This is a genomic window from Klebsiella sp. RHBSTW-00215, from assembly GCF_014103785.1.
Lineage (GTDB): Bacteria > Pseudomonadota > Gammaproteobacteria > Enterobacterales > Enterobacteriaceae > Klebsiella.
The window spans coordinates 57,163-170,872 of the sequence record NZ_JABXQS010000001.1; the positions used below are offsets into that span (position 1 = coordinate 57,163).

General features: G+C 55.1%; 111 protein-coding genes, 5 tRNA genes and 2 pseudogenes (2 of these 118 running past the window's edge). 47 read left to right on the forward strand and 71 right to left on the reverse strand.

What is annotated here, in order from left to right:
* From gshA to pncC, 14 genes are all read right to left on the reverse strand, one after another.
* Positions 1-384: the 5' end (the start) of a glutamate--cysteine ligase gene (gene gshA / locus HV127_RS00285; RefSeq protein WP_182234341.1), read on the reverse strand. It extends 1,173 nt beyond the left edge of the window; the window shows 384 of its 1,557 coding nt (coding positions 1-384); it begins with the start codon at positions 382-384; the stop codon falls past the left edge of the window.
* Between the two features lie 66 nt (positions 385-450).
* Positions 451-879: a YqaA family protein gene (locus HV127_RS00290; RefSeq protein ID WP_110277027.1), complete on the reverse strand. Its 429-nt coding sequence runs from the start codon at positions 877-879 to the stop codon at positions 451-453.
* A complete protein-coding gene (gene yqaB, locus HV127_RS00295; RefSeq protein WP_112216426.1) occupies positions 876-1,442 on the reverse strand; it encodes a fructose-1-phosphate/6-phosphogluconate phosphatase in 567 nt (188 codons plus the stop codon). The genes HV127_RS00290 and yqaB overlap by 4 nt, the downstream gene beginning before the upstream one ends.
* 127 nt (positions 1,443-1,569) lie before the next feature.
* Positions 1,570-1,884, reverse strand: coding sequence for a BON domain-containing protein (locus HV127_RS00300; RefSeq protein ID WP_181485204.1), 315 nt, complete (start codon positions 1,882-1,884; stop codon positions 1,570-1,572).
* Positions 1,885-2,046: 162 nt separating this feature from the next.
* Positions 2,047-2,123 (reverse strand) — tRNA-Arg (locus HV127_RS00305).
* A gap of 194 nt (positions 2,124-2,317) precedes the next feature.
* Positions 2,318-2,394: transfer RNA gene (locus tag HV127_RS00310), tRNA-Arg, on the reverse strand.
* Between the two features lie 61 nt (positions 2,395-2,455).
* Positions 2,456-2,532 (reverse strand) — tRNA-Arg (locus HV127_RS00315).
* A 194-nt stretch (positions 2,533-2,726) separates the two neighbouring features.
* Positions 2,727-2,803 (reverse strand) — tRNA-Arg (locus HV127_RS00320).
* A 4-nt stretch (positions 2,804-2,807) separates the two neighbouring features.
* Positions 2,808-2,900: transfer RNA gene (locus HV127_RS00325), tRNA-Ser, on the reverse strand.
* A 321-nt stretch (positions 2,901-3,221) separates the two neighbouring features.
* Positions 3,222-3,407 (reverse strand): carbon storage regulator CsrA, encoded by a 186-nt coding sequence (gene csrA / locus HV127_RS00330; protein ID WP_000906486.1) that lies wholly within the window; start codon positions 3,405-3,407, stop codon positions 3,222-3,224.
* A gap of 238 nt (positions 3,408-3,645) precedes the next feature.
* Positions 3,646-6,273, reverse strand: coding sequence for an alanine--tRNA ligase (alaS, locus tag HV127_RS00335; protein ID WP_182234343.1), 2,628 nt, complete (start codon positions 6,271-6,273; stop codon positions 3,646-3,648).
* Between the two features lie 130 nt (positions 6,274-6,403).
* Positions 6,404-6,904 (reverse strand): recombination regulator RecX, encoded by a 501-nt coding sequence (gene recX / locus HV127_RS00340; protein ID WP_142512511.1) that lies wholly within the window; start codon positions 6,902-6,904, stop codon positions 6,404-6,406.
* A gap of 68 nt (positions 6,905-6,972) precedes the next feature.
* Positions 6,973-8,031 carry a recombinase RecA gene (gene recA, locus HV127_RS00345; protein ID WP_110277022.1) on the reverse strand — a complete coding sequence of 353 codons (1,059 nt, stop codon included), beginning with the start codon at positions 8,029-8,031 and terminating at the stop codon, positions 6,973-6,975.
* 80 nt (positions 8,032-8,111) lie between these two features.
* On the reverse strand, positions 8,112-8,609 hold the full coding sequence (gene pncC, locus HV127_RS00350) for a nicotinamide-nucleotide amidase (RefSeq protein ID WP_182234345.1): 498 nt from the start codon (positions 8,607-8,609) through the stop codon (positions 8,112-8,114).
* Positions 8,610-8,810: 201 nt separating this feature from the next.
* On the opposite strand from pncC, the gene HV127_RS00355 reads away from it, so the two are divergent.
* Entirely contained in the window at positions 8,811-9,038 is a 228-nt protein-coding gene (locus tag HV127_RS00355; protein WP_182234347.1) for a hypothetical protein, read from the forward strand.
* Positions 9,039-9,073: 35 nt separating this feature from the next.
* Here the strand turns inward: HV127_RS00355 and HV127_RS00360 are convergent, their stop codons facing one another.
* The 4 genes from HV127_RS00360 to mltB all read right to left on the reverse strand — a co-directional run bounded on the left by HV127_RS00360 (position 9,074) and on the right by mltB (position 12,811).
* Positions 9,074-9,952 (reverse strand): metal ABC transporter substrate-binding protein, encoded by an 879-nt coding sequence (locus tag HV127_RS00360; RefSeq protein ID WP_182240507.1) that lies wholly within the window; start codon positions 9,950-9,952, stop codon positions 9,074-9,076.
* 8 nt (positions 9,953-9,960) lie between these two features.
* Positions 9,961-10,824, reverse strand: coding sequence for a metal ABC transporter permease (locus HV127_RS00365; protein ID WP_182234349.1), 864 nt, complete (start codon positions 10,822-10,824; stop codon positions 9,961-9,963).
* Positions 10,821-11,531 (reverse strand): ATP-binding cassette domain-containing protein, encoded by a 711-nt coding sequence (locus HV127_RS00370; RefSeq protein WP_182240509.1) that lies wholly within the window; start codon positions 11,529-11,531, stop codon positions 10,821-10,823. Before HV127_RS00370 ends, HV127_RS00365 begins: the two co-directional genes overlap by 4 nt.
* A 203-nt stretch (positions 11,532-11,734) precedes the next feature.
* Positions 11,735-12,811, reverse strand: a complete 1,077-nt coding sequence (gene mltB / locus HV127_RS00375) for a lytic murein transglycosylase B (RefSeq protein WP_182234351.1) — start codon at positions 12,809-12,811, stop codon at positions 11,735-11,737.
* A gap of 263 nt (positions 12,812-13,074) precedes the next feature.
* Here mltB and srlA point away from each other — a divergent pair, with 263 nt between their 5' ends.
* The 7 genes from srlA to gutQ all read left to right on the forward strand — a co-directional run bounded on the left by srlA (position 13,075) and on the right by gutQ (position 18,079).
* Positions 13,075-13,638, forward strand: a complete 564-nt coding sequence (gene srlA, locus HV127_RS00380; protein ID WP_110277014.1) for a PTS glucitol/sorbitol transporter subunit IIC — start codon at positions 13,075-13,077, stop codon at positions 13,636-13,638.
* The gene (locus HV127_RS00385; RefSeq protein WP_112213764.1) at positions 13,635-14,612 is read left to right on the forward strand and encodes a PTS glucitol/sorbitol transporter subunit IIB; all 978 of its coding nucleotides are present in this window, start codon (positions 13,635-13,637) and stop codon (positions 14,610-14,612) included. The genes srlA and HV127_RS00385 overlap by 4 nt, the downstream gene beginning before the upstream one ends.
* Before the next feature lie 13 nt (positions 14,613-14,625).
* Positions 14,626-14,988 (forward strand): PTS glucitol/sorbitol transporter subunit IIA, encoded by a 363-nt coding sequence (gene srlB / locus HV127_RS00390; RefSeq protein WP_182234353.1) that lies wholly within the window; start codon positions 14,626-14,628, stop codon positions 14,986-14,988.
* 17 nt (positions 14,989-15,005) lie between these two features.
* Positions 15,006-15,785, forward strand: a complete 780-nt coding sequence (srlD, locus tag HV127_RS00395; protein ID WP_182234355.1) for a sorbitol-6-phosphate dehydrogenase — start codon at positions 15,006-15,008, stop codon at positions 15,783-15,785.
* Between the two features lie 134 nt (positions 15,786-15,919).
* On the forward strand, positions 15,920-16,279 hold the full coding sequence (gutM, locus tag HV127_RS00400; protein ID WP_182234357.1) for a transcriptional regulator GutM: 360 nt from the start codon (positions 15,920-15,922) through the stop codon (positions 16,277-16,279).
* A gap of 68 nt (positions 16,280-16,347) precedes the next feature.
* Positions 16,348-17,121 (forward strand): DNA-binding transcriptional repressor, encoded by a 774-nt coding sequence (locus HV127_RS00405; protein WP_182234359.1) that lies wholly within the window; start codon positions 16,348-16,350, stop codon positions 17,119-17,121.
* Entirely contained in the window at positions 17,114-18,079 is a 966-nt protein-coding gene (gene gutQ, locus HV127_RS00410) for an arabinose-5-phosphate isomerase GutQ (protein WP_182234361.1), read from the forward strand. The genes HV127_RS00405 and gutQ overlap by 8 nt, the downstream gene beginning before the upstream one ends.
* Here gutQ and norR read toward each other — a convergent pair.
* A complete protein-coding gene (gene norR, locus HV127_RS00415) occupies positions 18,042-19,586 on the reverse strand; it encodes a nitric oxide reductase transcriptional regulator NorR (protein ID WP_182234363.1) in 1,545 nt (514 codons plus the stop codon). The genes gutQ and norR overlap by 38 nt on opposite strands.
* Before the next feature lie 187 nt (positions 19,587-19,773).
* Between norR and norV the strand changes: the two genes are divergently transcribed.
* The 3 genes from norV (at position 19,774) to HV127_RS00430 (ending at position 23,051) form a co-directional block, all read left to right on the forward strand.
* The gene (gene norV / locus HV127_RS00420) at positions 19,774-21,222 is read left to right on the forward strand and encodes an anaerobic nitric oxide reductase flavorubredoxin (RefSeq protein ID WP_181485189.1); all 1,449 of its coding nucleotides are present in this window, start codon (positions 19,774-19,776) and stop codon (positions 21,220-21,222) included.
* Positions 21,219-22,352, forward strand: coding sequence for an NADH:flavorubredoxin reductase NorW (gene norW / locus HV127_RS00425; RefSeq protein WP_182234365.1), 1,134 nt, complete (start codon positions 21,219-21,221; stop codon positions 22,350-22,352). The genes norV and norW overlap by 4 nt, the downstream gene beginning before the upstream one ends.
* A gap of 324 nt (positions 22,353-22,676) precedes the next feature.
* Positions 22,677-23,051, forward strand: a complete 375-nt coding sequence (locus HV127_RS00430) for a hypothetical protein (RefSeq protein ID WP_182234367.1) — start codon at positions 22,677-22,679, stop codon at positions 23,049-23,051.
* 198 nt (positions 23,052-23,249) lie between these two features.
* Here the strand turns inward: HV127_RS00430 and HV127_RS00435 are convergent, their stop codons facing one another.
* The 4 genes from HV127_RS00435 to HV127_RS00450 form a co-directional block, all read right to left on the reverse strand.
* Complete coding sequence (locus tag HV127_RS00435) at positions 23,250-24,263, reverse strand: HoxN/HupN/NixA family nickel/cobalt transporter (protein WP_182234369.1); 1,014 nt, start codon at positions 24,261-24,263, stop codon at positions 23,250-23,252.
* 11 nt (positions 24,264-24,274) lie between these two features.
* Positions 24,275-26,494, reverse strand: a complete 2,220-nt coding sequence (gene hypF / locus HV127_RS00440) for a carbamoyltransferase HypF (RefSeq protein ID WP_182234371.1) — start codon at positions 26,492-26,494, stop codon at positions 24,275-24,277.
* Between the two features lie 12 nt (positions 26,495-26,506).
* On the reverse strand, positions 26,507-27,034 hold the full coding sequence (gene hydN, locus HV127_RS00445) for an electron transport protein HydN (RefSeq protein WP_182234373.1): 528 nt from the start codon (positions 27,032-27,034) through the stop codon (positions 26,507-26,509).
* Between the two features lie 134 nt (positions 27,035-27,168).
* On the reverse strand, positions 27,169-28,182 hold the full coding sequence (locus HV127_RS00450; protein ID WP_182234375.1) for a LacI family DNA-binding transcriptional regulator: 1,014 nt from the start codon (positions 28,180-28,182) through the stop codon (positions 27,169-27,171).
* A 254-nt stretch (positions 28,183-28,436) separates the two neighbouring features.
* Here HV127_RS00450 and ascF point away from each other — a divergent pair, with 254 nt between their 5' ends.
* The 3 genes from ascF to HV127_RS00465 all read left to right on the forward strand — a co-directional run bounded on the left by ascF (position 28,437) and on the right by HV127_RS00465 (position 31,976).
* Complete coding sequence (ascF, locus tag HV127_RS00455; RefSeq protein ID WP_182234377.1) at positions 28,437-29,879, forward strand: PTS cellobiose/arbutin/salicin transporter subunit IIBC; 1,443 nt, start codon at positions 28,437-28,439, stop codon at positions 29,877-29,879.
* A gap of 26 nt (positions 29,880-29,905) precedes the next feature.
* Positions 29,906-31,330, forward strand: coding sequence for a 6-phospho-beta-glucosidase (locus HV127_RS00460; protein WP_182234379.1), 1,425 nt, complete (start codon positions 29,906-29,908; stop codon positions 31,328-31,330).
* Positions 31,331-31,751: 421 nt separating this feature from the next.
* Complete coding sequence (locus tag HV127_RS00465) at positions 31,752-31,976, forward strand: SymE family type I addiction module toxin (protein WP_182234381.1); 225 nt, start codon at positions 31,752-31,754, stop codon at positions 31,974-31,976.
* Positions 31,977-32,162: 186 nt separating this feature from the next.
* Here the strand turns inward: HV127_RS00465 and hycI are convergent, their stop codons facing one another.
* From hycI to hycA, 9 genes are all read right to left on the reverse strand, one after another.
* Positions 32,163-32,633 carry a hydrogenase maturation peptidase HycI gene (gene hycI / locus HV127_RS00470; RefSeq protein ID WP_182234383.1) on the reverse strand — a complete coding sequence of 157 codons (471 nt, stop codon included), beginning with the start codon at positions 32,631-32,633 and terminating at the stop codon, positions 32,163-32,165.
* A complete protein-coding gene (locus HV127_RS00475) occupies positions 32,626-33,036 on the reverse strand; it encodes a formate hydrogenlyase maturation HycH family protein (RefSeq protein WP_182234386.1) in 411 nt (136 codons plus the stop codon). The genes hycI and HV127_RS00475 overlap by 8 nt, the downstream gene beginning before the upstream one ends.
* Entirely contained in the window at positions 33,033-33,800 is a 768-nt protein-coding gene (locus tag HV127_RS00480) for an NADH-quinone oxidoreductase subunit B family protein (protein ID WP_181485179.1), read from the reverse strand. The genes HV127_RS00475 and HV127_RS00480 overlap by 4 nt, the downstream gene beginning before the upstream one ends.
* On the reverse strand, positions 33,800-34,342 hold the full coding sequence (locus tag HV127_RS00485) for a formate hydrogenlyase complex iron-sulfur subunit (protein WP_139539505.1): 543 nt from the start codon (positions 34,340-34,342) through the stop codon (positions 33,800-33,802). Before HV127_RS00485 ends, HV127_RS00480 begins: the two co-directional genes overlap by 1 nt.
* Before the next feature lie 170 nt (positions 34,343-34,512).
* Positions 34,513-36,222, reverse strand: a complete 1,710-nt coding sequence (hycE, locus tag HV127_RS00490; protein ID WP_182234396.1) for a formate hydrogenlyase subunit HycE — start codon at positions 36,220-36,222, stop codon at positions 34,513-34,515.
* 17 nt (positions 36,223-36,239) lie between these two features.
* Complete coding sequence (locus HV127_RS00495; protein ID WP_182234398.1) at positions 36,240-37,163, reverse strand: respiratory chain complex I subunit 1 family protein; 924 nt, start codon at positions 37,161-37,163, stop codon at positions 36,240-36,242.
* A gap of 2 nt (positions 37,164-37,165) precedes the next feature.
* A complete protein-coding gene (hycC, locus tag HV127_RS00500) occupies positions 37,166-38,992 on the reverse strand; it encodes a formate hydrogenlyase subunit 3 (RefSeq protein ID WP_182234400.1) in 1,827 nt (608 codons plus the stop codon).
* A complete protein-coding gene (locus HV127_RS00505) occupies positions 38,989-39,597 on the reverse strand; it encodes a 4Fe-4S dicluster domain-containing protein (RefSeq protein ID WP_182234402.1) in 609 nt (202 codons plus the stop codon). Before HV127_RS00505 ends, hycC begins: the two co-directional genes overlap by 4 nt.
* Positions 39,598-39,679: 82 nt before the next feature.
* A complete protein-coding gene (gene hycA / locus HV127_RS00510; RefSeq protein WP_182234410.1) occupies positions 39,680-40,129 on the reverse strand; it encodes a formate hydrogenlyase regulator HycA in 450 nt (149 codons plus the stop codon).
* Between the two features lie 208 nt (positions 40,130-40,337).
* On the opposite strand from hycA, the gene hypA reads away from it, so the two are divergent.
* The 8 genes from hypA to HV127_RS00550 all read left to right on the forward strand — a co-directional run bounded on the left by hypA (position 40,338) and on the right by HV127_RS00550 (position 47,893).
* On the forward strand, positions 40,338-40,688 hold the full coding sequence (gene hypA, locus HV127_RS00515) for a hydrogenase maturation nickel metallochaperone HypA (RefSeq protein WP_182234412.1): 351 nt from the start codon (positions 40,338-40,340) through the stop codon (positions 40,686-40,688).
* 3 nt (positions 40,689-40,691) lie between these two features.
* The gene (hypB, locus tag HV127_RS00520; RefSeq protein ID WP_182234414.1) at positions 40,692-41,564 is read left to right on the forward strand and encodes a hydrogenase nickel incorporation protein HypB; all 873 of its coding nucleotides are present in this window, start codon (positions 40,692-40,694) and stop codon (positions 41,562-41,564) included.
* Positions 41,555-41,827: a HypC/HybG/HupF family hydrogenase formation chaperone gene (locus tag HV127_RS00525; RefSeq protein WP_181485173.1), complete on the forward strand. Its 273-nt coding sequence runs from the start codon at positions 41,555-41,557 to the stop codon at positions 41,825-41,827. Before hypB ends, HV127_RS00525 begins: the two co-directional genes overlap by 10 nt.
* Positions 41,827-42,948 (forward strand): hydrogenase formation protein HypD, encoded by a 1,122-nt coding sequence (gene hypD, locus HV127_RS00530; protein WP_182234416.1) that lies wholly within the window; start codon positions 41,827-41,829, stop codon positions 42,946-42,948. Before HV127_RS00525 ends, hypD begins: the two co-directional genes overlap by 1 nt.
* Complete coding sequence (gene hypE / locus HV127_RS00535) at positions 42,945-43,955, forward strand: hydrogenase expression/formation protein HypE (protein ID WP_182234418.1); 1,011 nt, start codon at positions 42,945-42,947, stop codon at positions 43,953-43,955. Before hypD ends, hypE begins: the two co-directional genes overlap by 4 nt.
* 335 nt (positions 43,956-44,290) lie before the next feature.
* Complete coding sequence (gene flhA / locus HV127_RS00540) at positions 44,291-46,363, forward strand: formate hydrogenlyase transcriptional activator FlhA (protein WP_182234420.1); 2,073 nt, start codon at positions 44,291-44,293, stop codon at positions 46,361-46,363.
* Between the two features lie 38 nt (positions 46,364-46,401).
* The gene (locus tag HV127_RS00545; RefSeq protein WP_182234422.1) at positions 46,402-46,830 is read left to right on the forward strand and encodes a TOBE domain-containing protein; all 429 of its coding nucleotides are present in this window, start codon (positions 46,402-46,404) and stop codon (positions 46,828-46,830) included.
* 115 nt (positions 46,831-46,945) lie between these two features.
* The gene (locus HV127_RS00550; RefSeq protein ID WP_182234424.1) at positions 46,946-47,893 is read left to right on the forward strand and encodes an alpha/beta hydrolase; all 948 of its coding nucleotides are present in this window, start codon (positions 46,946-46,948) and stop codon (positions 47,891-47,893) included.
* A 213-nt stretch (positions 47,894-48,106) separates the two neighbouring features.
* Here the strand turns inward: HV127_RS00550 and HV127_RS00555 are convergent, their stop codons facing one another.
* The 4 genes from HV127_RS00555 to HV127_RS00570 all read right to left on the reverse strand — a co-directional run bounded on the left by HV127_RS00555 (position 48,107) and on the right by HV127_RS00570 (position 54,602).
* Positions 48,107-49,507, reverse strand: a complete 1,401-nt coding sequence (locus tag HV127_RS00555; RefSeq protein WP_182234426.1) for a glycoside hydrolase family 1 protein — start codon at positions 49,505-49,507, stop codon at positions 48,107-48,109.
* A gap of 54 nt (positions 49,508-49,561) precedes the next feature.
* Positions 49,562-51,754 carry a CBM35 domain-containing protein gene (locus tag HV127_RS00560; protein ID WP_182240511.1) on the reverse strand — a complete coding sequence of 731 codons (2,193 nt, stop codon included), beginning with the start codon at positions 51,752-51,754 and terminating at the stop codon, positions 49,562-49,564.
* Between the two features lie 15 nt (positions 51,755-51,769).
* Entirely contained in the window at positions 51,770-53,107 is a 1,338-nt protein-coding gene (locus HV127_RS00565) for a carbohydrate porin (protein WP_182234428.1), read from the reverse strand.
* Between the two features lie 223 nt (positions 53,108-53,330).
* Positions 53,331-54,602 (reverse strand): PTS transporter subunit EIIC, encoded by a 1,272-nt coding sequence (locus tag HV127_RS00570; RefSeq protein ID WP_139539519.1) that lies wholly within the window; start codon positions 54,600-54,602, stop codon positions 53,331-53,333.
* 175 nt (positions 54,603-54,777) lie between these two features.
* Between HV127_RS00570 and HV127_RS00575 the strand changes: the two genes are divergently transcribed.
* The 8 genes from HV127_RS00575 to sitD all read left to right on the forward strand — a co-directional run bounded on the left by HV127_RS00575 (position 54,778) and on the right by sitD (position 61,703).
* Positions 54,778-55,092: a PTS sugar transporter subunit IIB gene (locus HV127_RS00575; RefSeq protein WP_182234430.1), complete on the forward strand. Its 315-nt coding sequence runs from the start codon at positions 54,778-54,780 to the stop codon at positions 55,090-55,092.
* 9 nt (positions 55,093-55,101) lie between these two features.
* A complete protein-coding gene (locus tag HV127_RS00580; RefSeq protein ID WP_182234432.1) occupies positions 55,102-56,424 on the forward strand; it encodes a PTS sugar transporter subunit IIC in 1,323 nt (440 codons plus the stop codon).
* A 23-nt stretch (positions 56,425-56,447) separates the two neighbouring features.
* Positions 56,448-56,762: a PTS lactose/cellobiose transporter subunit IIA gene (locus HV127_RS00585; RefSeq protein WP_110275792.1), complete on the forward strand. Its 315-nt coding sequence runs from the start codon at positions 56,448-56,450 to the stop codon at positions 56,760-56,762.
* A 373-nt stretch (positions 56,763-57,135) separates the two neighbouring features.
* Entirely contained in the window at positions 57,136-58,098 is a 963-nt protein-coding gene (locus HV127_RS00590) for a LacI family DNA-binding transcriptional regulator (RefSeq protein WP_182234434.1), read from the forward strand.
* Positions 58,099-58,274: 176 nt separating this feature from the next.
* Entirely contained in the window at positions 58,275-59,192 is a 918-nt protein-coding gene (locus HV127_RS00595) for a metal ABC transporter substrate-binding protein (RefSeq protein ID WP_182234436.1), read from the forward strand.
* The gene (locus HV127_RS00600; RefSeq protein WP_182234438.1) at positions 59,189-60,010 is read left to right on the forward strand and encodes a manganese/iron ABC transporter ATP-binding protein; all 822 of its coding nucleotides are present in this window, start codon (positions 59,189-59,191) and stop codon (positions 60,008-60,010) included. The genes HV127_RS00595 and HV127_RS00600 overlap by 4 nt, the downstream gene beginning before the upstream one ends.
* Complete coding sequence (gene sitC, locus HV127_RS00605) at positions 60,007-60,855, forward strand: iron/manganese ABC transporter permease subunit SitC (protein ID WP_181485161.1); 849 nt, start codon at positions 60,007-60,009, stop codon at positions 60,853-60,855. Before HV127_RS00600 ends, sitC begins: the two co-directional genes overlap by 4 nt.
* A complete protein-coding gene (sitD, locus tag HV127_RS00610) occupies positions 60,849-61,703 on the forward strand; it encodes an iron/manganese ABC transporter permease subunit SitD (RefSeq protein WP_182234440.1) in 855 nt (284 codons plus the stop codon). The genes sitC and sitD overlap by 7 nt, the downstream gene beginning before the upstream one ends.
* A 123-nt stretch (positions 61,704-61,826) precedes the next feature.
* Here sitD and HV127_RS00615 read toward each other — a convergent pair whose 3' ends face one another.
* A complete protein-coding gene (locus HV127_RS00615; protein ID WP_142982737.1) occupies positions 61,827-62,171 on the reverse strand; it encodes a nitrous oxide-stimulated promoter family protein in 345 nt (114 codons plus the stop codon).
* Between the two features lie 77 nt (positions 62,172-62,248).
* Positions 62,249-62,533, reverse strand: a complete 285-nt coding sequence (locus HV127_RS00620) for a SelT/SelW/SelH family protein (protein WP_110275799.1) — start codon at positions 62,531-62,533, stop codon at positions 62,249-62,251.
* A 216-nt stretch (positions 62,534-62,749) separates the two neighbouring features.
* On the opposite strand from HV127_RS00620, the gene HV127_RS00625 reads away from it, so the two are divergent.
* The 5 genes from HV127_RS00625 (at position 62,750) to HV127_RS00645 (ending at position 68,802) form a co-directional block, all read left to right on the forward strand.
* Positions 62,750-65,107 (forward strand): TonB-dependent receptor, encoded by a 2,358-nt coding sequence (locus HV127_RS00625; protein ID WP_182234442.1) that lies wholly within the window; start codon positions 62,750-62,752, stop codon positions 65,105-65,107.
* Positions 65,108-65,179: 72 nt separating this feature from the next.
* Positions 65,180-66,220, forward strand: coding sequence for a ChuX/HutX family heme-like substrate-binding protein (locus tag HV127_RS00630; RefSeq protein ID WP_182234444.1), 1,041 nt, complete (start codon positions 65,180-65,182; stop codon positions 66,218-66,220).
* Positions 66,217-67,035, forward strand: a complete 819-nt coding sequence (locus HV127_RS00635; protein WP_182234446.1) for a hemin ABC transporter substrate-binding protein — start codon at positions 66,217-66,219, stop codon at positions 67,033-67,035. The genes HV127_RS00630 and HV127_RS00635 overlap by 4 nt, the downstream gene beginning before the upstream one ends.
* A complete protein-coding gene (locus HV127_RS00640) occupies positions 67,035-68,030 on the forward strand; it encodes an iron ABC transporter permease (RefSeq protein ID WP_142463398.1) in 996 nt (331 codons plus the stop codon). Before HV127_RS00635 ends, HV127_RS00640 begins: the two co-directional genes overlap by 1 nt.
* Positions 68,023-68,802 carry a heme ABC transporter ATP-binding protein gene (locus HV127_RS00645; protein ID WP_182234448.1) on the forward strand — a complete coding sequence of 260 codons (780 nt, stop codon included), beginning with the start codon at positions 68,023-68,025 and terminating at the stop codon, positions 68,800-68,802. The genes HV127_RS00640 and HV127_RS00645 overlap by 8 nt, the downstream gene beginning before the upstream one ends.
* Before the next feature lie 192 nt (positions 68,803-68,994).
* Here HV127_RS00645 and HV127_RS00650 read toward each other — a convergent pair whose 3' ends face one another.
* Positions 68,995-70,248, reverse strand: a complete 1,254-nt coding sequence (locus tag HV127_RS00650; protein ID WP_182234450.1) for an enolase C-terminal domain-like protein — start codon at positions 70,246-70,248, stop codon at positions 68,995-68,997.
* 335 nt (positions 70,249-70,583) lie between these two features.
* Between HV127_RS00650 and HV127_RS00655 the strand changes: the two genes are divergently transcribed.
* Together HV127_RS00655 and HV127_RS00660 are read left to right on the forward strand one after the other, a co-directional pair.
* Positions 70,584-71,351 (forward strand): SDR family oxidoreductase, encoded by a 768-nt coding sequence (locus HV127_RS00655; RefSeq protein ID WP_182234452.1) that lies wholly within the window; start codon positions 70,584-70,586, stop codon positions 71,349-71,351.
* A 55-nt stretch (positions 71,352-71,406) separates the two neighbouring features.
* Positions 71,407-72,207 (forward strand): annotated as a pseudogene (locus tag HV127_RS00660) (MFS transporter); the annotation flags it as partial.
* Between the two features lie 147 nt (positions 72,208-72,354).
* Here HV127_RS00660 and HV127_RS00665 read toward each other — a convergent pair.
* Positions 72,355-73,335: an IS5-like element IS5 family transposase gene (locus HV127_RS00665; protein ID WP_042934497.1), complete on the reverse strand. Its 981-nt coding sequence runs from the start codon at positions 73,333-73,335 to the stop codon at positions 72,355-72,357.
* 68 nt (positions 73,336-73,403) lie between these two features.
* Here HV127_RS00665 and HV127_RS00670 point away from each other — a divergent pair.
* Positions 73,404-73,892, forward strand: a pseudogene (locus HV127_RS00670) (MFS transporter); the annotation flags it as partial.
* Positions 73,893-73,971: 79 nt separating this feature from the next.
* Entirely contained in the window at positions 73,972-74,685 is a 714-nt protein-coding gene (locus tag HV127_RS00675; protein ID WP_182234454.1) for a FadR/GntR family transcriptional regulator, read from the forward strand.
* A 99-nt stretch (positions 74,686-74,784) separates the two neighbouring features.
* Here the strand turns inward: HV127_RS00675 and fucO are convergent, their stop codons facing one another.
* On the reverse strand, positions 74,785-75,936 hold the full coding sequence (gene fucO / locus HV127_RS00680; protein WP_110275805.1) for a lactaldehyde reductase: 1,152 nt from the start codon (positions 75,934-75,936) through the stop codon (positions 74,785-74,787).
* A gap of 750 nt (positions 75,937-76,686) precedes the next feature.
* Positions 76,687-77,007 carry a FaeA/PapI family transcriptional regulator gene (locus tag HV127_RS00685; protein ID WP_181485148.1) on the reverse strand — a complete coding sequence of 107 codons (321 nt, stop codon included), beginning with the start codon at positions 77,005-77,007 and terminating at the stop codon, positions 76,687-76,689.
* Positions 77,008-77,179: 172 nt separating this feature from the next.
* Here HV127_RS00685 and HV127_RS00690 point away from each other — a divergent pair, with 172 nt between their 5' ends.
* Genes HV127_RS00690 through HV127_RS00700 form a run of 3 tightly spaced genes read left to right on the forward strand, consistent with a single transcriptional unit; the run spans position 77,180 to position 79,599 of the window.
* Entirely contained in the window at positions 77,180-77,920 is a 741-nt protein-coding gene (locus tag HV127_RS00690) for a winged helix-turn-helix domain-containing protein (RefSeq protein WP_182234456.1), read from the forward strand.
* Positions 77,913-78,386, forward strand: coding sequence for a FidL-like protein (locus HV127_RS00695; RefSeq protein ID WP_182234458.1), 474 nt, complete (start codon positions 77,913-77,915; stop codon positions 78,384-78,386). The genes HV127_RS00690 and HV127_RS00695 overlap by 8 nt, the downstream gene beginning before the upstream one ends.
* 46 nt (positions 78,387-78,432) lie before the next feature.
* On the forward strand, positions 78,433-79,599 hold the full coding sequence (locus HV127_RS00700; RefSeq protein ID WP_182234460.1) for an HD domain-containing protein: 1,167 nt from the start codon (positions 78,433-78,435) through the stop codon (positions 79,597-79,599).
* Positions 79,600-79,633: 34 nt separating this feature from the next.
* Here the strand turns inward: HV127_RS00700 and HV127_RS00705 are convergent, their stop codons facing one another.
* From HV127_RS00705 to HV127_RS00795, 19 genes are all read right to left on the reverse strand, one after another.
* Positions 79,634-80,371 carry an SDR family NAD(P)-dependent oxidoreductase gene (locus HV127_RS00705; RefSeq protein WP_182234462.1) on the reverse strand — a complete coding sequence of 246 codons (738 nt, stop codon included), beginning with the start codon at positions 80,369-80,371 and terminating at the stop codon, positions 79,634-79,636.
* Position 80,372: 1 nt separating this feature from the next.
* A complete protein-coding gene (locus HV127_RS00710) occupies positions 80,373-80,624 on the reverse strand; it encodes an acyl carrier protein (protein WP_182234464.1) in 252 nt (83 codons plus the stop codon).
* Between the two features lie 17 nt (positions 80,625-80,641).
* The gene (locus HV127_RS00715) at positions 80,642-81,448 is read right to left on the reverse strand and encodes a MaoC family dehydratase (protein ID WP_182234466.1); all 807 of its coding nucleotides are present in this window, start codon (positions 81,446-81,448) and stop codon (positions 80,642-80,644) included.
* On the reverse strand, positions 81,445-82,698 hold the full coding sequence (locus tag HV127_RS00720) for a beta-ketoacyl-[acyl-carrier-protein] synthase family protein (RefSeq protein ID WP_182234468.1): 1,254 nt from the start codon (positions 82,696-82,698) through the stop codon (positions 81,445-81,447). Before HV127_RS00720 ends, HV127_RS00715 begins: the two co-directional genes overlap by 4 nt.
* A complete protein-coding gene (locus tag HV127_RS00725; protein ID WP_182234470.1) occupies positions 82,685-84,082 on the reverse strand; it encodes a TolC family protein in 1,398 nt (465 codons plus the stop codon). The genes HV127_RS00720 and HV127_RS00725 overlap by 14 nt, the downstream gene beginning before the upstream one ends.
* Entirely contained in the window at positions 84,079-86,022 is a 1,944-nt protein-coding gene (locus HV127_RS00730; RefSeq protein WP_182234472.1) for an ABC transporter permease, read from the reverse strand. Before HV127_RS00730 ends, HV127_RS00725 begins: the two co-directional genes overlap by 4 nt.
* Positions 86,022-87,182 (reverse strand): efflux RND transporter periplasmic adaptor subunit, encoded by a 1,161-nt coding sequence (locus tag HV127_RS00735; protein WP_182234474.1) that lies wholly within the window; start codon positions 87,180-87,182, stop codon positions 86,022-86,024. Before HV127_RS00735 ends, HV127_RS00730 begins: the two co-directional genes overlap by 1 nt.
* Positions 87,179-89,290: an ATP-binding cassette domain-containing protein gene (locus HV127_RS00740; protein ID WP_182234476.1), complete on the reverse strand. Its 2,112-nt coding sequence runs from the start codon at positions 89,288-89,290 to the stop codon at positions 87,179-87,181. The genes HV127_RS00735 and HV127_RS00740 overlap by 4 nt, the downstream gene beginning before the upstream one ends.
* A 9-nt stretch (positions 89,291-89,299) precedes the next feature.
* Positions 89,300-90,250: an ABC transporter gene (locus HV127_RS00745; RefSeq protein WP_182234478.1), complete on the reverse strand. Its 951-nt coding sequence runs from the start codon at positions 90,248-90,250 to the stop codon at positions 89,300-89,302.
* Between the two features lie 2 nt (positions 90,251-90,252).
* A complete protein-coding gene (locus HV127_RS00750) occupies positions 90,253-90,921 on the reverse strand; it encodes a DsbA family protein (protein ID WP_182234480.1) in 669 nt (222 codons plus the stop codon).
* A 71-nt stretch (positions 90,922-90,992) separates the two neighbouring features.
* Positions 90,993-91,202: a DUF4762 family protein gene (locus HV127_RS00755; RefSeq protein WP_110275820.1), complete on the reverse strand. Its 210-nt coding sequence runs from the start codon at positions 91,200-91,202 to the stop codon at positions 90,993-90,995.
* A gap of 103 nt (positions 91,203-91,305) precedes the next feature.
* On the reverse strand, positions 91,306-91,977 hold the full coding sequence (locus tag HV127_RS00760) for a DNA-binding response regulator (RefSeq protein WP_110275821.1): 672 nt from the start codon (positions 91,975-91,977) through the stop codon (positions 91,306-91,308).
* Positions 91,978-91,999: 22 nt separating this feature from the next.
* Positions 92,000-92,548: a fimbrial protein gene (locus tag HV127_RS00765; RefSeq protein ID WP_182234482.1), complete on the reverse strand. Its 549-nt coding sequence runs from the start codon at positions 92,546-92,548 to the stop codon at positions 92,000-92,002.
* A 9-nt stretch (positions 92,549-92,557) separates the two neighbouring features.
* Positions 92,558-93,610: a fimbrial protein gene (locus tag HV127_RS00770; RefSeq protein WP_182234484.1), complete on the reverse strand. Its 1,053-nt coding sequence runs from the start codon at positions 93,608-93,610 to the stop codon at positions 92,558-92,560.
* Positions 93,610-94,239, reverse strand: a complete 630-nt coding sequence (locus tag HV127_RS00775; RefSeq protein ID WP_112213839.1) for a fimbrial protein — start codon at positions 94,237-94,239, stop codon at positions 93,610-93,612. Before HV127_RS00775 ends, HV127_RS00770 begins: the two co-directional genes overlap by 1 nt.
* A 17-nt stretch (positions 94,240-94,256) precedes the next feature.
* On the reverse strand, positions 94,257-95,000 hold the full coding sequence (locus HV127_RS00780) for a molecular chaperone (protein ID WP_182234486.1): 744 nt from the start codon (positions 94,998-95,000) through the stop codon (positions 94,257-94,259).
* Between the two features lie 25 nt (positions 95,001-95,025).
* Positions 95,026-97,500, reverse strand: a complete 2,475-nt coding sequence (locus HV127_RS00785; protein WP_182234488.1) for a fimbria/pilus outer membrane usher protein — start codon at positions 97,498-97,500, stop codon at positions 95,026-95,028.
* Positions 97,501-97,575: 75 nt separating this feature from the next.
* Positions 97,576-98,130 (reverse strand): fimbrial protein, encoded by a 555-nt coding sequence (locus HV127_RS00790; protein ID WP_182234490.1) that lies wholly within the window; start codon positions 98,128-98,130, stop codon positions 97,576-97,578.
* Positions 98,131-98,209: 79 nt separating this feature from the next.
* On the reverse strand, positions 98,210-98,749 hold the full coding sequence (locus HV127_RS00795; RefSeq protein WP_182234492.1) for a fimbrial protein: 540 nt from the start codon (positions 98,747-98,749) through the stop codon (positions 98,210-98,212).
* 724 nt (positions 98,750-99,473) lie between these two features.
* Here HV127_RS00795 and mutS point away from each other — a divergent pair.
* Positions 99,474-102,035, forward strand: coding sequence for a DNA mismatch repair protein MutS (gene mutS, locus HV127_RS00800; protein WP_182234494.1), 2,562 nt, complete (start codon positions 99,474-99,476; stop codon positions 102,033-102,035).
* A gap of 42 nt (positions 102,036-102,077) precedes the next feature.
* The gene (locus HV127_RS00805; RefSeq protein ID WP_182234496.1) at positions 102,078-103,127 is read left to right on the forward strand and encodes a tetratricopeptide repeat protein; all 1,050 of its coding nucleotides are present in this window, start codon (positions 102,078-102,080) and stop codon (positions 103,125-103,127) included.
* A 71-nt stretch (positions 103,128-103,198) separates the two neighbouring features.
* Here HV127_RS00805 and HV127_RS00810 read toward each other — a convergent pair whose 3' ends face one another.
* From HV127_RS00810 to HV127_RS00825, 4 genes are all read right to left on the reverse strand, one after another.
* Positions 103,199-103,351 (reverse strand): Hok/Gef family protein, encoded by a 153-nt coding sequence (locus tag HV127_RS00810; protein ID WP_182234498.1) that lies wholly within the window; start codon positions 103,349-103,351, stop codon positions 103,199-103,201.
* 306 nt (positions 103,352-103,657) lie between these two features.
* Entirely contained in the window at positions 103,658-103,894 is a 237-nt protein-coding gene (locus HV127_RS00815) for a non-oxidative hydroxyarylic acid decarboxylases subunit D (protein WP_112213845.1), read from the reverse strand.
* A gap of 13 nt (positions 103,895-103,907) precedes the next feature.
* Entirely contained in the window at positions 103,908-105,332 is a 1,425-nt protein-coding gene (locus tag HV127_RS00820) for a non-oxidative hydroxyarylic acid decarboxylases subunit C (RefSeq protein WP_182234500.1), read from the reverse strand.
* On the reverse strand, positions 105,332-105,925 hold the full coding sequence (locus tag HV127_RS00825) for a non-oxidative hydroxyarylic acid decarboxylases subunit B (RefSeq protein ID WP_182240513.1): 594 nt from the start codon (positions 105,923-105,925) through the stop codon (positions 105,332-105,334). The genes HV127_RS00820 and HV127_RS00825 overlap by 1 nt, the downstream gene beginning before the upstream one ends.
* A 170-nt stretch (positions 105,926-106,095) precedes the next feature.
* On the opposite strand from HV127_RS00825, the gene HV127_RS00830 reads away from it, so the two are divergent.
* Positions 106,096-106,515: a MarR family transcriptional regulator gene (locus HV127_RS00830; protein WP_182234502.1), complete on the forward strand. Its 420-nt coding sequence runs from the start codon at positions 106,096-106,098 to the stop codon at positions 106,513-106,515.
* Here the strand turns inward: HV127_RS00830 and HV127_RS00835 are convergent.
* The gene (locus HV127_RS00835) at positions 106,512-107,399 is read right to left on the reverse strand and encodes a LysR family transcriptional regulator (RefSeq protein ID WP_182234504.1); all 888 of its coding nucleotides are present in this window, start codon (positions 107,397-107,399) and stop codon (positions 106,512-106,514) included. The two genes, HV127_RS00830 and HV127_RS00835, sit on opposite strands and share 4 nt — an antisense overlap.
* 105 nt (positions 107,400-107,504) lie before the next feature.
* Between HV127_RS00835 and HV127_RS00840 the strand changes: the two genes are divergently transcribed.
* Both HV127_RS00840 and HV127_RS00845 read left to right on the forward strand, forming a co-directional pair.
* Entirely contained in the window at positions 107,505-108,719 is a 1,215-nt protein-coding gene (locus tag HV127_RS00840) for an MFS transporter (protein ID WP_182234506.1), read from the forward strand.
* Positions 108,716-109,093, forward strand: coding sequence for a DUF4440 domain-containing protein (locus HV127_RS00845; protein ID WP_182234508.1), 378 nt, complete (start codon positions 108,716-108,718; stop codon positions 109,091-109,093). Before HV127_RS00840 ends, HV127_RS00845 begins: the two co-directional genes overlap by 4 nt.
* 60 nt (positions 109,094-109,153) lie before the next feature.
* Here HV127_RS00845 and rpoS read toward each other — a convergent pair whose 3' ends face one another.
* The 5 genes from rpoS to truD form a co-directional block, all read right to left on the reverse strand.
* Entirely contained in the window at positions 109,154-110,146 is a 993-nt protein-coding gene (gene rpoS / locus HV127_RS00850) for an RNA polymerase sigma factor RpoS (protein ID WP_110275838.1), read from the reverse strand.
* Positions 110,147-110,283: 137 nt separating this feature from the next.
* Entirely contained in the window at positions 110,284-111,417 is a 1,134-nt protein-coding gene (nlpD, locus tag HV127_RS00855) for a murein hydrolase activator NlpD (RefSeq protein ID WP_142514522.1), read from the reverse strand.
* 122 nt (positions 111,418-111,539) lie between these two features.
* Positions 111,540-112,166 carry a protein-L-isoaspartate(D-aspartate) O-methyltransferase gene (locus HV127_RS00860; protein ID WP_110275840.1) on the reverse strand — a complete coding sequence of 209 codons (627 nt, stop codon included), beginning with the start codon at positions 112,164-112,166 and terminating at the stop codon, positions 111,540-111,542.
* Positions 112,160-112,921, reverse strand: coding sequence for a 5'/3'-nucleotidase SurE (surE, locus tag HV127_RS00865; RefSeq protein ID WP_110275841.1), 762 nt, complete (start codon positions 112,919-112,921; stop codon positions 112,160-112,162). The genes HV127_RS00860 and surE overlap by 7 nt, the downstream gene beginning before the upstream one ends.
* On the reverse strand, positions 112,902-113,710 hold the 3' portion of the coding sequence (gene truD / locus HV127_RS00870; protein ID WP_182234510.1) for a tRNA pseudouridine(13) synthase TruD. It continues 241 nt past the right edge of the window; the window shows 809 of its 1,050 coding nt (coding positions 242-1,050); its start codon lies beyond the right edge, outside the window — the gene reads right to left on this strand; it ends in the stop codon at positions 112,902-112,904. The genes surE and truD overlap by 20 nt, the downstream gene beginning before the upstream one ends.

Here is a 113,710-nt window from a genome sequence, read left to right on the forward strand (position 1 = left end):
TTTCAGGCGACCAATATTTGATGTGCCGTACTGCGCCAGTTCAATATCCTGACCGGGTGCGATGTAGCAAGGCATACTCAGCGGCCACATCCGCTCTTCGCCAATATGGCGGGCGGTATAGCGATGAACATCGCGCATTAAGGTGAGCATATGCTGGATATCGCCATCAACCGGCGTTATAAATTCCAGCAAGGCTTCGGCAAAATCGGTGGTAATCCATTTATGCGTCAGCGCTGAGCCTAAGGCTTGCGGATGACCGGTAGTGGCCAGCGTGCCGTCAGCGTTGACGCGCAGAGTTTCGCGCTCAAGACCGCGTTGAATACCCTGTAAAGCCTGAGGATTTTTTTCCAGCCAGGCCAGCGCCTGTGATACGTCCGGGATCAATTTGACCTCCCGCCTGTCGAAATCGTTTGAATTAGCATAATTGTAATGGTTGAACAATCAGTCCAATTAGTGCCACCACGTCATGCCCTGAAGCGTTATCGCCGCAATGACGATATAGCGTAATGCTTTGCCAAGGCATAAGAAAAAGAGTACTGGTCCCCAGGAAATGCGCATCCATCCCGCCAGTAAACACAGCAAATCACCTATAACAGGCGCCCAACTTAATAATAGCGTGACCGCGCCATAACGGCTTAACCAGCCGGACGCCTTCTCCTGCCAGCGCGATGTTTTGCGTAGCGGAAACAGGCGCCCCAGAATAACGTTAGTTACCCCTCCAAGGCTATTACCGATTATTGCTATTAAAACCAGTAACCACGGTTTGCTAACTCCCGCCAGCAGCATGGCAACCAATACCACTTCCGAGTTGCCTGGGAGCAGCGTTGCGCTCAAAAAGCTACTGGCAAACAGCGATATCAGCGACAGCGCGTCGCTCACAGCAATCGCACGTCGACGGCATCCATTCCGGCGCGCTTCGCCGCCTGCAGACCAAAGTCCGCATCTTCGAAGACCACGCATTTATCTGCCGCAACGCCCATGAGATCCGCACACAGTAAGAAGGTGTCGGGTGCGGGTTTATGGTTTACAACATGATCGGCGGCAACAACCGCAGAGAAGTAGTGACGAAGGCCCAGATGAGCCAGCAGCGCTTCAGCAACGGCGCTCTCGCTGCCAGTACCGACTGACATTGGGCGACGACCGTGCCACTCCTTAACCACCTCAATCAACGGCAAAGGACGGACGCTATCCAGAAGCATCGCTTTTACGGCGTCCGTTTTTTCTTGTGCCAGATGATGAGGGTCTAAATCCGCGTGATTTAATTCGATAACGGCCTGAGCAATACGCCAGGTTGGAGAACCGTTAAGCGCAACCATGGCCTGCATATCGAAACGCATACCATAACGTCCCAGAACCTCGTTCCATGCCTTACGATGCGTCGGCTCGGTATCGAGGATCGTGCCATCCATGTCAAAAATCAGTCCTGCGTAACGTTCGTACATCGTGTTCTCACCAGCCGGTTCAGGAGAGGTTACTGTATCGCAAAAGGCTGGTTTTGTCGCTGCTAGCGGTAGATGCAACAAAGGCACCCGATGGCGCCTTTATCTATGCGGGTGCAGTTTAATGGGTTTATTTGATTCTTAAATCATTCTCAACCACACGAACCCCCTGCACTTTGCGCGTCACTTCTACCGCGCGTTTAGCACTATCGGCGGATGAGACAAAGCCGCTCAGTTGTACACGACCTTTAAAGGTCTGCACGCTAATTTCTGAGGATTTGATCTCTTTATCATTGAATAACGCGGATTTCACTTTGGTTGTGACGACGGTATCGTCAATGTATCCACCGGTACTTTCTTTGGTGGACGATCCGGCACAGCCCGCAAGCGTGGCGGCTACCAGAAGCGTCGCGCAAAACGCAGATGTCGCTTTGAACCATTTCATGAATTTCTCTCCTTGCACTTATATCACCCAAAATCAGGCTGGTATACAGGGATAAATTATAGTGGAAAGAGCGACTTGCCAATGAAAAAAGTGCTGAAGAAGATTGTGAATTATTGCGCTGGAGATGACTTGAGGAGAGTGTTGCTGCTATCTCGGAGAATATGGTGCATCCGGGAGGATTCGAACCTCCGACCGCTCGGTTCGTAGCCGAGTACTCTATCCAGCTGAGCTACGGATGCATTGGGAATGGCGTTTACTTCTAAGATTTAGTATCACATTAAAGTGAAATACTAAGGCAAGATGGTGCATCCGGGAGGATTACTCGGCTGCGCCTCGCCCTTCGGGCCGTTGCTAAAGCAACGTTATCCTCCCTGGTGCTGGCGACTATCTCGCAGACCGTGCAACAACGATATCGCTGTTACTAAGAAGAATATGGTGCATCCGGGAGGATTCGAACCTCCGACCGCTCGGTTCGTAGCCGAGTACTCTATCCAGCTGAGCTACGGATGCATCGGGAAACTTGCTTTACTGCCGATGTTGATACGGCCACTAAGCCATATCAAGTAAGAGATGGTGCATCCGGGAGGATTCGAACCTCCGACCGCTCGGTTCGTAGCCGAGTACTCTATCCAGCTGAGCTACGGATGCATCGGGAAACTTACTTTACTGCAGATTTTGATACCGTTGCTAAAACCGTATCAAGTAAAAGATGGTGCATCCGGGAGGATTACTCGGCTGCGCCTCACCCTTCGGGCCGTTGCTAAAGCAACGTTATCCTCCCTGGTGCTGGCGATAATTTCGCAGACCATGCAACAACAATATTGTTGTTACTAGGGAGAATATGGTGCATCCGGGAGGATTCGAACCTCCGACCGCTCGGTTCGTAGCCGAGTACTCTATCCAGCTGAGCTACGGATGCAAAATGGCGGTGAGGCGGGGATTCGAACCCCGGATGCAGCTTTTGACCGCATACTCCCTTAGCAGGGGAGCGCCTTCAGCCTCTCGGCCACCTCACCACACGCCTCTTTCGAGTGCTTCGAAGAACTTGTTTCTGCTCTTCGTCGCTGCGATGGCGCACATATTACTTTCTGGTACTTATAAGTCAAACCTTTTTTCGAGACCTTTTTTTCGTTTGCACACTTCCCGCGCAATTAGCCTGTGAAAACGGCAAAAAGAGTATTTTATCAACAAGAAATTGGCTATTACGTCGTTGTGAAAGCGAAAGATAACTGTAGCGGATGATGGGCAATAGACAAAAAGAGAGGTCACAAGAGAAGAAAAGTGAGGAAAAAAGCGGGTAGAGGGATGCGCCTCACAAAAAGCGAGGCGCGAAAACCTTAGTAACTGGACTGCTGGGATTTTTCAGCCTGGATACGCTGGTAGATCTCTTCACGATGCACGGAGACTTCTTTAGGGGCGTTTACGCCAATACGTACCTGGTTACCCTTAACCCCTAAAACTGTCACAGTGACCTCATCTCCAATCATGAGGGTCTCACCAACTCGACGAGTCAGAATCAGCATTCTTTGCTCCTTGAAAGATTAAAAGAGTCGGGTCTCTCGTATCCCGGCATTATCCATCATATAACGCCAAAAAGTAAGCGATGACAAACACCCTACGGTGTAAGCAGTCACGGCATCACATTCTGTTAAACCTAAGTTTAGCCGATATACACAACTTCAACCCGACTTTATCGTTATCAGTGCTTCTCGCGCAAGATGCTATAATCCGAGAATGACAGCATCTATGCGTTTATAGTTATTACAGTTTTGCGCTCACCCAGCCTTTCACACTGGCCAACGCAGCAGGGAGGGCAGACGCATCGGTACCGCCAGCTTGCGCCATATCCGGACGACCGCCCCCTTTACCGCCCACCTGCTGGGCGACCATACCAACCAGCTCCCCTGCTTTCACGCGGTCTGTCACATCCTTAGACACACCTGCAATCAGAGAAACCTTACCTTCTGCGACCGTGGCTAATACGACAACCGTTGAACCCAGTTGGTTCTTCAGATCATCAACCATGGTACGCAGCATTTTCGGCTCAACGCCAGCCAGCTCGCTGACCAGCAGCTTAACGCCGTTAATCTCTTCCGCTTTACTGGAGAGGTTTGCACTCTCCTGTGCCGCAGCCTGCTCTTTCAGCTGCTGCAGCTCTTTTTCCAGTTGGCGACTACGTTCTAATGCAGCACGCACTTTATCGCCGAGGCTGTGAGTATCACTCTTCAGCAGTTGTGCGATCTCACCGAGCTGATCGCTTTGCGCATGCAGCCACGTAATGGCACCTTCGCCGGTAACCGCTTCAATACGACGCACGCCTGCGGCGGTGCCGGATTCAGACGTAATACGGAACAGACCAATGTCACCAGTACGTGAGGCGTGAGTGCCGCCGCACAGTTCAGTGGAGAAATCACCCATGCTCAGTACACGAACGCGATCGTCATACTTCTCGCCAAACAGCGCCATCGCGCCAGATTCACGAGCCGCATCAATGTCCATGATATTGGTTTCAACAGGCAAGTTGCGACGAATTTGCGCATTCACCAGATCTTCTACCGCACGGATCTCTTCCGGCTTCATCGCTTCAAAATGCGAGAAGTCAAAGCGCAATGCTTTGTCATTAACCAGAGAACCCTTCTGCGCCACGTGCGTACCGAGAACCTGACGCAGCGCCGCATGCATCAAGTGCGTGGCGGAGTGATTCAGACGAATACGCTGACGGCGAGCCTGGTCAACATCAGCCTGAACCGCGTCACCCACTTTCAGAGAACCGCTGGTCAGTTTACCGATGTGGCCGATGGCCTGACCATATTTCTGCGCATCGTTCACAAGGAAGGAGAAGCCTGCGCCTTTCAGTTCGCCTTTATCACCCACCTGACCGCCGGATTCAGCATAAAACGGCGTTTGATCCAGAATAACAACCGCTTCCTGACCCGCAGCCACCGCATCGACTGCTTTACCGTCGATAAACAATGCAGTGACTTTGCCATTCAGCTCCAGGCTATCATAGCCTTTAAACTCAGATGCGCCCTCGACGCGAATCATCGCATTGTAGTCCGCGCCAAAACCGCTGGATTCACGCGCACGGCGGCGTTGCTCTTCCATTGCGGCTTCAAAGCCCGCTTCGTCAACTTTAATGTCGCGCTCGCGGCAGACATCCGCGGTCAGGTCGACCGGGAAGCCGTAAGTATCGTACAGACGGAAGGCTGTTTCGCCATCCAGCGTGTCACCTTTCAGCTTAGCCAGCTCTTCGTCCAGCAGCGCCAGGCCGCGCTCCAGAGTACGGGCAAACTGCTCTTCTTCAGTTTTCAGAATCTGCTCTACCTGAGCCTGCTGCTGTTTTAACTCTTCACCGGCTGAACCCATCACTTCAATCAGCGGGGCAACCAGTTTCCAGAAGAAAGAGTCCTTCGCGCCCAGCATGTTGCCATGACGAATTGCACGACGAATGATACGGCGCAGTACATAGCCACGGTTTTCATTCGATGGAATAACGCCATCAGCAATCAGGAATGCACAAGAGCGAATATGGTCAGCAATAACGCGCAGGGACTTGTTAGAGAGATCGGTCGCACCAGTTACGTTAGCCACGTTCTTAATCAGCTCGCGGAACAGGTCAATATCGTAGTTGGAGTTCACGTGTTGCAGAACGGCCGCGATACGCTCCAGGCCCATACCGGTATCAACGGACGGCTTCGGCAGCGGTTCCATGGTCCCGTCGGCCTGACGGTTGAACTGCATAAAGACGATGTTCCAGATCTCGATATAACGATCGCCGTCTTCTTCAGGGGTTCCCGGAGGACCGCCCCAGATGTGATCGCCATGGTCGAAAAAGATTTCGGTGCACGGACCGCACGGACCGGTATCGCCCATCTGCCAGAAGTTATCGGAAGCAAAAGCTGCGCCTTTGTTGTCGCCGATACGGATGATACGCTCGCGCGGAACACCGACTTCATTCGCCCAGATGTCGAATGCTTCGTCATCAGTTTCGTAGATGGTCACCCACAGTTTTTCTTTCGGCAGCGCAAACCAGTTTTCACCAGTCAGCAGTTCCCATGCGTATTTGATGGCGTCCTGCTTGAAATAATCGCCGAAGCTGAAGTTACCCAGCATTTCAAAGAAGGTGTGGTGACGCGCGGTGTAACCGACGTTTTCCAGATCGTTGTGTTTACCACCCGCACGAACGCAACGCTGCGCGGTAGTTGCGCGCGAATAATTACGTTTGTCGAGACCAAGGAAAACATCCTTGAACTGGTTCATCCCGGCGTTGGTAAACAGCAGGGTCGGGTCGTTATGCGGCACCAGGGAGCTGCTCGCAACTACCTGATGTCCCTTACTATGGAAAAAGTCGAGAAACGCCTGACGGATCTCAGCGGTGCTCTTGCTCATAATTATCCTGAAATCAAGCTAACGAAATGTCGCTGGCAGCCACTACTCAGTATCGACCGGCAGGCTACTCACGAAAATAAAGTGGGAATAAGATAAGTTTTCTTTACGGGGAAGTAAAATCCCCGATGGGTCAATCTGCAAAATTTCGCCAGATTTCCTGGATATCTTCCATTAGATAGCCGCGATAGAGCAAAAAGCGCTGTATTTTCACCTTTTCTGAAAATGCAGTGGGTAAGGGTTCGCCATATTTTCGTTGCGCCTGCTCCCTTGCAAGCAGCGCCCAGTCGATTTCGCACTCACGCATAGAGGACTCTATCGCTTCACGGGAAATCCCCTTCTGCTTTAGTTCCTGACGAACGCGCGCCGGACCGTATCCCTTCCGACTGCGGCTGGCAATAAACTGGCGAACAAAGCGATCGTCGTCCAGATAGCGGTTATCAATGCACCACTCGACGACTTTATCGACCTCTTCCGGCGTCACATCGAGCGCTTCCGGGCCGTTTTTACTCATTACGGGAGCAGCAAGTTTGCGGCGCAGTTCCTGTTCGCTGTGATCGCGCATTGCCAGAATACGGATGGCGCGATCCAGCAGGCGTGCATAGCCGGAACGGCGGGATGAAGTTTCAGTCACGGGCAACCTCGCTAATCAAAAAGCAAAAGGGCCGCATAAGCGGCCCCTTGTTAGACTTTCTGACGATATCAGAAATCTTGTTCAGTTTCTTCTGCGCTGTTTCCGTCAACGGCGAAGTCCGGAGTGGAATCCTGATTGCTCAGCAGCAGTTCACGAACTTTCTTCTCGATCTCTTTGGCAGCAGCCGGGTTCTCTTTCAGCCAGGAGATTGCGTTCGCTTTACCCTGACCAATCTTGTCACCATTGTAGCTGTACCAGGCACCAGCTTTCTCAATCAGCTTCTCTTTCACACCGAGGTCAACGAGTTCACCGAAGAAGTTAATACCTTCACCGTAGAGGATCTGGAACTCAGCCTGCTTGAACGGCGCGGCGATTTTGTTTTTCACCACTTTAACGCGGGTTTCGCTACCGATGACGTTATCGCCATCTTTCACCGCACCGATGCGACGGATATCCAGACGAACAGAGGCGTAGAATTTCAGTGCGTTACCGCCGGTAGTCGTTTCCGGGTTACCAAACATCACGCCAATTTTCATACGAATCTGGTTGATGAAGATAAGCAGGGTATTGGACTGCTTCAGGTTACCAGCGAGCTTACGCATCGCCTGGCTCATCATACGTGCCGCGAGGCCCATATGAGAATCGCCGATTTCGCCTTCGATTTCCGCTTTCGGCGTCAAGGCCGCAACGGAGTCGACAACGATAACGTCTACTGCGCCAGAACGCGCCAACGCGTCACAGATTTCCAGAGCCTGTTCGCCGGTATCCGGCTGAGAGCACAGCAGGTTGTCAATATCAACACCCAGTTTGCGAGCATAAACAGGGTCCAGCGCGTGTTCTGCATCGATAAACGCACAGGTTTTACCTTCACGCTGAGCGGCAGCGATAACCTGCAGCGTCAACGTGGTTTTACCGGAAGATTCTGGCCCGTAGATCTCGACGATACGGCCCATAGGCAGACCGCCAGCGCCCAGGGCGACATCCAGTGAAAGCGAGCCGGTGGAGATAGTTTCCACATCCATGGAACGGTCTTCACCCAGGCGCATGATGGAGCCTTTGCCGAATTGTTTTTCGATCTGGCCCAGTGCTGCCGCCAACGCTTTCTGTTTGTTTTCGTCGATAGCCATTATTACTCCTCTCATGCCGGGTGTAACCGGGTAGTGAATTCTGTTCTGTTGAGGCAATTATACTGTATAGTCATACAGTATCAAGTGTTTTGTAGAAATTGTTGCCAGAGGAGTTTTAAGGCATACGCCGTCGCCTGACGACGTACCGATTCCCGGTCTCCAGCAAAGCATTCGCGCTGAGTCACGCCTTGCCCATTGGCGCTGGCCACGCCAAACCATACGGTTCCAACCGGCTTTTCCGCGCTGCCGCCATCCGGCCCGGCAACGCCGCTGACCGAAATGGCATAATCAGCTCGCGCCGCGCGAAGAGCGCCAATCGCCATCTCCACCACCACCGGTTCACTCACCGCGCCATGATCAAGCAGAGTCACCTCGCTGACACCAATCATCTGCGATTTCGCTTCGTTGCTGTAGGTGACGAAACCGCGCTCAAACCATGCCGAGCTGCCCGCGATATCGGTAAGCGTTTTGGCGACCCAACCGCCAGTACAGGATTCCGCCGTGGTTACCGTCGCGCCGCGCGTTTTCAGCGCCAACCCCACCTGTTCGCTCAGCTGCATTAATTCCGAATCTGTCATTCGTCGCCCCACGTAAGCCGTATAAAGAGGTCATCAAAGATAGCACTTTCAGCAGAGATATGGGGATGAGGTGGCGAATTTACGAGGAGGCTTCCGAAAAACATTGTCCGCGCCGGCGCAGCATTTTCGGATAGCTGCCAGGTGCCACCAGTGCCACAATTCACCGTACATAAGGAAGAGTTAAATTAGAGGTTACCAGGAATGGCTAAAGCACCGCTTACCCCAGAGCAGAATTTGAAAAAAATCAGACAAATGCGACTTTGTTTATTTATTTGCGGCGTATTTACGCTACTCACCGTACTGCTGAATATTTTCACCCGCCCATTTAATCCACTGTATGAAGGCGTACAGATCTTGTTGGGCGTGGGCTGCGTGGTCTATGGATTCACGTTGACTAAAAAAATCAATCAGATACAAGAAGAACAATAAAGTTAAATAGCCGGCCCATCGCGGGCCGGATTCATTTATTTCATACTGGCAGCAATCAGCTCTACGTTGTGACGCAGCATTTTCACGTAGCTGTCCGCTACGCCACCCGGAGCGGAAAGCGCCTCAGGATAGAGTTCACCGCCCGGCTGCGCACCCGTTGCGCTGGCAATCTGTTTAACCAATCTGGGGTCAAGCTGGTTTTCCATAAACCAGGTATGCACATCGTCAGCTTTAATTTGTTTAATTAATGCCGCCACCTGCGCCGCGCTGGCTTCACTTTCCGAAGACAATCCTTGCGGCGCAAGGAACGTCACGCCATAGGCGCGGCCAAAGTAGCCGAATGCATCGTGGCTGGTTAACACCTTACGCCTGGCCTGTGGGATAGTGCTGAACTGATCTTTCGCCCAGCTATCCATCTCGTTGAGCTGGCTGATATAGCGCTTACCCGAGGCCTCCAGCGCCAATTTATCTTCCGGGTCTGCTTTTACCAGACCGTTAAGGATATTTTGCGCATACAGCGCACCGTTTGCAGCGCTGTTCCACGCGTGCGGGTCGGTAACCGTCTGACCATCTTCATTAAGGGTATGGGTTTTTACGCCATTAGACGCCACGACCAGCTCACCTTTAAAGCCAGATGCTTTAATCAGCCTGTCCAGCCAACCCTCCAGCCCCAGGCCGTTCACCACCACGACATCGGCTTTGCTAAGCAGCGCGCTATCTTTCGGTGACGGTTCAAAGGTATGTGGGTCGCCGTCAGGCCCCACAAGGGTATCCACGTGCACATATTCACCGCCAACCTGCTGCACCATGTCGCCTAAAACAGAAAAACTACTCACCACGTTCAGCGTTTTTGCCATCACCCCTTGCGACGCCAGACCCAACGCCAGCATGAGCAAGATCCCGGTACGTTTCATCATTTTCCTCACCCCATTAATTTACGCCAGCCGACAACCAACCGACTGCGCGTGCCAAAAAACACCGAAACAAAAAAGATGCCGCTGGCGGTCAAGACGATAGCCGGACCGGCTGGTAGATTCGCCGCCCAGGAGAGGCTCAGCCCCATCCACGCGCAGACGGCACCAATAAGCGCGGCCAACAGCAGAATGCCCGGCAGCGTCCGCGCCCAGCAGCGAGCGGCTACCGCAGGCAGCATCATGACGCCCACCGCCATCAGCGTGCCAAGCACCTGAAATCCAGCGACCAAATTAAGCACCAGTAGCGCGAGAAACAGGCCGTGCAGCAGAGCAGGCAATCTTCGCGAGTTCACCTGTAGCCAGACGCTGTCGAAGGCTTCGCTGACCAGGCCGCGATAAAAAAGAGCAATAAAGATCAGCGTCAGGCTGGCGACGCCCGAAACGAACAGCGCCGAATCGCTGTCTACCGCCAGAATCGAACCAAACAGCAGATGCAGCAGGTCGACGTTAGAACCGCGCAGCGATACCAGCGTGACGCCCAGCGCCAGGGAACCGAGGTAGAATCCGGCGAAACTGGCGTCCTCTTTTAAGGGCGTACGGCGGCTGACCCACCCCGCCACCAGCGCGACCGCAATCCCGGCAATAAATCCACCAACGGTCATCGCCAACAGCGACATACCGTTAAGCAAGTAACCCGCAGCCACGCCGGGTAAAATAGCGTGTGACAGCGCATCGCCCATCAGGCTCATACGCCGCAGGAGCAAGAAAACGCCGAGTATGGTGGTGCTGAGGGAGAGCGCCAGACACACCACCAGCGCGCGACGCATAAAGCCAAATTCGATAAAGGGTTGAAAGAAGGTGTGCCAGATCATGCCAGCCTCGCGGAGTTAAATGCAGACAGCACACCGGGAGTTTCGCCCCAGCGGGCATGCTGCGACGTCAGCAACAGCGTTTCCGGGAAATGCTCGGCGACCCGCTGGTTATCGTGCAGCACCGCCAGAATCGTCTGCCCCTGCTGATGCATTTCCAGGATCAGCGTCATCAGATCGCGACTTGTGGCTTCATCAATGCCGGTAAACGGCTCATCGAGCATCACCAGCGGCGCGCGCTGTATCATCACCCTGGCGAACAACATCCGCTGAAACTGGCCGCCGGAGAGCTCCTCAATCGGCGTTTTCGCCATCGCTAATAGCCCCACCCGCTCCAGCGCCGTGCTAATACGCTGACGAATTTCTCCCCGTAACCCGCGCAGCAACGACACGCGCGGCCAGGTGCCCTGGCTGACGACGTCCTGCACGGTGAGGGGAAACTGCGACTCCAGAGAGTGGCGCTGAGCCAGCCAACCGATAATCGGTCGTCCGTCACGCCAGTTCAGACGGCCGCTCACCGGTGGAATAAACCCGGCCAGCGTCTTTAGCAGCGTCGATTTACCGCAACCGTTCAGGCCGACGATAGCCGTCATGCTGCCCGCCGAAATCCTGCCGTTCAGCGACGGCGTTATTGCCAGGCCCTCATAGCCTGCCACCAGATGATCAAGTTCAATCATGGCAGCGACACAGCCCACCAGGTCGCCAGCCACAGCACGGCCAGCAAGGAACAGGCGATAATCAGCCTCGTTGCGCCGGAAGCCATCAATATGGAAGTCAATTCTCACACCCCAATAAAACGTTATAACATAACAATATTGAAAGATGTGCAAAATGTAAATTGGTGTCAACGAAAGGAAATGCTGCAAAATGTAACAGGCTCCTCCCCGAATGGAGAGGAGCACAGAGGGCGAGATTACTGCATACGAGCTTGAGAAACCGCCAGCCCCAACTGCCAGACGGCCATCGCGTAATGGGTGCTGTGGTTGTAGCGAGTAATAGTGTAGAAGTTCGGCAGACCGTACCAGTACTGATATCCCGTGCCCACATCCAGACGCAGCAGGCTCGCCTGCTGATGGTTACCCAGCGACTGAGTCGGGGTTAATCCCGCTGCCGTCAGCTGCGAAACGCTGTATTTGGTTTTGAAGCCGTTCGCCAGCCCCGGCGCCTGGCCCATCGCCTGCACGGCTACCTGATCGCCGCTCACCCAGCCGTGCTGCTTAAAGTAGTTAGCCACGCTGCCGATAGCATCAACTGGATCCCACAGGTTGATATGCCCGTCGCCGTTGAAATCCACCGCGTACTGGCGATAGGAGGATGGCATAAATTGGCCGTAGCCCATCGCTCCGGCAAACGACCCTTTCAGGTCCAGCGGATCATCTTTTTCACTGCGTGCCATCAGCAGGAAGGTTTCCAGCTCGCCGGAGAAGTACTCCGCACGACGCGGATAGTTAAACGAAAGAGTTGCCAGCGCATCAAGGATGCGGGTTTTGCCCATCACCCGGCCCCAGCGAGTTTCCACGCCAATAATCCCGACGATAATTTCCGGCGGCACGCCGTAAACCTGATACGCACGGTTGAGCGCGTCCTGATACTGGTTCCAGAACACCACGCCGTTCTGCACGTTATCCGGAGTAATAAACTGTTTTTTGTAACGCAGCCAGGCGCCGTTCGGCCCTGACGGCGGCAGCCCGGTCGGAGCCTGACGGTCCATCAGGCGCAGAACGTAATCCAGACGTTTAGCCTGCGAGAGAATTTCGTGCAGCTGCTGACGGTCAAATCCATGCTTGCTCACCATTTTGTCGATGAACTGTTCCGCCGCCGGGTTGTTGGCGAAATCACCGCCCATCTGCATCACATTGTGCTGCGGCTCCAGCAGAAAACCGCCGGTACTGCCCGCCATTTCCGTTTCCGCAGGGGTTTGAGGTTTGCTGCTACAGGCAGCGAAAAGAGCACACAGCGGGAGTAAAACCAGATAGCGACGCTTCAACATGGGACATCCATTTAACAAATCGGCAAGAGGTAATTATGGTAAAGCATGCGCCCGCTCACAAGGAAGCGGCAGCGACTGAAATTCTTTTTATTGCCATTTTTACCTCATCTCTCGTCACATTCTTTTCTCTTCCCCAGCCACAACCTTTCAAAATAAAATATTTATCTTTCATTTTGCGATCAAACTAACACTTTTAAATCTTTCAAAGTGATTAAAATTAGCCGCCAGTTAGCAAGAAAAATAACACGCTGAAGGAGAGAACAATGATTGAAGTCATTACCCACGGTGCCGAATGGTTTATCGGCCTGTTTCAGAAGGGAGGTGAGGTGTTTACCGGTATGGTCACCGGGATCCTGCCTTTGCTGATCAGTCTGCTGGTGATCATGAACGCCTTGATCAACTTTATTGGTCAGCAGCGGATCGAAAAGCTGGCGCAACGCTGCGCCGGTAATCCGATCTCCCGCTACCTGCTGCTGCCCTGCATCGGTACCTTCGTTTTCTGTAACCCCATGACCCTGAGTCTCGGACGCTTTATGCCCGAGAAATACAAACCCAGCTACTACGCGGCGGCCTCCTACAGCTGCCATTCGATGAACGGTCTGTTTCCCCATATCAACCCCGGCGAGCTGTTCGTCTATCTCGGGATCGCCAACGGGCTGACCACTCTCGGCCTGCCGTTAGGGCCGCTGGCGGTGAGCTATCTGCTGGTGGGCCTGGTGACGAACTTCTTCCGTGGCTGGGTGACCGACCTGACCACGTCGATTTTTGAGAAGAAAATGGCCATCCAACTTGAGCAGAAAGTCCATCTGTCAGGAGCAACATCATGACGCGTATTCGTATTGAAAAAGGCACCGGTGGCTGGGGCGGCCCGCTCGAACTGGACGTAGTTGCCGGTAAAAAGATTGTCTATATCACCGCAGGCACCCGTCCGGCGATCGTCGATAAAATCGCGAGCCTCACCGGCTGGCAGGCGGTCGATGGCTTCAAAGAGGGCGAACCGCCGGAAGCGGAAATCGGCGTGGCGATTATCGACTGCGGCGGCACCCTGCGCTGCGGCATCTACCCAAAGCGTCGTATACCGACCATTAATATCCACGCTACCGGCAAATCCGGGCCGCTGGCGCAGTACATCGTCGAGGATATTTACGTTTCCGGAGTTAAAAGCGAGAACATTCACGTCTTAACAGATAACGACTCCCCTGCTCCGCAGGACACGCCAGCTCAACCGGCGGTCCGCGACTATGACACCAGCAAGAAGATAACCGAGCAGAGCGACGGCCTGCTGGCGAAGGTCGGCATGGGCATGGGTTCCGTGGTAGCAGTGCTGTTCCAGGCCGGTCGCGACACCATCGACACGGTGCTGAAAACCATCCTGCCGTTTATGGCCTTCGTCTCAGCGCTGATCGGCATCATCATGGCCTCCGGCGTCGGCGACTGGATTGCCCACGGTCTGGCACCGCTCGCCAGCCATCCTCTGGGCCTCGTCACCCTGGCGCTGATCTGCTCCTTCCCGCTGCTGTCGCCGTTCCTCGGCCCAGGCGCGGTCATCGCCCAGGTTATCGGCGTACTGATTGGCGTGCAGATTGGCCTTGGCAATATTCCGCCTCACCTCGCCCTGCCCGCACTGTTTGCCATTAACGCCCAGGCCGCCTGCGACTTTATCCCGGTTGGTCTGTCGCTGGCGGAAGCGCGACAGGACACCGTGCGCGTCGGCGTCCCGTCGGTGCTGGTGAGCCGCTTCCTGACCGGCGCCCCAACGGTGCTGATCGCCTGGTTCGTTTCCGGGTTTATTTACCAATAAGAGGTTCCTGAAGATGACCGTGATTTACCAGACCACCATTACGCGTATCGGCGCCAGTGCGACGATGGCGCTGGAAGACCAGATGCTGATCACCTTTCGCGAAGGAGCCCCAGCCGATATCGAAGAGTATTGCTTTATTCACAACCACGGCGAGCTATCCGGCTCGCTGGTTCCGGGCGCGGAGCTTCAGCTTGGCGAACAGCGCTATCCGGTGACCGCCGTCGGCGACGTTGCCGAGCAGAATCTGCGCGAGCTTGGCCATATCACGCTGCGTTTCGATGGTCACCGCGAAGCGGAATTCCCCGGAACCGTCCACGTGGCGGGCCCGGTGCCGGAAGAGATCGCCACCGGCTGCGTACTGAAATTTGTTGCTTAAGTTGTAAGGAGAAAATTATGAATCAGGTTGCTGTTGTCATTGGCGGGGGACAAACCTTAGGGGAGTTTCTGTGTCGCGGCCTTGCCGCAGAGGGCTATCGCGTGGCGGTTGTCGATATTCAGAGCGATAAAGCGACCCGCGTCGCGCAGGCCATTAACGCCGAATATGGCGAAGGAACGGCGTACGGCTTTGGTGCCGACGCCACCAGCGAAGCCAGCGTCGTCGCCCTCGCCCGCGGCGTAGACGAAATATTTTCCCGTGTCGATCTGCTGGTCTACAGCGCCGGGATCGCCAAAGCGGCCTTTATCAGCGACTTCGCGCTGGGCGATTTCGATCGCTCGCTTCAGGTTAATCTGGTGGGCTACTTCCTCTGCGCCCGCGAGTTTTCGCGGCTGATGATCCGCGACGGTATAAAAGGACGCATCATCCAGATCAACTCGAAATCCGGCAAAGTGGGCAGTAAGCATAACTCTGGCTACAGCGCGGCGAAGTTTGGCGGCGTGGGGCTGACGCAGTCTCTGGCGCTGGACCTCGCAGAATACGGTATTACCGTCCATTCGCTGATGCTGGGTAACCTGCTGAAGTCGCCGATGTTCCAGTCGCTACTGCCGCAGTACGCCACCAAATTGGGGATTGCCGAGAACGAAGTTGAACAGTATTACGTCGATAAAGTTCCGCTCAAGCGCGGTTGCGATTATCAGGACGTGCTCAATGTGCTGATGTTTTACGCCAGCCCGCAGGCTTCGTACTGCACCGGGCAGTCCATCAACGTCACCGGCGGGCAGGTGATGTTTTAAAACGTTGCGCGCTATTTTCCCGGAGGCGATGCTGCGCATCTGTCCGGGCTACCGATTATGTGGCTGTCTGGTAGCCCGGACAGGCGCAACGCGCCGCCTCCGGGGGAATATCGCACGCACCTTAAGGAGATTTTATGGTTACCGCACTCATCACCGTCGCCGCCATCGCCTGGATAACCCAGCTCGCCTTTGGCGGCTGGCAAATCCGCCAGTTCAACCGCGCCTTTGACCAGTTGTGCCAACAGGGCCGGGTCGGCGTGGGTCGCTCCTCGGGCCGCTTCAAGCCGCGCGCCGTCGTCGCCATCGCCGTCGACGAACACGATCGCATTCGCGATACGCTGTTGATGAAAGGTCTCACCGTCTTTGCCAGACCACAAAAAATTCCCGCTCTCAACGGCAAACATCTCAAGGAATTGCAGCCTGATGTGATCTTTCCCAATGATCCGCTCTGTCAGAATGCACTATTATTAGCGCTTAATCCGAAACATGGATAATTTCGTTGTGAAAGTTAATATCTTGCGAAATTATCATTTCGAAACTTTAAACGCAGGATACAACGCCTATGAAACCACGTCAGCGCCAGGCAGCCATTCTCGAGCACCTGCAAGCGCAGGGCAAATGCTCGGTTGAAGAGCTGGCGCAACACTTCGACACCACCGGTACCACCATCCGCAAAGATCTGGTCATCCTTGAGAATGCCGGTACCGTTATCCGCACCTACGGCGGCGTGGTGTTAAATAAAGACGAGGCCGACCCGCCCATCGACCACAAAACGCTAATCAACACCCATAAAAAAGAGCGGATTGCCGAAGCCGCCGTTCGCTTTATTCACGATGGCGACTCGATCATTCTTGACGCTGGCAGCACGGTCCTGCAAATGGTACCAATGCTCAGCCGCTTCAATAACATCACGGTGATGACCAACAGCCTGCATATCGTCAACGCCCTCTCCGAGCTGGATAACGAACAAACTATCCTGATGCCAGGCGGCACCTTCCGTAAAAAATCGGCCTCCTTTCACGGCCAGCTGGCGGAAAACGCCTTCGAGCACTTCAGCTTTGACCGACTATTTATGGGCACCGACGGGATTGATTTAATCGCCGGCGTCACCACCTTTAATGAGGTTTATACGGTCAGCAAAGCGATGTGCAATGCCGCCCGCGAGGTTATCCTGATGGCCGACTCATCGAAGTTTGGCCGCAAAAGTCCCAATATCGTCTGCGGCCTGGAGAGCGTGGACAAACTGATTACCGATGCCAACATCGACCCTGAATTCCAGCGGGCGCTGGAAGAAAAAGGCATCGAAGTCATTATTACTGGAGAACATCATGAGTAACTTTCTGTTAGAAGCCGGACGCCAGACCCTACTGCTGGAGCTTCAGGAGGCGAGCCGCCTGCCTGAACGCCTGGGCGACGACTTCATCCGCGCGGCGGAAATCATCATCCACTGCGAGGGCAAACTGGTGGTCTCCGGGATCGGTAAATCGGGCCACATCGGCAAAAAGCTGGCCGCTACATTCGCCAGCACCGGCACCCCGGCATTTTTCGTCCATCCGGCGGAAGCGTTACACGGCGACCTCGGAATGCTCGATAGCCGCGACGTGATGCTGTTTATTTCCTACTCCGGCGGCGCTAAAGAACTGGATCTTATCGTCCCACGGCTGGAAGAACGGTCCATACCACTGCTGGCGATGACCGGTAAATCCACCTCTCCGCTGGCGCTGGCCGCCAAAGCCGTTCTTGATATCGCCGTGGAACGCGAAGCCTGCCCGATGCACCTCGCCCCGACCTCCAGTACCGTCAACACGCTGATGCTCGGCGACGCGCTGGCGATGGCGGTGATGCAGGCTCGCGGCTTTAATGAAGAAGATTTTGCCCGCTCGCACCCGGCTGGCGCGCTGGGCGCACGACTGCTGAACAAAGTTCACCATCTCATGCGCCGCGATGGCGACGTGCCGCGCGTGGATGTTGATACCAGCGTGATGGACGCGATGCTCGAACTCAGCCGCACTGGCCTGGGACTGGTGGCGGTCTGCGATGAGCACAATCACGTCCAGGGCGTGTTTACCGACGGCGACCTGCGCCGCTGGCTGGTAGGCGGCGGCAGTTTGCAAGATGTCGTCAGCCTGGCGATGACCCGCAACGGCGTAACCCTGCAATCAGAAAGCCGCGCAGTAGAAGCTAAAGAGCGCCTGATGAAGCACAAAATCAGCGCCGCTCCGGTGGTCGATGACAACGGACAGTTGGTCGGCGCGATTAACCTGCAGAACTTTTATCAGGCCGGGATCCTTTAAGTCCCAGACGCTTCGCCAGCCGATGCAGGTTGGCGACATCGAGATCCAGCGCGCGGGCGGCGGCGGCCCAGTTCCGGCTGTTATCCGCCAGCGCTCTGGCAATCGCTTCGCGCTGGAAGGCTTCCGTCGCCTCGCGTAAATTCACCACCTCCGTCACCGGCTGCGGGCTTGCGCTCGGCAGGACCGGTGTTTCCACGGCGAACTGAAAATGCTGCGGCTCCAGCACCACCTCATTACCGGCCTGCGTCGCCCGCGCCAGCACAACCGCCCGATGGATCGCATGTTCCAGCTCACGCACGTTCCCCGGCCACAGCCAGGCGCGCAGCCTCGCCCGCGTCGCGTCGCTTAAAATCACCTGCGACAACCCCATGCGCAAACGGCACTGCTCGCAGAAATACCCCGCCAACAGCACCACGTCGTTTTCCCGCTCGCGCAGCGCCGGAACCGACAGCGGGAACACACTCAGACGATGATAAAGGTCGGCACGAAAACGCCCTTCCACCACCTCCTGACGCAGGTCGCGGTTGGTCGCCGCCAGCACCCGTACATCAACCCGCAGGCTGCGGTCATCGCCGACGCGCTGAATGTCGCCATACTGCAGCACCCGCAGTAGCTTGGCCTGTAGCGCCAGCGACAGCTCGCCAATTTCATCGAGGAACAGTGTCCCGTTGTCCGCCATTTCAAACTTGCCGCTGCGGTTGCTTATCGCCCCGGTAAACGCCCCTTTAACGTGACCAAACAGCTCGCTTTCCGCCACGCTCTCCGGTAGCGCTGCGCAGTTGAGATACACCAGCGGGTTGGCTGCACGCGGCGACCCCTGATGCACCGCCTTCGCCACCAGCTCTTTGCCGGTGCCGGTTTCGCCGCTAATCAGGACGTTCAGGTCGGAAGCCGCGACGATATCGATCTCTTTTTTCAGCTGTAAAATCGGTGCCGACAGGCCGATTATTTCCTGACGCTCGGACGCCGGATAAGCGATAGCCTGCTCCGGCAGCACGTTTTGATTCTCCAGCCGGGCAATCAACAGCGCGTTATTCAGCGCCCCGGCGACCAGAGCGGCAATCAGGCGCAGCTCCTCATCGCTAAAGCTGTCGAAGCGGTCCGCATCCATGCCGTCGAGAGTCAGCGCACCAATCAGGGTTTGTCCGGCAAATAGCGGCAACCCGACGCAGGCATGTACCTTCAGACTCTCCTGTCCGGGAATTAATCCGTCGTAAGGGTCCGGCAGGTCGCTGTCTGCCGGGAACCGCACCACATCCCCGGCGCGAGCAATCGCCTCCAGCCGCGGGTGACCTTCAAGGGCGAAGCGTCGCCCAAGTACATCCTGCGCCAGGCCATCAATCGCCAGCGGCACAAACTGATGCGCTTCGTAGCGCAGCAGCGCCGAAGCATCGCAGCCGAGAATCTGCCGCAGGGTGGTAATCAGGCGCGAGAAACGGTCGGCATGACCGAGATCGCTTTGCAAATCAATGGCGATTTTCGCCAGGGCCTCGACGGAGAAACTCATTTTCGCCTCATAGTCATTCTGACAGTAAAGATAGTCATAACGACTATTTTAACCATTGTCATTTTGACATCAACAAATTTAGATAAAAACATTAAAACCTTTAATTTCAATTAATTAAAAAGTTGGCACGCAACTTGATATAAGCAAAACATCTTATTTGAAAAACGCTGAATTAATTGAGGTTGCTATGTCTATTCTGGTTAAAAATAACATTCATTGGGTTGGCCAACGTGACTGGGAAGTACGTGATTTCCACGGAACAGAATACAAAACGCTGCGCGGCAGCAGCTACAACAGCTATCTCATCCGCGAAGAAAAAAATGTGCTGATCGATACCGTCGATCATAAATTCAGCCGTGAATTCGTGCAGAACCTGCGCAGCGAAATCGACCTCGCCGATATCGACTACATCATTATTAACCACGCCGAAGAGGATCATGCCGGCGCGCTGACCGAACTGATGTCCTGCATTCCTGACACCCCGATCTACTGCACCAACAACGCCATCGACTCCATCACCGGTCACCATCACCATCCGGAGTGGAATTTTAACGTAGTGAAAACCGGCGACAGCCTGGATATCGGCAACGGCAAGCAGCTGATTTTTGTGGAAACCCCGATGCTGCACTGGCCGGACAGCATGATGACCTATATGACCGGCGATGCGGTACTGTTCAGTAACGACGCTTTCGGCCAGCACTACTGCGACGAACGCCTGTTCAACGACGAAGTTGACCAGACCGAACTGTTCGAGCAGTGCCAGCGCTACTACGCCAACATCCTGACCCCGTTCAGCCGCCTGGTGACGCCGAAAATCACCGAGATCCTCGGCTTCAATCTGCCGGTCGACATGATTGCCACCTCCCACGGCGTGGTATGGCGTGAAAATCCAACCCAGATCGTTGAGCTGTACCTGAAATGGGCGGCGGACTATCAGGAAGACCGTATCACCATTTTCTACGACACCATGTCCAATAACACTCGCATGATGGCGGATGCGATTGGCCAGGGCATCAACGAAGTTGACCCGAACGTGGCGGTGAAAATCTTTAACGTCGCCCGCAGCGATAAAAACGAAATTCTGACCAACGTGTTCCGCTCCAAAGGCGTGCTGGTCGGCACCTCCACCATGAACAACGTAATGATGCCGAAAATCGCCGGGCTGGTGGAAGAGATGACCGGCCTGCGTTTTCGCAACAAGCACGCCAGCGCCTTTGGTTCCCACGGCTGGAGCGGCGGCGCGGTTGACCGTCTCTCTACCCGTTTACAGGATGCCGGTTTTGAAATGTCCCTGAGCCTGAAGGCCAAATGGCGTCCAGACCTCGACGCGCTGGAAATTTGCCGTCAGCACGGTCGCGAAATTGCTCGTCAGTGGGCGCTGGCTCCGCTGCCGGAAGCCGCTGCCAAACCAGACCAGGCAAAAGAAGCCTGCGCCTGTGCCGCCGCAGCGGCAGCCGACCTCGGACCGATGATGCAGTGTAGTGTGTGTCAGTGGATTTACGATCCAGAAAAAGGCGAGCCGAACCAGGACGTCCAGCCGGGTACGCCGTGGAGCGAAGTCCCGGATAACTTCCTCTGCCCGGAATGCTCGCTGGGGAAAGATGTGTTTGATGTTCTGGCATCGGAGGCAAAATGAGTGATGGCATCGTCATCATCGGCTCGGGCTTCGCGGCCCGTCAGCTGGTGAAAAATATCCGCAAGCAGGACCCGCAAATCCCGCTGACCCTGATCGCCGCCGACAGCATGGATGAGTACAACAAACCGGACCTCAGCCATGTGGTCAGCCGTGGTCAGAAGGCCGACGACCTGACCCTGCAAACGGCAGGAGAGTTTGCCGAGCAGTACAATCTGCGCCTGTTCCCGCATACCTGGGTGAGCGATATCGACGCCGGGAATCAGGTAGTGAAAAGCCAGGACCGCGAGTGGCGCTATGACAAACTGGTGCTGGCCACCGGCGCGACGCCGTTTATTCCGCCAGTGCCGGGACGCGAGCTGATGCTGACCCTCAACAGCCAGCGTGAGTACGGTGCAGCGCAGAGTCAGTTACATGACGCCAGACGCGTGCTGATCGTCGGCGGCGGGTTGATTGGCTGCGAGCTGGCGATGGATTTCTGCCGCGCCGGGAAAGCGGTGACGGTGGTGGATAACTCCGCCAGCGTGCTGTCGGCGCTGATGCCGCCGGAGGCCAGCAGCCGCCTGCAGCATCGTCTGACCGATATGGGCGTGCACTTGATGCTGAAATCCCAGCTGGAAAGCCTGGAGCAAAGCGCCGACGGCATTCGCGTCACCCTTGACCGTCAGCGCACGGTGACCGTTGATGCGGTGGTCGCCGCCGCCGGTTTGCACCCGGAAACGGCGCTGGCGCGGCATGCGGGTCTGGAGATTAATCGCGGCGTGGTGGTAAACAGCCAGCTGCAAACCAGCCATCCGGCGATTTACGCTCTCGGCGACTGCGCGGAAATCAACGGCATGGTGTTGCCGTTCCTGCAACCGATTCTGCTGAGCGCCATGTGCCTGGGTAAAAATCTGCTGACCCAGCAGGGCGAGCTGAAGCTGCCGCCAATGCTGGTGAAGGTCAAAACGCCGGATTTACCGCTGCATCTGGCGGGCGATACCCGACGCGAGGATCTGACGTGGAATATCGTTGCCGCCAAAGACGGTCTGGTCGCAAAAGGCGTGGATGCCGAAAACCAGCTGCGCGCCTTTGTGGTTAGCGAGGATCGAATGAAAGACGCCTTTGCGCTGCTCAAGCAGTTGGTGAGCTAGTCTGTATGAACTGACGTTATCCCCGGAGGCGGCGCGTTGCGCCTGTCCGGGCTACCCCACCGGCGAGCTTACCGTTTTCCCGGGTCGCGGCGTAAACGCCTTACCCGGGCTACCCAACCGTACGATTCCTCTGCCTAGTAGTCGTTGGGGTAGCCCGGACAGATGCGCAGCATCGCCTCCGGGACAATATTCCGCACCGCTGCCATGGTAGCCAGGTAAGCACAGCGCGAGCGGGGATCCCAGGAAAGACATCCTACGTTAACCTTGTGGGATGCTATTATCCATTTGCTGGGCGATGTGAAATAAAAGGACAGTTAAATCAATATGGAATTTAAAAAAAATAAAGTCATAATTTTCAATCTGTTGCTCGCTTTGCTCAGTTGCGCCGTTATTATTTTAATCCACAATGCAGGATATGAATGGTATATCGCACACTTCCATCCCCGCAGTAGAGGTGTTGATTTAGGTTTTGTCAGATTTTATATCCTGGGAATAATCATTCCGGCAGTTTTCATATCTGTATTTATTAGAATGAAATGGTCATTAATTATGATGGCGGCAATATTTGGCTATATGTTTATCACCTGGTACAGCGGCAACCCACTAAGAGTCATATTGATGTCTATCTCCGCCTGCGCAGGGTATGGAGTCGTTATATCAGGAATGCTTTTAAAACGGAGTTTCAGGTCGTTAACCTGATATATCCTGCTGATGCTTCATCCCGGGTCGCGGCATAAACGCCTTACCCGGGCTACCCAACCGCACGATTCCTCTGCTCTGGTAGCCGTTGGGGTTTGGTAGCCCGGACAGATGCGCAGCATCGCCTCCGGGACAATATTCCGCACCGCTGCCATGGTAGCCCGGCTAAGCGCAGCGCGAGCCGGGAAAAACGCCAACCTACCGCGCCAGATTATCGTACCCGCGCCAGCGGTAGTTGAGCACCGACAGCACCCAGCAGGCAACAAACAGCCCCACCACCACAAAACCAGCGTTGCCAAGATTGTCGTTCAACGCGCCAACCCAGCGCCAGACCCCACCGCTCAGAGAAAACTTATCCATCAACAGCCCCAGCGCTTCCAGCCCGCCGATAAACAGCGCCACCACAACCGACGTCCCGGTAATGGTCATATTGTAATAGAGCTTGCGCTGCGGCTTGCTGAACGCCCAGCCGTAAGCGCCGACCATCAGCACATTATCAAGCGTATCCACCAGCGCCATGCCGCTGGCGAACAGCGCCGGAAAAACCATAATCGACCAGATGGACATCCCGCTCGATGCGCTGGCAGCGGAGATCCCCAATACGCCAATCTCCGTCGCCGTATCAAAGCCGAGACCAAACAGAAAGCCCACCAGATACATCTGCCAGCTACGGCTAATCAGGCGGAAGGTCTTACCAAACAGCCAGCTCATCATGCCGCCGCCGGTCGCTACCTCATCGCTCACCTTTTCGCCCTGCTTCCACGCCTGAAAGCTGCGCCAGACGCTGCGCAAAATCACCAAGTTGATAAACGCCATCGCCAGCAAAAATAACGCCGACACGGCGGTGCCGATCACGCTGCCGGTATCGTGAAACCAGCTCATCTGTTGACCAAACGCGGTCGCGGTCGCGGCAATCGCCGCCGAAGCCAGCACCACGATTGACGAGTGGCCCAGCGAAAACCACGCGCCAACGCCGAAAGGCCGCCGCCCCTGCTGCATCATTTTGCGGGTCACGTTATCAATTGCTGCGATATGGTCTGCATCCACCGCATGGCGCAGGCCATAACCCCAGGCCAGCAGGCTGGCAGCCATTAGCGCACTGCTGCCGCCGAACGCGACAAACGCCCAGCCCCAGGCCAGCAAATTGGCCGCAATTAATGCCAACACCAGCGCCGCTGCGCGCGGCTGCTGGCGCAAAATCATCATTATCATATTGGTGTCCTTTAAGCCTGAAGACGGGCCGCAGCGATAACCGCCTGGCCGAGGGCGAGCGCCCCATCGCCTGCGGGTAGTTGCTGCGGAAACAGAAGAGTAAAATCATGAAGATAAAAGGCCAATCGCGCCGCCAGCAGCCGGTTATGCAGTACTCCGCCACCAAAAGCCAGGGTGTGAATGTCCCGCGCGTTCGCACAATCACGCATCATCGCCGCCAGCCCGCAGGCCAGCGCATCGTGAAAAGCCCAGGATTTTTGCGCCGGATTGGCCTGCCAGCCGAGCCACTGCTGCCAAAACCTCGCCAGGTCCAGCACGCCGTCGCGCCACGGCAGCGCCGCCGGATGATCAACACCTTCGCAGGTTGCCGCCAGCGCCTCCAGTCGACAGGCCGCCTCACCCTCATAGCTCAGGGTTTGCGGCGCACAGCCTAATGCGCAGGCGACAGCGTCAAACAGACGGCCGCACGACGATGCTTTAGGCGCGTTAATGCCGCGCTCAATCGCTCGCGCCAGCAGCGACCAGTTTTGCTGACGCAGCACGGCGGTTTCAGCATAATTCTGCCAGTCAGGCACAAACGCCAGGCACTGAGCGAGCAGATTGCGCCACGGCTGACGGGCGGCAAGGTCTCCGCCGGGCAGCGCCACCGCGGGCAAGCCGCCAAGCCGTTCGCACTCGCGATAGTTAACCCGCAGGCACTCGCCGCCCCACAGTTCGCCATTCTCCCCCATCCCGATGCCGTCGAGCGTCAGGGCGATGACGTCGCCGCCGTCCAGCGGCCAGCGATGCTCGGCCAGGCACGCGGCAGCGTGGGCATGATGATGCAACACCCGCTCAACCGGCAGCATAAGCGACGCCGCCCACCGCGAAGCGCGGTAGCCGGGATGGGCGTCGGCAACCACCCGCTGCGGCGTAAAAGCGTAGATTTCCTGCATCAAATGCAGCGCCTGTCGCCACTGCGCCTCAACGCCCTCCTCGTCGAGATCGCCAAAATGCTGGCTGAGGACCGCTTCGTCGCCGCGCAGCAGGCAGAACGTATTTTTCATATCCGCGCCGAGGGCCAGCAGCGGCGGCGCGTCGTGGAATCCCGGCGGCAGCGGCAGCGCGTCCGGCACATAGCCGCGAGCGCGGCGCAGCATCTCGCCGCTTTGCCGCACAACGGAATCGTCCATCCGCTGCACAATCTCGCGATTATGCAGCAGAAAACCCTCGGCAATCCCGGCGAGATCCGCCAGCGCCTGGTCGTTGGTCAACGCGGGCGGGTGACCGCTAAGGTTACCAGAGGTCATCACTAAAGGGCGCGCCAGCGCCTGCGAAAGTAAATGCTGCAATGGATTAGACGGCAACATCCCCCCTACTTCCGCAAGCCCTGGCGCAATTTGGTCGCACAGGCCAGCAACCTGCGTTTTGTCCAGCAGCACGATCGGCGCGGCGGGGGATGTCAGCAGCTTAAGCGCCTGTTCGGGCAGCCCCGTCGTTGTCGCCAGCATCACCGCCAGCGGTTTTGCCGGACGATGCTTGCGCGCCCGCAGCGTCGCTACGGCATCACGGTTCCCGGCATCACATACCAGATGGAAACCGCCCAACCCTTTCACCGCCACAATCTCGCCTGCCATCAGACGGGCAATTGCCGTTTCTAAAGCGGCATCGCCAAGCAGGTTCCCCGCCGCGCCACGCCACTCCAGCTGCGGCCCACATTCAGCGCAGGCAACCGGCTGAGCGTGAAAACGGCGATCGGCAGGATTACCGTACTCCGCCGCACAGGACGGACAAAGAGGAAACGGAGACATGGAAGTCAGCGGACGGTCATAAGGCATGGCGCGAATAATGGTAAAGCGCGGCCCGCAGTGGGTGCAGTTGATAAACGGGTAGCGATAGCGGCGCTCCTGCGGGTTATTCATCTCCGCAAGGCACGCCGGGCAGGTGGCGGCATCGGGCACAATCTGCGTACGCATGCTCCCGGTTCCGCTTTGTCGGATGGTGAAATCCGACGGCGCGATGGCCCAGGCAAACGGCTGACCTTGCGTGCTGTCGATCCGCGCCAGCGGCGGGCAGCGCTGGGTTAATCCGGCGAGGAACGCCGCATCACCGCCACCAAGCCGCACCAGTACGCCATCGCCGTCGTTGCATACATCGCCGCGCAACCCAAGCTCCTGCGCCAGCTGCCAGACAAAGGGGCGGAATCCCACCCCCTGCACTTTACCGCGAATGCGAATTTGCACCCCGTTCATCGCGCGGCCAAATTACCAGGCCAGCGCCGTGCGGCGGCGTTTTTCGATATTCATCTGTTCGAGTTTGTTGCGGTCGACGCAAATCAGCGCGTGAGTTGGGCAGGCATCCATACAGGCCGGGCCTTCGTCGCGGTGATAGCACAGGTCGCACTTATTAGCTTCGGCTTTTTCCGCCAGCACGTTCAGACCCGCGCCGCTGTTGCGGATAACCGGGCGCACTACCACTTCCATCGCGCCATACGGGCAGGCCACCACGCAGGTTTTACAGCCAATACAGCGCTCCTGCATCACGTGGACAAAACCCTTTTCGCGGCTGATTGCGCCGTTCGGGCAGACGTTAGCGCACGGCGCGTCTTCGCACTGACGACAGGCGGTGGCCGTCGACACATTGACGCCTTTAATCACGTGAATACGCGGTAAAAAGTTTTTTGGCGTCAGCGCGGCGCAGTCCTGATGTTCCTGATGAGAGACCACGCAGGCCACTTCACAGGTGCGGCAGCCGATGCATTTGCTCGCGTCGGCGATAATGAAACGGTTCATCCATTTCTCCAGCTGTAAGAAGGTTATGCGCCGGAGTATGCATAATACGTTCCAATTTTTATTGCATTGATAATAAAGGGAATAAATAACAGGAACAGTGTCATCGTCACAACTGACGATGACAGATGACGACGTCAGGCATGCGGGCCGGGAACCATCGAGTCGCGTTCAATCAGCTCACCGGAGAAGGTTTGCTGATATTTTAAATCACCGCCGTCGAGCATAAAAATCAGCCGGTTAATGCTCTCTTTGATCATCTCCGTGACCGGTACTTTCACGCTGGAGAGCGATGGCACCATATAGGGAGCCAGTACGATATCATCAAAACCGACTACCGATACCTGCTCCGGCACCTTAACACCGTGCAGATGCAGCTGCTTCATCGCACCGATCGCCATATCGTCGTTGCTCGCCACCAGCGCGCTGTAGCGGGCGTTACGCTGGCGCAGCGTCTCCACCCCGGCGGCACCGGTTTCCGGCGTCCACCTTCCTTCAACAATCAAATCGTTGTTCAGGTCGATGCCGTGGCGAGACAACGCATCTTTATAGCCCGAGAGACGCTCAACGCCGGTTGGCGAATCCAGCGAACCGGTAATAAAGGCGATGTCGCGATGACCCAGTTCAATGAGCTTTTCCACCGTCATCATCGCTGAGGCCTTTTGATCGGACCAGACGCAATGGCTGGCGTTGCGGCGCAGGCGGCGGTTGAGCACCATAATCGGCTGCTCATGGCTCTCGATAATCTCATCCATCTCATCAACGCTAAGAAAGCGCGGATAGATAATAATCGCGTCGCAGCGCAGGTCGAGCAGATACTGAATCGCCTCGCGCTCTTCCTCCGCGCTGTGTTTGCCGTCGGCGAGGATCAGCTGCCGCCCTTTGTCTTCGGTCATCCGCGCCACGTGATAGAGCAACTCGCTGAAGTAGACGCCGTGATAGAGGGTATTGGTCACCACCAGCCCAAGGGTCTGCGTCTTTTTGGTCGCCAGGTTACGCGCCAGCAGATTAGGCCGATAGCCGCTTTCAGCCACCGCCTGGAACACGCGGTCTTTGGTCTCCTGACTGACATAGCCGTTCCCCGACAGCACCCGCGAAACGGTGGCTTTCGACACCCCCGCGCGCTTCGCGACCTCCAGCATTGTTGCCATGTGGTTATTCCTGTTGCCAATGTTGCCCGCAGTGTACTGCACGCGCGGCGCTTTTTCAGCATTTGCACACATCTCTCCCTTTGCTGACAAAGCGATCAAAATCACAAAATTCAGATCTTAATTTTTTATATCTTGTAACTACAAATGAAACTATTGATGATTATGTGGAACCGGTTTCCTATGTATGCATGATACCGCTCCGTTTACGGCGCGATGACAAGCCAGTACCCCATTGATAAACAGGATAAAATCCGATGTCTAAAAATTATGCAGCCCTGGCGCAGCAGATCATTACGGCGATAGGTGGCGTAGATAACGTCGCCGCCGTTACCCACTGTATGACGCGCCTGCGTTTCGTGGTCAAAGACAGCGAGCAGGTTGATAGCGCCACTTTGAAAGGGCTAAAAGGCGTACTCGGCGTGGTGCGTAGCGACAACCAGTGTCAGGTGATCATCGGTAATACCGTCTCCCAGGCGTATCGCGAGGTGGTGGCCCTGCTACCGGGGGATCTGCGCCCTGCCGAACCGCAGGGGAAACCGCCTATCACCTTAAAACGCATCGGAGCGGGGATCCTTGATGCGCTGATCGGCACCATGTCGCCGCTGATCCCGGCGATTATCGGCGGATCGATGGTTAAGCTGCTGGCGATGATCCTCGAGATGACCGGCGTGCTGCCCAAAGGGGCGCCAACGCTGACCATTTTGACGGTAATCGGCGACGGCGCGTTCTTCTTCCTGCCACTAATGGTGGCAGCTTCCGCGGCGGTGAAATTCAAAACCAATATGTCGCTGGCGATTGCAATTGCCGGGGTGCTGGTGCACCCGAGCTTTATCGAACTGATGGCGAAAGCCGCCCAGGGCGAACACGTTGAGTTCGCCTTTATTCCGGTGACGGCGGTGAAATACACCTATACCGTGATCCCGGCGCTGGTGATGACTTGGTGTCTCTCTTATATCGAACGCTGGGTCGACCGTATCACCCCGGCGGTCACCAAAAACTTCCTTAAGCCGATGCTGATCGTACTAATTGCCGCCCCGCTGTCGATTCTGCTGATTGGCCCGCTCGGCATCTGGATTGGTAGCGCCATTTCCGCGCTGGTTTATACCATTCATAGCTACCTGGGCTGGCTGTCGGTGGCGATTATGGGCGCACTGTGGCCACTGCTGGTGATGACCGGAATGCACCGCGTCTTTACCCCGACTATCATTCAAACCATTGCCGAAACCGGCAAAGAGGGCATGGTCATGCCGTCTGAAATCGGCGCGAACCTGTCGCTGGGTGGCTCATCGCTGGCGGTGGCGTGGAAAACCAAAAACCCGGAATTGCGCCAGACGGCGCTGGCGGCCGCGGCTTCTGCCATTCTGGCGGGGATTTCCGAACCCGCGCTGTACGGCGTAGCGGTGCGCCTGAAGCGACCGCTGATTGCCAGCCTGATCAGCGGCTTTATCTGCGGCGCGGTGGCCGGGATTGCCGGGCTCGCCAGCCACTCGATGGCGGCGCCGGGCCTCTTTACCAGCGTCCAGTTCTTCGACCCGGCTAATCCGATGACTATCGTCTGGGTCTTTGGCGTCATGGCGCTGGCGGTAGTGCTGTCGTTTGTCCTGACCCTGCTGCTCGGCTTTGAAGATATTCCAGTTGAAGAGGCCGCTGCTGACGCCAGACAACGCCAGGCCACGGCTCAAACATCACACGCCTGAACACAATTTTGATAATGAGGTAACACATGGCGACTTTTCCACAGGGATTTTTATGGGGCGGCGCACTGGCCGCCAACCAGTCCGAAGGGGCATATCTGGAGGGCGGCAAAGGGCTGACCACCGTCGATACCATTCCCCACGGTGCTCACCGCCTGCCGGTCAAGCTGGGGCTGGAGAAGCGTTTTGAGCTGCGCGACGATGAATTTTACCCGAGCCACGAGGCCATCGATTTTTATCATCGTTATAAAGAAGATATCGCCCTGATGGCGGAGATGGGTTTTAGCGTGTTTCGCACCTCTATCGCCTGGAGCCGCCTGTTTCCAAAAGGTGATGAACAAGAACCAAATCAGGAAGGGATCGCCTTCTACCGTTCGCTGTTCGAGGAGTGCAAAAAGCACCATATCGAGCCGCTGGTCACGCTGTGCCATTTCGACGTGCCGATGCATCTGGTGACGGAATACGGCTCCTGGCGCAATCGTAAAATGGTGGAATTTTTCACCCGCTATGCCCGCACCTGCTTTGAAGCTTTTGATGGTTTAGTGAAATACTGGCTCACCTTCAATGAAATCAATATTATGCTGCATAGCCCGTTCTCCGGAGCCGGGCTGGTGTTTGAAGAGGGCGAGAATCAGGATCAGGTGAAATACCAGGCCGCGCATCATGAACTGATAGCCAGCGCCTTAGCCACCAAAATCGCCCATGAGGTAAACCCGCAAAATCAGGTCGGCTGTATGCTGGCGGGCGGCAATTTCTATCCTTACTCCTGTAAGCCGCAAGACGTGTGGATGGCGTTAGAGAAAGACCGCGAGAATCTGTTCTTTATCGATGTGCAGGCGCGCGGTGCGTATCCGGTATGGGCCGCACGGGTATTTCGCGAGAAAGGCGTGACGGTTGTGAAAGAAGCGGGTGATGATGAAATCCTGCAAAATACCGTCGATTTCGTCTCTTTTAGCTACTACGCCTCGCGTTGCGCCTCGGCGGAGATGAACGCAAATAACACCAATGCCGCCAATATCGTTAAGTCGCTGAAGAACCCGCATATTCAGGCCAGCGAATGGGGCTGGGGTATCGACCCGCTCGGCCTGCGCATCACCATGAATATGATGTATGACCGCTATCAGAAACCGCTTTTTTTGGTAGAGAACGGCCTCGGCGCGCGCGATGAGATTGACGCCAACGGCGAGATTAACGACGACTATCGCATTAGCTATCTGCGCGAGCATATTAAAGCGATGGGCGACGCCATCGAAGACGGCATTCCGGTGATGGGCTACACCAGTTGGGGCTGCATCGATCTGGTTTCCGCTTCTACCGGTGAGATGAGTAAGCGCTACGGCTTTGTCTACGTTGACCGCGACGACGCAGGCCACGGCACTCTGGCGCGCAAACGCAAAAAATCGTTCTGGTGGTATAAAAAGGTAATAGCCAGCAACGGAGAAGATTTGGCGTAGTTTGCCCCACAGGCTGAGGGATCCTCAGCCTCACAAACACCTGCAACACGGAAATTTTCCCGGCTCGCGCTGCGCTTGTTCATCAACGTCTGCGGGCCGGTAGCCCGAACAGATGTGCAGCATCGCCTCCGGGAATGGCACCCAGCAGCCCCAATATTCCATACAGAATATTTTACACGACCCATTTCACGTCACTATTATTACCCTGAATAAAACAACCTAAAAAATCTTATTCGAGTTAGCCATAACCTAATATTTCCAGTTTCATTTTTTGCATTTTATTTTGTCGAGCTTGCTTCCAGTTTCAGGTTTGCCATTCTGTTTTTTTACTGGCATTTTATTCAGTAGTTTTTAAACGCAAAATAGAGTTTCACAACATATCGCTTGCCCAGCGACAAATAAATAAAATATGGAGAAAACCATGACAGAAGAAAACAATAAAACGGAGTCGCTTATTACCAGGCCCTTTCGTCATTTAAAAGTGGGTTATATCAGGCGCAAAACCCGGCAAAGCCAACGCGGTCAGCAGCATTCATCGTTGAATCTCAATGGCGACTGGCTGGAAGCGGCGGGATTTCCTATAGGTACGACGGTAAAAGTATTGGTGATGCAAGGGAAGTTAATTATCGAGCAGGTTAATGACTAATACATTCCGCGACGCTTTTTTTATTAAGATAAAGCGTCAGCGTATTAATGTTAGTTTCACATAAATAAAAATAACGATGTATTTCTGTTTCCAAAACAAACCAGCTATGGCGGTTTCATTAATATTTACCAGCCATGCCTTTTGAAGCGAATCTTGCCGGAGAGTATCGGCTCTCCGACATTAACCTTACTCTTCCGCCACCTCCAGCTGCGAAAACCCACCGCTCCCCTGCCAGCCGTTAAGTCTCTGATACACCACCTCGACCGCATCCTTAATCGGCTGGGTCATTGGATAGTAGAAGCCGACGATATCCGGCTGAATACCTAAGAAGATCACCTCGCCGATATCCTCTTTCAGCTGATCGATAAGATAGTTAAGCGGCATATTGTGGGTGGTCATCATAAACATCTCGGCGATATCGTCCGGGTCGACGATGCGGATTTCACCTGGGTTCAGCCCCATATCGGTGGCATCGACGATCAGCAGCCGGTCGGGGCGCAGTTCACGAATAGCGACGATATCGTTTTCCGGGGCGCTGCCGCCGTCAATCACTACCCAATCGCCAACCGGATTAGCGGTGCACATCTCCGCCAGCAGCGGGCCTGCGCCGTCGTCACCCATCATGCTGTTGCCGACACAAAGTAAAACATCAGTCACGGAGCCTCCTCACCATCAGGTAGATGGCGCTTTCCTGGTGAATATCATGCAGCATGCTGAGCATAATTTTGCTCCACGCCTGCTGCTCGGGGGTCTGCCCGGCCTGCGCTTTATCGAAAGCGTTGGCGAGCATGGCCACGTGATTGCTGTCGATAACAATCTCGCCATATTTCGGCACACCTTCCATTTTGCGCCGCGCGGTGCTGCCCTCTTCGAGGGTGGCAATCCACGCCAGATACGCCTCCCACGGACAGCTCAGTGCCGCCTCCAGGCAGTCGATCACGCCGAGGTGGTGGCCAATCGCCAGGCTGTAATAGACCACCTGCTGCGCCTGATCGGGCGTGGCATCGTTCTCATCAATAAATTTACGGCTCAGTTGACTGAACACCACCGTCTCGCTCATCGGATACGCGCTCCCTCTACCACCAGGTTAAGATGGGTGACGATCTCGGTCAGACGCGGATCTTTCTCCGCCTCCAGCCAGCGCACCACCTGATTATCGCCCTGTCCGAGCAGGCGCATATAGTCGTCGGCAATCTGGCGGCCGTAGCGATAGCCCGCCAGGCGGCGCGCTTCGCGGTCGATACGTACGCGCAGCGGCTGCACCATGTCCGGGTGAAGAATCTCAGCCGCTTGTTCGTCCTGTTCGCCAGGCAGACGAGCGTGGATTTTCTGCTCCAGCAGGCCCAGCGCCATGGCAAAGCCGTACAGCGTCGCGGCTGGCGTCGGCGGGCAGCCGGGAATATAAACATCTACCGGCACGATTTTGTCGGTCCCGCCCCACACGCAGTAGAGGTCATGGAAGATGCCGCCGCTGTTGCCGCATGCGCCGTACGAGATACAAATTTTCGGGTCCGGCGCAGACTGCCAGGCGCGTAATGCAGGCGAACGCATCGCGCGGGTCACCGCTCCGGTGAACAGCAGAATATCGGCATGTCGCGGCGAAGGGACCACTTTGATCCCAAAACGCTCGGCATCAAACAGCGGCGACAGGGTGGCAAAAATCTCGATTTCGCAGCCGTTACAGCCGCCGCAGTCCACGCGGTAGACGTAGGCGGAGCGCTTAATTTTCTTCAGCAACGCGGTTTTCATGCTGGCGATGGATTCATCCACCGTCATCGGCACCGGGATGCCGTTGTCGTCGCGCGGGCCTAATAAATTGCTCATCAGCTGGCCTCTCTCATATGGCGAGTCAGTTCAATACGATCGGACGGCACCAGACATTTCTGGCGTTTGCACTCCGGGCAGGTCTCAAAGCTTTCGCGATGCAGCTCGGCACGGGTGTCGCCGTTGTGCTTAAGCAGCGCGATGGCGTAGTCGATCTCTTTTTGCACGGCGAACGGACGTTCGCACACCCGGCAGTGGCAGATGTCGAAACGCGATTGCTGGAGAAAATCCTCTTTCTTCCACACCGCCAGCTCGTACTCCTGAGAGAGCTTGATTGCCGCCGTCGGGCAAACTTCTTCACAGCGTCCGCAGAAAATGCAGCGCCCAAGGTTGAACTGCCACGCCAGCTGGTTGGTGCTCAGATCGGTCTCGACCGTCAAGGCGTTCGATGGGCAGGCGTTAACGCAGGCCGCACAACCAATGCACTGCTGCGGATTGTGCTCCGGCTTGCCGCGGAAATTTTTATCCACCGGCATCGGCTCCAGCGGGTATGAATGCGTCGCGGTGCCGGTCTTAATAACTTTTTTAATAAAGGTAAACATTAATTAGTTGCTCCCAGCTTACGTGCGGTGTTTTTACCCTCACCCCGGCCCTCTTCCCAAAGGGAGAGGGAGAAGTACAGACGGCGTTCGGACTTGCCCACAGCGCCAATCTGTCCCCTCATCCTCCCAGGGAGAGGGTGAGGGTCGGAAAACCCCACGCAATGGCTCAATTATTTCAGCGGCGAGTTCTTACGCTCGATGCTGTAGCGCTCCAGCTCTTTGTACGGCACCACTTTGCTCTTCTTCTTGCGCACATCGACCACGGTCATGCGGTCAGTACAGGAGTAGCAAGGGTCGAGGCTACCGATAATCAGCGGCGCATCGGACACGGTGTTGCCGCGCAGCATATAGCGCAGAGTCGGCCAGTTGGCGTAGGTCGCCGCCCGGCAGCGCCAGCGGTATAGCTTCTGGTTGTCGCCGGTCATGCTCCAGTGGATATCATCCCCGCGCGGCGCTTCCGAGAAACCCAGCGCGAAGCGGTGCGGAATATAGGTGAAACCTTCTACCGCTAGTGGGCCGCCCGGCAAGTTATCGAGGCCGAAGTCGATCATGTTTAGCGCGGTATAGACTTCGTTGATGCGCACCTTCAGGCGCGAAATCACGTCGCAGCCCTGCTCGCTGTGCACTTCCATCGGCAGCAGGCCGTAACCGACAAACGGGTGATCGGCGCGGGTGTCGCGGGCATGACCGCTGGCACGCACCATCGGGCCGACGTTGCTGAAGTCGCGGGCGATCTGCGGGTCGAGACGACCAATGCCCACAGTGCGCTGTTCCATATTCGGCGTGCTGAGCAGCATATCCACCAGCTCCTGCACGTCGCGGCGCATCTGCTGCGCCAGCTGACGGGTCTGGATCATGTCCTCTTTCAGCAGGTCGCGACGGATGCCGCCAATCAGGTTCAGGCCGTAGGTTTTGCGCGCCCCGGTGAGAATTTCCGCCATCTTCATCGACGTTTCGCGAACGCGGAAGAACTGCATAAACCCGGAATCGAAGCCGGTGAAGTGGCAGGCCAGGCCGAGGTTGAGCAGGTGCGAGTGCAGACGCTCAACTTCCAGCAGAATAGCGCGGATCATCTGCGCGCGTTCCGGCACCACGATGCCCATCGCGTTCTCGACGGAGGTGGTGTAGGCGGTACTGTGGGCAAAGCCGCAGATGCCGCACACGCGATCCGACAGGAAGGTGACTTCGTTGTAGCCCATGCGGGTTTCCGCCAGCTTTTCCATCCCGCGATGGACGTAGAACAGGCGATAGTCGGCGTCGATAATATTTTCGCCGTCAACGAACAGGCGGAAGTGGCCCGGTTCATCGGAAGTCACGTGCAGCGGGCCAATCGGCACCACGTTGTTCTTTTTCGTACCCAGTTCATTAATGAATTCATAGGTTTCAGCATCGGTGGTCGGTGCCGGGCGCTGACGGTAATCCATGCTGTCTTTGCGCAGCGGATACAGCTCATCCGGCCAATCGTCCGGCAGCACCAGGCGACGTTCGTCCGGCAGCCCTACCGGCACCAGGCCGTACATATCGCGCACTTCGCGCTCGCCCCAAACGGCAGCGGGCACGCGCGGCGTGACGGACGGATATTCCGGCTTATTGGCATCCACTTCCACGCGCACGGTGATCCAGCACTTCGTCCCCTGCTCCATCGACAGCACGTAGTAGACGGCGTAGTGGCCGTTCAGCTTGCGTTCGTCGTTGCCAAACAGCACCGACAGCCAGCCGCCCTGCTTGTAGTAAAGGAACTCGACCACTTCCGGTAAATAGTTGACCTTCACCGTCACGGTAAGCTGGTCTTTGGTCTGCCAGGCTTCATCCAGCACCACGCCCGGAAAGGCCTGATGCAGTGCGGCGAGATAGTGTTGACCGATTTTTTCTTCAGACATGCTCAAACTCTCTTAAATCACGCCACCAGCAAGGAGACGAAGGCTAAAAAGGCTAAACCGAACCCGGTCCAGGTAATGCGCCCGGTGATATCCAGGCGCAGACGCGCCATGCTGTTTTCGAACAGGGCGATAATCAGTACGCCAGCCACCAGCTTGACGACGGCAACCACCAACGCCAGCAGCAGACCGCCGACGCTAAAACTGGTCATCTGCCCCCACGGGATAAACACGCCGACAAACATCTGCAACACCACCAGCTGTTTAAGGCTGATGCCCCACTTCAGCACGCCGAAGCCGCTTCCGCTGTATTCTGAGAGCGGGCCTTCCTGAAGCTCCTGCTCCGCTTCTGCCAGGTCGAACGGCAGCTTGCCCATTTCGATAAAGGTGGCGAAGGCGCAGGCGCACAGCGCCAGAACCAGCGGAATACTGCGCGCGGCAGGCCAGTGGTAAATGGTGTCGGTGATGCTGCTGATATGGGTGGAACCCGCGACCTGCGCCGCAACCCACAGGCCGAGCAGCAGAATCGGCTCCACCAGCACGCCGAGCATCGCCTCACGGCTGGCCCCGATAGCGGTAAACGGGCTGCCGGTATCCAGGCCGGAAATGGCAAAGAAGAAGCGGGCGATAGCGAACAGGTAGATCAGGGTAATCAGGTCACCCAACCCCGTCATTGGCGAGTCAACGGTGACCACCGGCAGCGCGGTGGCGATGGTCAGCATCACGCCGACCATCACGTATGGCGTCAGGCGGAACACCCAGCCGGAGGCATCAGGGCCAATGCTCTGACGGCCCAGCAGTTTGATGATGTCGCGATACTCCTGCAACACGCCGGGACCACGGCGGTTATGCAGACGCGCGCGCGCAACGCGGGTAATCCCGGACAACAGCGGCGCGGCGGCAAACAACACCAGCGCCTGCAACAATGCAATTAATACGCTCATTCTCAGGCTCCTCGCGAAATCACAATCACCACCAGCACCGCCAGCTCAACCAGCGCCACGCCGCGAAACAGCGCGGGTGCAGAAGCGCTCTGCCAGCCGGGGACCAGGCGCACCGGATTCAGCCAGTGGCGCAGCTTCAGCATCGGCGCAAAGGCTTCTTTCACCGGCATGGCGAAACCGTGGGCGGTGATGACCATTGATTTTTCATGGTCGTAGCCGCAGACCCAGGCCGCGCCGCGAGAGCGCGCTGGCAGGCGGTCGCCTTTGAAGAAGATCATCAGCGGCAGCGGCAGCAGCGGGCAGGCAATCAGCAGAATGGCGATCAGCGGCTGGGAGACAACGCTGGAAACTTCCGCCTGAACCGGGAACGCCCCGCTCACCAGCGGCAGCAGCCACGGCGCGGCAATCCCGCCAATCACGCAGCAGACCGCAGCCAGCACCACGCTAAAGGTCATCAGCCACGGCGCGCAGGTGGCATTTTCCGCCTCTTTGCTGCGCGGTGCGCCAAGGAAGGTGACGCCGTAGACTTTCGCCATACACATCACCGCCAGCGCGCCGGTAATCGCCAGGCCCACCGCCAGCAGCGGCCCCAGCAGACGACCAATAAAGGCATCCCCGGTGCTTAGCTTGAAGAAGGATTGATAGATAACCCACTCCCCGGCAAAACCGTTCAGCGGCGGCAGCGCGGCCATCGCCATCAGCCCCACCAGCATGGAGAGCGAAATCAGCGGCATTTTTTTGCCGATCCCACCGAGCTTCTCGATATCGCGATGGCCAGTACGGAACCACACAGCCCCCGCGCCGAGAAACAACGTGGTTTTAAACAGGCTATGGTTGATCAGGTGATACATGCCGCCGATAAATCCCAGCACCATCAGGGTCGGGTTATGGGTAGCGACGCCGGTGACGAACGCCCCGAGGCCGAGCAGGATAATGCCGATGTTTTCCAGGGTGTGGTACGCCAGCAGGCGCTGAATATTGTGCTCCATCAGCGCGTACAACCCGCCGATAAACGCGGTGATCATCCCCAGCACCAGCAGCATTACGCCCCACCACAGCGGCGGTACGCTTCCGGCCAGCGACACCGTCAGGATGCCGTAGAGACCGACCTTCATCACCACCGTCGAGAACAGCGCGGCAGCCGGAGCGCTCGCGCCCGCGTGGGCCTGCGGTGCCCAGCCGTGCAGCGGGATAACCCCGGCCAGCAGCGCAAAACCCACCAGACCCGGCAACCACAGCAGCGCGTTTTGCGGCGCTTCCATCGCCAGTTGGGTAATCTGCGCCAGCTCAAGGGTGCCGTAGAACGACCACACCAGCCAGCAGCTCCATGCCATCAGCAGCGTGCCGAGACGTCCCAGCGCAAACCACAGCTTGCCGGACTGCGCGCAGCCGGTAAGAAAGGCTGCGCAGAGCGCCATAATCTCCGCCATCACCACCAGCGCGCCGAAGTTCGTCACCACCACCGCGCAGGTCGCAGCGGCCAGCAACAGGTTCACCAGCAGGCCGTTCGCTTTGACCTGCGGATGGCGATGCCAGGAAATATTGAACAGTGAAATCGGCAGCGCCGACAAGCCAATCGCCAGCAGCCACAGCGCGTTAACGCCGCCAACCCGCATGGTCAAATGCAGCATCTGCAACATGCCGCCGCTGATGCGTTCCGGCATCAGTAGCGCCGTTCCGCCCGCCAGCACCAGCATTACGCTGGCGACTGCACCGCCAATCCCGGCAATCGCCCCGCTCAGCGGTTTACGCATGGTGAACAGAAATGCCAGCACCGCGCTGGCGGCGTACCAGACCACCGCCTGATTCACTAATGAAATCACACTCATTTCACGTCCCCTTGTTGCGCCTGAAACAGCGACAGATCGCCGAGGTCGGTATTAAAAGTCAGCTGTCGCTTACGCTTGCTGGCCTGGGCGATGTCGCGGATATCCACCAGCAGCAGCGCTTTGGTCGGGCAGGTACGCACGCACGCCGGCCCCTGGTCGTCGAAGTAACACAGGTCGCATTTGACGGCGATAGCGCGCACGCCGGGTACCCAGTCGAGCAGCGAACTGACGCGGGCTGGGGCCGGTGGCGCAGAGGGTGCCAGCGGCGTATTGGCGTTGGCCGGAATATCCAGCGGACGGCTGCCGGAAAACTCAATCGCGCCGAACGGACAGGCGATGCCGCACAATTTGCAGCTTACGCACAGGCTCTCGTTGAGTTGCACCGCGCCATCGACGCGATTAATCGCATTAACCGGGCAGACGGCGGCGCAGGGGGCGTCTTCGCAGTGGTGGCACATCTGCGGCGCGGATTCTTTTTCATTGCGCATTAATTGCAGCCGGGGCATAGATTGCAGTCCCTGCTGGCGGTGAGTCTCAGCGCAGGCGGCTTCGCAGGTGCGACAGCCGATACAGACGGTGGAGTCAGCAATTACAAAACGGTTCACCGGGTCATCCTCGGGTGAAAGTCATTTTTGACGAAAACAGGTTGCGCAGGTGTCAGCTTCGACACTTGTCGACACCTGACGATTAACGGGCCTGCGTCAGGTGGTTTAAATCCACCGGCAGGCCTTGTTCCATAGCTTCATACAGGCGGTCATACACGGTGGCGATGGCCGCCAGATAGTGCTCGAGAACCTGCTCGCGGTCGCGGTTGCTAATACGGCCATCAATGGTGCCGTCTGAACCCAGCGTTGCCTGCGCAATCAAGCGCTTATCGTCACCCGTTTTGGTTTCGACGTAATATTCAATGGTATGGCTGTTAAAGCCTTCTGCCAGCGCGACGTAGACCTGAAAATGGCCAAACAGGACGAAGCACAGCTCTTTGTCCGGCGCACAGCTCATGGAGTGATGCAGACGCGCTTTCGACAGCGTTATCCCCTGAACCAGCGAGTTGCAGTAGGTGTGCCACTGCTCCTGATGCTGGCGGTGACGATCGGCGATGTAGTCCGCCTTTTCACTTAATTCCCAAATAGTCATCCCGGCTCCCCCGTTGTATGAGATGCACCGTTTAAGCATTTTCCGTGCCAAATTTTAATTAATTGATATTTAAAGGATTTAATATAAACAAACCGTTAAAATGACATGTCGATGACGATGTCAGACGGCTGTCATCGTCATTTATCCGACATTAGCTATGACCTGGCATCGTTATTGCATTAATGGGCCATCGCGATACGGAGGCACCATGCACGAAATCACTCTTAGCCAGCGGGCGCTGGAAATTATCGAACAGCAGGCGCAGCAGGCCGGCGCGCGTCGGGTCACCGGCGTGTGGTTGAAGGTCGGGGCGTTCTCCTGCGTGGAAGCCAGCGCGTTGACCTTCTGCTTTGAACTGGTGTGCCGCGGCACGCTGGCGGAAGGCTGCGAACTGCATATCGCCGAACAACAGGCTGAATGCTGGTGTGAAACCTGCCAGCAGTACGTGCACCTTATCTCACAGCACGTGCGCCGCTGCCCACAGTGTCAGAGCGACCAGCTACAGATCGTGGCGGACGATGGCTTACAGATTCAGCGAATAGAAGTAGATCAGGAGTAAATTATGTGTACAACCTGCGGCTGCGGCGAAGGCAACCTTTATATAGAAGGCGACGAACATAACCCGCATTCGGCGTTTCGCAGCGCCCCCTTCGCGCCAGCCCCGCGCCCGATGATGAACATTACCGGCGTCAAAACCGATAACTTCGCCCCCACCCGCTCGGAGGCTGGCGACCTGCACTACGGTCACGGCGAAGCGGGAACCCATGCGCCGGGCCAGAGCCAGCGGCGGATGTTAGAAGTCGAAATCGACGTGCTGGATAAAAACAACCGTCTGGCCGCCCGCAACCGCGCGCGCTTCGCCGCCAAAGGCCAGCTGGTGCTCAACCTGGTCTCCAGCCCCGGCTCCGGCAAAACCACCCTGTTAACCGAAACCCTACTGCGGCTGAAAGAGAAAACTGCCTGCGCGGTGATCGAAGGCGATCAGCAGACGGTGAACGATGCCGCGCGCATTCGCACCACCGGTACCCCGGCGATTCAGGTCAACACCGGTAAGGGTTGCCACCTCGACGCGCAGATGATTGCCGACGCAGCCCCGCGCCTGCCGCTTGCCGACAACGGCATTCTATTTATCGAAAACGTCGGCAACCTGGTGTGCCCGGCGAGCTTCGACCTCGGCGAGCGCCATAAAGTGGCGGTGCTGTCGGTGACCGAAGGCGAAGACAAACCACTGAAGTACCCGCACATGTTCGCCGCCGCCAGCCTGATGCTGCTCAACAAAGTTGACCTGCTGCCGTATCTCAACTTTGACGTTGAACAGTGCCTCGCCTGCGCCCGCGAGGTGAACCCGAATATTGAAATCATCCTGCTTTCCGCCGCCAGCGGCGAAGGCATGGACCAGTGGCTTAACTGGCTGGAGGCGCAGCAATGTGCATAGGCATTCCAGGACAAATCTGCGCCATTGACGGCAATCTGGCGAAGGTCGAAGTGTGCGGCATTCAGCGCGAAGTCGATCTCACCTTAGTCGGCGCGGTCGACGACCAGGGCCAGCCGCGCCTGGGCCAGTGGGTGCTGGTGCACGTCGGCTTCGCCATGAGCATCATTAATGAAGCCGAGGCCCGCGACACCCTGGAGGCGCTACAAAATATGTTTGAAGTCGAGCCGGACGTCGGTGCGCTGCTGTACGGCGAGGAGCGGTAATGCGTTTTGTTGATGAATACCGCGCCCCGGAACAGGTGATGCAGCTGGTGGAGCACCTCCAGCAGCGGGCGCACCTGTTGCCGCATACCGCCGAACGTCCCCTGCGCATAATGGAAGTGTGCGGCGGTCATACTCACGCCATTTTTAAGTTTGGCCTCGACCAGCTGCTGCCGGAAAACATCGAGTTTATTCACGGCCCCGGCTGCCCGGTATGCGTGCTGCCGATGGGGCGCATCGACGCCTGCATCGATATCGCCAGCCGCCCGGGGGTGATTTTCTGTACCTTCGGCGACGCCATGCGCGTGCCGGGAAAAAACGGTTCGCTGCTGCAGGCAAAATCGCGCGGGGCAGACGTGCGGATTGTCTATTCGCCAATGGATGCCCTGAAGCTGGCGCAGCAGAACCCTGAGCGTGAAGTGGTATTCTTTGGTCTCGGCTTCGAAACCACCATGCCCGCCACCGCTCTGACCCTGCGTCAGGCCCGCGAGCGCGGCGTATCCAACTTCTACTTTTTCTGCCAGCACATCACCCTGCTGCCGACCCTGCGCAGCCTGCTCGATCAGCCGGATAACGGGATCGACGCCTTTCTCGCCCCCGGGCACGTCAGCATGGTCATCGGTACCGAAGCCTACGGATTTATCGCCAGCGACTATCATCGTCCATTAGTGGTGGCAGGATTCGAACCGCTTGATCTACTGCAAGGCGCAGTGATGCTGGTTGAGCAGACAATAGCGCGGCACAGCGAGGTGGAAAACCAGTACCGCCGGGTGGTGCCCGATGAAGGCAACCCGCTGGCGCAGTCAGCCATCGCCGACGTTTTCTGCCTCAGCGGCGACAGCGAGTGGCGCGGTCTGGGGGTGATTAGCGATTCCGGCGTGCGTCTGACGCCCGCTTATCAACGCTTTGACGCCGAGGCGCATTTTCGCCCGGCACCGCAGCGCGTTTGCGACGACCCGCGCGCCCGCTGCGGCGAGGTGCTGACCGGTCGTTGTAAACCTCATCAGTGCCCGCTGTTCGGCAATACCTGCAACCCGCAAAGCGCGTTCGGCGCGCTGATGGTCTCATCGGAAGGCGCCTGTGCCGCCTGGTATCAATATCGCAGTCAGGAAATCGAAGCATGAAAAGCGTCCAGTTAGCCCACGGTAGCGGCGGTCAGGCGATGCAACAGCTGATCGGCTCCCTGTTTATGCAGGCTTTCGCCAATCCCTGGCTGGCGGAGCAGGAGGATCAGGCGCGTCTCGATCTCGCTCAGCTTACCGCTCAGGGCGACAGGCTCGCCTTCTCCACCGACAGCTACGTTATCGATCCGCTATTTTTCCCCGGCGGCAATATCGGCAAGCTGGCGGTCTGCGGCACCGCCAACGATGTGGCGGTGAGCGGCGCGATCCCACGCTATCTCTCCTGCGGATTTATTCTTGAAGAGGGGCTGGAGATGGCCACTCTCGAAGCGGTGGTGAGTAGCATGGCGCAGACCGCGCGGGAAGCGGGTATCGCTATTGTCACCGGCGATACCAAAGTGGTACCGCGCGGGGCGGCGGATAAGCTGTTTATTAACACCGCCGGGATCGGCGTCATCCCCACCAGTATTCGCTGGGGGGCGCAACAGATTAGCGCCGGCGATGTCCTGCTGGTCAGCGGCACGCTTGGCGATCATGGCGCGACGATTCTCAACCTGCGCGAGCAGATGGGGCTGGACGGCGCGCTGTCCAGCGACTGCGCGGTGTTGACGCCATTAATTCAGGCCCTACGCGATGTGCCTGGCGTCAAAGCGTTGCGCGATGCGACCCGCGGCGGAGTAAACGCGGTGGCCCATGAGTTCGCCGCCGCCAGCGGCTGCGGGATTGAGCTGCACGAACAGAAGCTGCCGGTTAACGATACCGTGCGCGGCGTGTGCGAGCTGCTCGGGCTGGACGCGCTAAATTTTGCCAATGAAGGTAAGCTGGTCATTGCCGTCACCCGCGAGGCGGCGGAAAGCGTACTTGCGCATTTACGGTCTCACCCGTTAGGGCGAGATGCGGCGATAATTGGCGACGTTGTTGAGCGCCGGGGAGTGCGATCCATTGGCCTGTACGGCGTGAAGCGCACGCTCGACCTTCCCCACGCCGAGCCGCTGCCGAGAATTTGTTAACGGGGGACGTTTAGCTCAGAGGATTAATCCCCTCACCCCGGCCCTCTCCCATAGGGAGAGGGAGAAAACCGGCCCGACCAGCGCAGAGGAACGATCCCCTCTCCCCTTTTGGGGAGAGGGTTAGGGTGAGGGGAAATATACGCGCCGATGCCCTCACCCCGGCCTCTCACCGGGAGAAGGAGAAAACCGGTCTGGCTCACAACATCATTATCCAGCCCAAACCATCGGGCACCCACGGATGGGTTAACAGCGGCAACAACCGCTTTATTAACATACTATTATTTGTGTCATCACTTTCTTCTGCGCCGCGTTGTGGTGCTTTTTGGACTTAAGCAATGTCGTATACACCGATGGGCGATCTTGGGCAGCAGGGTCTGTTCGATATCACCCGTATTTTATTACAGCAGCCGGACCTGGCCGCGCTGAGCGAAACGCTGACCCGCCTGGTGCAGCAATCCGCGCTCGCCGACCGGGCGGCGATTATTCTGTGGCAAGCGGGTAACCATCGCGCAATCCGCCACGCCTGCGATGACACGGGCCATCCGGTCAGCTACGAAGATGAAACCGTCCTCGCTAACGGCCCGGTACGACGCCTGCTGTCGCGCCCGGACGCGCTGCATTGCGATAGCACCACCTTCGCCGAAACCTGGCCGCAGCTCGCCAAAAGCGGACTCTATCCCGCTTTTGGCTACTACTGCCTGCTGCCGCTGGCGGCAGAAGGCCGCATCTTCGGCGGCTGCGAGTTTATTCGCGACGACAACCGTCCGTGGACAGAAAAAGAGTACCAGCGGCTGCATACCTTTACGCAAATCATCGCCGTGGTTACCGAGCAGATCCAAAGCCGGGTCAGCAATAACGTTGACTACGACCTGCTGTGCCACGAGCGCGATAATTTCCGTATTCTGGTGGCGATCACCAACGCCGTACTCTCGCGGCTGGATATCGACGAGCTGGTCAGCGAAGTGGCAAAAGAGATCCACCGCTACTTCCGCATCGACGCCATCAGCGTGGTGCTGCGCAGCAACCGCAAGGGCAAGCTCAACATCTATTCCACCCACTATCTCGACGCCAGCCATCCGGTGCACGACCAGAGCGAAGTGGACGAGGCCGGCACCCTGACCGAGCGGGTGTTTAAGAGCAAAGAGATGCTGCTGCTCAACCTGCACGAACACGACCCGCTGGCGCCGTACGAAAAAATGCTCTTCGAGATGTGGGATAACAAAATTCAGACCCTGTGCCTGCTGCCGTTGATGTCTGGCAATACCCTGCTCGGCGTGCTGAAGCTGGCGCAGTGCGATGAGAAAGTGTTTACCACCACCAACCTTAAGCTGCTGCGGCAAATCGCCGAGCGCGTATCGATTGCCGTCGATAACGCCCTCGCTTATCGCGAAATCCAGCGTCTGAAGGAGCGTCTGGTCGATGAAAACCTCGCCCTGACCGAACAGCTCAATAACGTTGAAAGCGAGTTTGGTGAAATCATCGGACGCAGCGAAGCGATGAACAGCGTGCTCAAGCAGGTCGAAATGGTGGCGCACAGCGACAGCACGGTGCTGATCCTCGGCGAAACCGGCACCGGAAAAGAACTGATTGCCCGCGCCATTCATAACCTCAGCGGGCGCAATAGCCGTCGGATGGTCAAAATGAACTGCGCAGCGATGCCCGCCGGGCTGCTGGAAAGCGACCTCTTTGGTCACGAACGCGGAGCCTTTACCGGCGCCAGCGCCCAGCGCATCGGCCGCTTCGAACTGGCGGATAAAAGCTCGCTGTTCCTTGATGAAGTGGGCGACATGCCGGTAGAGCTTCAGCCGAAGCTGCTGCGCGTGTTGCAGGAGCAGGAGTTCGAGCGCCTCGGCAGCAATAAGTTGATTCACACCGACGTGCGGCTGATCGCCGCGACCAACCGCGATCTTAAGCAGATGGTCGCCGATCGCGAATTCCGTAGCGATCTCTACTACCGCCTGAACGTCTTCCCGATCCACCTGCCGCCGCTGCGCGAGCGCCCGGACGATATCCCGCTGCTGGTAAAAGCTTTCACCTTTAAAATCGCCCGTCGTCTGGGACGTAATATTGACAGCATTCCGGCAGAAACCCTGCGCACCCTCAGCCGCATGGAGTGGCCGGGTAACGTACGCGAACTGGAGAACGTCATTGAGCGTGCGGTGCTGCTGACCCGCGGCAACGTGCTGCAACTATCACTGCCGGAAATGAGTATCGAGCAGGAACCGCTGGCCGCAGAAGTGCTGCCGGAAGACGGCGAAGATGAATACCAGCTGATTATCCGGGTACTGAAAGAGAGCAATGGCGTGGTCGCCGGACCGAAAGGCGCGGCCCAGCGGCTGGGGTTAAAGCGCACAACATTGCTTTCAAGAATGAAACGGCTGGGCATTAACAAAGACGATCTGCTATAACCATTGGGGTCATTAATAACACATTGAATGGAGGCGTTATGGCGGTATCAGCACGTAACCAACTCACCGGCACGGTCAGCGCAGTCGCAACCGGCGCGGTCAACGATGAAATCGAACTAACGTTAGCGGGCGGCGCAAAGCTGGTGGCAATCGTTACCCACAGCAGTAAGGAAGCTCTGGGGCTGGCGACCGGTAAAGAAGCCATTGCGCTGATTAAAGCGCCGTGGGTCACTCTGGCGACGGAAGATTGCGGTCTGAGGTTCTCCGCCCGCAACCAGTTTGCCGGTAGCGTAAGCCGGGTGACTGAAGGCGCGGTAAACGCCACCGTACATATTCAGGCCGACGCGGGCTTTGAAATCATTGCCGTCGTCACCAATGAAAGCCAGGAAGAGATGAAGCTGACACAGGGCAGCCGCGTGATTGCGCTCGTTAAGGCTTCCGCCATTCTTATCGCCACCCGCGCTTAATCCACATCCAAAATGCTGTTTCATTTCGATTTAAATGAAACAGCGTTCTGTGAGACAACTCGCGTTACCCGCCGCTAATCAATGATAAATAAGCTTTTTCCTCATGGAGATGCTTATGACGCGTTTACCTCTGGCGGCGACTATCACTCTGCTTTTATCTTCTCAGGTCGCCTTCGCGGCTCTGCCCACTTTTTCCGTCTGGCCCGGCGGTGAAGCGCCCGGGGCGAAAAACAGCCCTGCAAGCGAGTCACTTGTGGAGCGTAGTAAAGACCCCTCTTTGCCCGACCGTGCGGTAACCGGTATTCGCGCCCCACAAATCACCGTTTATACGCCGGAGAAGCCCAACGGTATTGCGCTGCTGGTAACGCCCGGCGGTTCTTATCAACGGGTGGTGCTGGATAAAGAGGGCAGCGATCTCGCCCCAGTGTTTAACGCGCAGGGCTATACCCTGTTTGTGATGACCTACCGGATGCCGGGGGATGGTCACGCGGAAGGCCGCGATGCGCCGCTGGCCGATGCGCAGCGTGCGCTGCGTAGCCTGCGGGCGCGTGCCGCTGAGTGGCATATTAACCCGCAGAAAATCGGCATCATGGGTTTTTCTGCCGGGGGGCATGTGGCCGCCAGCCTGGAGACCCGCTACGATGAGCAGGTTTACAGCGCTGTGGATACTATCGACCAGCAGAGCGCGCGACCGGACTTTGTGGTACTCGGCTATCCGGTGATTTCTATGGATCCGGCAATCGCCCACCCCGGTTCGCGTAAAGCGCTGATTGGCGATGCGCCAACGACGGAGCAGCAGCGTCGTTATTCACCGGAGCAAAACGTGGCTTCCGTGACGCCGCCAACCTTTATTCTGCACGCGGTAGACGATCCTTCGGTACCGGTTGATAACTCGCTGGTGATGTTCAACGCTCTGCGCGCTCATAACGTGCCGACGGAGCTGCATCTGTTCGCCGAGGGCAAGCACGGGTTTGGGATTCGTGGAGCTAAAGGCCTGCCCGCCGCCGAATGGCCGCAGCTGGCAATGAACTGGATTGCCTCGCTGCCGGAGATGAAAAAGTAGTGCCAGCGAAGAGGGGGAAATGTGCACACTTATGCCCTCACCCCGGCCCTCTCCCACAGGGAGATGGAGAAAACCCGCCCAAGCCGGAACTGCACGATGATGCGTGTGATGCAATGAAACAGCGCAGAGGAACGATCCCCTCGCCCCTTTGGGGAGAGGGTTAGGGTGAGGGGAAATGCGCGCACCACCCCTTACCCGGAGGATTTTGCTGGACTACTTATTGGAACTGAAGCCGTTGCTGGTCGCCAGTTCGGCAAACCACAGCGCGTTTCGTTTTATCTGCCGCTCTCCGGTTTGCAGGTTGAGCCGCCAGAAACCGTAGCGCCGCTTGAACGAGTTAATCCACGACCAGTTATCGATAAAGGTCCACTGATGCACGCCAAAGCAGTTGGCACCGTCGGCAATGGCGCGATGCAGCTGCACTAGATGCTCTTCCATCAGGCTGATACGGAACGAATCATCAATCACTCCGTCTTCACCCGGCTCGCCTTCCGACTCAATATCCATCGCAATACCAATTTCGGCGAGGAACCACTTTATATTGCCGTAGTTATCGCGAATATTGGCGGCAATGTCGTAAATCGCCTGCGGCAGAATTTCATTATTATCGCGATACGGGTTAAAGCGCCCTTCTGGATTCACGTAGTTTTCGAAGTAAAACTCCGGCGTAAAATAGTCCAGCGCATAGTCGCTTTCGCGCGCCTTCACCCGCCGCGGCACGTAGTAGTTGACGCCAAGAAAGTCGACGTGCGAGCCGGTAATGAGCTCAACATCGGCTTTCGTCACCACCGGCAGGCAATCGTGAACGGCCAGAATCTCGCACAGCTCTTTCGGGAACTGATGTTTCACCAGCGGGTCGAGGAAGCTGCGGTTAAAAAACAGATCCGCATACCACGCCGCCTTTTTGTCCTCCGCGCTGTCGTTGCGGGTATAGGACGGCGTCAGGTTCAGCACCACGCCAATCTCGCTTTTCAGCTCCAACGCACGAAACTCGCGGACCGCTTTGGCGTGGGCCAACATAATGTTGAACGCCACCTGCGCCGCCAGCTTGCCGTCTTTTTTACACGGATAGTGGAAGTCATACAGATAGCCCCCCTCTACCGGCACAATCGGCTCGTTGAAGGTAATCCAGTATTTCACCTTGTGGCCAAATAGCTCAAAAGCGGTGCGGGCGAAACGAGCGAAAAGATCCGTCACATGCGCCGACTCAAAGCCGCCGTACTGCTTTTGCAGGGCTTCCGGCATGTCGAAATGATAGAGGTTGATCATCGGCTCAATGCCGTTTTCAATCATTTCATCCAGGTAATCGTTATAGAAACGCACCGCGTCCGCATTGGGGGCGCCGGTTTCGAAGTCGTCAATGAGCCGCGACCATTGAATCGATGTCCGAAAGGAGTTGAAGCCGGTCTGCTTCATCAACGCCACGTCCTGCGGATATTGATGATAAGTGTCGCAGACGGTTTGCGGCCCAATCTGCTGATAAAAACGCTCCGGCTGCTCGGCAAACCAGCTATCCCAAATTGAACGGTGCGGCTTGTTGCTTATGCCCTCCGTTTGCGGGCCTGATGCCGCCGCGCCCCAAAAAAAGCCTTCCGGAAACTGATACCGGGTCATAACGCCTCCTGTAAGTTAAAAAAGGCTGCACCCAACGAGCGCAGCCAATAAGCACTACTCTGCAACCACTTCAATTGACTTGATAAACATATAGCCCCAGTCACCGGCGAATTTACCGAAGTCGACACGGTTATCACCGGCCTTCAGCTCAACGGGCACCAGCAGCTGCTGGCCCTGCTCATCGGTCTGCGGGAATTCCACCGCGATTGGCGCGCCGCCGTTGACGATAAACGAGTTTTTCTTACCGCCCCATTTGCCGTTGAACGTCACCCGCAGCTGATACTTTCCGGCCCACGGCGCGGCAACCTGCCAGCTCACCTTATCGCCATCGTTGGCGAACGGTCCGAGGAAACCATCGCTGCCCAACGTCAGCGCATCTTTCTCGCTTTTAGCCGCCTCAATCTTGCCCTGGCTAACGTTAAACACCCCACCGCCAAAACGGCAGTAATCGGCAGGCGCTTTACCAACAGCTTGCGTCACCGTCACCTTGACGGTTTTGCTGCTTTTGAGCAGGCCGTCATCGGCTGTAAAGGTCAGGTCATATTCACCGGGCGCGCTAAACCAGGCGCGGGTTTCGGCTTTATCCGTGGCACAAAAATGGGCCTGTGCGTTGCCGCCGTTGCTCCAGCCCACCTTCACGTTACGGTCCGGTAGCGCATCATCGCGCCAGCTCGCGGTTAATTGCACGCCCTGATCCTGAGTCGTGGTGAGCTTATCGACCAGCGTTACCACCGGAGCCTGATTCTGCTGGGTGTGCTTGACGCTAATCACGTTCGAAGGTACCGAACTACCGCTCTCGTTTTTAGCGATGGCGCGGTAATAATACGTATTCCCCAGATGCAGACTGCGATAGTCATCGCGGAACAGATCCATCGTCTGCGGGTTCCACTCGTTAACGCCGTCGGAGATATCGCTCCCTACCACTTTCCACGGCCCTTTTGCCGAATCAGCGCGCTCCACGTCATAAGTGCGTCCTACCGCCGCCCCCAGCCAGTTGATGGCAAACGGCGAATCCGTCGCCCGCAGCTTCGGCGCGTCCGGCTTCGGCAGCGGCGGCGCTTTCTCCTGCCCGCTCATCTGCGCCGCCGCGGTCCGCACCAGGTCAACCACGTCTATTTCCTGGTTGGCTTTACCCTCTACCGGGAAGCCCGGCAAGTGGTAGCTGTAGTGGCCAGTGGACTCTTTATGCCAGTAGAAACCACCCTCGTGACGATGGCCACGGAAGCCCCAAATCAGCCCACCCGCCGCCTGCGCGCCGTTGACCTCGCTATGCACAATCGACTGCATAATGGCGTTGAGCTGCTTCGCGTCCAGCAGACCGAATTCGCCCACCATGTACACTTTCTTGCCCGCAGCCGCCGTCAGATCTTTTTTTACCTGATCGGGATGGTTGTTATCGGCATTGGTGTAGTAGTGGTTGCTGACGATATCGACGTTCGGATCGTTGAGTGCAAACGCATTGATTTTCTTATAGGTGCCGTCAATCACCAGCTGATGCGGCGCCCACTTTTTGATCCACGCGGCGGTCTGCTGAAGGAATGCGGCATTGGTGTCCTCCAGCTCGTTGCCGGTCTCCCAGGCCATAATCGCTTTTTCGTCATAATACGGGCGACCGGTCACGCTGTTGGTGCGGGTGATCACCTGACGAATCACGTCAAGATAGGCCTTGAAGGTTTTGCTGTCGGTCCGATAAAAATCCTCCGGCTTTTCATGATAGAACGCCGCCAGCTGCTCGCGGCCGCCCCACCACCACCAGTGATCGATAAACGGCAGGATCAGGCGCAGTCCCTGTTTGTCCGCTTCGGCGATCATATTGTCGTAAACCCGCATCGCCTTTTCGTTGAGGCGCGGCATGCCGTCGGCGCTTTCCGGGGCCAGAATATGGGTTTCGCGACCGCAGGCTTGGTCAAACTCCTGCTGCACCGAGAGCACATACACTCGCTGCGCTTTGGCTCCGGTTTGCACCTGCGCCTTAATCCAGTTTTCCTGTTCGTCCGCCGTCGGCCAGCGGAAGTATTGCCCCCAACCGCGCGAGTCGGCTTTGCAGGTGCCGCGCGCATCGTCTTCAATACGGTGCAGCTCCGGCGCATGGATGCCCGCAAAGCGGAAGACCTTGTCACCATCTTTTAGCGTTGCGCCGTCGCGGGTAATAAAGTGTTCAAAGTGCGACTGCTCTGCGGCCATCGCCCCTGCGCTTCCCAGCGCCGAAAGCAGCGCCACGAGCATCAGTTTTTTTACCGGCTTGATCATTGTTATCTCTCCTTAGAACCAGACTTCAGCCTGCACGCCAAAGTTCAGCGTGTCGGTGTCACCACTGCGCGAGTAGCCGCCTGCGGAAATGGTGTTGGTGCTCCAGTCGTAGTTGCCGTCCAGCGCATCGGAGACACCTTTATCCCACTTGGCGTAGGTCACGAAGAAGCGCAGCTGCGGGCGAGTCCAGAAGCCGGAGTCAAAGGTCAGGGTCGGCGCAACGGTGATTTTGGTCAGACCACCTTTGCCTTTGCCGTCCACGCCTTTGTAGTTTTTATCGTCGAGATATTCGTAGCCCAGCTCATACTGCATGGCGAAGTTTTTGGTGATCTGCTGGTACGGACGGATCCCGGCCACCCAGCTGGAGCGTCCCCAGCCGTCGGCATCTTCCGTCCACCAGCGGTAGTTTTTGTCTTTCTGGTAATAAGCGAAAGTCGAGATTTCCCAGTCGCCCAGGGAAGCCATGTTGTCCAGCACCACGCGCCAGGATTGGGTGTCTTCGAGGTTAGCCCAACCCCAGCCGTTTTTACCCAGCGAGTCCCCTGCCGCCAGGCCGCGCCCGTACTGGAAGACCACGCGAGAGTAGCCGCCGGTCAGGCCGTAAAAACCGTCAAAGTTGTAGACCCCGGTCACGCCGTAGCCCTTTTCCGCCGAGGTCGGGTGATTCTCGTTGCGGTTCATGTGGTGACCAATCAGCTCCAGATCGAAGCCGGTGCCGCCGATCTTTTTCAACCACAGGTTGAGCGAGTAGTCATCCGGATAACCCTGATCGCCTTTATCGACCGGGTAGGCTTTGGTTTCGTCCGTCGGCGAGAAGGCGTAAACCCCGGCGCCGAAGCGGGCGAAGCCGAGATCCATGTTATCGAAGCCGCCGCCGGTACCGTTGTACTGAATGTACTCCCAGTCAAACTGGTGGCTGGAGGTGTTAGAGCTGCTGTAGCGCTTACCGGCCCAGAAGGTCATTTCCGGGGCGAAGTCGAGATTCGACAGCTCGGCAAAGCCTTCGCGGAACTGAACATCATGCCCGTCATCATCCTGACAGTTCCAGTCAGAGGTACATTTTGACTGGTGGGTGATGTTGGCCTGGACTTTCGCCACTACGCCGCTGTCTGAGGTTAACGTCACCGTCGGGATCAGTTCGATCTTGGTGTCCTCTTCGTTGCCCAGACGCCATTTGCCGTCCGGCATCAGGCCAACGGAGTCGGCGCGGTTGCCATCAGAGTTAGCGAGGATCCCCGAACGGATATAGCCATGGAGCATAAAATCGTATTTCTGCTCGGCGCTCGCGCAGTCACTCATGACCACGAGGGCGAGTAAAGACAGAGGTATTGAATGATTTAGCCTGATCATTTTTTTTCCTTGGTTATTTTTTTATTAACACTGCCTGAGAACGGAAGGAAATTTACGGATCAAAAATGGAAAAGTACATCCATTAACGGAAAGCGCTTTCCGTAATTGCCGGATGAGTTCACAAATTTGACGATAGAGGGCAAATATTCGTGATGAAGTTCACATAACCAGGCGGAAATAAAAAAGCCCGCACGCGGCGGGCCGATTCAGGCAGGGGAAAAGCTTAGCGTTCGGCGTCGGCAAGCTGGCGTTCGTAGACTTTGAAGAACGGGCGATAGAGCATCCATGCGTTAAAAATAGCGAACAGGCACATACATAGATTTTTCCAGCTACCGTTGGCTGACCAGGCCGCGCCGAGCGGCGACGGCATCGACCACGGCAGCATCGCCACCGCCCGGTCGAGAATCCCAAGCTGAGTTAAATACCAGGCGATACAGGCATTTATCAGCGGAACAAAGATAAACGGCAGCAGAAAAACCGGGTTCATGATGATGGGGAAGCCAAATAATATCGGCTCATTGATGTTGAACAACGAGGGTAACAGGCCGATTTTGCCAACGCTTTTCAACTGCCGCGAACGGCTGCGCATCGCCATAAAAACCAGCGGCAGGGTGGAGCCGATACCGCCAATCAGCAAGTAAAAATCCCAGAATCCCTGGAGGTAGATATGCGGCAGAGTGGCGGAACCGGCGGCCAGCGCCTGCTGGTTTTCAAACAGATAGGTCATCCAGAACGGGTTCATAATCCCGGTGATAATCAGCGCGCCGTGAATACCAACAAACCAAAGTAAGTTACAGATAAATAAAGATATTAATACCGCAGTTAGCGTATCGGAGGCCACCACCAGCGGGCGTACCGCTTCGCTAATCAGCTCCGGTAAAATGCGCCCGGTGCTTTGCAACAGTAACGCATTGATAACGCTGATAGAGAGCATTACCACCAGCAGCGGGATCAGCAGTTGGAAACCATTGCGGGTCATCACCGGCACCTCTTCCGGCAGACGGATACACCAGCCTTTCTTGTAGAAAAAACGGATAATTTCAATCGAGTAGGTGCTTGAAATCAGCGCGGTAAAAATCCCCATCCCGCCGAGAAAAATATTGGTCGCCCCATTATCGCGAAAGCCGATAAACAGCAAAAACGCCAGACAGCCGGTTAGCCCGCAGAGCCGCTCCGGCAGCCGGTACTGCTTGGCGAGGCTGGCGCTGGCACCGAAGGCCACAATCAGCGCCACCAGCCCGATGGTGAGTTCGAAGGTCGGCAACAGAATGGGCCGCAGCTGGAGATAGAACTGGCCGAAAGCCGATGCGCCGTCAATGGAAACGGGCGGAAACAAAATTGGCACCAGCAAACTTCCGACAATCACAAACGGCATCGCCAGCGCAAAGCTGTCGCGCATCGCCGTAATGTGATTATTGCGTGTCAGAACGTTGGCCAGCGGCGCCAGCCGCTGTTCGATGATATCGACGACAACATTCATCAACTGAATGTTCATAGTCCTGCCTTATAGGAATAGTTTTATCGCCGGGATGATCGCGCACTCCTGAGTAAAGTAAAAGCCCGCCATAGGTGATCGTGGTCACAATAAATAAATCCACAAACGGAAAGCGCTTTCCGTTTTATATCCACTATGACTATAGTCGGCACATCCAACTCATCAGGAGCGGTTTATGAAAAAGATAATGTTGTGTTGTTCTGCGGGCATGTCCACCAGCCTGCTGGTGAAAAAAATGGTCGCCGAAGCTGAGCAGCGCGGGCTGCCGGTAGAGATAAACGCCTTTGGCGTCGCGGAATTCGATCAGCAGGTCGGTCATTACCAGGTGGTACTGCTGGGACCGCAGGTGAAATACATGCAGAAAGACCTGCAAAAACAGGCCGATAAATACGGGATCCGCGTGGAACCCATCAACATGATGGATTACGGCATGCAAAAAGGCGGTGCCGTACTGGATTTCGCGCTTTCCCTTATTGATAACAAAAACTAAGGAAAGATCATGAGCTCTCTGTACGCTAAGTTGATCACCGTGATTGAACAGAAGATCACCCCCATGGCGGGTGCGATCGGCCAGCAAAAATATGTCACTTCGATCCGCGACGGCTTTATTACCGCCCTGCCCTTTATGATCGTCGGCTCGTTTTTACTGGTATTTATCTTCCCGCCGTTTTCACCGGATACCAGTTGGGGCTTTGCCCGCGCCTGGCTGCAATTTTCTCTCGATCATCGCGACGCGCTGATGCTGCCGTTTAATTTCAGCATGGGGGTGATGACGCTGTTTATCGCCGTCGGAATCGCCGCGAGCCTGGCGAAGCACCATAATCTGGACCCGCTAACCGCCGGGATGCTGTCGCTGATGTCGTTTCTGCTGGTGGCCGCGCCGCTGAAAGATGGGCAGATCTCCACTGCCTATTTCTCCGGTCAGGGGATCTTCACCGCCATTCTGGTGGCGATTTATTCCACCGAACTGTACGCCTTCCTCAAGCGTCACAACATTACCATTCGTCTGCCGCCGGAAGTCCCGGCTGGCGTGGCGCGCTCGTTTGAAATCCTGATCCCGGTGCTGGCGATCGTGCTGACGCTGCACTCGCTGAATCTGTTTATCGAAGCCCAACTGGGGATGATCATTCCGGAAGCGATCATGTCGCTGGTAAAACCGCTGGTGGCGGCCTCCGATACTTTACCGGCGATCCTGCTGTCGGTACTGGTGTGCCAGGTCCTGTGGTTTGCCGGGATCCACGGAGCGCTGATCGTCACCGGGATTATGAACCCGTTCTGGATGGCTAACCTGTCGATCAACCAGGCTGCTATGGCCGCAGGGACGGCGATCCCGCATATCTACGTGCAGGGTTTCTGGGATCACTATCTGCTGATTGGCGGCGTCGGTTCCACGCTGCCGCTGGCGCTAATGCTGATGCGCAGCAAGGCTATTCACCTGCGCACTATTGGCCGTATGGGTGTGGTACCGGGCGTATTTAACATCAACGAACCGATTCTGTTCGGCGCGCCAATCATTATGAATCCGCTGTTCTTCCTGCCGTTTGTGCTGGTACCGATGATCAACGCAACGCTGGCGTACTTCGCGCTGAAGCTGGACCTGGTGAGCCGCGTGGTGTCGATGACGCCGTGGACGACTCCGGCCCCTATCGGTGCCTCCTGGGCGGCGAACTGGAGCTTTAGCCCGGTGATCATGTGCCTGATTTGTATGGCGACAGCGATGGTGATGTATCTGCCGTTCCTCAAAGCCTACGAAAAACAGCTGTTGGAGCAAGAACACGCTAACGCCGTTGCGCAGGCCGAAGTCGCGCCGCAATCCGCATAATTCATACTATTCAGAGGTTTGTCATGGAATTAGAAGAACAGGTGATGGGTATCATCATCAACGCCGGGCAGTCACGTAGCCTGTGCTATGAAGCGCTAAGCTGCGCTAAAGAGGGCGATTTCGCTGCCGCCGACGAGAAGATGAAAGAAGCGGCGCATTTTGCCCGCGAGGCGCATCTGGTGCAGACGCAGCTGATTGAAGCCGACGAAGGCGAGGGAAAGACCAAAATGACGCTGGTGATGGTTCACGCCCAGGACCATTTGATGACTTCGATTCTGGCGAAAGAGCTGATCGGCGAGCTGATTGCGATTTACCGCTCGCGACCGCTGCACGCGTAGGGCTGCCCCCTCACCCCGACCCTCTCCCCAAAAGGGAGAGGGAGAAAAGCAGGCGACCGCTGCGCGTGTAGAGCTCCTCCTCAACCCGACCCTCTCCCCAAAGGGAGAGGGAGAAAAGCAGGCGACCGCTGCGCGTGTAGAACTCCCCCTCAACCCGACCCTCTCCCCAAAGGGAGAGGGAGAAAAGCAGGCGACCGCTGCACGCGTAGGGCTGCCCCCTCACCCCGGCCCTCTCCCCAAAAGGGAGAGGGAGAAAAACGGGCGGTGGCGCGGGCTGATTGCCAGTTCTGGCAAGCGCTGAAGGCCGCTGGCGATAGACACTTTTTTCAGCAGGTATGCTAAGCTAGGCGAAAATATTCAGACAGAAAATGCCATGCCAACCATTGATGATGTTTCAAGATTAGCGAATGTCTCCCGAGCGACGGTATCCCGCGTGCTGACCGGCACACGTGGCGTGCGCGAAGAGAGCCGCGAGGCCGTTTTACGGGCAGTAGAAGAACTCAACTACCGCCCGAGCTTTGCCGCGCAAAACCTCGCCAGTCAGACATCCAATCACGTGGGGCTGGTGATTCCGGCAAACGACGAAAGCAGCGGCGCACGCCTGCTGCCGATGCTGTCATTAGCGCTGAAGGGGCTGAATAAGAACCTGATTGTGCAGTACGTGACGGATGCGGCTGAACAGGCGGCGGTGGTTGACGATTTACAGCGCCAGTGCGTCGCGGTGGTGGTGCTCGGCGCTGTCGCTGCCGATACCCCACGCAACGTTATCTCCTTCGACAGGTTTAGCGTCGCCGGGGTGAATAATCAGGGCTACGACTACGCCTTTGCCACCGAGAGCGCCTGCCGCTACGTGATTGGCAAAGGCCACCGCAATATTGCCCTGCTGACCGATAACGACGGCGATGACGCCAGCCGCCAGATGCTCGAAGGCTATCGCAACGTTCTGCAAAACTACTCTATCCCGTTTAACCGACAGCTGATGCTGGCGGCCAACGATAACGTCGAGCAGGCGCTGCTGACGCTGATTAATAGCTTCAGCAAATATTCGGTGATTATCGTTAAACGCGACCGCTACGCTGCGGAAGCGATGCGTCTGCTGCGCGAATTTAACGTCGCCGTGCCGCAGGAGGTCTCGCTGCTAAGCCTTGAGGATTCTCCCCTCGCCTCGCTGCTGAACCCGCCGCTGACCTGCATTTCCTGGCCGCTGGAGCAGTTGATGGAAAACTGCATTCAGCGCATCCGCAGCCTGATCGACGAGCGCCCTACCTTCTCCTTCGAAGGACGCACGCTGACGGGTCGCCTGATCCCACGCCAGTCGGTGGCTGATTTATCTTAATCTTTGCCCCGGTCTCTCTTCTGACCGGGTCTTCCTCCTATATCGCTTTATTCCCATGCTAATCATTTCCCTTACATCTAAATAAGAATTATTTTCATTTACGAATAGCTTGTGCTATATAACATAGCAATGGCTATAAATGATGATTAATTAACCACAACATTATGAGGGACCTTATGCTGCATCTGCCACCTCTGAAGCACCTGATGTTTGCCGCGACTCTGGCTCTGCTTGCCATCGCCCCGGCGCAGGCGAAAGACAAATTCAAAGTCATCACCACCTTCACCGTGATCGCCGATATGGCGCAGAACGTCGCGGGTGACGCCGCCGACGTCAGCTCAATTACCAAACCTGGAGCCGAAATTCATGAATATCAGCCTACTCCCGGCGATATTAAACGCGCACAGGGCGCTCAGCTGATACTCACCAACGGCCTGAACCTTGAGCTGTGGTTTGCCCGTTTTTATCAGCACCTGAACGGTGTGCCGGAAGTGGTGGTCAGCAACGGGATTCAGCCGATGGGCATCAGTGATGGCCCGTATAACGGCAAGCCTAACCCGCATGCCTGGATGTCGGCGGATAACGCGCTGATCTATGTCGATAATATTCGTGACGCGCTGGTGAAATACGATCCTGTCAATGCCGATACCTATCGCCAGAACGCCGAAGCCTACAAAGAGAAGATCCGCCAGACCATGGCGCCGCTGAAGGCGGAACTGGCGAAGCTGCCGCAGGATAAGCGCTGGCTGGTGACTAGCGAAGGTGCGTTCTCCTATCTGGCCCGCGATAACGGCCTGCAGGAACTCTATCTGTGGCCGATCAACGCCGACCAGCAGGGCACGCCGCAGCAGGTGCGCAAAACCATCGACACCATGAAGAAAGAGCGTATCCCGACTATCTTTAGCGAAAGCACCATCTCCGATAAACCCGCACGTCAGGTGGCACGGGAAGCGGGTGCCCACTATGGCGGCGTCCTGTACGTCGACTCCCTGAGCGCCGCCGACGGTCCGGTTCCAACCTACCTCGACCTGCTGCGCGTCACCACAGAAACCATCGTCCAGGGTATCAATGACGGACTAAGGAAACAGGCATGAGTCACGAGCTGCCGGGCCTCGCGGTCAACAACGTCAGCGTAACCTATCGCAACGGGCATACCGCCCTGCGCGATGCTTCATTTAGCGTCCCGCGCAGCTCAATTGCCGCGCTGGTCGGGGTGAACGGTTCGGGAAAATCGACGCTGTTTAAAGCGCTGATGGGCTTCGTGCGCGTGGGCCGTGGCGATATCGCCATTCTTGGTCAACCGGTTAACCGCGCCCTGCGCCAGAACCTCGTGGCCTATGTTCCGCAGTCGGAAGAGGTGGACTGGTCCTTCCCGGTGCTGGTGGAAGATGTGGTGATGATGGGCGGCTACGGCCATATGGGCTGGCTGCGGCGGGCCAAACCACGCGACCATGAGATTGTCGACGCCGCGCTGGAGCGGGTCGGCATGAGCGAGTATCGCCATCGGCAGATAGGCGAACTCTCCGGAGGACAGAAAAAGCGCGTGTTTCTCGCCCGCGCTATCGCCCAACAGGGGAAAGTCATTCTGCTGGATGAGCCCTTTACCGGCGTCGATGTACAGACCGAAGCGCGCATTATCACCTTGCTGCGGGAGCTGCGCGACGAAGGCTGCACTATGCTGGTTTCAACGCATAACCTCGGTTCGGTAAGCGAGTTCTGCGACTACACGGTGATGGTAAAAGGTACCGTGCTGGCTAGCGGCCCGACGGAAACCACCTTTACCGCCGAAAACCTCGAACTCGCCTTTAGCGGCGTGCTGCGCCACGTGGTGCTGAGCGGGGCGGAAGAGAGGATCATTACCGACGATGAGCGCCCGTTTATCAGCCGCCGGGCGGCGGGAGGCGAAAGATGAGCTGGCTGCTGGAGCCGTTTGGTTATCAATACATGCTCAATGCGATGTGGGTTTCGGCGCTGGTGGGCGGGGTGTGCGCATTTCTCTCCTGCTATCTGATGCTCAAGGGCTGGTCGCTGATTGGCGATGCCCTCTCCCACTCCATCGTACCCGGCGTGGCGGGCGCTTATATGCTCGGCCTGCCCTTCGCGCTGGGGGCGTTTCTTTCCGGCGGGCTGGCGGCAGGCAGCATGCTGTTTCTTAACCAGCGCTCGAAGCTGAAGGAAGACGCGATTATCGGCCTGATCTTCTCTTCATTTTTCGGTATCGGCCTGTTTATGGTGTCGCTTAACCCGACCTCAGTGAATATCCAGACCATTATTCTCGGCAATATTTTGGCCATTGCCCCAGAGGATATTATTCAGCTGGCGGCGATTGGCTTTATTTCGATGGCGATTCTGCTGTTGAAGTGGAAAGACCTGATGGTGACCTTTTTCGATGAGAACCACGCCCGCTCGATTGGCCTGAACACCACCGGGCTGAAGCTGCTGTTTTTCACCCTGCTGGCGGCCTGTACCGTCGCGGCATTGCAAACCGTCGGCGCATTTCTGGTGATTTGCCTGGTCGTCACGCCCGGCGCCACGGCCTGGCTGCTGACCGACCGCTTTCCGCGCCTGCTGGCGATCGCCGTGGCTATCGGCAGCCTGACCAGCTTTTTCGGCGCGTGGCTGAGTTACTACCTGGACGGGGCAACCGGCGGGATTATCGTTGTGGCCCAGACGCTGCTGTTTTTAGTCGCTTTCGTTTTCGCGCCGAAGCACGGCCTGCTCGCCAGCCGTCGCCGCGCCAGGGAGGCCACATGCTGACCGCTCTGCTCGAACCGTTCCAGTTCTCTTTTATGATTAACGCCATGCTGGTGGCGATTATCGTTGCCATTCCCTGCGCGCTGCTGTCGGTATTTTTGGTGTTAAAAGGCTGGGCGCTGATGGGCGACGCCATGAGTCACGCGGTTTTTCCGGGCGTGGTGGTGGCGTATATCATCGGCATCCCGTTCGCTATCGGCGCGTTTATCGCCGGGTTATTCTGCGCCATTGCCACCGGTTATCTCGACGATAACAGCCGCATCAAGCGCGATACGATTATGGGAATTGTGTTTTCCGGGATGTTTGGCGCAGGGCTGGTGCTGTACGTGTCGATTCAGTCGGAGGTGCATCTCGACCATATTCTGTTTGGCGACATGCTGGGTATTTCCGCCAGCGACATTGTGCAAACGTCGCTGATTGCGCTGGCGATCGCGCTGATTATCGGCCTGAAGTGGCGCGATTTTCTGCTGCACGCCTTCGACCCGAACCAGGCGAAAGCCAGCGGTTTGCGCTGCGGGCTGCTGCATTACGGGCTGCTGTGCATGATTGCGCTGACCATTGTGGCGACGCTAAAAGCGGTGGGGATTATTTTGTCGATTTCGCTGCTGATAGCCCCGGGGGCGATCGCGCTGCTGCTGACGCGGCGGTTTGTCAGCGCCCTGCTGCTGGCGGTGGCGATTGCGGTGAGCTGTTCGCTGGGCGGCGTGTGGCTGTCGTTTTATCTCGACAGCGCCCCGGCACCGACCATCGTAGTGTTGTTTACCCTGTTGTTTATTATCGCGTTTGTCTGTACATCGGTTCGCGATAGTCAAACCCAAGCCGATTCCGGCGAGGCCCCGGGTCGCGGCTAGCGCCTTACCCTGGCTACCTGGCTGGCATTCTTCCCGGAGGCGGCGCGTTGCGCCTGTCCGGGCTACCTCTACCCCAGGACGTAGCCCGGACAGATGCGCAGCATCGCCTCCGGGGAAAAGTCGCTATTTTTTGGGTCGGTATTTTTCCGGTAACTCCGGCACCGGGCGCCTGTCATCAATCAAATGGCGAATGGTCAAAATCGGGTGCCGCCAGAGCATCCGTGGCCCCGCCCAGCGCATAATCTGCTTCATCTCTTCGCGTTTGGCGGGCTGATAACAGTGCACCGGACACTGCTTGCAGGCGGGTTTTTCTTCACCAAATACGCACTTATCCAGGCGCTTATCGGCGTAGGCGTTAAGCGCCTGATAATGTTCCGCATCTTCATGGGCATCCGGGCAGCGGCGCTGGTAGAGCGTAATCATGCTGCTAATGGTCTTTTTTTCCCGCGCAATACGTTTGCCCGCCATCGCCTGTTCCTCATCGATAAAGATGCCTTAATAATACACCTTTAAAGAGTGCAGCGCAGCCGGTTACCTCCTGAGGATTATGCCGGCTTGTCCACGTGCCCCAGAGGTTTCTCCGGGAAGCAAACGTCGCGAACCCGACGCTTCAGCTCCGCCGCATCGGGGAAACCACCATCCTGCTTGCGCTCCCAAATTTGCACATCGTCAACGGTCACCACGAAGATCCCCCCGGTTCCCGGCACCAGGGTCACTGAGCCAATATCGGTGCTGAAACTATGCAGTAGTTCCTGGGCCATCCAGCTGGCGCGTAGCATCCAGTTGCACTGCGAACAGTAGGTAATGGTAATAGCGGCTTTGTGGCTCATCGGTTTCTCACTGTCAATAAAAGGATGAATTGTAAACAACTTGCAGATTAATTGAGGAATAAATGATTATTTTGTTGCAAACGATAATACCTATCATTACCATTCGCAATCAATAAGCATGGAGTAAAAAACGTCCAGTAACGGAATAACGGGACACACCTGCACTCTGGAAGTAACGCGTGAGCCGATACTAATAATTATCAAGGCGTGGCTACTATGTATAACTCCACTCAATCAACAGCATGGTTCAAGAAAAGCCTGCTGGTGACTTCTTTGCTTGCAGCAATCTATCAGACCTCCGCCGGGGCGGCTGATACCACCAACAATTCATCATCCGACGATAGTTCAGAACAGATGACCGTGACCGCGCCAGCCCCCGTGCTGAAAGCGGGCAGCGAGCATTCCATCAGCGCTCAGGAACTACAGGATAAAGGGGCCAACGACTTTGGCTCCATCATGCGCTACGAACCGTTGATTGGCGCGACTGGCGCCAGCGGCGGTTCCGGCAACGGCAAAAGCGGCTTCGACCGGGGCGGCTATACCGGCTACAACATTCGCGGCATGGAGAGCAACCGCGTCGGTATCGACGTCGACGGCATCGCTCAGCCGAACGCCACCGGGCGCAGCTACGCCAGCCGCGCTGGCCTCAATACTTTCGGTATGGGCCGCGACTATATTGACCCGTACATGTACGGCAGCATCGATATTCAGTCCGGGGCCACCTCGACCGAAACCGCCAACAGCTCCATCGGCGGTAACGTCTCCTTCCGTCCTAAATCCGCAGATGACTATCTGCACCCGGGCAAAACCAGCGCCTTCGGCTACCGCAGCGGCTATGATTCCTCGAACCGCAGCTGGCACAACGGCGTCACCGTCGCCGGTGGCGACGAAACCCTGCGCGGGATCTTCGTCTACAGCCGTCGCGACGGCCAGGAAACGGAAAATAACAGCGGGACCGTCGATTCATATCCGGCTAACTGGCACTCCGACGCCTTTTTGGCCTCCGGGATCTGGCAGCCGAATGACGAACATAAGCTGACCAGCACCTTCGATTATTACCATAAAACCAATCACACCCATTACGACGCCTGGGACATCAGCGGCAACAGCGTTATCGGCACCTCTAACCAGACCAGCCAGACCCGCCGCTGGGGCCTGAGCCTGAAAGATGACTGGACGCCGATGAACGACTATATCGACAGCGTGTCGACCAAATTCTACTACCAGCACACTGAGTCCCATGACTGGACTTATATGCCGGACAGCATCACCCGCGCGATGCAAACGGTAAGCTCCGACTACGATACCGATACCTGGGGGATTCAGAGCGCGCTGGCGAAATCCATTGGCCGCCACGACCTGAGCGCCGGTTTTAACGCCAGCACCACCAAAACCCAGCGGCCATTAACTCAGTCGCCAACCCCGAGCGCTTACAGCCTCATTATGCAGCCGGACGCCGACAGCCGAGGCTATATCGTTGCAGGCTTCATGCAGGACAAAATTAACTTTGACCTCGACAGCCATAACTTCGCGGTGATCCCGGGCATTCGCGTGGTGCATCAGTCGACTAAGCCGGAGAATCTCTCCGACCTGGCGAATAACAGCAGCGTGCTGACCGGTTCTGCCGTTTCAAATCTGTATGGTAAGAACTCCGACACCCAGGCGCTGCCGTCGCTGGCCTTCCAGTACGACATCACTCCGCGCCTGATGACCTACCTGCAGTACCAGCGCGGGGCGCAGTTCCCGAACGCCAGCCAGCTGTATGGCTCCTGGAACCTCGGCTCCAGCTATGCTGGCCCCGGACAGTATGCGCTGATCGGCAACACCGATCTGAAAACCGAAACCAGCGATAACTTCGAGTGGGGGATGAAGGGCGAAGTCACCGAAGGTATCACTATGCGCACCGCCCTGTTCTACAACAGCTACAAGAATTTTATCGCCTATACCCGTTACATGCGCGCCAATAATCCGGCGCAGTTCGCTAACGTGCCGTCGAACATCTATACCATTTACCAGGCGGAGAACCGCGATAAAGCCTATATCTACGGCGGCGAAATCAGCGCCAAATTCAACTTTGGCACCTGGTTTGAAGAGGTTAACGGCCTGAGTGCCACCCTCGCCTACGGCTATAGCGAAGGGCAATCGAAATCCAGCTACAGCGGCGACAAATACGTCGACCTCGATAGCGTCGCGCCAATGAAGGCTATCGTCGGCGTGGCATGGGACGATCCGGCCAAAGTGTACGGTACCGCGCTGACCGCCACCTTTGTTAAGGGCAAACGCGCGACCACCACCAACCGCGAAAGCTACACCAACACCGGCTCCGCAATTACCGATTCGACCAGCGAATATATGCGCGTTCCGGGCTACGGCATGCTGGACTGGACCGCTTACTGGCAGGTGGCGAAGAACGTGCGCGTGAACGGCGGCGTGTACAACATCACCGACCGTAAATACTGGGATTATCTGAGCAGCCGCAATATCGAAACGGCAACCAATCAGGATGCCAACGATAAAGCGCTGTCGGTGATGCCTGGGCGTACCTGGCAATTAGGCGTTAACGTCGATTTCTGATAGGCCAAATAATAAGAAACCTGCTCCCCGGCCGCGCGCCGGGGATACTCATCGTCGAGAAGGATGTGAATTATGCAAAACACCCAACCGCAACATGCTCCGCTGTGGCAACGCTATCTGACCACAAAAGCGCAATCTTCCGCAAAATACGCCCGCGATATCGCCGCCGAAATGGGGATTAGCGAAGCTGAGCTGACCGAAGCTCGCCTCGGCCACGATGCCGTACGTCTGATTGACGATGCGCGCGCCATTCTGGCGGCGCTGGAAGCCGTGGGCGAAACCAAATGTATCTGCCGCAACGAATACGCGGTGCATGAACAGGTCGGCGAATTTACCCACCAGCATCTGAGCGGCCACGCCGGGCTGGTACTCAACCCGCGCGCCCTCGACCTGCGCCTGTTCCTCAGCCAGTGGGCCAGCGCCTTCCGCCTGACCGATAACGGCCGCCAGAGCATTCAGTTCTTCGACCCGCACGGCGATGCGCTGCTCAAGGTTTACACCACCGGGAACACGGACATGGCAGTCTGGGATACGCTGATCGCCGAACATACGCAAGATTCCCCCGCTCCGCTGACCGTTCGCCCGGCCGATCCGGTGAAATATGCCGATTCTGCCGACGGCACGGCGCTGGAAAACGAATGGCGCGCCATGACCGACGTCCACCAGTTCTTTGGCCTGTTGAGAAAATATAACCTGTCGCGCCAGCAGGCGTTCCGCCAGGTCAGCGACGACCTCGCCTGCCGTATCGAGAAAGAGGCGCTGCCGGGCCTGCTGGATACTATTCATCAGGATGGCAACGAGATCATGATTTTCGTCGGCAACCGCGGCTGCGTACAGATCTTCACCGGCGCGCTGGAAAAAGTTGCGCCGATGCGCGGCTGGCTGAATATCTTCAACACCGCCTTTACCCTGCATCTGCGCGAGGACAGCGTGGATGAGATTTGGGTCACCCGTAAACCGACCTCAGACGGTCACGTCACCAGCGTCGAACTGTTTGCCAAAGACGGCACGCAGATTGCCCAGCTGTACGGTCAACGCACCGAAGGCCACCCGGAGCAGGAGCAGTGGCGCGCGCAGGTCGACCGTTTGACCACCGAAGGGCTGATCGCATGAAACGTTGGCTGATATTACTCATGGCGTTTCCGCTGTTTGCCAGCGCCGCCGCCGAGCGGATTGTCTCTCTCGGCGGCGACGTCACGGAAGTGGTTTATGCGCTTGATGCCCAGCAGCAACTGGTGGCGAAAGACAGCACCAGTACCTGGCCTGCCGCCGCACAGAGCCTGCCAGATGTCGGCTATATCCGCCAGCTAAACGCTGAAGGGATCCTTTCTCTACGCCCGACGCTGGTGCTGGCCAGCGCCCAGGCGCAGCCTTCGCTGGTGCTGAAAAAGGTCGAAGAGAACAAGGTTAAGGTGGTCAACGTACCGGGCGGCTACGACTTTCCGGCCATCGAGAAAAAAATTGGCGTGATTGCCGCGGCCCTCGGCAAAGAGAGTGAAGGTGAAGCCCTGCGCCAGAAGCTCCACCAGCAGATCGCGCAAACCCCTTCGCAGCCCATTAACAAGCGAGTGCTGTTTATCCTCAGCCACGGCGGTATGAACACCATGGTGGCCGGTAAGCAAACGGCGGCGGATGGAGCCATCCGAGCCGCCGGATTGCAGAATGCGATGCAGGACTTCGACCATTATCGCAGCATGTCCCAGGAAGGCGTTATCGCAAGCCGACCGGACCTGGTGGTGATCTCCGCCGATGGCCTGAAAGGTATGGGTGGTGAAGCCGGACTGTGGAAGCTACCGGGACTGGCGCAGACGCCCGCAGGGCGCAATAAGCAGGTGCAGGTTATTGATGATATGGCTCTGCTCGGCTTTGGCCCGCGCACGCCGCAGGCGGTACTCGCGCTACGGCAAAAAGCGGAGCAGTTACCCTGATGCGTTGCCACCTTACTCGTCATCTGTGGTTAATGACGCTGCTGTTGGTCATCCTGACGCTACTTGCTACTACCCTTGGGGCGATGCGCCTGCCGCTGGCCAGCCTGCTGCCTTCCGGCGATGAGATCCTGAGAAACATCTGGCTGACCATTCGCCTGCCGCGGGTGCTGCTGGCGCTGCTGGTCGGCGCTGCTCTGGCGCTCTCCGGCTGCGTGATGCAGGGGCTGTTTCGCAATCCGCTCGCTGACCCAGGGCTTTTAGGTATCAGCAGCGGTGCGGCGCTGGCGGTAGCCTGCTGGCTGGTGCTGCCGCTGTCGGTACCGGTTCTTGTGGCGCTGTACGCCCCGATGCTGGCAGCGTTTATCGGTAGTATGGCGGTGATGGTGGTGATTTTTATCCTCAGCCGGGCGGGAGACGCTTCGCTCTCGCGCCTGCTGCTGGTCGGCATCGCGATTAACGCCCTTTGCAGCGCGCTGGTAGGGGTGCTGGCGTGGATAAGCAACGATGCCCAATTGCGCCAGCTTTCCCTGTGGGGCATGGGCAGCCTCGGCCAGGCGGAGTGGTCCACCCTGCTGGTGGCGGCCACGCTGATAATCCCGGCTTCTATCTTGATATGGGCGATGGCTTCACGCCTTAATCTGCTGCAATTGGGTGATGAAGAGGCGCATTACCTCGGCGTTAACGTTCGTGCGCTGCAGCGGCTATTGCTGCTGTGCAGCGCCCTGCTGGTGGCGTCGGCGGTGGCGATCAGCGGCATTATCGGCTTTATCGGCCTGGTGGTACCACATCTGATGCGAATGTGGCTGGGGCCGGACCATCGCGGTCTGATCCCCGGTTCGCTGCTGTGTGGCGCAATTTTGCTGCTGCTGGCCGATACGCTGGCGCGCACCGTCGCCGCACCCGCCGAGATGCCGGTTGGTCTGTTGACCAGCGTCCTCGGCGCGCCGTGGTTCCTGTGGCTAATTTTCCGCCGGGAGAGAGAAACGCATGGATAACCGCTATAGCGCGCGTTCGCTTTCGCTGCGCATGGGCAAGCGCCAGATTATTAATGATGTCTCTCTCCAGTTGCGCGGCGGTGAGATGACGGCGCTGATTGGCCCCAACGGCGCGGGTAAATCGACCCTGTTGCGCCTGTTAACCGGTTTTTTAACGCCGGACAGCGGCGAACGGTTGGTGGAAGGCCGTCCACTGGAAGCCTGGTCGGCAGAAGCACTTTCACGCCGCCGGGCCGTAATGCTGCAACGCACCCCGCTTCATGCCGACTGGCCGATTGAAACGGTGATCGCCATGGGCCGTTCGCCGTGGGGCAGCACGCCGCACGCGGAGATGATCCGTCAGGTCATGGAGGAGACCGGCTGCGATCATCTGGCCGGGAGACGCTACCCTTCCCTCTCCGGCGGCGAACAGCAGCGGGTTCAATTGGCCCGCTGTCTGGCGCAACTGTGGCGCGACGGTGCGCCTGAGGGCTGGCTGTTTCTCGACGAGCCTACTTCGGCGCTCGATCTCTATTACCAGCAGCACCTTCTGCGCCTGCTCAAGCGCCTGACCCGCAGCAGCCAGCTGCACGTCTGCGTGGTGCTGCATGACCTGAACCTCGCAGCGCTGTGGGCCGATCGCATTCTGCTGTTGCATCAGGGAAAGCTGGTGGCGCAGGGCACGCCGCAGGAGGTGGTTCAGCAGCCAATTATTAGCCGCTGGTACGGCGCGGAGGTAAGAATGGGCGAGCACCCGGATACCGCCGCCCCGCAGGTGTATTTGGTGCCATAATTCGTACGGTCTGACGATTTCCCCGGAGGCGATGCTCGCATCTGTCCGGGCTACCGGTTCATCCGATCGCGTAGCCCGGACAGGCGCAACGCGCCGCCTCCGGGAATAATGCCCGTCAAGGTAGCCCGGGGATTACAGGCGGGCGCTCGTAGTCAGCAAGACGTTTACGCCCTTTTAGTGGGTACTAGCCACTTACGGTCTTGAAGCGGTGCCATCCGGTGTCCGCGCCATTGTCCAGGATGGGATCCCACCTTCGCACGGATACTTCGCCGCTTTGGCTTCATCGATATCAATACCCAACCCTGGCTTATCGTTCAGATACGCATAACCGTGGCCTATTTCCGGGCAACCAGGGAAGACGTCGCGCAGTGCATCATTCATCGGCGTGTACTCCTGAATACCGAAGTTTGGCGAACTCAGGTCAAGATGCATATTCGCGCAGACGCCGACCGGTGAGATATCGCCAGGCCCGTGCCATGCGGTACGCACGCCGTTCAGCTCGCTGTAAACCGCCAGTTTCTTCGCTGGCGTAATACCGCCGATGGTACTGACGTGGCAGCGAATGTAATCGATAAGCTTGTTGTCGATCAGCGGTTTCCACTCATTTACATTCACAAACAGTTCCCCCATGGAGATCGGCGTGGAGGATTGTTGGCGAAGCATTTTAAGCCAGTCGATATTTTCCGGTGCCACCGGATCTTCAAGATAAAAGAGCTGATATTGCTCAAGCGTTTTGGCCAGGTTAATCGCGGTGACCGGGGTTACGCGTTCATGCACGTCATGAATGAACTCAATGCCAAATCCCAGCTTGTTGCGAAGATGATCAAACAGGCGGGGAACGCTTTTCGCATAGGCGTCGGGGTCAAAATAGATCCCCGGCGTTTTGCTCCGTGGAGAACGTTTGGGCTGGATATTCTTCGCCCGCGCCAGTTGGGTCGCAATCAGTTTGAGATCATCAGTACCTGCACCGCCGTACATCCCCATCTGACAGCGTACGTACTGGTATCCCTCCTCCATTCGGGCGCGAATATTGTCCTCAACTTCCACTTCGTCGCCACCATCGGTATGGCAATACAAAGGAATACCGTCGCGGCATTTACCGCCCAGTAAATCATAAACCGGCATCCCCGCCAGCTTACCTTTGATATCCCACAGCGCCATATCAACGCCCGATAGCGCGTTGTTCATAATCGGCCCATTACGCCAGTAGCCGCTGACCGCGCCAGACTGCCAAATATCTTCAATACGCGTCGGGTCTTTGCCAATGAGAAAAGGTGCCATGTACTCATCAATGGCGCTTTTAACCGCGAAGATACGCTGTGTAAATGTCGCACAGCCCAGACCGTACAGCCCTGGCTCATTGGTTTCGACCTTCACCACGGCCAGATCAATGCCACCCGGTGCCGTCAGAATCGTTTTCACATTAGTGATTTTCAGGTTACTCACTTTAACTCCTCAGTTTTGCGAACTAACTGCCTGCCATGCTGCAAGCGAATGACTATTCATAATTTGTAGGTTGTCCTACAACTTTGCGATGTTATATCACGCTTAATCCGTGAGCGTCTCTTGAATATTACATTCTGTGATCGCGATCAAGCCAGCGAAACCAAACACAATAAAAACAAATAAATACAACCACATACAAACATAACAATATGATCAACTCCTTGTATTTGTGATCCGTATTGCAAATTTATTTTTAGGATGTTGCTTTTTATCATTCAAAAAATCAACCTTAAATAAGACAGTCGTCATACAAATTAAACCACTGAGGAAATGAAATGAGCGCATTATTCGATTTAACGGGGAAAACGGCACTGGTCACCGGATCGGCACGTGGGTTGGGATTTGCCTATGCCGAAGGGCTCGCCGCTGCGGGTGCCAGGGTCGTTCTGAACGACATTCGCGACACGCTGCTGGCCGAGTCCGTAAATGCGTTGGCAAGTAAAGGGTATAGCGCACACGGCGTGGCATTTGACGTGACAAACGAGGAGGCGATTGAAAAAGCCTTTGCAGAGCTTGATGCACAGGGTATCTACGTCGACATTTTGATAAACAACGCCGGTATTCAGTACCGTAAGCCGATGGTGGATCTGGAGCTGGAAAAGTGGCAAAAGGTGATTGATACCAACCTCACCAGCGCTTTCCTCGTTTCTCGCGCCGCCGCAAAACGGATGATTGCACGCAACTCCGGGGGCAAAATTATCAATATCGGTTCGCTGACCAGTCAGGCAGCCCGACCAACCGTGGCCCCCTACACGGCGGCGAAAGGCGGGATCAAAATGCTCACCTGCTCCATGGCGGCCGAATGGGCGCAATTTAATATCCAGAGCAACGCCATTGGGCCAGGCTACATTCTGACCGATATGAATACTGCGCTGATTGAAGATAAGCAGTTCGATAACTGGGTAAAAAGCAGCAATCCATCACAGCGCTGGGGCCGTCCGGATGAATTAATTGGCACCGCGGTCTTTCTGTCATCAAAAGCCTCTGACTATATCAACGGACAGATTATTTACGTCGATGGTGGTTGGCTGGCAGTGCTGTGATTCAATTCAATAACCGTCAGAAGATGCATAAAAAACCTACTCTGGAATAGAGATTATGATTGATAAAATACAAAGAAAACTGGCCCCTTTACGCTGGAAAAAACTTATTCCCCTGGCATTTATCACTTACAGCCTGGCCTATCTGGATCGTGCTAACTATGGATTTGGTGCCGCATCGGGTTTGGCAGAAGACCTCAATATTACCCCAGGAATATCATCGTTACTTGGCGCTTTATTCTTCCTGGGTTACTTTTTCTTTCAAGTTCCAGGAGGTATTTACGCTGAAAAACGTAGTGCGAAGAAATTGATATTCTGGAGTCTTATCCTGTGGGGTATTTTAGCAACAGCGACTGGCATGGTACATGATGTAAAAACGCTGGCGGTGATACGTTTTCTTCTTGGTGTCGCCGAAAGTGTCGTTATGCCCGCAATGCTTGTCTTCCTAAGTCACTGGTTTACTAAGAAAGAACGTTCAAAAGCCAATACATTTCTGTTCCTTGGTAACCCTATTACCGTATTGTGGATGTCCGTTCTGTCAGGTTATCTTGTTGATGCGTTCGGCTGGCGTGGAATGTTCATCATTGAAGGCGTACCCGCAATTATTTGGGCGGCAATATGGTGGTTTGTTTTTGTTGATCGCCCTGCTGATGCAAAATGGTTAACGCCACAAGAAAAAATCGATATTGAAGCTGCACTTGCCGCTGAGCAAACTAATATAAAAGAAATTAAAAACTACAGTGAGGCTTTTCGTTCAGGTAAAGTACTTTCCCTTTCCTTTATCCATTTTTTCTGGAATATCGGAATGTATGGTTTCATTATGTGGCTTCCGTCTATTTTAAAATCAGCATCAGGGCTAAGGAAGGTGCGAATAAGCGGGGAAATTCTTCTCGGCTGACTCAGTCATTTCATTTCTTCATGTTTGAGCCGATTTTTTCTCCCGTAAATGCCTTGAATCAGCCTATTTAGACCGTTTCTTCGCCATTTAAGGCGTTATCCCCAGTTTTTAGTGAGATCTCTCCCACTGACGTATCATTTGGTCCGCCCGAAACAGGTTGGCCAGCGTGAATAACATCGCCAGTTGGTTATCGTTTTTCAGCAACCCCTTGTATCTGGCTTTCACGAAGCCGAACTGTCGCTTGATGATGCGAAATGGGTGCTCCACCTTGGCCCGGATGCTGGCTTTCATGTATTCGATGTTGATGGCCGTTTTGTTCTTGCGTGGATGCTGTTTCAAGGTTCTTACCTTGCCGGGGCGCTCGGCGATCAGCCAGTCCACATCCACCTCGGCCAGCTCCTCGCGCTGTGGCGCCCCTTGGTAGCCGGCATCGGCTGAGACAAATTGCTCCTCTCCATGCAGCAGATTACCCAGCTGATTGAGGTCATGCTCGTTGGCCGCGGTGGTGACTAGGCTGTGGGTCAGGCCACTCTTGGCATCGACACCAATGTGGGCCTTCATGCCAAAGTGCCACTGATTGCCTTTCTTGGTCTGATGCATCTCCGGATCGCGTTGCTGCTCTTTGTTCTTGGTCGAGCTGGGTGCCTCAATGATGGTGGCATCGACCAAGGTGCCTTGAGTCATCATGACGCCTGCTTCGGCCAGCCAGCGATTGATGGTCTTGAACAATTGGCGGGCCAGTTGATGCTGCTCCAGCAGGTGGCGGAAATTCATGATGGTGGTGCGGTCAGGCAAGGCGCTATCCAGGGATAACCGGGCAAACCGACGCATGGAGGCGATTTCGTACAGAGCATCTTCCATCGCGCCATCGCTCAGGTTGTACCAATGCTGCATGCAGTGAATGCGTAGCATGGTTTCCAGCGGATAAGGTCGCCGGCCATTACCAGCCTTGGGGTAAAACGGCTCGATGACTTCCACCATGTTTTGCCATGGCAGAATCTGCTCCATACGGGACAAGAAAATCTCTTTTCTGGTCTGACGGCGCTTACTGCTGAATTCACTGTCGGCGAAGGTAAGTTGATGACTCATGATGAACCCTGTTCCATGGCTCCAGATGACAAACATGATCTCATATCAGGGACTTGTTCGCACCTTCCCTAAGTATTGTCGCAACAGGTTGGTTATCCGCAGCACCTTATCTGCTCGCCGTTCCACTAATGTTGGGTGCTTCCTGGTATTCAGATAAATTTCTGAATCGTAAAATCATTGTTCTTCTCTTCTTAGGGCTTGGCGCGATCTGCTTCATCGGTTCCTTTACCATCGGTACCTCCAACTTCTGGTTATCCTATGTGCTACTGATGATTGCGGGTGGGGCGATGTATACGCCATACGGTCCATTTTTTGCAGCAATACCTGACATGATCCCAAGGAATGTGATGGCTGGAGCGATGGCGTTTATCGTCAGTTTCGGTGCGCTTGGCTCGTTCGTTGGTTCATGGATTGTCGGCTACCTCAATGGTTTGACCGGTGGTCCAGGCGCCTCTTACATTTTTATGGGCAGCTCGCTTGTCCTGGCAGTTTTACTGACATCAGTCACGGCTTTCACCAGTAAAGAGTCCAGCAGCACAAAAGTTCAGACCTGTTAATATTAGGCGCCCGAACGGGCGCTTTGTTTTTAAAAATGGTATATTGGCTGACGCTTTATAACTCACACGGACAGCGATCTTGAGCATAAAATCCATTCAAAAACAGAATGTTGTAAATGAAATTTATGATCAGATTAGCGCAAAGCTGCTGGATGGTAGCTGGCCGCCGGGTAGCCGCCTGCCATCTGAAGCGGAGCTGAGCACGTCCTTTAACGTCAGCCGGGTCAGCGTGCGCAGTGCGGTCCAGCGCTTTCGCGATCTCGGCATTGTCGTCACCCGCCAGGGGAGCGGCAGCTACGTTAGCGATCACTTCACACCGCAGATGCTGAGCAACGATCCTCGCCCTATCATGCATCTTAGCCGCGAAGAATTTCACGATATGATGATCTTCCGCCAGACCGTGGAGTTCAAATGCGTGGAGTTGGCCGTCACTCATGCCACCGATGAAGATATCCTCCAGCTTGAGCAAGCGCTCAACAATATGCTCATCAACAAGGGTGACTACAAAAAATATTCTGAAGCGGATTACGCGTTCCATTTGGCGATTGTCAGGGCATCGCACAATAGCGTCTTTTATAACGTAATGAATTCCATCAAAGATATTTATTACTACTACCTTGAAGAACTTAACCGCGCGCTGGGTATTACCCTTGAGAGCGTGGAAGCCCATATCAAAGTCTATATGTCGATTAAAAATCGCGATGCCAGCACGGCGGTGAAGGTCCTTAATGAAGCGATGTCGGAAAACGTCACCGCCATTGACAAGATTAAAGCTAAAACAGATAGAGATTGATGTCTGGGTGTAAACGAGTGCGGATATAGCGCACACGCCCAGCCTAAATAACACCGTAGCCGATAGAGAGTTCTACCGGCTACGGTTGAGATTACTACCTTAGAAAATCGCCCGATACAGCGCTTTAATCTCTTCCAGATTCGTATCGCGCGGGTTACCGCCAGTGCACACATCCGCCAGCGCGGCGGCGGCGAGGGCATCGATATCCTCCTCTTTCATACCCACATCACGCAGACGCGCCGGGATATTAACGTCGCGGTTAAGCTGCGCCACGGCCTCAACGGCTGCCTTACGCGCTTCGGCTATTGGTAGGGTCGCCGCCTGTTTATTTCCCAGAGCCACCGCAATGTCGCGATACTTCTCACCGGTAAATTCAGCGTTGTAAGCCATAAGATGTGGCAATAGCACTGCGTTGGCGACACCATGCGGCGTACCGTAGAAAGCGCCCAACGGGTGCGCCATACCGTGAACCAGCCCCAGTCCGACGTTAGAGAAGCCCATTCCGGCAATATATTGCCCCAGCGCCATTCCTTCCGCGCCCTGAGCATCGCCCTGCACTGAGGCGCGCAGCGAGCGACCAATCACTTCGATAGCCTTCAGATGCAGCATGTCGGTTAATTCCCATGCGCCTTTAGTGATATAACCTTCGATCGCGTGAGTCAGCGCATCGACGCCGGTCGCCGCCTTCAGGCTGGCAGGCATGCTGGCCATCATTTCAGCATCGATAATCGCCACAACCGGGATATCGTGCGGGTCATAGCAAACAAACTTGCGGCGGTTTTGTACGTCGGTGATGACGTAGTTGATGGTCACTTCAGCAGCCGTACCGGCGGTGGTTGGGATCGCAATCATCGGCACCGCGGCATTTTTGGTGTCGGCTCCGCCCTCCAGGCTGCGAACATCGGCGAATTCAGGGTTATTAATGATAATCCCTACTGCCTTGCAGGTATCCTGCGGGGAACCGCCGCCGATGGCGATCAGATAATCTGCACCCGATTGTTTAAACGCTTCAACGCCCTGCTGTACAACTTCAATGGTCGGGTTAGGAATCACGTTATCAAAGACGCTGTAGGCCAGGCCTGCGCTATCGAGGATATCGAATACCTTTGTCGCGACCTTAAAGCGGATCAGATCTTTATCAGTAACCACCAGCGCTTTTTTAAAGCCGCGCTTTTTGACTTCATCGACAATGCAGCTAATCGATCCCGCACCAAAATAAGAGGTTTCGTTTAAAATCATTCTGTAAGCCATTTTGTGCTCCCTTCAAGCTGAGTGTTTGATAACCATAATATTTGGCCCCACAGTAACGTGACTGATACGGACTTTTTATTATTTCATATCAAATAACACCTCAATTGCCCTGCACTCTGGCTCAGTTAACTAACGTACCTCCCATAATATGGGAATTTAGTCCAGTATACTGGACACCAGTCATCACCGTGCTTTACGCATGCTCATACGCAACGGTATCCAATATAAGCAATCGGGAAATATTTATCTCACATAAGATATTATTGAACTGGATCACACTATTTTCTCTTTTATGGAAAACTCCAGGCAGGGAGTGCTAAAGCGAACATGATAGCGTCAGTGAACTGAAGTGGGTACGGAATAACAACGGCCTTAGATAATATTGCATTCTTTTTCTTATGCGACTTCTTAGCAAAATTCCCCCTCGGCGTTGATTGAATCAGATTGCCACGCCACAAAAGCAACAACTTAGAAACAAAAGCATCATTTCATCAACAAAACGATCGAGCGCTCGCCTGCCACCGCTTGCCGGATAAAATTAACGAATGAGAATTATCCAACATTAGTGATAAATACTTATCAACATATGAAATGCAAAACGCTCTATTTAAGAAGTGATGTATCACTTCGTTAAGAATATTCTCCATTATTTGCGAGATATTAATTCTAAAAAAACATTAAAAGATTGAAAAAGGCATCTAAAAGGCCTGTGTTTATTGCAAATTTACAGGCCTCTTGTTAGTATGACTCTCAATCAATATGTTTATTATAAATATACCACTTATGATGTTTTTTGATTTTTATTCTGTTCACCTGACCATACTTCTCCAAAGGCAGCAACAAATGTCTGACTTTATATATTGACATTTCACATCTGTCAGCTAATTCACGAGTAAGTAGCCCCTCAGGCTCATGTTCTTTTAATACAAAAAGAATATACTCCTGCTCTGGAACGTTCACTCCAGAGAATTTATTGATACCCATGGCGGTCATCAATGACCTTAAGCTTTCAACAGCAGCGCCAGAACCATGATGTAAATCAGGGATACGGGATGAAGTTACAATCTTCATGAGTCAGTTCCTTCTGTCATTCAATGAACTAGCAGTATGGATTGACCACACTAAAACGGCAACATTAGCTTTAAATTTCAATTTAAACAGTACATTTATCTGAAATTCACTTTTTTTTATGATAAAAATCCTGATATAAAGAGTGAATTTTTAATTCCGTGTGGAGATAAAAATGCGGTTCGATATAGAGGGATTTATTACTTTTGACACTGAGGAGGCCTCTCTGGTCAACTTGTTGACTGGCGATTGTATTGAACTATCAGCCACATCTACTCGCCTTCTTAGCTGTCTGCTGCAATATCGGGGAGATATTATCTCGCGTGTTGATATTTTTCAGACGGTGTTTGAAAAATATGGTGCCAGACCTTCTAATAGTAATCTGAATCAATATATATCCACACTACGTCGTAGCTTGTCTGACCTTGGCATTGAGAAAAGTGTGATTATTACGGTGCCGCGAATCGGTTTTAAGATTTCTAATGAAATTATTATTACCACCGATAGTGATTATCACACATCTTTCTCTCTCCCGACTCTTTCCCCTGAAACCCCTAAGCCTATGACGATTGGGCAACATCACAAAGCGATCATTTTATTTATCCTGATTGCTGTCGGCCTCATGCTCCTCTCTTACTTTTTTATCCATAAAAAACAATCACCTGGCATTCTCCTCACTCAAGATAAATGTACCATTTACGGCACAGGCAGCACACCTGCAACAGAAATACTCAGGAATCAAAAACTGCTCCCCTCCGGGCTCGATTGTTCTACGCCAAAGAAAATATACTTTTTCAATCGGCAGATGAGCGAAGAACAGGACTTAGGCATTTATATGGATATATTCATACTGGAATGCGATCTTAAGTACCAAAAATGCCATAGTTACTACTATAAGGAAATAAAAAATGCGTAAATATTTCTTAATATTTTCGATCTGTATACCAGCACTGATAGCATTATTAATTTTTTATATTCGCCTCAACAGTCATCCGCCTTTTTCCTGTGAGTCACAATACGATCTGACGGAGAACACAAATGAGAGTATTCTACGCTCACAAGGCTTGCTATCTGTAGAATATTCAAACAGTCGGTTTTTAATCAGCGTTGAAGGATTACTCATCAGTGATGGGGATAAATATATCATCTCACGCAGCATCACCTACACATTAAAAAAACATTCTGCCAGCAGCTCTCTTTTTCATATTGCTGATGCCAGGATAATTCGTCACAGCGCCGATAATACACCGGAAAACATTGCACAACAGACTCTCTTTGGCGGCCAAACTAATGATAGAATCATCTATATAAATCGAGTCAATGATGATACTATTTTATTCGGCAACCAAACGTTCCCGCAATATGGCTGCGAGCGCAAATAATAATCGACTGAGATTTGTCTCATAAATTGCATATTATAACGATATCATGAAGATACATTTACTTCCTACATTAGCCAGCATCGCAAATACCATTGATATGATTAATCCCAAGCTGAATCTGCATCATGTCAGAACTGCTTTTATCGTATCGCACCTGGCTAATTTAGTTCATTTCTCTTCGGCTCAGCGTCGTAAAACCGTTCTTGCGGCCCTCATCCATGATATCGGCGGATTGAATGAAAAATCGCGTCTTGAACCGCTTAGTTACATTGATGATGAACATAACAACCACGCACTTATTGGCAGCGAATTACTCAGCAGAATTCCTCTATTTCGCCCATTGAACAGGATTGTTCGCTATCACCACACCCATTGGCGAAAAGGCCTGGGGCATTACATCGAAGGGGAACTGGTCCCCGAAGAAAGCCATCTGCTATTCTTTGCCGATCGACTGGATGTCCTTTATTGCCAGCACCGCACCAGTCATGTGCCCTTCTTAGGCAAGAAACTCCTCGAAATCGTGACTGCCGGGGCAAATATTCTCTATAAAGAAGAGTACATTCAGGCCTTCAGAACCCTCTCCAGCAATGAACACTTTTGGTCGGTGATGGCCTCCTCTGACTATCGGGATTACATTCAAGAAATCCCAAGAATTCATAACGATACTATTTCTTTACACAACCTACGTGATATTGCCGAATTGCTCTCGTTTATTATCGATCAGTTCAGCCAGCAGACACCATGGCACTCCTCTGCTGTCGGACATATTGCCGGTTATCTGGCGACAAAAATGGACATGAGCGCGATGCAAAGCCTAAAAGTTGAGATTGGTGGGTTATTGCATAATATTGCGTGTCTTGATCATAGCCCGCCGCATGAGGGTTCGGCTTCACCAGATAAAGCGCTGCATTCACGCGATCCAATTGAAGAAATTGATGATATTGCTGAGTGGGGTATCCTTCAAGATAGCCCCAATCCGTATGCGGCACTTATCGCAGTTAGTCGTCAGGTGGTCCATGCGCTAACCAACTCACGGGCAGAAGAGAAATCGCTGGCTCGCTTAATTAAACATAACCAGGGGGATGAAATACATCAGTTGGTTGTATCTCTGGTCGCACAAAACTCTTCGCAGATTATTCAAATTTATCGCGCGACCGCAACAGAGATAAAAGAGCTAGTGACGCGTATCGAACAACTCACGCCCCGCACTTAAGATCAGGCCAGCCGATCGTCCGGCCCGATCATATTCAGGCACTCAGTCCGCCGTCCAGCACCAGGGTCTGTCCGGTGATATATTGACTCCCCTCACCGATTAAAAACGCCACCGCCTGAAGCACATCATCCGTTTCACCCAATCTGCGCAGCGGTATCGACTGGCGCATCTCTTTTAATTTTTGTGCAGGGATCTCTTCAAGCATTTCAGTACGAATCAAGCCCGGCGCCAGGCAGTTCACCCGGATACCGAAACGCCCGACCTCCAGTGCCAGTGAACGCGCCATACCGCCCATCGCCGCTTTGCTGGCAGCATAGGCCGTCTGACCGACGTTGCCCTTGAGCGCACTGACTGAAGACATCATCACGATAGAACCGCATCGTTGCATCAGCATCGCCGGCAGCAGAACCCGGTTCCAGTTCATCATTGCGATAACGTTGGTCTCCAGCACCTCGCGCCAGATTGCCGCATTCTGGTGAATATGCAGGCCATCACGGGCCATCCCGGCATTGTGGATAATCGCCTCCGGTGCCCCCCACTCAGCCAGCAGCGACTGCGCAAGCTGTTCAACCCGCGCTTCGTCGTTACCATCGCAGGCGTAACCTCGCACCCAATGGGATGAATCGTCTCCGCTCGCCTGCGCCTGGATGTCGTTGATCGCCGCTTCGTTGCGACCGGTAAACACCACATTCCAGCTTTGCGCCAGGCCCATCACCAGCGCCTGACCGATGCCGCGACTGCCGCCGGTAACCAGTATCCATTTCTGTGCCATATCAGTTACCTGACTCTTTGCTGATGTGCTGGCACAGCTCACCGAGGGTGATCCCCGGATTGTGAATAAACCAGTCCGCCTCCAGCGTGATGTTGAATTCACGCTTTGCCAGTACCATCAGCTCGACGTAGTCGAGACTATCTAATTTCAGCTGCACAAGGGGCGTATTCTCATCGACCTCATCGGGCTCCAGGTCTTTGGCATCACAGATCATTTCACAGACTTTTTGCAGAACCTCATCATACTGAATCATAAAATTATCCTTAATTATCAATTATTAATTGGGCCAACTTTCAGCGTAATCACATTGGTCATAATCTGGTCATTGAGCTGTGCCGCTGCCGCGATACGCACCAGCGCACCCTGTTCAACCTGTCCGACCACCAGTGAAGGTAGCAGCCAGAGCGACAGGGATTCAGGCCAGATCGGTGCTCCTTTATCCGCAAATCGGGCATCGAAAATCACCTCCTGATGAGTTTGCAACACCGGATAACGGGTAAAAATTTGCTGTAACGAGGTTTCCCCCTGGTCGAGCAGGGCCGCAATGTTCTCCTGATTCAGCAGCGCTTTATCGCTAATCAGCTGACGAAAGAGCAGTGCATCAAGAAATTGCCACTGCGCCAGGTCGGGCCAGGCGCTGTTGAAGTGAGATTGCAGAGCAAGCAGCGTCTTAGAATCAAGTTCGCTGGGCTGTTTCCCCACCAGCGATTCCGGTTCAGTCGACAGGCTCATCTGGCACGACAGACAGACTTCATCACTCTGTGGATGCATGACCGACGCGGCGGATAACACGCGGTTTTTTACCGGTCCCGGCGTTAACAGCCAGTCGGCTTCGCACCACAGCGGCCTGCGCAGGCGTACCTGACATTTCAGATAACCTTCAGCACGGGATGACGGATACGCCAGCCGCGACTGAACATCACGTTTCACATCCAGCAGCGCGCGCATCCCGTGGACGCTCAACTGACTCCCCCCCATCGCACGCGCAGCCGAAAGATCGAAGTGAATGGGGTTGTCATCACCAGAAAATGCTGCCCACTGATGAGCATCGGCAAGGGTGTAGCGCAGCCGCGTCACGCGTGTTTCTCCAGCACCAGCGCGGCGTTCGCGCCGCCAAAACCAAAGCTCAGATTCAACGCCCGGCGAATCTCTCCCTGACGATGCCCTTCGGCGATATAGTCGAGATCGCACAGCGGGTCGGGCTGGGTTAAATGCGCCGTGGCGGGCATAATCCCGGCCGCCATCGCCTGCAGGCAGACAATGGTCTCGAAGCTTCCCGCCGCCGCGATCAGATGCCCGGAGTAGGCTTTGGTGCTGGAAACCGGGATTCGATACGCCTCGTCACCCAGCGCCTTTTTCAGCGACTGCGTTTCGTTAATATCATTAAGCGGCGTGGAGGTGCCGTGGGCATTGATATAGTCGAGATCGGCGGGCTGGAGCTCCGCGCTGCGCAGCGCCCAGCGGATAGTCTGCTCGCGGGCCACGCAATCCTCCGCCGGGGAGGTAAAGTCCACCGCGTCGGAGAAATTGGCATAACCGGTGACTTCCGCGAGGATCGTCGCCCCACGTGCGATGGCATGCTCCCGCTCTTCCAGGCACAGCACCGCCCCCCCTTCCGAAAGCACAAACCCGCTGCGCTGCTGGCTGAACGGGCAGCTGGCCCGCTCCGGCGATTCCGTTTCCCGGCTCAGCGCACCGAGCACGTCGATATTCCAGATGGCGCAGACGCTATTTAACGCCTCCCCGGCGCCGGCAAGCATCATACTGGCGCGGCCAAAGCGAATCGCATCATAGGCCTCGCCGATAGCAATAGTGCCGGTAGCGCAGGCGGCAACAGGGGTATTTTGATATCCACGTAAATTCCACAGCTGGCTACAGGCTGCGGTAGTCACGTTCGGCATCGAAAAGAAGCAGCTAAAAGGTGAAGAGACGCCTTTTTTCTCAAACTCCGGCACCGCCAGGTAACTCTCATCCAGCCCCGCCCAGCCGGTGCCAATAATCGCACCGCACATCAGCGGATCGTAGAACGCGGCAGGCGATTCACCGGCAAAGGCCATCGCCATGGCTTCACGCGCGGCGGCCAGCGCCAGGCGCGCATGGCGCGGCAGACGCCGACGGATAGCGGCAGGAACGCCCTTAAGGCTGGGTTCATTCTCCACCTGGCCAATAAAATGGGTGTGGATACCGTTAGCCGAGAGATCGACATAGCGGTAGCCGTGTCGATAATCCATGATCGCCTGCCAGCTTTCGGCGGCGCTGTCGCCAAGGGGAGTCACCGCGCCATAGCCGGTAATTACCACGCGATAAGGGGGTTTACTGTGACTCATTTTGGGATGTCCTCTGTTGCGGGTTACTGCCACCCTGCGCCAGCCAGAGCTGCAAAGTGGCATAAAGATAGTCGTACTGGTTTTGCGCAAGACTGTTCTGCACATCAAGCAGCGCATCCTGGGCGTTCAGCAGGGTCTGATAATCCACCGCGCCTGCACGATAGCGGCTTCCGGTGAGCGTCAGGCGCTGCTGGCCCAGTTGCAGAGATTGCAGCAAGCGATCGCGCTGCTCGTCGGCGTTTAGCCGCTTCTCCATGGCGTTGTCCACTTCCGACAGCGCGGTATAGGCCGTGCGGCGGAAGTTCACCGCCTCCTGCTGCACCTTTACGCTGGCCTGTTCCACGGTGAGCTGCACCGTATTCCACTGGATAAAGGGCGCACTCACGCTGCCGCCGACGGTCCGGAGCGGATCGTTAAACCATTGGTGAAAAATCTGGCTTCCGGCGCTAAGCGTTCCCTGCAACGAAAGCGTGGGATAGAAGCTCAGCCGCGCAGCATCTGAGCCCGCCAGCGCCGCACGCAGGCGTGATTCCGCGGCCTGAAGATCCGGACGGCTGGCGAGCGCGGCCAGCGGCGTGGCGTTGGCAATGGCGACGTGCTGGCGAACATCCAGCACATGGGCCTCATCGGTATGCTGCGACGGTGGGCGGTTGAGCAGCAGCGCCAGCGCGTTGCGCGAAATCGCTCGCTGCTGCTTCAGGGCGAGCAGCTGATTCTGGCGGCTGATAACCGTCTGCCGGGCCTGTAAAACATCAAGTAGTCCAACTTTCCCCGCCCGTTGCCAGGACTCAATCTGCGCTAGCGTCTGCCTGGCAATATCGAAACTCACCTCTTGATAAGCCATTTGCTGATTTAGCAGGGCGATGTTCCAGTAGAGCTGCGCGGTGGTATCAATCGTCGACAGGATCGTCGCGTGATAATCCTGCTCGCTGGCAACCGCTTCCCACTCACTTTGTTCGCGAATACGCGCCAGCTTGCCCCAGAGATCCAGTTCATAGCTCAGCGACAACGAGGTGCTGTAGCTCTCCTGCGAACGCCCGCTGTTTAACGGCTTCGAATTGCTGCCGGAGCCGTTGAGCGTCGCGTCGGGACTGATATTGGTCTGGGTTAGCCCGGCAGAAATGCGTGCCTGCTTGAGAGTTAATGCCGCAGCAGCCAGATCGTTATTGCTTTCCAGCACCTGACCTATCACGCGCGACAAACGCTCGTCGCCGAAGCGATCCCACCAGCGGCCGCTTTCCACCTGCGAAGTGGCGATATTCTGCCCTTCTGTTCGCTGCCAGTTTTCCGGCACCGACAACAGCGGCCGCTGATAATCGCTGCGGGTCAGGTTACCGCAGCCCGTGAGCAGCAGGATCAGCGGTAAAAAAGTACCTAATTTCATTCGCGGGCCAACGCCTCCGTCGGGTTGAGTCGCGCCGCTCGCCGCGCCGGGAAATAGCCGAACGTCAGGCCAATCAGAGCGGAAAAGCCACAGGCCATCGCCACCGGGAGCCACGTAAAGACCATCGAGAACTCCTGCGTCAGCAGAGCAAACAGGTTCCCGGCGGCCCAGGAGCCAATGACCCCCGTCAGCCCGCCGAGCGCGCAGATCATCACCGCCTCAATCAAAAACTGATGCATGATGTCAGAGGGACGCGCGCCGACCGAGAGTCGGATACCGATCTCATGGGTTCGCTCGGTAACGGAAACCAGCATGATATTCATCACCCCAACGCCGCCGACCAGTAGTGAAATAGCGGCAATCGCGGTGATCAGCAGCGACATTGAATCGGAGGTTTTTTGCAGCGCTTTGGCGAGCTGTTCATCGGTCTGGACAAAGAAATCTTTTTTGCCATGCTCGCGAATAAGATGCCTTTCCGCACGCTGCGCGGCCTCTCTCGGCGACAGCGTCTCCTGAAAGCGCAGCGTTAGCGCCTCCAGCGGCTTATCGCCGGAAATCCGCTGTAATAGCGAGGTATAGGGGATCCACGCCGACATAAACCCGCTGACCACTTTCGGCCCCGGCTTGCTGGCAACGCCGATCACCCGCCACGGCGCACCGGCGATTTGCACGATTTTATCCAGCGGATCTTCATTACCGGGAAACAACGTCTCTTTACTGGTTTCATCCAGCACCAGTACCGGCTCCCGGTCGTTGACGTCGCGCAGGGTAAAGCCGTTGCCCTGAATAAAGCGAATCCCCTGCAACGAGAAATAGTCGGCGGAAACCCCGGAGAGGATCATCGAGGAATCCAGGCCCTGGCGCACCGCGGTAGTCATGCTGGAGACAATCGGCGACACTCCCAGCACCCAGGGCTGCTTGCTAAGGCTGGTGATATCCTCAAGCGACAGCGCGCGCTCCATATCCGGGCGTTTGCTACCCCAACCGGTACCGGGGCGAATTTCGAGCGTGGTATTACCCAGTTTGCCAATTTCGTTCATGATGGTCTGCCGGGCGCCTTCACCTACCGCCATCGAAGAAACCACCGATGAGATGCCGATAATAATCCCCAGCATCGACAGAAAGGCGCGCATCCGATGGCCCAACAGCGCACGCCATGCCATTCGTACCGACTCGCCTACGCTGCGCGACAGCGAAGCCCGACCGTTATCCTGTACCGTCGGCAGCCGCTGAATATCACGTTTGTCCTGAGCGCAATTCGTGCGATCGGCAACAATCTGCCCATCGCTGATCTCGACGATCCGCTGCGCTTGCTGCGCCACCTCGCGGTCATGGGTCACGATAATCACCGTGTGGCCATCAGCATTCAGCTGGTGCAGAACATCCATCAGCGCCCTGCCGCTGGCGCTATCCAGCGCCCCGGTGGGTTCATCAGCAAGAATAATCTGCGCGCCGTTGATCAGCGCCCGGCACACGCTGACCCGCTGCTGCTGCCCGCCGGAGAGCTGCGCGGGTTTATGCCCTAAACGCGTATCAATGCCCAACTTTCCCGCTAGCAGCGCGATTCGCGCCTGACGTTCAATTGCAGGCATCGCGGTATATAAGGCGGGAATGGCGATGTTCTCTTCCGCTGTTAAATAAGGCATCAGGTGATAGCGCTGAAAAATAAACCCTAACCAGCGGCTACGCAGTTCGGCAAGCGCCGCGCTATCGGCCAGATGAGTAGCAATGCCGTTGATATAAACCTCGCCGCTGCTGGGTTTGTCCAGGCAGCCGATAATGTTCATCAGCGTCGATTTACCCGAGCCGGAAGCACCCATTATCGCCACCATTTCGCCGGGCATAATGGTCAGGGACACCGATTTCAGCACCGGAATCGTCTGCGTTCCGGCGATAAAAGAGCGAGTAACGTTATTAAGCTGGATTAACGGCTTCACCATCAGATTGACCCTGCATCCTGCGGGATCACCACCCGCTCGCCGGGCTGCAAGCCTTCAAGGACCTGTGCGTACTGGCGGTCGTTAATGCCGATACGAACGGTGCGCTCCTCGCTGCCGTTCGCCTTCTGCACCACCACCAGATAGCGTTCATTGCCCAGCGAACGCCCCAGTGCAGCAACTGGAACCCGCAGCGCGTCTTTGGCCTGCGCAATGCGGATAAACACCTGCGCGGTCATCGAGGTTTTCAGCAGTCGCTGGCGGTTATCCACCTCAAAGGTGCCGTTGTAGTAAATGGCAGTGCTTTGCTGATTGCTGGCGGAAGCCCCGGAGTTTTGCTCTTCCAGCGCCTCCTGCGGTGCGGGCTGGACATAGCCAAGCTCCCCCTCATAACGCGTCTGCGGGTCGGCAATCACGTAAAACCACAGCGGCTGTCCGGGATGGATTTTCTGGATATCGGCTTCGGAAATGCGCGTTTGCACCTGCATTTTATCGAGGTCGGCAAGCACCAGAATAGTCGGCGCAATTTGTGATGAGACGATGGTTTGCCCTTCACGGGTGACAATGCCCAGCACTTCTCCGTCCATAGGGGCGAGAATGCGCGTATAGCCGAGGTTGGCGTTGGCGGTTTGCACGCTCATTTCCGCTTGTACAATCTGCGCCTCATTGACTGCAATCTGCTGAACCTGCGCGGCATATTGCGCCTGCGCCTGTTCAAGGTCGCTGTTCACACCAGAGCCGTCGCGATTCATGGCCTGCTCGCGGGTCAGCGCTTTGCGGTACTGCACCAGCGTCGCTTCAGAGGCTAACTTCTGCGCTCTGGCGCTGGCCAGCTGCGCGGTGGCGTTACGTAAGTCTGAAAGCTGTAAAGTCGGGTCGATTTCGGCCAGCAGTTGCCCTTTTTGCACCCGCTCCCCTTGACGAACAAACAGCTTGCGCAACTGCCCGCTGACCTGAGCGCCAACGCTCACCTGGACAGCTGGTTTGATGATGCCGCTCGCCAGCACCACTTTTTCGATATCTCCACGCTCCAGGGCGACGGTATAGAGCGATTCGGCCTGTGCCGGCAGCGCGCGCTGATAAAAAACGGCGACGATGATGGCCACGATCGCGATCAGCGCAAACAACCACGTTTGGCGCTGGCGTAATAATCCTCGCATCATGAGTCCGGCGCTCCCTGCCCGATATCGCGCAACTCGCCTTCGTTCAGGCGATATACTCGCGCAAAGTGGTTCACAATCAGCTCACTGTGGGTCACGACAATCAGCGTCTTGCCCTGTTCGCGACAGTGCTGACACAGCGCGGCGATGACCGTCTCTGCGGTTTCATCATCAAGATTGGCGGTTGGCTCATCAAACAGTAAAATCGGTCGGGTACTGTAGAGCGCCCTCGCCAGCATCAGCCGCTGGCGCTGGCCTAAAGAGAGCGCGGAGTGGCTTTCGCGAATCAGCGCTTCCATTCCCCCGGGCAGCGCCTGTACCACCGACCCCAGCGCCATTTTATCGATCAGCGCTTCCACTCGCCCACGGTCGCTGTCGCTGTACCACGGGTCAAACAGGGTGATGTTTTGCAGCACCGAGGCGTTAAACAGGATGTCTTCCTGACTTTGCAACCACACCTGCGAAGTCAGTTGTTGAGCACTCGCTTCAGCATTGTTCAGCAAAATTCGCCCATCCTGCGCGGAAAAAAGTCCGGTCATCAGCCGCAGCAAGGTGCTCTTTCCGGCACCGGAATCGCCGACAATGGCTATCTGATCGCCAGGCTCAAGTACGAGATCCACCGCGTTTAATATTGGCCTTTGCGGGTTGTAATAAAAACTCACCCGCTCGAACGCCAGTCGCGGAACCGCTGTTCCGCTGAGCGGAGAAATCAGGGGAGAAGCAAGCTCATGCTTCGTAAACAATCCCTGCGCGCGGGTATCAATGACATGCAGTTGCGATTTACGGATAACGGCATAGAACATCCGCGTGACGTAGGAGGTAAAAATTTGCCGCAAAAAGCTGTAGGCAAAGAAGTCGCCCAGGGAGATCTGTTTTGCATGTACCAGCGGCAGCACTACCAGCATAAAAACCACCATTTCGAGGCTGCCGGTCAGTTGATACAGCCCTTCTTTCACCTGCTGATACACTTTCTGCCGTTGCAGGCAGGTAAAAAGGTCATGCGACAGGCGGGCAAACTGCGCTTTGCGCTGGGTTTCCAGCCCGGCGGTTTTAATGGTTAATACCCCCTGAAGGGTCTCCATAAAAAAGTCATTTAGCACCGCGCTCTTGAGCTGAAGCTGCTGCGTATACCAGCGGTCGCGAAATATCGCCCAGACGCTAATTAACCCCATCACCACAATGCCCACGGCGGAAATCAGCGCCAGCACCGGGGAGATCCAGAACATGATGCCGATGGCGATAACGCAAATAATCCAGTCCGAGCGCAGGCCGTTATCCAGCTCAATTTTTTGCAGCATGCCGCTCTGCCAGGCAATAAAGCGGCTGAAAACATCCCCCGGCGCGCGTTTTTCAAAAAAGCGCAGGGGATTATTCAGTAATCGCGAAAAACCAATATCGCTATTAAGCAACACAAAGCGGCGGATGAAACGCTCGCTAATCACCCGGACACCCAGCGCTAACAGCGTGGAGACCACAAAGGCGAGGATGAACCACAGATATGGAAAATCCGTATTCTGCGCATCTGAGAACGCCTGATTAATCGCGCGGCTGACCATCGTCGGCATTAAAAACAGCGTTAACGCCACCAGGAAGGTTAATAGCATCAGCTTGTAAATGCCCGGAACCGCCGCCGTCTCCTTCAGGCTCATAGCCCGCGGCATCTCCTGCTGCGCTTCGGCGATAACAGGGTTGGGGATGACTCCTGATGAGGGGGATTCTTCAAGGATCAGCGCATAGCCGCTAATCTCTTTTTTTAACGCTGAGAACGGCAACCACTGCTGACCAATTGCCGGGTTCATCACGCAGACGTAGTCCCCCTTGCGCCACGCCAGCAGGACATAGTGACTGGCACCGTAGTGCAAAATGGAGGGGAACGGCAGCCCATGTAGCTCGTCGTGATCGAAGAGCACTGGAGCAGTGGCAATGCCAACCTGTTGCAGGATGACGGATAAATCGCTCAACGATGTCCCATGATCGGACGCCGGGAAAATCTCCCGCAATGCCGGAAGAGAGCACTGAATATTCTGGGTTTGCGCCAGCATCGCAATACAGGAGAGGCCGCACTCATTGGTCTCTTCCTGAAAAACCATATCAGGGATAATATTTTTCATATTGATGCATCAGTGATTAATAAAATAGAGCGAATGGCTGTGCCACAAAAGCCAATCCTGCGGATAATCACGCAGGGTGTTTTCAATAATCGTCGGCAACGTTGCAGTGACCTCTTTTGGCGACAGCGGGGAATAGATTTTTATTTTTATCCCTTGCTGATAATAGAGGTGATAAAAAACCACCTGCGCCGACACGATGCGCGAAAACCGCTGTACGCCGTTGTGTAGTTTTGCCGGACGGCCAAATAGCCGACAGCTTATTTTTCCGGACTGTGCTTCATGGGTCTGAACGGTGTAATCGGCTGGAATATCGGGGAAAATAATCATATTTTCCCGCCCTTCAGAGACGTTAGTCATTAGCGCCATCAGCTCGCTGGCCAGCGACGTATTATCCTGGTGGATGGAGCAGTAAGAGAGCGCGACGCCGCCCATTGCGCGACTGGCGACGGTGTAGCTTTCCGCGCTGGATGAGACCACCACGCTGGCTTTGCCCGGCGTCACGCCGGCCCCGACCATCGCGGCTAAAATATCGGAAACGCAGTGCAGCGGCGCGAGGACCACCGGCGTCTTTTGCGCCACCAGTGGCGCAACCACCGCATCAAGCTCTTGCGTGCACGCCTGCATCTGGCGCAACGTTGCCGGGTGCTGACCCCAGGTCGCGCCCATCTCCAGCAGCTGGCGGCGCATGGCGATCCACGCGGCGTCAACTCGCCTATCGCTACCGATCAGGCAGCGATAGTTCTGCGTCGCCACGGCGGTACGCCCGCGATATTGTCTGCCCAACAACCGCAGCGTGCACAGCGCGCGAACGGTTAGCAACAGCAGCGACATAGGGGTATAACGCATCACTGCCCGCACCGTCTTTTGCCCGTAGCCGGTAAAAGGACGGTGTCGCCAGGCAAGCTGCGCGGACCATTTTCTTACGCTGAAGACGCCCCAGACGATCAGAAAGCGCGTCACGCTTACTCCTTGTCCTGAGCTAACAGCTGGCGCATATAGTAGGCAAATTCAGGAAATTGACGATCCTTCGCCACGACGTATTTTTTATTAACAATAAACAACGGCGTCGCGTTAATGTCATAGAGCTCGGTGATTTTCGCCATATATTCCAGCCGTTCGGCAACGGCTTTGCTTTGGCGTACCTGATGATATTTCGCCACATCAATATCGTTCTTTTTCAGCCAGGCATTCAGCGCTTCATCATCAGCTAAATTAATACCGCGAACCATTACCGCGTTAAATGCCGAGTCGCGCGTCTGACGCTCAAGGCCCATCACTTCAAGCGTCGCAAAAACCGGTGCATAAACCGCCAGACCATTTCTTTCAGCGGTGATATGGATAACTTCGAAGGTGCTATCTACCGGTAAGGTGGCGGCAAATTTTTCGATATCTTCCTCATTCGACGCGCAGTAGTGGCAGCCATAGGACAGCACTTCAATAATACTGCTCTCATGTTTTATTGGGCTACTGGCAACAATTGCCTCATCAATTTTCCGTAGCGCCGAAGGCTTACTGCTATCTAATGAAAAAGTATTAAATACAAAGATGTGATAACACAGAACAGTTATCAGCGACGAAATTAACGCCACCAGAAACGTGTAGCCAACAGCGGTAATAGGTTTTATTTTCATTTCGATACCAGGCTCGCGAAAAAGGCGTAAAAATATATGGAGGGTTTCCCCTCCATATACCACTGCAGAAATTACTGGCGAATGCGGTTCGGGACTACGCACATACCATCAGCAGCATCTTTCATGCTAACGGTTGAGTTGCCGTGCTTATCCGTGCAGGTGGTCACTTCTTTACAAGAAGAAACACCGCCAACAACCACAGTTTCGTAAGAGCTGGTGCAAGTTTCCTTACAGGTCCCGCCAATAATACCCGCTGCTTCAATCATGCTTAATTTTTGCATTTGTTAGTTCCTTAACTATTTATATTGAAATGTATTTTCTTACACTTACCTACTGGCTTAGATACCTGCCAGTAATTTTGTCGATGTCATACGTTGCACGCTGCTATATGCAAGGCGTGGCGACGATACACTTGAAAATATTAAAAAGCTCAACGTTATTTTTGGCATTTAATTTTTTCATCAGCCCTCGTTTACTGCGGCTTAAGCGACGAACATCAATTTGTTGCTCAGAGGAAATTTGCGAAAGCGACTTTCCTTTGAATATTTCTTCCATTAACCACCAGTCATCACTGGAGATGCTGTTATTAAAATCTCTTGCCAACCATTTTTGCCGTGTGTAGTTAATCAACGAACGGCTAAAGAATATTTTTTTTGCTACTAATGCCTGAGAATCTTCGATAAAGCTAGAAAAGTTGCTCAGTGATTCATTCTTTAATAACCAACTGGCTTCCGGGAGAAGCGAATGCAGTGCAAAAAAGAGAGCGAGATTATTGCTATCTAACAAAATAACCAGTTGCTGATTTTCCCGGCAATAATGTTCTTTAATGGTATACAACGCATTAAAGCGTTCATCCGGTAAGCTGTCGACATCACAGAGGATCCAATGCAGCTCATTTCTCTTTTTTGGTGAACGCAGCGTGCTAATCAGCTGCGAAAAATGTTCGATCTTTGAGAAAGAGCAGTCCGGCTCGCGGGCAGTAAGATCGGCAACTGCGGAACGCACACCTTCAGAGAAAAAAATATTTTTATCGTAGAGAAAGAAATGGCGGCTCATTTTTAATCATCCTTGATCGGTTCTACTGGTAGTTTAGGGTGTAATTTGCCGTGGCCTGAAAGGCACCGGTTTGCAAGGTTTCGTTACTCAAGGCATCCGGTTCCCCTTCCACAAAAGCTTTAAAATTTAACTGCATGGTGACATCGGAAATGGCAACCGCGGTCGTCGGCGTATTCAGTGAAATAGCCGTACCGTTACTCTCTTCAAAGCCAATACCAATCCCGCTGGCGGAATTGGGCGCTATCGGCGTAATCGCCAGGCGATCGCTCATATTGGCATTTTCCGTCCCGCTAAAGGTCACAGTGACGGAATTAAAGACATCGGTACTGCAATCCTTTAGCTCAATAACAAACACTTTGGGCTGCGATTTCCCTTCGGCATACAGCGAGCGGGTTGAAATCTGGCCAAAATCCACGGCGATGTTTTTTGACGAAGGGACGATACTGCAGCCCTGGGCAACAACGGTTCCTTTGAAGTTTAAATCGCCGCCGATCAGCTCCCCGATGGCATACGCCGGGGTGACTGCCGGTAGCGAACATATGAGTATCATTGATGCGATTAATTGACGCATGCTGTCCCCTTACTGAAACTCAGCGACCACGGTGGCCGATGCCTGGAAATCCCCTTCAAGTACGTTGGTCCCGGCATTGGCAATCGGTGCGGCGGTCAGATTCCAGGTTCCCTGGTTATTATTAAAACCCGGGACGTCATAAAACTTATTCGCGGCCACTAAATTGCCGCCGGAATCCTTCAAGATAATGCCAAGGTTGGAGCGGTCGACGGCCCCGGTGGTACCTAAATAATCGCTATTAAAACTGGCGGTATTAGCCTGCTGAATTCCCAGGCGAATATTCAAGTTACCGGTCGCAAAACTTCCCCCTTCACACTTCACCTGAATCGGCACAGACTGGCTGTAGTTGTTGCCGTTAAGCAGTGAACCAGAGCTGGGGATAGTGTTAAAATCAACAGTGATCGGCGAGCCGGAATTGACGATACATTTGTCCGGAACGGTAATAACTCCAGAGTTAATAGAGACAATCGACATGGGCGTGGTCCCCATCCCGGCGCTGTAATTGCCCAGGCGACCGTAAAGTTTAGCTATTTCGGTACCCAACAGGTTTACGCCGTTAACAATCGGCTTGGTGATCATAAACGTCACCCGCCCCTGAGCGCCGGATTCAAAGTTATTAAACTGAGTGGTTGGTGGCACGCATTTGTTCTGAAAAGCCTCGTTTGACTCATTATTAAAAGGGACCGGAAGATAGGCCTTGCGCTGACCACGGATATAAATTTCAATTTTTACATCCATGTAATCATTGAGCTTTAAATATCCCGCCGAACTACCCTGCTGAAGTAATGAGGCAGTAGCAGAATAATAGATAGCCTGATTTTCCATGGGGATAGTACAGCTGGCTACGCCAGAGTATTGGCCGCCTAGTGCAAAAGTATAAGGAATGGTCGCCCCGATACTGTTGTTGGTAATATCCTGGTTGGCGACGTCAATATTATACATTTTAGGTCCGCCAACCGGCGTAATTTCCCCTTCAACTGCCGCTGCGGTTTCCCAGGACAGCAGGCCACCGCATAGCAAAATAGCGACGCGGGTTTTACGCCAGATAACCATAGCAGCCATTACAGATACTCCATTTTTAAACGCAGCAGTCCGCTAAAATTACCGGCGGTCACGTTTCGGCCGGTAGACTCCAGTACCGCAATAAACGTCAGGCTGCTGTCGCCGGTTTTCACAATAAACGGCGGCTGGGTTTGATTGATATCCAGCGCGCGCTCTTTGATATCCAGCAGACGAATACCGGCTCCGGAGGTGCTGCCAGTCAGGCGTAACAGTTGACGATTATTCTCGTCCGACTCGCCGATAAACGTCATCTGTACCGCCTGCTCGCCAGTGGTATAGAGGTGCTTGCTATTTCCCGTAGTCCTTGATGCGATGCTGTCTCGCGCCTGTGACGCCCCTTTCAGGCAATCTCGCAGTTCAACGCGTACCAGTACCGGTTGGCTACGATCGCCCGCCTGATGAAATCGGCGGGCGCTAATTTCGCCCAGTTCGATGATTTGCAGACGGCTCTGCGGGGCAAGGACGCACGGCGAGGCGTAAACAGATCCCTGAAATATCACATTACCGCCATCTTCCCCCTGATGATCCTGGTTATAGTGCTGCGGCTGTAGCGGAATATCAGCGTCGGCCAGCGCTGGCATGCTGAGACCGAATACAAACAGTGCGAATAGCGATAAACGCGTTTTCATCATCAGGTTCCTCTCAATTACCCTTGCTGCGACGGCGGCAGAGCTTTACAGGTATTTCCCGCACAGCGATATTTCAGTTCCGGATGGCCGCCATAGTCATTCACGTACATCATGGAAAAATCACTAATTCCGCCATCTGTTACGCTGAACTCCAGACTGGATTTCGGTGCAATCATAATTCCCGGAAATTTCGTTATTTTTTCACCCTTCGTCTGCGACAGGCTAATAATGGTGATGTAATAAGGCGTCGGGTTTTGCGCGCTCATTTTATTGCCGCTTTTTTGAAAGACGACCTGATCCTGCCAAATCTCGCTTTTGCTTTTTGGGATAATGGCGGTTGGGCGGAAAAATAATTTAATCCGCGACTGCATCGCTAATTGCAAGACATTCGCTTTATCCGGCTTAGGCGGAATTTCACGCACGCTTAAATAAAACAGGCTTTCACGATCCTGCGGCAGCTGATTGATGCCATCAGTCTTGGTCACGCGCGCGACGCCTTTTTGCCCGCCGTTAATTCGCTGCAAAGGCGGCAGCACCACCAGCGGAGAGGTGATTTTATTGCCTTTGCTGTCCTCGACCCAGGACTGCGCCAGAAACGGAATATCCGGGCTGGTGTTGGTCAAATTCGCGCTTGCCGAGCTATCTTTACCGGTGATAATCAAGCGAGTGCGATCCAGTGAAACGCCCGCCTGAGCGGTACTGCTTACCGCTGTCAGCATCAGGGCGCCCATCCAGCAGAGTTTGTTACTTGTCATGCTCATTTTTGGCCTTTTATTACTGTCACTGTCATTTACACGGCAATAGCGCGGCTGTCGAACGACGCTCTATAGATGGCGGAATGGTTATCTGACACTGCTTTTTCCCGCTCCACATCACGCTTAGCGCCTCTTGTGGGTTCACGCCCGCCAGCCATCCCTGTCCGCCTTCCATAATCATCGACACGCTAACGCCATCGCCGTTAATAACCTCGGCGCCAAACGGAGGATAGGTACCGTCAGCCAGGCGAATAATGCCCATCATCTTCTCGCCCTTCGCCATGCCAAAGGTCTGATAGCCGATAGCGCCTTCGGTCAGCGTGGCGGTGCTGATGGCTTTTGCCGGTTCAATCGATTCCGACATCGCATCGACATCAACCCGGGTATCAAAGCTGTTGTAGCTCACGATGTCCGGAATAACGGCAATACCGAAATTGTTAGTTCTTGATTTCCCGTCATTTAGCGGGACGTCGCCGATGCCGTTGGTATTCACCATCACGCGAGCGGTGTTGAGCGTCGCGCCGCTGTTGTGGATCGCCGCGCCATGTCGGGTGGCGGTAAAACCGCCGCGCAGAGTGCTGCTCAGAGAGATATAGTGATCCTGCTGATAGCTGGCGTTGCTGTTGATTTCGGCATACTGCGAGCGGCGCTGATAATAGCCGTCGACGTTGGCATAACCGCTCTGGCTCGCCCCTGCACGCAGTCGCCACAGGTTGTTGTAGTCGCTGCTATCGGTATACGAGAGCATCGGGCTGGTTTTGCCGTTATTGGTCTGCACGTCCAGACCACTCCATTTGCTATCGCCAACCGGAACAGAAAGCGAAATAGAGATCGAGTCGTCTTTACGTCCTTCATAATCAGAACGATATGCTGAAATATTGGTGGTGATCCCGCGAATATTACCGACGTTAAACGAACGCCCTAAAGAGATGCCGTAGCGATCCTGACTGCTGCGATTCCAGTAATTCTGGTGGGTATAGGTCAGGAATACGGTGGTCGCCTTGCCCGGCTCATCGGCCCAGAACGTTTTATTCCCGGTAATGGTATAAACTTCTTTTTCGCGCCCAAGGCTGTCATATCCCTCATAACGCTCGTTGAGATATTGCGAGAAAGAGCGGAAATCTTCCTGAGAAAAGCGATATCCGGCGAAGGTAATTGAACTGTTATATTCGTCAAAGGTTTTCGCATAGCTCAGCTTAAATGAGGTGCCTTTAAGTCGTTTCTTATTCGACTGCTGACTATAAGATTCTGTGGCATCCAGCGAGAGCGCGCCAAGAACGCTTAAATCACGACCAATACCAGCGGAAACTGCAGTATATTCAGCCCCCGCGCTTTGTAGCCCACCATATAGCGACCAGGCGTTGCTTATCCCCCAGGAGAAGTCGCCAGAAGCGAATCCCGGTCCCTGAATTTTATGGCTGTAGCGGGATGGCGCACCGATCGCCACGTTGTAGCGCACATAGCCCGGACGCGTGAGATAAGGAATATTGGCGGTGTTGACCTGGAAAGTGGAGATTGAACCATCCTGCTCTTCAACCTGTACATCCAGCGTGCCTCGCACAGAACTACGTAAGTCCTGGATATTAAACGGCCCGGCAGGGACCGTGGTTTCATAAATAATGCGCCCGCTCTGCTTCACCGTCACTTTGGCGTTAGTCTTGGCCAGACCGCGAATTTCTGGCGCATAACCTTGCAAGTTCGGCGGCAATTGGCGCTCATCGCTGGCGAGATTAAGCCCGGTAAAACGTACAGTGTCGAAGACCTGAGAATCGAGGTAGATCTCCCCTGCCGTCAATTTTGCCGCCAGCATTGGCAGCGGACGATAGGCGTAGACCTGATTCATGTCGAAATCGAACTGGTGCGTCGAGCTGTAATAGCTGGTCTGGTATTCACCACGCAAACGCCAGCCACCGAGGTTGACCCCAGTCTGACCATAGCCGCTTAAGGTGCTGTAATCTTCGTGCATATCAAGCTGCCGGGTATATTGCCCGGTCAGGCTGTAGTCGAGCAGAAACCCGCCAATTCCCTGGTCCCAACGCTCTGGTGGCACCCAGTTTGGATCATTGTATTTCATCCATGCCTGCGGGACGGTGATGTCCAGCACCCCGGCATAGTTACTCAACGTGGCGCCAGGAAGACTCAGCAGGTCATAGCAATCCGCAAACGGTTGTGCAACCTTCTGTTGTGCTTCCTCTTTCAACGCTAATCTTGAGAGAATTTCGCCGTTAATACAGGCTTGGGTATGTTTCTCGTCTTTGGAGGCCAGATAACGAACTTTTTGCTGCCCCACTGCCTGGCCATTAATTTTAATGTCTAAGAGATATTCGCCTGGCGGAACATAGTTATCGGTAGCAAAACGGGTTAAATCAATATTGCCGCGGTCGGCGGCATCCAGTACGTCGGTATTGAATTCTACATCCGAGGAAGCGCAAGCCATAGAGGTGCAGCAGAAGAAAAGTATCTGAGAGAGGATTACATTTATTTTTATTTTTTGTTCTGCTGACATGACTATTCATCCCGAATCATTCAGTAAAATATCGTGCGCGACAAACAAGCTAAAACAAGAATAACTGGCTTGTTTCTAGTTATAATCCATAAAGAAACGAGTGACGGCGTAGAAATCCCCTGCCTTAATATGTTGCTGAACCGGAACCAGTGAAGCGGTGAATTTCAGCGTATTATTCTCATCACTCAAAAGATATCCCGAAGAGGGTTCCCCAAAGGTTAAAACCTCTCCATGGCGATCGCGAATCTGTATACCAAACCCTTTCCCTTCGCCATCAGGTATTAATACCGTAGAATCTTGCGAAGAGGCGTTTCCTGTAAAGGTAATCGTGGCAAAAGCGCCTGGACTTGGCTGATTATCACTGCCGAAAGACTCGCAGCCGATTAAGCGCACCAGAAAAGGCCGGGTAAGTTTGCCCTCTTGATCCATATTAATATCGCGAGCGGATATATTACCAAAATCCACCCATAGCTCTCGCGAGTCAGGATCAATATCACATGCGGCGGCAACCAGCTCGCCAGAAAGCTCTAACTTTCCTGGGGTAAAATTAGTACTCAAAGCATGTCCGGAAAAGAGCAATACAGATACGAATAACCCTATCAGTCTCTTTTTCTCTGTATCCTTTACCATACTCAGAATTCCATATTATCTGGTATATAGCCAAATATCGCGGGGAGAAATCTCCCCGCGAACGATAACTCAAAATCGATTATTGATAATCGATAGTGAAATTGATCGTTGACTGGAATGCACCAGCGGTCACGGTAGTTGTAGAACCGCTTGCTGCTGCTTCTGCTTTCAGGAAGGCCACGAAAGGAATGGTGTTAGTTCCATCAACCAGAGTTACCGGAGTAGTCTGCGCGCCCCAGGTAACAGTCTGGCTAGCACTGTCTTTCAGGCCGATACCCGCACCAGATGCGGAACCAGAAGTGAATGCTGCCAGAGTAGGATCGTTCGGGTTAACCGAAGTCGGAGTGTAGGAAACAACGGCACTGCTGGCAATGGTGGTATCGCAGTACTGCAGTTCGATGTTTTTGGTTTCAGTTGCCTGACCACCGCCTTGCAGCAGGGAAACAGGAACCTGACCAAAATCAACGGTTACCGGGCTGGACGACGGGGCTAAACCGCAAGCGGTGTTGACCAGCTCACCCTGAAGTTCAATCTGACCGTTAGTTGTATCAGCCAGAGCAGACATAGAACCGAGAGCAGCAGTTAATGCCACAGCCATAGCAACTTTATTCAGTTTCATAGAAAATTCCTGCGTTATAAATTTTTATCCTAAAAAGTAAAGAGCGATAAAGTCGTGGTATTATATTTGCCCAACGACCTGCAGCCCTCCGCATCACCGTAAAATCCGTTTTAATAATTAAATCGCCACTATTTAAGATTTAATTAAAGCCAGATCCCCTGGTCGACAAAAGATTATCAAATCATTTTCCATGTAAAAAGTAATACATTGAACAGGTAATTAAAAAAACATTTAACCTCGCGAACATTATTAGCCCAGGAAATTAACTCGCAGAGCATTGAGATACATCCTAAAAACAAATTACGAAAGGTTATTAATAGATTAAAAACTATAAAAAATGGCCGTTGAATAATTGTAAATTATATTACATTTAATTAACATTAAAATAAATCCAACCCATGTCATGATAGAAAATCGCAAAACATATTGAAGAAACAATATGTTTCATGGCGTTTCTGAGACAGATAGCAGACATCGAACAAAACTCGCCGCTACGCTGCCATAAGCACGCTATTCCTCATCTTTAACTTCACCATGCCACCCACTCTGGCCCCACCTCTTCCTTCTTGTTTTCCTGACATTCAGACTCCGTTATCATGCTGCCTATGTGCAGATGAAAAGAAATGCAGAGTTTCACAGGAACCAATGAGGCGGAGTGCGACGTAATGAGAACAATAAACTCCGCTAACTCATTAAAACTTAAGAAAATGGACATCATAAACTGATGAGTACACTAGAGAATCTTGACGCCCATACCCCTATGATGCAGCAGTATCTCAAGCTGAAAGCCCAGCACCCGGAGATCCTGCTGTTTTACCGGATGGGGGACTTTTACGAGCTGTTCTATGATGATGCTAAACGCGCATCACAACTGCTTGATATCTCGCTGACCAAACGCGGAGCGTCGGCGGGCGAGCCGATCCCGATGGCCGGGATCCCGCACCACGCGGTGGAAAACTATCTCGCCAAGCTGGTTAATCAGGGTGAATCGGTCGCCATTTGCGAACAGATTGGCGACCCGGCCACCACCAAAGGGCCGGTCGAGCGTAAAGTGGTGCGCATTGTTACGCCCGGCACCATCAGCGATGAAGCGCTATTGCAGGAGCGTCAGGATAACCTGCTGGCCGCCATCTGGCAGGACAGTAAAGGCTTTGGCTATGCCACGCTGGATATCAGCTCCGGGCGTTTTCGCCTGAGCGAACCGGCTGACCGGGAAACCATGGCGGCAGAACTTCAGCGCACCAATCCCGCCGAACTGCTGTACGCTGAAGACTTCGCCGAATCCTCACTGATCGAAGGCCGCCGTGGACTACGCCGCCGCCCGCTGTGGGAGTTTGAAATCGATACTGCGCGCCAGCAGCTCAATATGCAATTCGGCACCCGCGATCTCATCGGCTTTGGTGTGGAAAATGCGCCACGCGGACTGTGTGCTGCTGGCTGTTTGCTGCAATATGTCAAAGATACCCAACGTACCTCGCTGCCGCATATCCGTTCCATCACCATGGAGCGCCAGCAGGACAGCATCATTATGGATGCCGCCACTCGCCGTAATCTGGAGATCACCCAGAACCTGGCTGGCGGCATTGATAACACGCTAGCCGCGGTACTCGACTGCACCGTCACCCCGATGGGTAGCCGTATGCTTAAGCGCTGGCTGCATATGCCAGCGCGTGATACCGATGTACTGGTAGAACGCCAACAGACCATCGGCGCGCTGCAGGAACGTTACACTGAACTGCAGCCGATACTGCGCCAGGTTGGCGATCTCGAACGTATTCTGGCGCGTCTGGCCCTGCGCACCGCCCGTCCGCGCGACTTAGCACGTATGCGCCACGCGTTCCAACAACTGCCGGAACTGCGCGCTATGCTGGCCGATGTTGACTGCGCACCGGTGCAACAGCTACGTGAGAAGATGGGCGAGTTTACCGAACTGCGCGAACTGCTGGAGCGGGCGATTATCGATGCGCCGCCAGTGCTGGTTCGCGATGGCGGCGTTATCGCTCCCGGCTACCATGAAGAACTCGACGAGTGGCGGGCGCTGGCTGATGGCGCGACGGACTACCTCGACAAGCTGGAGATCCGCGAACGCGAGCGCCTGGGGCTGGATACGCTGAAAGTAGGCTACAACGCCATTCACGGCTATTACATCCAGATTAGTCGCGGTCAGAGCCAGCATGCGCCGATTCACTACGTCCGTCGTCAAACCCTCAAGAACGCCGAGCGCTACATTATTCCTGAGCTGAAGGAGTATGAAGACAAGGTACTGACGTCGAAAGGGAAAGCCCTGGCACTGGAAAAACAGCTGTACGATCAATTATTCGATATGCTGCTGCCGCATCTTGGCGACCTGCAACAGAGCGCCAGCGCGCTGGCGGAGCTTGATGTGCTGGTTAACCTTGCCGAGCGCGCGGAAACCCTCAACTACTGTCGCCCAACCTTTAGCGATAAACCGGGTATTCGTATCAGTGAAGGCCGCCATCCGGTGGTTGAACAAGTGCTGAAAGAGCCGTTTATCGCTAACCCGCTAAACCTGACGCCACAGCGCCGAATGTTAATTATCACCGGTCCGAACATGGGCGGTAAAAGTACCTATATGCGCCAGACTGCGCTGATTGCGCTGCTGGCCTATATTGGCAGCTACGTCCCGGCACAAAAGGTCGAAATTGGCCCTATCGACCGTATCTTCACCCGCGTTGGCGCGGCGGATGACCTTGCCAGCGGTCGCTCGACCTTTATGGTAGAAATGACCGAAACCGCCAATATTTTGCATAACGCCACCGAGCACAGCCTGGTGCTGATGGATGAAATTGGCCGCGGTACTTCAACCTACGATGGCCTGTCGCTGGCGTGGGCCTGTGCGGAAAATCTGGCGAACAAAATTAAAGCATTGACCCTGTTCGCTACCCACTACTTCGAGCTGACCCAACTGCCGGAAAAAATGGAAGGCGTCGCCAACGTCCACCTTGATGCGCTGGAGCACGGCGATACCATCGCCTTTATGCACAGCGTACAGGATGGCGCGGCCAGCAAGAGCTACGGTCTGGCCGTCGCAGCGCTGGCTGGAGTGCCGAAAGAGGTAATTAAGCGCGCGCGACAGAAACTGCGCGAGCTGGAAAGCATTGCCCCGAGCACCGCCGCCACTCAAGTAGATGGTACGCAGATGTCGCTGCTTTCCGCTCCGGAAGAAACGTCGCCTGCGGTTGAGGCGCTGGAAAATCTCGACCCGGACTCACTGACCCCACGTCAGGCGCTGGAGTGGATTTATCGGCTGAAAAATCTGGTGTAGTTGATGTAGTCGTCTATACGGGTAGCTTCGGTTGCCCGTATAATGACAACCTCCATAACAAAAACGATTAACGCCATATATATTGATATGGTGAACAACATCCTGACAATGAAAAAGAAATATTTATATATATTATTAATATGCATTGCGACATTAGTTATGTATATACTCCAACCAGCAGAAACCACTCGTCATGATAAAGCCACGTTAAATTATTTCGTTAACTTAATTAAATCCCCCTCCGTTGATAAAGGTATAAACACGCCAGGCATATTTTTGGAAATTTCCGCGATTCGCGATAATACAAAGTCCCAATATAATCTCCGCGCATATTATCTGGAAAAGAAAGCGGGAAATATTTATGACCCGCAAACAGGGGAAAAATGGATGCGGCTGGCCGCCGGGCAAAACTACGCTCCAGCCCAGCTCTGGTTAGGCAATATGTATCATCTGGGCTATAGCGTAGCGAAAAATACCCGGGAGGCCGCTCTCTGGTATCTGAAAGCGGCAAACAACGACAACTCCACCGCGCAAAGCAATCTTGGCGTCTTGTATATGACCGGAGATGGCGTCAAGCAAGACGTACAACAGGCGGTCAGTTGGTATAAGAAATCTGCGGCGCAGGGAGATGCAGCAGGTCAGCAAAATTTAGGCCGCAGTTATGAAAGAGGCATCGGTATCGCCCCTGATATTGAGCGAGCTATCTATTGGTATAAAAAATCGGCGGCGCAAAACTCTGCTTCCGCGCAGTTCGCCCTCGGCCAGCTCTATTACTTCGGTCAATACGTTCCGCAAAATTATGCTTTAGCCTGGGAGTGGTTTATGAAGGCGGCAAAACAGAACGATGTTAACGCCCTGTTTAATTTAGGCGTAATGTACAACGATGGTAACGGCGTAACAAAAAGCAAAGCGCAGGCCTTATCCTGGTTTCGCAAAGCCGCCGAACAAAATGATTCCGAGTCACAATATATTGTCGGAGAAATATACGACGAAGGAGATGGCGTTCCGGTAGATAAAAAACAGGCCGCATATTGGTATCAGCTCGCCGCCAATAATGGTCATCAGCAAGCAAAAAAAGCGCTGGAGAAATAGCGCGGCTGAAAGAATGGGTGCATGAGAATGAAGCCTGACAACCAGTACGCGGGGTCGCCCCCGCGTTGATGCTACTTCTTCGATTCGTAAGCGAGAACAGCTTTAAACTCCATACTACGCTCTTTGATACTTAGCTCGCATAGCGAGTTACGTACCATCAGCGTAAATCCCAGCGCTGTGATACACAGCACAATGATTGCCACAAGGGCATATTTTGTCAGCATGTTTTGCCTCCCTGCAAAGAAGAGACTAACATCTGAATTGTCTAGGTTCATCCGTTAGCCTCAGTTGATAGAAATATCTCCTGGGGCTTTCGTCTATCTGGAACCTCAAAAATGCTCAAAGCCAGATAGCCTCAAGCACCCGTGTTTATTCTATACCCGCTGATGACGAAAATTACCTTGAGTAAGTTGAATTCCATCTTTTTATTGCAGGTTGCGATAATGCTCGCAAGAATTTATATCTATTAGTCCCAGCTTTAATTTATAAATCAAATATAAAACGGGCCAGACTTAGCGGGCCCGTTTCTTTTAGCGCTTATCTTCCGCCAGCAGCGGCGGAATACTCGGCACCATTGGCGATTCATCAATATCCTTCTGCGTCATGCGAAACGCTTCCGGATAGTGCTCGCGGCTGGTGCGGCGTAGCGGCTCGGTATCGCGCCAGGTGTAGAAACAGTGTTGGCACTGAAATACCGTCCAGACATCTTTTACCGGCGACTTCGCCAGCACTTCAATATGTTCATCGACGCAACGTGGACAAATCATCTTTATCTCCTTATTAACGGTTGGCCAGCATGGCGGTCAGTTTTTCAACCCAGGCTTTGGTTTCAGGGAGGTCCTGTACCGGCTGGCTGTAGTGACCACGAAGATCCGGCGCAACCGGCGTAGTCGCGTCGATAACCAATTTGTCAGTGATCCCCGCCGGGCTTGAGCCAGGGTCAAGTTCCAGCACGGACATATTCGGCAACTGGACCAAATCCCCCGCCGGGTTCACTTTCGAAGACAGCGCCCACATCACCTGTGGCAGGTTGAACGGATCAACGTCCTCATCAACCATAATCACCATCTTCACATAGCCCAGACCGTGTGGCGTGGTCATCGCCCGCAGGCCAACCGCACGGGCAAATCCGCCGTAGCGTTTTTTAGTGGAGATAATCGCCAGCAGGCCGTGAGTGTACATGGCGTTGACGGCCTGCACTTCCGGGAATTCCGCTTTCAACTGCTGGTACAGCGGCACGCAGGTCGCCGGGCCCATCAGGTAGTCGATTTCTGTCCACGGCATACCGAGGTAGAGAGATTCAAAAATCGGTTTAGTGCGATAAGAGACTTTATCGATCCGCACCACCGTCATATTGCGCCCACCGGAGTAGTGACCGGTGAATTCACCAAACGGCCCTTCGATCTCGCGCTTGCGGCTCTCAATAACGCCCTCAAGAATCACTTCCGAGCCCCACGGCACGTCAAATCCGGTTAGCGGTGCGGTGGCAATCGGGTACGGACTTTCGCGCAGCGCGCCCGCCATCTCATATTCCGACTGATCGTACTTCAGCGGCGTGGCGCCCATCAGGGTGATAACCGGGTCATTACCGAGGGTGATAGCGATCGGCAGGTCTTCGCCGCGCTCTTCGGCTTTGTGCAGATGCAGTGCGATGTCATGCATGGGGATAGGTTGCAGGCCCAGCTTACGCTTGCCCTTCACTTCCATGCGATAGATACCGACGTTCTGCTTGCCAAAATTGTCCGGGTCCAGCGGATCGCGAGAAACCACGCAGGCTTTGTCGAGATAAAAACCGCCATCGCCATCGTTCAGACGAAACAGCGGCAGAATATCAAACAGATTAATGTCTTCACCGTCGACGGTATTTTCTGCCCACGCCGGGTTTGCCCGACGCTCCGGCGTTACCGGGAATTTATCCCAGCGACGAATAAACTCATCAATCTGTTTTCTCACCGGCGTGTTCGGCGGCAAACCCATCGAAATAGCGTGGTTCTGCCACGAACCGATAGTATTCATCGTCACACGGGCATCGATAAAACCACGAATATTGTCGAACCACAGCGCCGGTGCACCATCGCCAATACGTCCGGTGGCGTTAGCGGCGGCAGCAAGATCCGGCTCCGCGTTAACTTCTTCGCTAATTTTCAGCAGTTGCCCCTGGTCGTCCAGCGCCTGCAAGAAGCTGCGCAAATCATCAAAAGCCATTATTCATTCTCCTGTGAAAAATTCTCTTCCGTCCGTAACCCGTTCCAGCGACGTGCTTTGTGATAATCCAGACCAAACTGATCCATCACCCGCGCAACAACGTGGTCAGTGACGTCTTCAATGGTTTCAGGGTGGTTGTAATAAGCGGGCATCGGCGGCACCATCGCAACGCCCATGCGGGACAGAGCCAGCATGTTTTCCAGATGGATGGTGCTCAGCGGCATTTCGCGCGCGACCAGCACCAGCTTACGGCCCTCTTTCAGCACCACGTCAGCCGCCCGACCAACTAATCCTTCGGCATATCCGGCACGAATACCGGCCAGCGTCTTCATACTGCAAGGGATGACAATCATGCCGTCGGTACGAAATGAACCAGATGAGATGATGGCGGCCTGGTCGGCAGGGCTATGCGAGAAATCAGCCAGTTCAGACACTTCGCGCGCACTGTACGGCGTCTCCAGTTCTATCGTGGTTTTGGCCCATTTCGACATCACCAAATGGGTTTCCACTTCCGGCATCTCACGAAGCGCCTTAAGCAGCGCCACGCCCAGCGGAGCGCCCGTCGCCCCGGTCATCCCAACAATTAACTTCATCATCACCTCACACATTGTTCGTATACGAACATTTTTATTAACCCTACGCTTGCAAGGCCATCTACGCAAGGTTGTTTATATACGTCCGCATTTTTAATCAAAACAGGAAAAATGCGCAAAAGCGCTGCGAACGGCTATCATAGAGCCAACTGTTTTATTACGGAGTTGTCATGGAGTTAAGAAACGAGGCGTTCCATCTATTGCGCCAGCTTTTTCAACGGCACACCGCCCGCTGGCAGCACGAACTGCCGGATCTCACCAAACCACAGTATGCGGTGATGCGCTCGATTGCGGAGCATCCGGGCATTGAACAGGTGACGCTGACGGAGGCGGCGGTCAGCACCAAAGCGACGCTGGCGGAAATGCTGAGCCGCATGGAGAGCCGGGGACTGGTACGTCGTGAGCACGATCCAGCCGACAAACGCCGCCGTTTTGTCTATTTAACCGAGGAAGGCCAGGCGTTGTTGGCAAACTCCATGCCGCTGGGCAACGCTGTTGATGAAGAGTTTTTGGGTCGTCTGAGCGACGAAGAGCGCCAGCAGTTTTCACATATTATTCATAAGCTGATCGCGCAAGAACAAAAAGATTAACCCTGGCGTTCGCGTAAAAAATCAATAAACGCCCGGACCTTAGTGGGTACATGCTGCGCATCCGGGTAGACCGCGAACACCCCCTGATGCGGAAAAGTAAATTCCGGCACCACCTGAACCAGTTTTTGCTCTCTTAGCGCAGTCGCCACCAGCCACTCGGGTAACAATGCAACACCGCTACCCGCCAGCGCAAATGCCATCAGCGCACTGGCGCTGTCTGCCGACAGACGCGGTACCTTTTTAATGTCAAAAGCGATGCTCTCATTGCGCGGCCCAGTGAGCTGCCAGCGTAGCGGCGCGGACAGGCGCTCATGAATAATCCAATCCGCCTGAGCCAACGCCTCAAGGGTTTTCAAAGGATGCTCAGCCAGCCATGCCGGGGCAGCTACCGGGATAATGGCAAAGCGGGATATCAACGCCGCCCGGTAACGTGAATCCGCCAGCGTTCCGAGGCGAATCGCCACATCAAAACGCCCGGAGATTAAATCCGCGTGATGCGAAGAGGAAACGTGGCGCACGCGCAGCGTCGGGTGCCGCGCACTGAACTCCGCCAGCGCAGGAATAATCACCTGCGCACCATATTCTGGCGTCGTGGTCATCCGCAGTTCGCCGCTCAACCCCGAGTGGCTGGCCCGCACCTCATCTTGCAGGTTTTCAGCCGTTTTCAGTAACGCAACGCCGCGATGATAGAACAGCGAACCGGCCTCAGTCAGCGTGAGCCTGCGCGTGGATCGCAACAACAGCGTGACGCCAAGTTCGCTCTCCAGCTGTCGGACGTTAAAGCTGATCACCGCTTTGGTTTGCCCAAGCGCCGCTGCCGCAGCGGTAAAGCTGCCGCTATCCACCACCGCCACAAACATGGTCATTCGCTGTAGATTCAACATGCCATCACTTATTGTCAAAAAATTTTAGACAGTATATCCCCGAACGTCGCGTTTATCCGCCCCACTGACGAGGTTTAGAGTAGCGGCCTTCAGGGGGGATTTAAAATGACGTATCGCAGCAAGGTCGCAACCGTTTTTCTGCTTGGCTTCTTTCTCGACTTAATCAATATGTTTATCGCCAGCGTCGCCTTTCCAGCGATGAGTCAGGCGCTGCACGCATCGCTGGGCGAACTGGCGTGGGTGAGCAATGGCTATATCGCCGGACTCACCCTGGTACTGCCTTTCAGCGCCTGGCTCAGCCAGCGATTTGGTGCCCGGCGCATCTTTTTGCTTTCACTGGGCCTGTTCAACGTCGGGGCGCTGGCCTCAGGACAGGCTGATTCACTAACAAGCCTCATTTTGTGGCGCGCGTTGCAGGGGATGGGCGGCGGGCTGTTGATTCCAATAGGTCAGGCGCTAACATGGCAGCAGTTTAAGCCTCACGAGCGGGCTAAACTCTCCGCCGCGGTGATGATGGTCGGCTTGTTGGCTCCGGCATGTTCTCCGGCCCTGGGCGGAGTATTAGTCCAATCACTTAGCTGGCGGTGGGTTTTCTTTGTCAGCCTGCCGCTCGCATTCATCACGCTTGGCCTGGCCGCACTGTGGCTGAAGGATGAGAACAACACCCCGCGAACGCGTCGTTTCCTGCATCTCCCTTTATTGCGCGATCCGCTGCTGCGTTTTTCGATGCTGGTGTATCTCTGCGTACCGGGGACGTTTATTGGCATTAACGTCGTCGGGATGTTTTATTTGCAAAACGTCACCGGATTGTCACCTTCCGCCATCGGCTCTCTGATGCTGCCGTGGTCGCTTGCCTCGTTTGCGGCTATCTCGGTAACCGGTCGTTATTTTAATCGTCTAGGACCGAGCCCATTAATTGCTACGGGCTGCCTGCTACAGGCCGCAGGGATCTTCATATTGGTCGGCGTGGATCCACATACCGCCGGCAGTACGCTAATACTGGCATTTACCTTAATGGGCGCAGGCGGCAGCCTGTGCAGCAATTCGGCGCAGAGCAGCGCGTTTCTTAACGTGGCGAACCCTGATATGCCGGACGCCAGCGCGCTGTGGAATATCAATCGCCAGCTTAGCTTTCTGATTGGCTCAGCAATACTGGCTGCGTTGCTTAGCGTCCTTCTGCGTTACTACCCAACGGAGCTGGCCTGGCGCGGCGTATTTACCACCGCCGCCATGGTTACCCTCGTGCCGCTACTGAGCTGCCTGAGGTTTAATAACCGGGCGATAGTCATGCACCTACAGAGCAAAATGGAGAACCAATGAATCGCTATATCCAGGAAGTACTCGACGCGCACGTAGTCATCGAAAACTGGCTAAGTCAGGGCGAAGGGAGCATAGAGGCGTTAATGCTCCGTTTTAGCGCCGATTTTACGATGATCCCAACAAGCGGCATTCGGATGGGCCATCAGGAAGTTAGCGCCTTTTTCAAGAGTGCTCGCGCCAGACGACCGGGTTTAAAGATTGTCGTTGATAGTGCCGCCCTGCTCGCCGAATGGCACGATGGCGCAGCGGTTGAGTATCGTGAAACCCAATATCTACCAGGTAAAGAGAAGAGCGTGCGTTGGTCTACAGTAATCTTGCGCCTGCAAGAGGAGAAGGTCATCTGGCTGCGTCTGCACGAAACGGCTCAGGGATAGCGGGCCACTAAAAAGAAAAAGGCTCAATCAGATGATTGAGCCTTTTTTAGGAAAGGTATCTTACTCGCGGAATAGCGCTTCGATGTTCAGCCCCTGGCCTTGCAGAATTTCCCGCAGACGGCGCAGACCTTCAACCTGGATTTGACGCACGCGTTCGCGGGTCAGACCAATTTCACGGCCCACATCCTCAAGCGTTGCGGCTTCATAACCCAGCAGACCAAAGCGACGAGCCAGCACTTCACGCTGCTTGGCGTTCAGTTCGAACAGCCATTTGACGATGGATTGTTTCATGTCATCGTCCTGCGTGGTGTCTTCCGGGCCGTTGTCTTTTTCATCGGCCAGGATATCCAGCAGCGCTTTCTCCGAGTCACCACCCAGCGGCGTATCCACCGAGGTAATGCGCTCGTTCAGACGCAGCATCCTGCTCACGTCATCAACCGGCTTATCCAGCTGTTCGGCAATCTCTTCCGCGCTTGGCTCGTGGTCCAGCTTATGGGACAACTCGCGTGCGGTACGCAGATAGACGTTCAGCTCTTTAACAATATGGATAGGCAAGCGAATGGTACGGGTTTGATTCATTATCGCCCGTTCAATCGTTTGACGAATCCACCAGGTCGCATAAGTCGAAAAACGGAACCCACGTTCCGGGTCAAACTTCTCAACTGCGCGAATCAGCCCCAGGTTACCTTCTTCAATCAGATCCAGCAGAGCCAGACCACGATTGCCGTAACGACGGGCTATCTTGACGACCAGACGCAGGTTACTTTCAATCATCCGGCGGCGTGACGCGACGTCACCACGCAGCGCGCGACGAGCAAAATAAACCTCTTCTTCGGCGGTCAGCAGTGGGGAATAACCAATCTCACCAAGGTAGAGTTGCGTCGCATCAAGCACCCGTTGGGTTGCTCCCTGCGAAAGAAGCTCTTCTTCAGCCAGATCGCTATCACTGGGTTCCTCTTCAACTAAGGCTTTCTCGTCAAAAACCTCGACTCCGTTCTCATCAAATTCCGCGTCTTCATTTAAATCATGAACTTTCAGCGTATTCTGACTCATAAAGATGGCTCCTACCCGTGATCCCTGAGCAAAGCACCTTCGCTAAACATCATTCAAACGACGCCCGGACGGTAATCTTTATATCTCCCGCCCTGACGCCTTTTCACTGATGCTACGCTTATGCGTACTTCGCCAAATTATCGCTGCGGTAAATACTGCAGCGGGTTGACGGATTTCCCCTTGTAACGAATTTCAAAATGCAAACGTGTCGAACTTGTACCTGTGCTACCCATGGTAGCGATTTTCTGCCCCGCTTTGATATCTTGTTGCTCTTTTACCAGCATCGTATCGTTATGAGCGTAGGCGCTCAGGTAATCATCGTTGTGTTTGATGATAATAAGATTACCGTAACCGCGCAGTGCGTTACCGGCATAGACGACGCGCCCATCTGCGGTCGCGACAATAGCCTGTCCTTTACTGCCTGCAATATCGATACCTTTGTTGCCTCCTTCGGAGCCACTAAAGTTCTCGATAACTTTGCCATCAGTCGGCCAGCGCCATGAAGAGATCGGCGAACTGGTTGACGTACTGCTTGCAGTCGATTGGGTTGTGCTGACAGCTGGAGCCGTAACTGGCGCGACGGTTGTAGTCGTCGTCGCAGGCTTGTTGTTCGGCAACATCTTATTAGCACTCTGTTCACCTGAAGATTCAGAATACGTAATAGTTGGTTGTGACGCAACCACCGCGGTCGATTTTTGTGCAGAATTTGCGGTCAGCATCCCACCGCTGCTGGCCTGCGCGCTAGCCTGGGCAACAGCGTTATCGCCGGTGATCGGCTGGCCTGACGCGTTGCCGACCTGAAGCGTCTGACCGACGTTCAAACCGTACGGTGCCGGGATATTATTACGCTGAGCCAGGTCGCGGAAGTCGTTCCCGGTGACCCATGCAATATAGAACAGCGTATCGCCGCGTTTAACCGTATAGGTACTGCCTCCGGTGTAGCTACCTTTAGGAATATCGCCATATTTTCGGTTGTAGACAATCTTGCCATCAACCGTTTGTACCGGCTGCTGGGCCATCGGCTGAATCTGGGTAGGCTGCGTCTGTACCGGTTGAGTTTGTACCGGGCGCGCCTGTGGAACGGTGGAAGAGCCAGTATTTGACGGCGGCGTGATCAGCATTCCGGAATTGGTACTGGAAGATGAAGCACCGCCAGCCGAACTGACCGGCGCTGGCGCATTATTGGAGCTGCTACAGCCTGCCAGCCAGAGTGACACCAGTGATAAAGCCGCAATGCGACTTAAGGTAAATTTTGGGCTTCCCGCGCTCATTTATCCCCCAGGAATATGTTAACTGCCAATATCTTGCTCACCGGGCAGCGCCCGGCCAGGACACGAAAAATGCGTCCACCCTATGCCTAAACTTAAGCAAAAAAACCTGGAATAATCCGGGTTCAGGCCAACTCCCCTTTGACAAGAGGAACAAAGCGCACGGCTTCGACAGTATCAATCACAAACTCGTTGCCGCGTCGACGGATCCGCTTCAGGAACTGATGCTCTTCGCCCACTGGCAATACCAGCACGCCGCCATCATCCAGTTGCGCCAGCAGTGCGGCCGGAATTTCCGGCGGCGCAGCGGTAACGATAATCGCGTCGAACGGCGCACGCGCGTGCCAACCCTGCCACCCATCGCCGTGACGGGTTGAAACATTATGTAAATCAAGTTGTTTCAGGCGGCGGCGCGCATGCCACTGTAAACTCTTAATCCGCTCAACCGAGCAGACATGGTGCACCAGGTGCGCCAGTATTGCCGTTTGATAGCCTGAACCAGTGCCAATCTCCAGCACCCTTGAGTCCGGCGTTAGCGTCAGAAGCTCGGTCATCCGCGCTACCATATAGGGTTGCGAGATAGTTTGCCCCTGACCAATCGGCAATGCGGTGTTTTCCCACGCTTTATGTTCAAAGGCTTCATCAACAAACTTTTCTCGCGGCACCTGAGCGATAGCGTCCAGTACGCGCTCGTCGACAATGCCCTGAGTGCGAAGCTGATTGAGAAGACTTTCAACACGTTTACTTACCATTGCGTATCAACTCCGACGCGTTCCAACCAGCCGCTAACCACTTCATGTGCGCTATGGGCGGTTAAATCGACATGCAGCGGAGTAACGGAAACGTAGCCTTCATCCACGGCCGCAAAGTCGGTATCCGGCCCGGCATCGTACTTTTCGCCTGGCGGACCAATCCAGTACAACGTATTGCCGCGTGGATCTTTCTGCGGAATCACCTGATCGGAAGGATGACGGCTGCCGCAGCGGGTCACGCGAATACCTTTAATCTGCTCAAGAGGCAGATCCGGTACGTTGATATTGAGAATGCGCCCAGTGCGCAACGGCTCGCGGCTTAATGCACGCAGAATAGAGCAGGTGACCGCGGCGGCGGTGTCATAATGCTGATAGCCGTTTAGCGACACGGCCAGCGCCGGAAAGCCCAGATGGCGGCCTTCCATTGCAGCGGCTACAGTACCGGAGTAAATAACGTCGTCGCCGAGGTTGGGCCCGGCGTTAATACCGGAAACGACGATATCCGGACGCGGGCGCATCAGGGCGTTAACGCCGAGATAAACGCAGTCCGTCGGCGTGCCCATCTGCACAGCGATATCGCCATTATCGAAAGTGAAGGTGCGTAGTGAGGATTCCAGCGTCAGGGAGTTCGATGCTCCGCTGCGGTTACGATCGGGTGCAACTATCTGAACCTCAGCGAATTCCCGTAAGGCCTTCGCCAGGGTCTGAATCCCTGGCGCATGAATCCCGTCATCGTTACTCAGCAATATTCGCATAATCACCCGTTGTATTGATAAGCTCCCTTACCACGCTGGTAGCGAAGCTGCCTGCTGGCAGCCAGAAACGCAGTTCCACGGTGACGTCATCCCACCAGTTCCAGCTCATCTGCTGCGGGTAGAGCAGCATCGCCCGGCGAGCCGCTTCCACTTTTTCACGCACCAGGAGCGCCTGCAACTGCGTCTCTTCGGCTACTGCCGCCTGCTCGGCGGCTAGCGCATCCCGTTGGCTTCCCCAATCGCCGCTACCCACAAGCGCAGCAGTGATCATCAGTTCACGGTTATCAACCCGTACCTGGAGTTCCGCGAATTCTTCAGAGGTCGCAACGAACCAGCTTCCGCGCCCCGCTAATTGTAGCGCATCGCCATCAACAACCTGATTAAATTCCGGTTTTTTTAATCTAATACCAATCTGTTGATTAAACAATGCACTGCGGGCCGCCGACAACCAAAAACTGCGTTTATTGCGATCGCGCACCGGCGCACCGCTCTCTGCCCAGCGCAGGGCGCCTTGCAAATTGCTACCGCCGATACCAAAGCGCTGAGCGCCAAAATAGTTCGGAACGCCCTGATCAGCAATCGCCTGCAGGCGCTTTTCGACATCATCACGGGCGCTAACTTCACGCAGCACCAGAGTGAACTGGTTGCCTTTCAGTGCCCCCAGACGCAGCTTGCGCTTGTGGCGCGCGTATTCGAGAACCTGGCAGCCTTCGAGCTGAAATTTGCTCAGGTCAGGCATCTCTTTACCCGGCACTCGGGCACACAGCCACTGCTCGGTGACCGCGTGTT

What these genes read in the sequence shown, in the direction of transcription:
- yqaB (WP_112216426.1), bottom strand. Translation starts at nt 1,442, where the DNA reads ATGTACGAACGTTACGCAGGACTGATTTTTGACATGGATGGCACGATC.
- HV127_RS00300 (WP_181485204.1), bottom strand. Translation starts at nt 1,884, where the DNA reads ATGAAATGGTTCAAAGCGACATCTGCGTTTTGCGCGACGCTTCTGGTA.
- csrA (WP_000906486.1), bottom strand. Translation starts at nt 3,407, where the DNA reads ATGCTGATTCTGACTCGTCGAGTTGGTGAGACCCTCATGATTGGAGAT.
- alaS (WP_182234343.1), bottom strand. Translation starts at nt 6,273, where the DNA reads ATGAGCAAGAGCACCGCTGAGATCCGTCAGGCGTTTCTCGACTTTTTC.
- recA (WP_110277022.1), bottom strand. Translation starts at nt 8,031, where the DNA reads ATGGCTATCGACGAAAACAAACAGAAAGCGTTGGCGGCAGCACTGGGC.
- pncC (WP_182234345.1), bottom strand. Translation starts at nt 8,609, where the DNA reads ATGACAGATTCGGAATTAATGCAGCTGAGCGAACAGGTGGGGTTGGCG.
- HV127_RS00355 (WP_182234347.1), top strand. Translation starts at nt 8,811, where the DNA reads ATGGCTAAAGCACCGCTTACCCCAGAGCAGAATTTGAAAAAAATCAGA.
- HV127_RS00360 (WP_182240507.1), bottom strand. Translation starts at nt 9,952, where the DNA reads ATGAAACGTACCGGGATCTTGCTCATGCTGGCGTTGGGTCTGGCGTCG.
- HV127_RS00365 (WP_182234349.1), bottom strand. Translation starts at nt 10,824, where the DNA reads ATGATCTGGCACACCTTCTTTCAACCCTTTATCGAATTTGGCTTTATG.
- mltB (WP_182234351.1), bottom strand. Translation starts at nt 12,811, where the DNA reads ATGTTGAAGCGTCGCTATCTGGTTTTACTCCCGCTGTGTGCTCTTTTC.
- srlA (WP_110277014.1), top strand. Translation starts at nt 13,075, where the DNA reads ATGATTGAAGTCATTACCCACGGTGCCGAATGGTTTATCGGCCTGTTT.
- HV127_RS00385 (WP_112213764.1), top strand. Translation starts at nt 13,635, where the DNA reads ATGACGCGTATTCGTATTGAAAAAGGCACCGGTGGCTGGGGCGGCCCG.
- srlB (WP_182234353.1), top strand. Translation starts at nt 14,626, where the DNA reads ATGACCGTGATTTACCAGACCACCATTACGCGTATCGGCGCCAGTGCG.
- srlD (WP_182234355.1), top strand. Translation starts at nt 15,006, where the DNA reads ATGAATCAGGTTGCTGTTGTCATTGGCGGGGGACAAACCTTAGGGGAG.
- gutM (WP_182234357.1), top strand. Translation starts at nt 15,920, where the DNA reads ATGGTTACCGCACTCATCACCGTCGCCGCCATCGCCTGGATAACCCAG.
- HV127_RS00405 (WP_182234359.1), top strand. Translation starts at nt 16,348, where the DNA reads ATGAAACCACGTCAGCGCCAGGCAGCCATTCTCGAGCACCTGCAAGCG.
- gutQ (WP_182234361.1), top strand. Translation starts at nt 17,114, where the DNA reads ATGAGTAACTTTCTGTTAGAAGCCGGACGCCAGACCCTACTGCTGGAG.
- norR (WP_182234363.1), bottom strand. Translation starts at nt 19,586, where the DNA reads ATGAGTTTCTCCGTCGAGGCCCTGGCGAAAATCGCCATTGATTTGCAA.
- norV (WP_181485189.1), top strand. Translation starts at nt 19,774, where the DNA reads ATGTCTATTCTGGTTAAAAATAACATTCATTGGGTTGGCCAACGTGAC.
- norW (WP_182234365.1), top strand. Translation starts at nt 21,219, where the DNA reads ATGAGTGATGGCATCGTCATCATCGGCTCGGGCTTCGCGGCCCGTCAG.
- HV127_RS00430 (WP_182234367.1), top strand. Translation starts at nt 22,677, where the DNA reads ATGGAATTTAAAAAAAATAAAGTCATAATTTTCAATCTGTTGCTCGCT.
- HV127_RS00435 (WP_182234369.1), bottom strand. Translation starts at nt 24,263, where the DNA reads ATGATAATGATGATTTTGCGCCAGCAGCCGCGCGCAGCGGCGCTGGTG.
- hypF (WP_182234371.1), bottom strand. Translation starts at nt 26,494, where the DNA reads ATGAACGGGGTGCAAATTCGCATTCGCGGTAAAGTGCAGGGGGTGGGA.
- hydN (WP_182234373.1), bottom strand. Translation starts at nt 27,034, where the DNA reads ATGAACCGTTTCATTATCGCCGACGCGAGCAAATGCATCGGCTGCCGC.
- HV127_RS00450 (WP_182234375.1), bottom strand. Translation starts at nt 28,182, where the DNA reads ATGGCAACAATGCTGGAGGTCGCGAAGCGCGCGGGGGTGTCGAAAGCC.
- ascF (WP_182234377.1), top strand. Translation starts at nt 28,437, where the DNA reads ATGTCTAAAAATTATGCAGCCCTGGCGCAGCAGATCATTACGGCGATA.
- HV127_RS00460 (WP_182234379.1), top strand. Translation starts at nt 29,906, where the DNA reads ATGGCGACTTTTCCACAGGGATTTTTATGGGGCGGCGCACTGGCCGCC.
- HV127_RS00465 (WP_182234381.1), top strand. Translation starts at nt 31,752, where the DNA reads ATGACAGAAGAAAACAATAAAACGGAGTCGCTTATTACCAGGCCCTTT.
- HV127_RS00475 (WP_182234386.1), bottom strand. Translation starts at nt 33,036, where the DNA reads ATGAGCGAGACGGTGGTGTTCAGTCAACTGAGCCGTAAATTTATTGAT.
- HV127_RS00480 (WP_181485179.1), bottom strand. Translation starts at nt 33,800, where the DNA reads ATGAGCAATTTATTAGGCCCGCGCGACGACAACGGCATCCCGGTGCCG.
- HV127_RS00485 (WP_139539505.1), bottom strand. Translation starts at nt 34,342, where the DNA reads ATGTTTACCTTTATTAAAAAAGTTATTAAGACCGGCACCGCGACGCAT.
- hycE (WP_182234396.1), bottom strand. Translation starts at nt 36,222, where the DNA reads ATGTCTGAAGAAAAAATCGGTCAACACTATCTCGCCGCACTGCATCAG.
- HV127_RS00495 (WP_182234398.1), bottom strand. Translation starts at nt 37,163, where the DNA reads ATGAGCGTATTAATTGCATTGTTGCAGGCGCTGGTGTTGTTTGCCGCC.
- hycC (WP_182234400.1), bottom strand. Translation starts at nt 38,992, where the DNA reads ATGAGTGTGATTTCATTAGTGAATCAGGCGGTGGTCTGGTACGCCGCC.
- hycA (WP_182234410.1), bottom strand. Translation starts at nt 40,129, where the DNA reads ATGACTATTTGGGAATTAAGTGAAAAGGCGGACTACATCGCCGATCGT.
- hypA (WP_182234412.1), top strand. Translation starts at nt 40,338, where the DNA reads ATGCACGAAATCACTCTTAGCCAGCGGGCGCTGGAAATTATCGAACAG.
- hypB (WP_182234414.1), top strand. Translation starts at nt 40,692, where the DNA reads ATGTGTACAACCTGCGGCTGCGGCGAAGGCAACCTTTATATAGAAGGC.
- HV127_RS00525 (WP_181485173.1), top strand. Translation starts at nt 41,555, where the DNA reads ATGTGCATAGGCATTCCAGGACAAATCTGCGCCATTGACGGCAATCTG.
- hypD (WP_182234416.1), top strand. Translation starts at nt 41,827, where the DNA reads ATGCGTTTTGTTGATGAATACCGCGCCCCGGAACAGGTGATGCAGCTG.
- hypE (WP_182234418.1), top strand. Translation starts at nt 42,945, where the DNA reads ATGAAAAGCGTCCAGTTAGCCCACGGTAGCGGCGGTCAGGCGATGCAA.
- flhA (WP_182234420.1), top strand. Translation starts at nt 44,291, where the DNA reads ATGTCGTATACACCGATGGGCGATCTTGGGCAGCAGGGTCTGTTCGAT.
- HV127_RS00545 (WP_182234422.1), top strand. Translation starts at nt 46,402, where the DNA reads ATGGCGGTATCAGCACGTAACCAACTCACCGGCACGGTCAGCGCAGTC.
- HV127_RS00550 (WP_182234424.1), top strand. Translation starts at nt 46,946, where the DNA reads ATGACGCGTTTACCTCTGGCGGCGACTATCACTCTGCTTTTATCTTCT.
- HV127_RS00555 (WP_182234426.1), bottom strand. Translation starts at nt 49,507, where the DNA reads ATGACCCGGTATCAGTTTCCGGAAGGCTTTTTTTGGGGCGCGGCGGCA.
- HV127_RS00565 (WP_182234428.1), bottom strand. Translation starts at nt 53,107, where the DNA reads ATGATCAGGCTAAATCATTCAATACCTCTGTCTTTACTCGCCCTCGTG.
- HV127_RS00570 (WP_139539519.1), bottom strand. Translation starts at nt 54,602, where the DNA reads ATGAACATTCAGTTGATGAATGTTGTCGTCGATATCATCGAACAGCGG.
- HV127_RS00575 (WP_182234430.1), top strand. Translation starts at nt 54,778, where the DNA reads ATGAAAAAGATAATGTTGTGTTGTTCTGCGGGCATGTCCACCAGCCTG.
- HV127_RS00580 (WP_182234432.1), top strand. Translation starts at nt 55,102, where the DNA reads ATGAGCTCTCTGTACGCTAAGTTGATCACCGTGATTGAACAGAAGATC.
- HV127_RS00585 (WP_110275792.1), top strand. Translation starts at nt 56,448, where the DNA reads ATGGAATTAGAAGAACAGGTGATGGGTATCATCATCAACGCCGGGCAG.
- HV127_RS00590 (WP_182234434.1), top strand. Translation starts at nt 57,136, where the DNA reads ATGCCAACCATTGATGATGTTTCAAGATTAGCGAATGTCTCCCGAGCG.
- HV127_RS00595 (WP_182234436.1), top strand. Translation starts at nt 58,275, where the DNA reads ATGCTGCATCTGCCACCTCTGAAGCACCTGATGTTTGCCGCGACTCTG.
- HV127_RS00600 (WP_182234438.1), top strand. Translation starts at nt 59,189, where the DNA reads ATGAGTCACGAGCTGCCGGGCCTCGCGGTCAACAACGTCAGCGTAACC.
- sitC (WP_181485161.1), top strand. Translation starts at nt 60,007, where the DNA reads ATGAGCTGGCTGCTGGAGCCGTTTGGTTATCAATACATGCTCAATGCG.
- sitD (WP_182234440.1), top strand. Translation starts at nt 60,849, where the DNA reads ATGCTGACCGCTCTGCTCGAACCGTTCCAGTTCTCTTTTATGATTAAC.
- HV127_RS00615 (WP_142982737.1), bottom strand. Translation starts at nt 62,171, where the DNA reads ATGGCGGGCAAACGTATTGCGCGGGAAAAAAAGACCATTAGCAGCATG.
- HV127_RS00620 (WP_110275799.1), bottom strand. Translation starts at nt 62,533, where the DNA reads ATGAGCCACAAAGCCGCTATTACCATTACCTACTGTTCGCAGTGCAAC.
- HV127_RS00625 (WP_182234442.1), top strand. Translation starts at nt 62,750, where the DNA reads ATGTATAACTCCACTCAATCAACAGCATGGTTCAAGAAAAGCCTGCTG.
- HV127_RS00630 (WP_182234444.1), top strand. Translation starts at nt 65,180, where the DNA reads ATGCAAAACACCCAACCGCAACATGCTCCGCTGTGGCAACGCTATCTG.
- HV127_RS00635 (WP_182234446.1), top strand. Translation starts at nt 66,217, where the DNA reads ATGAAACGTTGGCTGATATTACTCATGGCGTTTCCGCTGTTTGCCAGC.
- HV127_RS00640 (WP_142463398.1), top strand. Translation starts at nt 67,035, where the DNA reads ATGCGTTGCCACCTTACTCGTCATCTGTGGTTAATGACGCTGCTGTTG.
- HV127_RS00645 (WP_182234448.1), top strand. Translation starts at nt 68,023, where the DNA reads ATGGATAACCGCTATAGCGCGCGTTCGCTTTCGCTGCGCATGGGCAAG.
- HV127_RS00655 (WP_182234452.1), top strand. Translation starts at nt 70,584, where the DNA reads ATGAGCGCATTATTCGATTTAACGGGGAAAACGGCACTGGTCACCGGA.
- HV127_RS00665 (WP_042934497.1), bottom strand. Translation starts at nt 73,335, where the DNA reads ATGAGTCATCAACTTACCTTCGCCGACAGTGAATTCAGCAGTAAGCGC.
- fucO (WP_110275805.1), bottom strand. Translation starts at nt 75,936, where the DNA reads ATGGCTTACAGAATGATTTTAAACGAAACCTCTTATTTTGGTGCGGGA.
- HV127_RS00685 (WP_181485148.1), bottom strand. Translation starts at nt 77,007, where the DNA reads ATGAAGATTGTAACTTCATCCCGTATCCCTGATTTACATCATGGTTCT.
- HV127_RS00690 (WP_182234456.1), top strand. Translation starts at nt 77,180, where the DNA reads ATGCGGTTCGATATAGAGGGATTTATTACTTTTGACACTGAGGAGGCC.
- HV127_RS00695 (WP_182234458.1), top strand. Translation starts at nt 77,913, where the DNA reads ATGCGTAAATATTTCTTAATATTTTCGATCTGTATACCAGCACTGATA.
- HV127_RS00700 (WP_182234460.1), top strand. Translation starts at nt 78,433, where the DNA reads ATGAAGATACATTTACTTCCTACATTAGCCAGCATCGCAAATACCATT.
- HV127_RS00705 (WP_182234462.1), bottom strand. Translation starts at nt 80,371, where the DNA reads ATGGCACAGAAATGGATACTGGTTACCGGCGGCAGTCGCGGCATCGGT.
- HV127_RS00710 (WP_182234464.1), bottom strand. Translation starts at nt 80,624, where the DNA reads ATGATTCAGTATGATGAGGTTCTGCAAAAAGTCTGTGAAATGATCTGT.
- HV127_RS00720 (WP_182234468.1), bottom strand. Translation starts at nt 82,698, where the DNA reads ATGAGTCACAGTAAACCCCCTTATCGCGTGGTAATTACCGGCTATGGC.
- HV127_RS00725 (WP_182234470.1), bottom strand. Translation starts at nt 84,082, where the DNA reads ATGAAATTAGGTACTTTTTTACCGCTGATCCTGCTGCTCACGGGCTGC.
- HV127_RS00730 (WP_182234472.1), bottom strand. Translation starts at nt 86,022, where the DNA reads ATGGTGAAGCCGTTAATCCAGCTTAATAACGTTACTCGCTCTTTTATC.
- HV127_RS00735 (WP_182234474.1), bottom strand. Translation starts at nt 87,182, where the DNA reads ATGATGCGAGGATTATTACGCCAGCGCCAAACGTGGTTGTTTGCGCTG.
- HV127_RS00740 (WP_182234476.1), bottom strand. Translation starts at nt 89,290, where the DNA reads ATGAAAAATATTATCCCTGATATGGTTTTTCAGGAAGAGACCAATGAG.
- HV127_RS00750 (WP_182234480.1), bottom strand. Translation starts at nt 90,921, where the DNA reads ATGAAAATAAAACCTATTACCGCTGTTGGCTACACGTTTCTGGTGGCG.
- HV127_RS00755 (WP_110275820.1), bottom strand. Translation starts at nt 91,202, where the DNA reads ATGCAAAAATTAAGCATGATTGAAGCAGCGGGTATTATTGGCGGGACC.
- HV127_RS00760 (WP_110275821.1), bottom strand. Translation starts at nt 91,977, where the DNA reads ATGAGCCGCCATTTCTTTCTCTACGATAAAAATATTTTTTTCTCTGAA.
- HV127_RS00765 (WP_182234482.1), bottom strand. Translation starts at nt 92,548, where the DNA reads ATGCGTCAATTAATCGCATCAATGATACTCATATGTTCGCTACCGGCA.
- HV127_RS00770 (WP_182234484.1), bottom strand. Translation starts at nt 93,610, where the DNA reads ATGGCTGCTATGGTTATCTGGCGTAAAACCCGCGTCGCTATTTTGCTA.
- HV127_RS00775 (WP_112213839.1), bottom strand. Translation starts at nt 94,239, where the DNA reads ATGAAAACGCGTTTATCGCTATTCGCACTGTTTGTATTCGGTCTCAGC.
- HV127_RS00780 (WP_182234486.1), bottom strand. Translation starts at nt 95,000, where the DNA reads ATGAGCATGACAAGTAACAAACTCTGCTGGATGGGCGCCCTGATGCTG.
- HV127_RS00785 (WP_182234488.1), bottom strand. Translation starts at nt 97,500, where the DNA reads ATGTCAGCAGAACAAAAAATAAAAATAAATGTAATCCTCTCTCAGATA.
- HV127_RS00790 (WP_182234490.1), bottom strand. Translation starts at nt 98,130, where the DNA reads ATGGTAAAGGATACAGAGAAAAAGAGACTGATAGGGTTATTCGTATCT.
- HV127_RS00795 (WP_182234492.1), bottom strand. Translation starts at nt 98,749, where the DNA reads ATGAAACTGAATAAAGTTGCTATGGCTGTGGCATTAACTGCTGCTCTC.
- mutS (WP_182234494.1), top strand. Translation starts at nt 99,474, where the DNA reads ATGAGTACACTAGAGAATCTTGACGCCCATACCCCTATGATGCAGCAG.
- HV127_RS00805 (WP_182234496.1), top strand. Translation starts at nt 102,078, where the DNA reads ATGACAACCTCCATAACAAAAACGATTAACGCCATATATATTGATATG.
- HV127_RS00810 (WP_182234498.1), bottom strand. Translation starts at nt 103,351, where the DNA reads ATGCTGACAAAATATGCCCTTGTGGCAATCATTGTGCTGTGTATCACA.
- HV127_RS00815 (WP_112213845.1), bottom strand. Translation starts at nt 103,894, where the DNA reads ATGATTTGTCCACGTTGCGTCGATGAACATATTGAAGTGCTGGCGAAG.
- HV127_RS00820 (WP_182234500.1), bottom strand. Translation starts at nt 105,332, where the DNA reads ATGGCTTTTGATGATTTGCGCAGCTTCTTGCAGGCGCTGGACGACCAG.
- HV127_RS00825 (WP_182240513.1), bottom strand. Translation starts at nt 105,925, where the DNA reads ATGAAGTTAATTGTTGGGATGACCGGGGCGACGGGCGCTCCGCTGGGC.
- HV127_RS00830 (WP_182234502.1), top strand. Translation starts at nt 106,096, where the DNA reads ATGGAGTTAAGAAACGAGGCGTTCCATCTATTGCGCCAGCTTTTTCAA.
- HV127_RS00835 (WP_182234504.1), bottom strand. Translation starts at nt 107,399, where the DNA reads ATGTTGAATCTACAGCGAATGACCATGTTTGTGGCGGTGGTGGATAGC.
- HV127_RS00840 (WP_182234506.1), top strand. Translation starts at nt 107,505, where the DNA reads ATGACGTATCGCAGCAAGGTCGCAACCGTTTTTCTGCTTGGCTTCTTT.
- HV127_RS00845 (WP_182234508.1), top strand. Translation starts at nt 108,716, where the DNA reads ATGAATCGCTATATCCAGGAAGTACTCGACGCGCACGTAGTCATCGAA.
- rpoS (WP_110275838.1), bottom strand. Translation starts at nt 110,146, where the DNA reads ATGAGTCAGAATACGCTGAAAGTTCATGATTTAAATGAAGACGCGGAA.
- nlpD (WP_142514522.1), bottom strand. Translation starts at nt 111,417, where the DNA reads ATGAGCGCGGGAAGCCCAAAATTTACCTTAAGTCGCATTGCGGCTTTA.
- HV127_RS00860 (WP_110275840.1), bottom strand. Translation starts at nt 112,166, where the DNA reads ATGGTAAGTAAACGTGTTGAAAGTCTTCTCAATCAGCTTCGCACTCAG.
- surE (WP_110275841.1), bottom strand. Translation starts at nt 112,921, where the DNA reads ATGCGAATATTGCTGAGTAACGATGACGGGATTCATGCGCCAGGGATT.